Annotated in this window: 108 protein-coding genes, 1 pseudogene and 1 riboswitch (2 of these 110 running past the window's edge); of the genes and pseudogenes, 44 read left to right on the forward strand and 65 right to left on the reverse strand. The window is 67.5% G+C overall.

Annotated elements, in window-relative coordinates:
* Window positions 1–184 carry the final stretch of a hypothetical protein gene (locus E0L93_RS03355; protein WP_132688441.1) on the forward strand. The gene continues 626 nt to the left of window position 1, outside the view, so only the last 184 of its 810 coding nucleotides appear in the window; its start codon lies off the left edge, out of view; its stop codon occupies window positions 182–184.
* 1 nt (window position 185) lies between these two features.
* Here the strand turns inward: E0L93_RS03355 and E0L93_RS03360 are convergent, their stop codons facing one another.
* The 8 genes from E0L93_RS03360 to fdh all read right to left on the reverse strand — a co-directional run bounded on the left by E0L93_RS03360 (window position 186) and on the right by fdh (window position 9,845).
* Window positions 186–1,100 (reverse strand): delta(1)-pyrroline-2-carboxylate reductase family protein, encoded by a 915-nt coding sequence (locus E0L93_RS03360; RefSeq protein WP_132688444.1) that lies wholly within the window; start codon window positions 1,098–1,100, stop codon window positions 186–188.
* Between the two features lie 2 nt (window positions 1,101–1,102).
* On the reverse strand, window positions 1,103–2,233 hold the full coding sequence (solA, locus tag E0L93_RS03365) for an N-methyl-L-tryptophan oxidase (RefSeq protein ID WP_243638085.1): 1,131 nt from the start codon (window positions 2,231–2,233) through the stop codon (window positions 1,103–1,105).
* 134 nt (window positions 2,234–2,367) lie between these two features.
* Window positions 2,368–3,942 carry an aldehyde dehydrogenase family protein gene (locus tag E0L93_RS03370; protein WP_132688450.1) on the reverse strand — a complete coding sequence of 525 codons (1,575 nt, stop codon included), beginning with the start codon at window positions 3,940–3,942 and terminating at the stop codon, window positions 2,368–2,370.
* A gap of 66 nt (window positions 3,943–4,008) precedes the next feature.
* A complete protein-coding gene (locus tag E0L93_RS03375) occupies window positions 4,009–4,656 on the reverse strand; it encodes an adenylate kinase (protein WP_132688453.1) in 648 nt (215 codons plus the stop codon).
* A gap of 1 nt (window position 4,657) precedes the next feature.
* Entirely contained in the window at window positions 4,658–5,635 is a 978-nt protein-coding gene (gene nrfD, locus E0L93_RS03380; RefSeq protein WP_132688456.1) for an NrfD/PsrC family molybdoenzyme membrane anchor subunit, read from the reverse strand.
* A gap of 13 nt (window positions 5,636–5,648) precedes the next feature.
* Complete coding sequence (locus E0L93_RS03385; protein ID WP_132688459.1) at window positions 5,649–6,488, reverse strand: 4Fe-4S dicluster domain-containing protein; 840 nt, start codon at window positions 6,486–6,488, stop codon at window positions 5,649–5,651.
* 1 nt (window position 6,489) lies between these two features.
* Window positions 6,490–6,732 carry a hypothetical protein gene (locus E0L93_RS03390; RefSeq protein WP_132688462.1) on the reverse strand — a complete coding sequence of 81 codons (243 nt, stop codon included), beginning with the start codon at window positions 6,730–6,732 and terminating at the stop codon, window positions 6,490–6,492.
* Between the two features lie 8 nt (window positions 6,733–6,740).
* A complete protein-coding gene (gene fdh, locus E0L93_RS03395) occupies window positions 6,741–9,845 on the reverse strand; it encodes a formate dehydrogenase (RefSeq protein ID WP_424511416.1) in 3,105 nt (1,034 codons plus the stop codon).
* 202 nt (window positions 9,846–10,047) lie between these two features.
* On the opposite strand from fdh, the gene E0L93_RS03405 reads away from it, so the two are divergent.
* The 4 genes from E0L93_RS03405 (at window position 10,048) to E0L93_RS03420 (ending at window position 13,657) form a co-directional block, all read left to right on the forward strand.
* The gene (locus E0L93_RS03405) at window positions 10,048–10,740 is read left to right on the forward strand and encodes a response regulator transcription factor (protein WP_132688471.1); all 693 of its coding nucleotides are present in this window, start codon (window positions 10,048–10,050) and stop codon (window positions 10,738–10,740) included.
* A complete protein-coding gene (locus E0L93_RS03410) occupies window positions 10,740–11,831 on the forward strand; it encodes a sensor histidine kinase (protein ID WP_165874139.1) in 1,092 nt (363 codons plus the stop codon). The genes E0L93_RS03405 and E0L93_RS03410 overlap by 1 nt, the downstream gene beginning before the upstream one ends.
* Before the next feature lie 103 nt (window positions 11,832–11,934).
* On the forward strand, window positions 11,935–12,675 hold the full coding sequence (locus E0L93_RS03415; RefSeq protein WP_132688477.1) for a Crp/Fnr family transcriptional regulator: 741 nt from the start codon (window positions 11,935–11,937) through the stop codon (window positions 12,673–12,675).
* Window positions 12,676–12,790: 115 nt separating this feature from the next.
* Window positions 12,791–13,657, forward strand: coding sequence for a sulfite exporter TauE/SafE family protein (locus E0L93_RS03420; RefSeq protein ID WP_132688480.1), 867 nt, complete (start codon window positions 12,791–12,793; stop codon window positions 13,655–13,657).
* A 10-nt stretch (window positions 13,658–13,667) separates the two neighbouring features.
* On the opposite strand, the gene E0L93_RS03425 is transcribed toward E0L93_RS03420, so the two are convergent.
* From E0L93_RS03425 to E0L93_RS03440, 4 genes are read right to left on the reverse strand one after another with little or no spacing between them, the layout of a single operon-like run.
* The gene (locus tag E0L93_RS03425; protein ID WP_132688483.1) at window positions 13,668–14,621 is read right to left on the reverse strand and encodes a sulfate/molybdate ABC transporter ATP-binding protein; all 954 of its coding nucleotides are present in this window, start codon (window positions 14,619–14,621) and stop codon (window positions 13,668–13,670) included.
* Window positions 14,621–15,415, reverse strand: a complete 795-nt coding sequence (locus tag E0L93_RS03430) for a sulfate ABC transporter permease (protein ID WP_132688486.1) — start codon at window positions 15,413–15,415, stop codon at window positions 14,621–14,623. Before E0L93_RS03430 ends, E0L93_RS03425 begins: the two co-directional genes overlap by 1 nt.
* The gene (cysT, locus tag E0L93_RS03435) at window positions 15,405–16,184 is read right to left on the reverse strand and encodes a sulfate ABC transporter permease subunit CysT (RefSeq protein ID WP_207890303.1); all 780 of its coding nucleotides are present in this window, start codon (window positions 16,182–16,184) and stop codon (window positions 15,405–15,407) included. The genes E0L93_RS03430 and cysT overlap by 11 nt, the downstream gene beginning before the upstream one ends.
* Entirely contained in the window at window positions 16,181–17,167 is a 987-nt protein-coding gene (locus E0L93_RS03440) for a sulfate ABC transporter substrate-binding protein (RefSeq protein ID WP_207890304.1), read from the reverse strand. Before E0L93_RS03440 ends, cysT begins: the two co-directional genes overlap by 4 nt.
* Before the next feature lie 299 nt (window positions 17,168–17,466).
* On the opposite strand from E0L93_RS03440, the gene fdhA reads away from it, so the two are divergent.
* Complete coding sequence (fdhA, locus tag E0L93_RS03445) at window positions 17,467–18,678, forward strand: formaldehyde dehydrogenase, glutathione-independent (protein ID WP_132688492.1); 1,212 nt, start codon at window positions 17,467–17,469, stop codon at window positions 18,676–18,678.
* A 123-nt stretch (window positions 18,679–18,801) separates the two neighbouring features.
* Here the strand turns inward: fdhA and E0L93_RS03450 are convergent, their stop codons facing one another.
* Window positions 18,802–19,029, reverse strand: a complete 228-nt coding sequence (locus E0L93_RS03450) for a hypothetical protein (protein ID WP_132688495.1) — start codon at window positions 19,027–19,029, stop codon at window positions 18,802–18,804.
* A 189-nt stretch (window positions 19,030–19,218) separates the two neighbouring features.
* On the opposite strand from E0L93_RS03450, the gene fdhD reads away from it, so the two are divergent.
* Window positions 19,219–20,025 carry a formate dehydrogenase accessory sulfurtransferase FdhD gene (gene fdhD, locus E0L93_RS03455; RefSeq protein WP_132688773.1) on the forward strand — a complete coding sequence of 269 codons (807 nt, stop codon included), beginning with the start codon at window positions 19,219–19,221 and terminating at the stop codon, window positions 20,023–20,025.
* A gap of 5 nt (window positions 20,026–20,030) precedes the next feature.
* On the opposite strand, the gene E0L93_RS03460 is transcribed toward fdhD, so the two are convergent.
* Both E0L93_RS03460 and E0L93_RS03465 read right to left on the reverse strand, forming a co-directional pair.
* Window positions 20,031–20,171 (reverse strand): MFS transporter small subunit, encoded by a 141-nt coding sequence (locus E0L93_RS03460; RefSeq protein WP_132688775.1) that lies wholly within the window; start codon window positions 20,169–20,171, stop codon window positions 20,031–20,033.
* Between the two features lie 5 nt (window positions 20,172–20,176).
* Complete coding sequence (locus E0L93_RS03465) at window positions 20,177–21,571, reverse strand: L-lactate MFS transporter (protein WP_424511417.1); 1,395 nt, start codon at window positions 21,569–21,571, stop codon at window positions 20,177–20,179.
* Between the two features lie 168 nt (window positions 21,572–21,739).
* Between E0L93_RS03465 and E0L93_RS16510 the strand changes: the two are divergent.
* From E0L93_RS16510 to E0L93_RS03480, 4 genes and pseudogenes are all read left to right on the forward strand, one after another.
* A pseudogene (locus E0L93_RS16510) lies at window positions 21,740–21,919 on the forward strand (hypothetical protein); the annotation flags it as partial.
* Window positions 21,896–23,920: a molybdopterin oxidoreductase family protein gene (locus E0L93_RS16515; protein WP_341539375.1), complete on the forward strand. Its 2,025-nt coding sequence runs from the start codon at window positions 21,896–21,898 to the stop codon at window positions 23,918–23,920. The pseudogene E0L93_RS16510 and the gene E0L93_RS16515, both read left to right, overlap by 24 nt.
* Before the next feature lie 242 nt (window positions 23,921–24,162).
* Window positions 24,163–24,480 (forward strand): DUF485 domain-containing protein, encoded by a 318-nt coding sequence (locus E0L93_RS03475; RefSeq protein ID WP_132688503.1) that lies wholly within the window; start codon window positions 24,163–24,165, stop codon window positions 24,478–24,480.
* Window positions 24,477–26,027 (forward strand): solute symporter family protein, encoded by a 1,551-nt coding sequence (locus E0L93_RS03480; protein WP_132688505.1) that lies wholly within the window; start codon window positions 24,477–24,479, stop codon window positions 26,025–26,027. Before E0L93_RS03475 ends, E0L93_RS03480 begins: the two co-directional genes overlap by 4 nt.
* A gap of 63 nt (window positions 26,028–26,090) precedes the next feature.
* Here the strand turns inward: E0L93_RS03480 and E0L93_RS03485 are convergent, their stop codons facing one another.
* Together E0L93_RS03485 and E0L93_RS03490 are read right to left on the reverse strand one after the other, a co-directional pair.
* The gene (locus tag E0L93_RS03485) at window positions 26,091–27,524 is read right to left on the reverse strand and encodes an LVIVD repeat-containing protein (RefSeq protein ID WP_132688508.1); all 1,434 of its coding nucleotides are present in this window, start codon (window positions 27,522–27,524) and stop codon (window positions 26,091–26,093) included.
* Between the two features lie 168 nt (window positions 27,525–27,692).
* Window positions 27,693–29,042 (reverse strand): TrpB-like pyridoxal phosphate-dependent enzyme, encoded by a 1,350-nt coding sequence (locus tag E0L93_RS03490; RefSeq protein WP_165874140.1) that lies wholly within the window; start codon window positions 29,040–29,042, stop codon window positions 27,693–27,695.
* A 151-nt stretch (window positions 29,043–29,193) separates the two neighbouring features.
* Here E0L93_RS03490 and E0L93_RS16220 point away from each other — a divergent pair, with 151 nt between their 5' ends.
* The 3 genes from E0L93_RS16220 (at window position 29,194) to E0L93_RS03505 (ending at window position 32,619) form a co-directional block, all read left to right on the forward strand.
* Window positions 29,194–31,860 carry a winged helix-turn-helix domain-containing protein gene (locus E0L93_RS16220; RefSeq protein ID WP_132688514.1) on the forward strand — a complete coding sequence of 889 codons (2,667 nt, stop codon included), beginning with the start codon at window positions 29,194–29,196 and terminating at the stop codon, window positions 31,858–31,860.
* Between the two features lie 115 nt (window positions 31,861–31,975).
* Complete coding sequence (locus E0L93_RS03500) at window positions 31,976–32,431, forward strand: hypothetical protein (protein WP_132688517.1); 456 nt, start codon at window positions 31,976–31,978, stop codon at window positions 32,429–32,431.
* Window positions 32,428–32,619 (forward strand): hypothetical protein, encoded by a 192-nt coding sequence (locus E0L93_RS03505; protein ID WP_132688520.1) that lies wholly within the window; start codon window positions 32,428–32,430, stop codon window positions 32,617–32,619. Before E0L93_RS03500 ends, E0L93_RS03505 begins: the two co-directional genes overlap by 4 nt.
* Window positions 32,620–32,651: 32 nt before the next feature.
* On the opposite strand, the gene E0L93_RS03510 is transcribed toward E0L93_RS03505, so the two are convergent.
* On the reverse strand, window positions 32,652–33,254 hold the full coding sequence (locus tag E0L93_RS03510; RefSeq protein ID WP_132688522.1) for a cysteine hydrolase family protein: 603 nt from the start codon (window positions 33,252–33,254) through the stop codon (window positions 32,652–32,654).
* Window positions 33,255–33,351: 97 nt separating this feature from the next.
* Between E0L93_RS03510 and E0L93_RS03515 the strand changes: the two genes are divergently transcribed.
* Together E0L93_RS03515 and E0L93_RS03520 are read left to right on the forward strand one after the other, a co-directional pair.
* The gene (locus E0L93_RS03515) at window positions 33,352–34,659 is read left to right on the forward strand and encodes an ATP-binding protein (RefSeq protein ID WP_132688525.1); all 1,308 of its coding nucleotides are present in this window, start codon (window positions 33,352–33,354) and stop codon (window positions 34,657–34,659) included.
* Between the two features lie 43 nt (window positions 34,660–34,702).
* On the forward strand, window positions 34,703–35,407 hold the full coding sequence (locus E0L93_RS03520) for a glutathione S-transferase N-terminal domain-containing protein (RefSeq protein WP_132688528.1): 705 nt from the start codon (window positions 34,703–34,705) through the stop codon (window positions 35,405–35,407).
* Window positions 35,408–35,409: 2 nt separating this feature from the next.
* Here the strand turns inward: E0L93_RS03520 and E0L93_RS03525 are convergent, their stop codons facing one another.
* Both E0L93_RS03525 and dapF read right to left on the reverse strand, forming a co-directional pair.
* Window positions 35,410–35,604: a hypothetical protein gene (locus E0L93_RS03525; RefSeq protein ID WP_132688530.1), complete on the reverse strand. Its 195-nt coding sequence runs from the start codon at window positions 35,602–35,604 to the stop codon at window positions 35,410–35,412.
* Between the two features lie 161 nt (window positions 35,605–35,765).
* Window positions 35,766–36,551 carry a diaminopimelate epimerase gene (gene dapF, locus E0L93_RS03530; protein WP_132688533.1) on the reverse strand — a complete coding sequence of 262 codons (786 nt, stop codon included), beginning with the start codon at window positions 36,549–36,551 and terminating at the stop codon, window positions 35,766–35,768.
* Between the two features lie 32 nt (window positions 36,552–36,583).
* Between dapF and E0L93_RS03535 the strand changes: the two genes are divergently transcribed.
* A complete protein-coding gene (locus E0L93_RS03535; protein ID WP_243638088.1) occupies window positions 36,584–37,585 on the forward strand; it encodes a nucleoside recognition domain-containing protein in 1,002 nt (333 codons plus the stop codon).
* Here E0L93_RS03535 and E0L93_RS03540 read toward each other — a convergent pair.
* From E0L93_RS03540 to E0L93_RS03565, 6 genes are all read right to left on the reverse strand, one after another.
* Window positions 37,521–39,362: a S9 family peptidase gene (locus tag E0L93_RS03540; protein WP_132688536.1), complete on the reverse strand. Its 1,842-nt coding sequence runs from the start codon at window positions 39,360–39,362 to the stop codon at window positions 37,521–37,523. The genes E0L93_RS03535 and E0L93_RS03540 overlap by 65 nt on opposite strands.
* A gap of 69 nt (window positions 39,363–39,431) precedes the next feature.
* A complete protein-coding gene (locus E0L93_RS03545; RefSeq protein WP_132688539.1) occupies window positions 39,432–39,842 on the reverse strand; it encodes an SLC5/6 family protein in 411 nt (136 codons plus the stop codon).
* Window positions 39,843–39,849: 7 nt separating this feature from the next.
* Window positions 39,850–40,521 (reverse strand): thiaminase II, encoded by a 672-nt coding sequence (gene tenA / locus E0L93_RS03550; protein ID WP_132688542.1) that lies wholly within the window; start codon window positions 40,519–40,521, stop codon window positions 39,850–39,852.
* Window positions 40,510–40,623, reverse strand: a riboswitch (TPP riboswitch). (Overlaps the previous gene by 12 nt.)
* Before the next feature lie 8 nt (window positions 40,624–40,631).
* Window positions 40,632–41,450 carry a 4-hydroxy-tetrahydrodipicolinate reductase gene (dapB, locus tag E0L93_RS03555; RefSeq protein ID WP_132688545.1) on the reverse strand — a complete coding sequence of 273 codons (819 nt, stop codon included), beginning with the start codon at window positions 41,448–41,450 and terminating at the stop codon, window positions 40,632–40,634.
* Window positions 41,451–41,454: 4 nt separating this feature from the next.
* The gene (gene dapA / locus E0L93_RS03560; RefSeq protein ID WP_132688548.1) at window positions 41,455–42,348 is read right to left on the reverse strand and encodes a 4-hydroxy-tetrahydrodipicolinate synthase; all 894 of its coding nucleotides are present in this window, start codon (window positions 42,346–42,348) and stop codon (window positions 41,455–41,457) included.
* Window positions 42,341–43,579 (reverse strand): aspartate kinase, encoded by a 1,239-nt coding sequence (locus E0L93_RS03565; RefSeq protein ID WP_132688551.1) that lies wholly within the window; start codon window positions 43,577–43,579, stop codon window positions 42,341–42,343. The genes dapA and E0L93_RS03565 overlap by 8 nt, the downstream gene beginning before the upstream one ends.
* A gap of 187 nt (window positions 43,580–43,766) precedes the next feature.
* On the opposite strand from E0L93_RS03565, the gene E0L93_RS03570 reads away from it, so the two are divergent.
* The 5 genes from E0L93_RS03570 to E0L93_RS03590 all read left to right on the forward strand — a co-directional run bounded on the left by E0L93_RS03570 (window position 43,767) and on the right by E0L93_RS03590 (window position 48,962).
* A complete protein-coding gene (locus E0L93_RS03570) occupies window positions 43,767–45,344 on the forward strand; it encodes a murein hydrolase activator EnvC family protein (protein ID WP_132688554.1) in 1,578 nt (525 codons plus the stop codon).
* 139 nt (window positions 45,345–45,483) lie between these two features.
* The gene (gene egtB / locus E0L93_RS03575; RefSeq protein WP_132688557.1) at window positions 45,484–46,776 is read left to right on the forward strand and encodes an ergothioneine biosynthesis protein EgtB; all 1,293 of its coding nucleotides are present in this window, start codon (window positions 45,484–45,486) and stop codon (window positions 46,774–46,776) included.
* Window positions 46,777–46,832: 56 nt separating this feature from the next.
* Window positions 46,833–47,639 (forward strand): ergothioneine biosynthesis protein EgtC, encoded by an 807-nt coding sequence (egtC, locus tag E0L93_RS03580; protein WP_132688560.1) that lies wholly within the window; start codon window positions 46,833–46,835, stop codon window positions 47,637–47,639.
* Window positions 47,636–48,604 carry an L-histidine N(alpha)-methyltransferase gene (egtD, locus tag E0L93_RS03585; protein WP_132688563.1) on the forward strand — a complete coding sequence of 323 codons (969 nt, stop codon included), beginning with the start codon at window positions 47,636–47,638 and terminating at the stop codon, window positions 48,602–48,604. Before egtC ends, egtD begins: the two co-directional genes overlap by 4 nt.
* 34 nt (window positions 48,605–48,638) lie before the next feature.
* Window positions 48,639–48,962 (forward strand): cupin domain-containing protein, encoded by a 324-nt coding sequence (locus tag E0L93_RS03590; protein WP_132688566.1) that lies wholly within the window; start codon window positions 48,639–48,641, stop codon window positions 48,960–48,962.
* Between the two features lie 12 nt (window positions 48,963–48,974).
* Here E0L93_RS03590 and E0L93_RS03595 read toward each other — a convergent pair whose 3' ends face one another.
* Genes E0L93_RS03595 through E0L93_RS03605 form a run of 3 tightly spaced genes read right to left on the reverse strand, consistent with a single transcriptional unit; the run spans window position 48,975 to window position 52,006 of the window.
* Window positions 48,975–49,184, reverse strand: a complete 210-nt coding sequence (locus E0L93_RS03595) for a heavy-metal-associated domain-containing protein (protein WP_132688569.1) — start codon at window positions 49,182–49,184, stop codon at window positions 48,975–48,977.
* Window positions 49,185–49,198: 14 nt separating this feature from the next.
* Window positions 49,199–49,507 (reverse strand): metal-sensitive transcriptional regulator, encoded by a 309-nt coding sequence (locus E0L93_RS03600; RefSeq protein WP_132688571.1) that lies wholly within the window; start codon window positions 49,505–49,507, stop codon window positions 49,199–49,201.
* A 15-nt stretch (window positions 49,508–49,522) separates the two neighbouring features.
* A complete protein-coding gene (locus tag E0L93_RS03605; protein WP_132688574.1) occupies window positions 49,523–52,006 on the reverse strand; it encodes a heavy metal translocating P-type ATPase in 2,484 nt (827 codons plus the stop codon).
* A gap of 132 nt (window positions 52,007–52,138) precedes the next feature.
* Between E0L93_RS03605 and E0L93_RS03610 the strand changes: the two genes are divergently transcribed.
* On the forward strand, window positions 52,139–53,392 hold the full coding sequence (locus tag E0L93_RS03610) for a glycosyltransferase (RefSeq protein WP_132688577.1): 1,254 nt from the start codon (window positions 52,139–52,141) through the stop codon (window positions 53,390–53,392).
* A 5-nt stretch (window positions 53,393–53,397) separates the two neighbouring features.
* On the opposite strand, the gene mreB is transcribed toward E0L93_RS03610, so the two are convergent.
* Complete coding sequence (gene mreB / locus E0L93_RS03615) at window positions 53,398–54,522, reverse strand: rod shape-determining protein (protein ID WP_132688580.1); 1,125 nt, start codon at window positions 54,520–54,522, stop codon at window positions 53,398–53,400.
* Window positions 54,523–55,015: 493 nt separating this feature from the next.
* Between mreB and E0L93_RS03620 the strand changes: the two genes are divergently transcribed.
* Together E0L93_RS03620 and E0L93_RS03625 are read left to right on the forward strand one after the other, a co-directional pair.
* A complete protein-coding gene (locus E0L93_RS03620) occupies window positions 55,016–55,672 on the forward strand; it encodes a Crp/Fnr family transcriptional regulator (RefSeq protein WP_132688583.1) in 657 nt (218 codons plus the stop codon).
* Window positions 55,673–55,697: 25 nt separating this feature from the next.
* Complete coding sequence (locus E0L93_RS03625) at window positions 55,698–56,051, forward strand: STAS domain-containing protein (RefSeq protein WP_279387440.1); 354 nt, start codon at window positions 55,698–55,700, stop codon at window positions 56,049–56,051.
* Between the two features lie 10 nt (window positions 56,052–56,061).
* Here E0L93_RS03625 and E0L93_RS03630 read toward each other — a convergent pair whose 3' ends face one another.
* Entirely contained in the window at window positions 56,062–56,277 is a 216-nt protein-coding gene (locus E0L93_RS03630; protein WP_132688588.1) for a hypothetical protein, read from the reverse strand.
* 101 nt (window positions 56,278–56,378) lie between these two features.
* On the opposite strand from E0L93_RS03630, the gene E0L93_RS03635 reads away from it, so the two are divergent.
* Window positions 56,379–57,305 (forward strand): bile acid:sodium symporter family protein, encoded by a 927-nt coding sequence (locus tag E0L93_RS03635; RefSeq protein ID WP_132688591.1) that lies wholly within the window; start codon window positions 56,379–56,381, stop codon window positions 57,303–57,305.
* On the opposite strand, the gene E0L93_RS03640 is transcribed toward E0L93_RS03635, so the two are convergent.
* The gene (locus E0L93_RS03640; RefSeq protein WP_132688594.1) at window positions 57,302–58,162 is read right to left on the reverse strand and encodes a metallophosphoesterase family protein; all 861 of its coding nucleotides are present in this window, start codon (window positions 58,160–58,162) and stop codon (window positions 57,302–57,304) included. The two genes, E0L93_RS03635 and E0L93_RS03640, sit on opposite strands and share 4 nt — an antisense overlap.
* 65 nt (window positions 58,163–58,227) lie before the next feature.
* Here E0L93_RS03640 and E0L93_RS03645 point away from each other — a divergent pair, with 65 nt between their 5' ends.
* Both E0L93_RS03645 and E0L93_RS03650 read left to right on the forward strand, forming a co-directional pair.
* Complete coding sequence (locus E0L93_RS03645; RefSeq protein WP_132688597.1) at window positions 58,228–59,169, forward strand: DMT family transporter; 942 nt, start codon at window positions 58,228–58,230, stop codon at window positions 59,167–59,169.
* Window positions 59,170–59,209: 40 nt separating this feature from the next.
* On the forward strand, window positions 59,210–60,103 hold the full coding sequence (locus tag E0L93_RS03650) for a DMT family transporter (RefSeq protein ID WP_132688599.1): 894 nt from the start codon (window positions 59,210–59,212) through the stop codon (window positions 60,101–60,103).
* Between the two features lie 20 nt (window positions 60,104–60,123).
* Here E0L93_RS03650 and E0L93_RS03655 read toward each other — a convergent pair whose 3' ends face one another.
* Window positions 60,124–61,398 (reverse strand): ABC transporter substrate-binding protein, encoded by a 1,275-nt coding sequence (locus tag E0L93_RS03655; RefSeq protein WP_132688602.1) that lies wholly within the window; start codon window positions 61,396–61,398, stop codon window positions 60,124–60,126.
* A 374-nt stretch (window positions 61,399–61,772) separates the two neighbouring features.
* On the opposite strand from E0L93_RS03655, the gene E0L93_RS03660 reads away from it, so the two are divergent.
* From E0L93_RS03660 to E0L93_RS03675, 4 genes are all read left to right on the forward strand, one after another.
* Window positions 61,773–62,648, forward strand: a complete 876-nt coding sequence (locus tag E0L93_RS03660) for a branched-chain amino acid ABC transporter permease (protein ID WP_132688605.1) — start codon at window positions 61,773–61,775, stop codon at window positions 62,646–62,648.
* Window positions 62,645–63,559, forward strand: a complete 915-nt coding sequence (locus tag E0L93_RS03665; protein WP_132688607.1) for a branched-chain amino acid ABC transporter permease — start codon at window positions 62,645–62,647, stop codon at window positions 63,557–63,559. The genes E0L93_RS03660 and E0L93_RS03665 overlap by 4 nt, the downstream gene beginning before the upstream one ends.
* A gap of 82 nt (window positions 63,560–63,641) precedes the next feature.
* Window positions 63,642–64,391 (forward strand): ABC transporter ATP-binding protein, encoded by a 750-nt coding sequence (locus E0L93_RS03670; RefSeq protein ID WP_279387441.1) that lies wholly within the window; start codon window positions 63,642–63,644, stop codon window positions 64,389–64,391.
* Window positions 64,384–65,133, forward strand: coding sequence for an ABC transporter ATP-binding protein (locus tag E0L93_RS03675; protein WP_132688613.1), 750 nt, complete (start codon window positions 64,384–64,386; stop codon window positions 65,131–65,133). The genes E0L93_RS03670 and E0L93_RS03675 overlap by 8 nt, the downstream gene beginning before the upstream one ends.
* Here E0L93_RS03675 and E0L93_RS03680 read toward each other — a convergent pair whose 3' ends face one another.
* The 4 genes from E0L93_RS03680 to E0L93_RS03695 all read right to left on the reverse strand — a co-directional run bounded on the left by E0L93_RS03680 (window position 65,134) and on the right by E0L93_RS03695 (window position 68,071).
* On the reverse strand, window positions 65,134–65,760 hold the full coding sequence (locus E0L93_RS03680; protein WP_207890310.1) for a YqaA family protein: 627 nt from the start codon (window positions 65,758–65,760) through the stop codon (window positions 65,134–65,136).
* Window positions 65,761–65,833: 73 nt separating this feature from the next.
* Complete coding sequence (locus tag E0L93_RS03685; RefSeq protein ID WP_132688616.1) at window positions 65,834–66,658, reverse strand: ABC transporter permease subunit; 825 nt, start codon at window positions 66,656–66,658, stop codon at window positions 65,834–65,836.
* Entirely contained in the window at window positions 66,651–67,550 is a 900-nt protein-coding gene (locus tag E0L93_RS03690) for an ABC transporter ATP-binding protein (protein ID WP_243638089.1), read from the reverse strand. Before E0L93_RS03690 ends, E0L93_RS03685 begins: the two co-directional genes overlap by 8 nt.
* 35 nt (window positions 67,551–67,585) lie before the next feature.
* Window positions 67,586–68,071, reverse strand: a complete 486-nt coding sequence (locus E0L93_RS03695; RefSeq protein WP_132688622.1) for a GbsR/MarR family transcriptional regulator — start codon at window positions 68,069–68,071, stop codon at window positions 67,586–67,588.
* 129 nt (window positions 68,072–68,200) lie between these two features.
* On the opposite strand from E0L93_RS03695, the gene E0L93_RS03700 reads away from it, so the two are divergent.
* Window positions 68,201–68,617 carry a (R)-mandelonitrile lyase gene (locus E0L93_RS03700; protein ID WP_132688625.1) on the forward strand — a complete coding sequence of 139 codons (417 nt, stop codon included), beginning with the start codon at window positions 68,201–68,203 and terminating at the stop codon, window positions 68,615–68,617.
* A gap of 9 nt (window positions 68,618–68,626) precedes the next feature.
* On the opposite strand, the gene E0L93_RS03705 is transcribed toward E0L93_RS03700, so the two are convergent.
* From E0L93_RS03705 to E0L93_RS03715, 3 genes are all read right to left on the reverse strand, one after another.
* Window positions 68,627–69,244 carry a hypothetical protein gene (locus tag E0L93_RS03705; protein ID WP_132688628.1) on the reverse strand — a complete coding sequence of 206 codons (618 nt, stop codon included), beginning with the start codon at window positions 69,242–69,244 and terminating at the stop codon, window positions 68,627–68,629.
* Window positions 69,245–69,276: 32 nt separating this feature from the next.
* Window positions 69,277–69,744 (reverse strand): QcrA and Rieske domain-containing protein, encoded by a 468-nt coding sequence (locus tag E0L93_RS03710; protein ID WP_165874142.1) that lies wholly within the window; start codon window positions 69,742–69,744, stop codon window positions 69,277–69,279.
* 78 nt (window positions 69,745–69,822) lie between these two features.
* Window positions 69,823–70,356 (reverse strand): DoxX family protein, encoded by a 534-nt coding sequence (locus tag E0L93_RS03715; RefSeq protein WP_207890311.1) that lies wholly within the window; start codon window positions 70,354–70,356, stop codon window positions 69,823–69,825.
* A gap of 152 nt (window positions 70,357–70,508) precedes the next feature.
* Here E0L93_RS03715 and E0L93_RS03720 point away from each other — a divergent pair, with 152 nt between their 5' ends.
* Window positions 70,509–70,997 (forward strand): TQO small subunit DoxD, encoded by a 489-nt coding sequence (locus tag E0L93_RS03720; RefSeq protein ID WP_132688786.1) that lies wholly within the window; start codon window positions 70,509–70,511, stop codon window positions 70,995–70,997.
* 127 nt (window positions 70,998–71,124) lie between these two features.
* Here the strand turns inward: E0L93_RS03720 and lysA are convergent, their stop codons facing one another.
* Complete coding sequence (gene lysA, locus E0L93_RS03725) at window positions 71,125–72,378, reverse strand: diaminopimelate decarboxylase (RefSeq protein WP_132688634.1); 1,254 nt, start codon at window positions 72,376–72,378, stop codon at window positions 71,125–71,127.
* A gap of 89 nt (window positions 72,379–72,467) precedes the next feature.
* On the opposite strand from lysA, the gene dapC reads away from it, so the two are divergent.
* The 4 genes from dapC to E0L93_RS03745 are packed head-to-tail and all read left to right on the forward strand — an operon-like array spanning window position 72,468 to window position 76,714.
* On the forward strand, window positions 72,468–73,634 hold the full coding sequence (gene dapC, locus E0L93_RS03730) for a succinyldiaminopimelate transaminase (RefSeq protein WP_132688637.1): 1,167 nt from the start codon (window positions 72,468–72,470) through the stop codon (window positions 73,632–73,634).
* A 31-nt stretch (window positions 73,635–73,665) separates the two neighbouring features.
* Window positions 73,666–74,472 carry a 2,3,4,5-tetrahydropyridine-2,6-dicarboxylate N-succinyltransferase gene (locus E0L93_RS03735; protein WP_132688640.1) on the forward strand — a complete coding sequence of 269 codons (807 nt, stop codon included), beginning with the start codon at window positions 73,666–73,668 and terminating at the stop codon, window positions 74,470–74,472.
* Entirely contained in the window at window positions 74,469–75,536 is a 1,068-nt protein-coding gene (dapE, locus tag E0L93_RS03740) for a succinyl-diaminopimelate desuccinylase (RefSeq protein WP_132688643.1), read from the forward strand. Before E0L93_RS03735 ends, dapE begins: the two co-directional genes overlap by 4 nt.
* The gene (locus E0L93_RS03745) at window positions 75,533–76,714 is read left to right on the forward strand and encodes a pyridoxal phosphate-dependent aminotransferase (RefSeq protein ID WP_132688646.1); all 1,182 of its coding nucleotides are present in this window, start codon (window positions 75,533–75,535) and stop codon (window positions 76,712–76,714) included. The genes dapE and E0L93_RS03745 overlap by 4 nt, the downstream gene beginning before the upstream one ends.
* On the opposite strand, the gene E0L93_RS03750 is transcribed toward E0L93_RS03745, so the two are convergent.
* The 4 genes from E0L93_RS03750 to E0L93_RS03765 form a co-directional block, all read right to left on the reverse strand.
* Window positions 76,711–79,209, reverse strand: coding sequence for a histidine kinase N-terminal 7TM domain-containing protein (locus E0L93_RS03750; RefSeq protein WP_132688649.1), 2,499 nt, complete (start codon window positions 79,207–79,209; stop codon window positions 76,711–76,713). The genes E0L93_RS03745 and E0L93_RS03750 overlap by 4 nt on opposite strands.
* Before the next feature lie 102 nt (window positions 79,210–79,311).
* A complete protein-coding gene (locus E0L93_RS03755) occupies window positions 79,312–81,129 on the reverse strand; it encodes an acyltransferase family protein (RefSeq protein ID WP_132688652.1) in 1,818 nt (605 codons plus the stop codon).
* A 101-nt stretch (window positions 81,130–81,230) separates the two neighbouring features.
* On the reverse strand, window positions 81,231–83,675 hold the full coding sequence (locus E0L93_RS03760; protein WP_132688654.1) for a peptidoglycan DD-metalloendopeptidase family protein: 2,445 nt from the start codon (window positions 83,673–83,675) through the stop codon (window positions 81,231–81,233).
* A 29-nt stretch (window positions 83,676–83,704) separates the two neighbouring features.
* Window positions 83,705–84,292, reverse strand: coding sequence for a hypothetical protein (locus E0L93_RS03765; protein ID WP_132688656.1), 588 nt, complete (start codon window positions 84,290–84,292; stop codon window positions 83,705–83,707).
* Window positions 84,293–84,498: 206 nt separating this feature from the next.
* On the opposite strand from E0L93_RS03765, the gene E0L93_RS03770 reads away from it, so the two are divergent.
* Both E0L93_RS03770 and E0L93_RS03775 read left to right on the forward strand, forming a co-directional pair.
* Window positions 84,499–85,083, forward strand: coding sequence for a DUF6230 family protein (locus tag E0L93_RS03770; RefSeq protein ID WP_132688658.1), 585 nt, complete (start codon window positions 84,499–84,501; stop codon window positions 85,081–85,083).
* Window positions 85,084–85,085: 2 nt separating this feature from the next.
* Window positions 85,086–85,430, forward strand: a complete 345-nt coding sequence (locus E0L93_RS03775; RefSeq protein ID WP_132688660.1) for a DUF6114 domain-containing protein — start codon at window positions 85,086–85,088, stop codon at window positions 85,428–85,430.
* On the opposite strand, the gene E0L93_RS03780 is transcribed toward E0L93_RS03775, so the two are convergent.
* Together E0L93_RS03780 and E0L93_RS03785 are read right to left on the reverse strand one after the other, a co-directional pair.
* Window positions 85,427–86,017, reverse strand: coding sequence for a TetR/AcrR family transcriptional regulator (locus E0L93_RS03780; RefSeq protein WP_132688662.1), 591 nt, complete (start codon window positions 86,015–86,017; stop codon window positions 85,427–85,429). The two genes, E0L93_RS03775 and E0L93_RS03780, sit on opposite strands and share 4 nt — an antisense overlap.
* Window positions 86,018–86,087: 70 nt before the next feature.
* Window positions 86,088–86,357: a hypothetical protein gene (locus E0L93_RS03785; RefSeq protein WP_165874143.1), complete on the reverse strand. Its 270-nt coding sequence runs from the start codon at window positions 86,355–86,357 to the stop codon at window positions 86,088–86,090.
* A 117-nt stretch (window positions 86,358–86,474) separates the two neighbouring features.
* Here E0L93_RS03785 and E0L93_RS03790 point away from each other — a divergent pair, with 117 nt between their 5' ends.
* Window positions 86,475–87,104: a hypothetical protein gene (locus E0L93_RS03790; RefSeq protein WP_132688666.1), complete on the forward strand. Its 630-nt coding sequence runs from the start codon at window positions 86,475–86,477 to the stop codon at window positions 87,102–87,104.
* A 15-nt stretch (window positions 87,105–87,119) separates the two neighbouring features.
* On the opposite strand, the gene E0L93_RS03795 is transcribed toward E0L93_RS03790, so the two are convergent.
* From E0L93_RS03795 to E0L93_RS03825, 7 genes are all read right to left on the reverse strand, one after another.
* The gene (locus tag E0L93_RS03795; RefSeq protein WP_132688668.1) at window positions 87,120–87,866 is read right to left on the reverse strand and encodes an SDR family oxidoreductase; all 747 of its coding nucleotides are present in this window, start codon (window positions 87,864–87,866) and stop codon (window positions 87,120–87,122) included.
* 9 nt (window positions 87,867–87,875) lie between these two features.
* Entirely contained in the window at window positions 87,876–89,987 is a 2,112-nt protein-coding gene (locus E0L93_RS03800) for a 3-hydroxyacyl-CoA dehydrogenase NAD-binding domain-containing protein (protein WP_132688670.1), read from the reverse strand.
* Between the two features lie 6 nt (window positions 89,988–89,993).
* Window positions 89,994–91,304, reverse strand: coding sequence for a thiolase family protein (locus tag E0L93_RS03805; RefSeq protein ID WP_132688672.1), 1,311 nt, complete (start codon window positions 91,302–91,304; stop codon window positions 89,994–89,996).
* 19 nt (window positions 91,305–91,323) lie between these two features.
* Complete coding sequence (locus E0L93_RS03810; protein ID WP_132688674.1) at window positions 91,324–92,520, reverse strand: acyl-CoA dehydrogenase family protein; 1,197 nt, start codon at window positions 92,518–92,520, stop codon at window positions 91,324–91,326.
* Between the two features lie 88 nt (window positions 92,521–92,608).
* Complete coding sequence (locus tag E0L93_RS03815; protein ID WP_132688675.1) at window positions 92,609–94,240, reverse strand: succinic semialdehyde dehydrogenase; 1,632 nt, start codon at window positions 94,238–94,240, stop codon at window positions 92,609–92,611.
* Between the two features lie 8 nt (window positions 94,241–94,248).
* Complete coding sequence (locus E0L93_RS03820; RefSeq protein ID WP_132688677.1) at window positions 94,249–95,100, reverse strand: SDR family oxidoreductase; 852 nt, start codon at window positions 95,098–95,100, stop codon at window positions 94,249–94,251.
* Between the two features lie 54 nt (window positions 95,101–95,154).
* The gene (locus E0L93_RS03825; RefSeq protein WP_132688679.1) at window positions 95,155–96,072 is read right to left on the reverse strand and encodes an alpha/beta fold hydrolase; all 918 of its coding nucleotides are present in this window, start codon (window positions 96,070–96,072) and stop codon (window positions 95,155–95,157) included.
* Between the two features lie 154 nt (window positions 96,073–96,226).
* On the opposite strand from E0L93_RS03825, the gene E0L93_RS03830 reads away from it, so the two are divergent.
* Window positions 96,227–98,065 carry an AMP-dependent synthetase/ligase gene (locus E0L93_RS03830; protein WP_132688788.1) on the forward strand — a complete coding sequence of 613 codons (1,839 nt, stop codon included), beginning with the start codon at window positions 96,227–96,229 and terminating at the stop codon, window positions 98,063–98,065.
* A gap of 47 nt (window positions 98,066–98,112) precedes the next feature.
* On the opposite strand, the gene E0L93_RS03835 is transcribed toward E0L93_RS03830, so the two are convergent.
* The 11 genes from E0L93_RS03835 to E0L93_RS03885 all read right to left on the reverse strand — a co-directional run bounded on the left by E0L93_RS03835 (window position 98,113) and on the right by E0L93_RS03885 (window position 111,236).
* A complete protein-coding gene (locus E0L93_RS03835) occupies window positions 98,113–98,451 on the reverse strand; it encodes an SCP2 sterol-binding domain-containing protein (protein WP_132688681.1) in 339 nt (112 codons plus the stop codon).
* 77 nt (window positions 98,452–98,528) lie between these two features.
* Complete coding sequence (locus E0L93_RS03840) at window positions 98,529–99,023, reverse strand: VIT1/CCC1 transporter family protein (protein WP_132688683.1); 495 nt, start codon at window positions 99,021–99,023, stop codon at window positions 98,529–98,531.
* Between the two features lie 93 nt (window positions 99,024–99,116).
* Window positions 99,117–99,833, reverse strand: a complete 717-nt coding sequence (gene pgl, locus E0L93_RS03845) for a 6-phosphogluconolactonase (RefSeq protein ID WP_132688684.1) — start codon at window positions 99,831–99,833, stop codon at window positions 99,117–99,119.
* Window positions 99,830–100,831: a glucose-6-phosphate dehydrogenase assembly protein OpcA gene (locus tag E0L93_RS03850; protein ID WP_132688686.1), complete on the reverse strand. Its 1,002-nt coding sequence runs from the start codon at window positions 100,829–100,831 to the stop codon at window positions 99,830–99,832. Before E0L93_RS03850 ends, pgl begins: the two co-directional genes overlap by 4 nt.
* Complete coding sequence (gene zwf / locus E0L93_RS03855) at window positions 100,828–102,360, reverse strand: glucose-6-phosphate dehydrogenase (RefSeq protein WP_132688687.1); 1,533 nt, start codon at window positions 102,358–102,360, stop codon at window positions 100,828–100,830. Before zwf ends, E0L93_RS03850 begins: the two co-directional genes overlap by 4 nt.
* An 85-nt stretch (window positions 102,361–102,445) precedes the next feature.
* On the reverse strand, window positions 102,446–103,378 hold the full coding sequence (gene gnd, locus E0L93_RS03860) for a phosphogluconate dehydrogenase (NAD(+)-dependent, decarboxylating) (RefSeq protein ID WP_132688688.1): 933 nt from the start codon (window positions 103,376–103,378) through the stop codon (window positions 102,446–102,448).
* An 11-nt stretch (window positions 103,379–103,389) separates the two neighbouring features.
* On the reverse strand, window positions 103,390–104,487 hold the full coding sequence (tal, locus tag E0L93_RS03865; RefSeq protein WP_132688690.1) for a transaldolase: 1,098 nt from the start codon (window positions 104,485–104,487) through the stop codon (window positions 103,390–103,392).
* 39 nt (window positions 104,488–104,526) lie between these two features.
* The gene (locus tag E0L93_RS03870) at window positions 104,527–106,407 is read right to left on the reverse strand and encodes a transketolase (RefSeq protein WP_207890312.1); all 1,881 of its coding nucleotides are present in this window, start codon (window positions 106,405–106,407) and stop codon (window positions 104,527–104,529) included.
* 1,484 nt (window positions 106,408–107,891) lie between these two features.
* Entirely contained in the window at window positions 107,892–109,481 is a 1,590-nt protein-coding gene (locus tag E0L93_RS03875; protein WP_132688691.1) for an amino acid permease, read from the reverse strand.
* A gap of 14 nt (window positions 109,482–109,495) precedes the next feature.
* The gene (locus E0L93_RS03880; protein WP_132688693.1) at window positions 109,496–110,473 is read right to left on the reverse strand and encodes a metallophosphoesterase family protein; all 978 of its coding nucleotides are present in this window, start codon (window positions 110,471–110,473) and stop codon (window positions 109,496–109,498) included.
* A 4-nt stretch (window positions 110,474–110,477) separates the two neighbouring features.
* Window positions 110,478–111,236, reverse strand: a complete 759-nt coding sequence (locus tag E0L93_RS03885) for a hypothetical protein (RefSeq protein ID WP_132688694.1) — start codon at window positions 111,234–111,236, stop codon at window positions 110,478–110,480.
* 513 nt (window positions 111,237–111,749) lie between these two features.
* On the opposite strand from E0L93_RS03885, the gene E0L93_RS03890 reads away from it, so the two are divergent.
* Entirely contained in the window at window positions 111,750–113,198 is a 1,449-nt protein-coding gene (locus tag E0L93_RS03890) for a sulfatase (RefSeq protein WP_132688696.1), read from the forward strand.
* Window positions 113,195–113,665, forward strand: partial view of an iron-containing alcohol dehydrogenase gene (locus E0L93_RS03895; RefSeq protein ID WP_132688697.1) — the beginning only. 699 nt of this gene lie beyond the right edge of the window; 471 of the gene's 1,170 nt are visible here — the first part of the coding sequence; its start codon is at window positions 113,195–113,197; its stop codon lies beyond the right edge, outside the window. The genes E0L93_RS03890 and E0L93_RS03895 overlap by 4 nt, the downstream gene beginning before the upstream one ends.

The raw sequence follows: 113,665 nt of genomic DNA on the forward strand, positions 1-113,665 counted from the left end.
GCGCAAGATAATGTTCGCACTCCGCTACACTCGCGACTCCGTGCGCGCGCTCAAGCTGCGCTACGGCATCAGCATCCGGCGCTGGCACCGCACCGTCCCCGAAGGCCAGCTGTGGGACGCCATGCGCGACTACGACGAGGCCCGCCGCCTGCAGCTGGACCTGCAGCGCAAGATGCGCCGCTGACTCATGCCTCCGCCAGAGCGGCGCGGACGGCCGCGAGATCCCAGAGCGCGTGTCCCACGCTCTTGAAGACGACGGGACCGGCCCCGAACCCGCGGCCCTGCAACACCTCCTCCAACTCCACAGCGTCCTCCCAATCGAAGGCCCCAACGTCCGCCGCCCGGATGAGGTCCCCGGCCTCCGCCCGCGCGCCTTCGAGCGTGTCCACGACCACAACGGCCCGCGCCACCAGCCCCGGCGGCAGCTCCGCCATCTCCGGCCTGAACGCCCCGACCGCGGCGATGAAGGCCTCCTGAGTAACGCCCTCCGGCAGCACCGGCTCGGCGCTCGTGGTTGCGGTGACGACGAGCGGCACGTCTCCCAGGACTTCCTCCGGCCCATCCACGGCACGGGCCCGCATCCCCAGCCCCCGGGCGTGCTCCGCCAACCGCTCCGCAGACTCCCGGGTACGGGAGGCCACGAACGCCTCCCCCACTCCCAGCCCCTCCCGGAACGCTTCGAGGTGAGAGCGGCCCTGGGTGCCCGCCCCTACCACGAGCAGCGGCCCCTCAGGGTGGCGGGCCAGCTCTCGCGCGGCCAGCAGCGAGAGGGCGGCCGTGCGCCGGGCGGTGACGGCGGAGCCGTCGAGCAGCGCCAGCCGGCGGCCGGTCGCCGCCTCCATCACCACCACCTCGCCCCTGATGGCGGGGAGGCCGCGCCCCGCGTTCTCCGGGTGCACGGTGACGAGCTTGGTCATCGCCAGCTCCGCATCCGCGGCGGGCATTACGAGCAGAGTCCCGCCCTCCGGAAGCGGCACCGCCAGGCGCTCCGGGGCCCGGACGGCACCCCGGCCGCGGGCCAGCGCGACCTCCCGGATGGAGTCCGCCAGCCTAGCGTAAGGCAAGCGCTCGCGCGTCTCTTCGGCTCCGAGGATCCTCACATCTACACCTCCTTCAGGAACCGGGCCGGGGAGAAGAGGTCTATCGGGTGGGAGGTTTCGCCTTCGGTGGCGAGGTCGGCCAGGATCTCGCCGACCACGCTGCAGAACTTGTAGCCGTGCCCGGAGAACCCCGCGGCGACCGAGACGTTCGGGTGCTCGGGATGCGGGGAGAGGATGAAGTGGAAGTCCGGCGTGTTGGTGTACATGCACGCCGCCGCGTGCGCACAGCGCCCGGCGAGCGCCGGGATGTGTCGCGAGAGGCAGCCGCGGATGCGCTCCACCTCCTCCTCCTCGCGCACCTCCCGGTCCAGCGTCTCCGGCGTGCAGATCGCTCCGGCCACCCGGTGGAAGGCGGCCTTCACCCCGCCGTAGGCCCCGTCCGGGATGCCGTAGAACACGTCGCCGCCGGCCGGCTCCCAGATGAAGACCGGGAACCGCCCCAGGCTCTCCTGAGGCTCGAACCAGTACATGACCTGCCGCTCCACCCGCAGGGGGAGACCCAGATCCCCGAGGAGCTGCGGGGCCCAGGGGCCGGGACAGATCACGAGCCGCCCGGCCTCGTACGCTCCCCGGCCCGTCTCCACCCGCACACCGCCACCCGATGCCTTCCACCGCAAGACCGGCTCCTCGAAGCGCAGCTCGGCTCCCCGGGCGGCCGCAAGGTCCAGGTGCGCCCGCACGGATTCCTCGGGATCGAGGAATCCCGCCCGCTCCTCATACAGAGCGACCGTCTCCGGAGTGGGGGCGAAGGCGGGGAAGCGCTCCCGGATCTCTTCCGCGTCCAGCAGCTCGTACGGCAGGCCATATTCTTCAGCGCTGCGGACGCTGCCGGAGACCAGCCCGCTCTCCCGGCGCCCGACCATCAGCCCGCCGGTGATGGTGAGCAGGCTCTTGCCGCACGCCCGCTCCAGCTCCTCCCACAGCTCGTAGGCGCGCAGCAGCAGCGGCACGTAGGCCGGGTCCTCGTAGTACGCCTGGCGGATGATGCGCGAACGGCCGTGGCTGGAGCCCCGATCGTGGGCCGGGGCGTACATCTCCAGCCCGAGCACCCGCCGGCCGCGGCGGGACAGCTCGCACGCGGCGGCGCTCCCCATTCCCCCCAGCCCGGCGACTATCACGTCGTAGCGTTCCAAGGCAGGCTCGCCCTCCGGTCTCTGTGGGCTCCGCGGCGGCATTCTACTACCCGGCGATACCCGCGGCGAGCGCCGGTTAGAACGAGCCGGGCCGGTGTGGACCCCGATCATCCCGGCCTCGATGCCGGGGAGCTCTACGTCTCCAGCCGGAAGTCCATATCCGCCGGGAGGTCGATAACGTCCATCTGGGCCTTCTGGAGCTTTCCGGCGTAGTCCCAGTTCATGGCCTGCCAGCGGGTGAACTGGTCCAGCACCCAGACGCCCGAGAGCCGGCTGCCGTTGCCGCTCTTGCCGTTGCCCCCGAAGGGCAGGTGCGCCTCGGCGCCGCTGGTGGAGTTGTTGACGCTGAGCATCCCGGCGCTGACGCGCTCCCGGAAGCGGAAGGCGTGCGTGGCGTTGGTGGTGTAGATCGCGGCCGAAAGCCCGTAGCCGTGGCCGTTGGCGAGCTCGACGGCCTCCTCGAAGTCGGAGAACCTGGCCACCCCCACGATCGGGCCGAAGGTCTCCTTCTTGTAGAGTTCGTCGTCCGGCGTCACGCCGCTCACGATGGCCGGGTGGCAGTAGAGCCCGGCCTCCGGGTCGCCGACGAAGCCCCGGCGCGGGTTGCCGGAGGTGATGCGGCCGGTCCCGGTGGAGCCGTGGATGCCGTGGTGGTCTTCGATCAGCTCCAGCCAGCCCAGGAAGCGCTCGTAGAAGCGCTCGCCGAGCATCGGGCCGTAGAGCACGTTCTGCATCGGGTCGCCGATGGGCGCCTCCTCGACTGCCCGGGCGAACCTGCGCAGGAACTCGTCATATACGGATTTGTGCACGATGGCGGTGCCCAGAGAGGTGCAGCGCTGCCCGGCGGTGCCGAAGCCGCTGAAGAGCGCGCCCTCCACGGCGAGGTCGAGGTCCGCGTCCGGCATCACCACCAGAGGATTCTTGCCGCCCAATTCCAGGCAGGGCGACTGGTAGTGCCGGCCGCAGAGCGCCCCGATCTCACGCCCCACCTCCGAAGAGCCGGTGAAGCCGACCTTGTCCACAAGCCCCTCCTCCAGCGCGCGCTCCAGCCCCTCGAAGGCGGAGGGGCCTTCGGCGTGCACGACGTTCAGCACGCCGTCCGGCAGGCCGCCGCGGATCAGGATCTCGGCGAACGCGTCCGCGACGGCCGGGGAGTACTCGGCCGGCTTCCAGACCACCGCGTTGCCGCAGGTCAGCGCCGGAACGATATACCAGGAGGGCACGGCGACCGGGAAGTTACCGGCGGTTATGATGGCTGCCACGCCGACCGGGACCCGGAAGGTGAAGAGCTGCTTGTCCGGCATCTCGGAGGGGACGGTCCGGCCGTAGAGCCGGCGGCCCTCGCCGGTGAAGAAGTCGCAGGTGTCTATTATCTCCTGCACCTCGCCCAGAGATTCCGCGTAAGGTTTGCCGATATCGCGGGTCAAAAGGCGCGCCAGCGCCTCCTTGTTCGCCTCGACGAGGCGGCCGATCTTCTTGATGAGCTGAGAGCGGATCGGGGCCGGGATCGCGGCCCACTCCCTCTGCGCCTCCCGCGCCGCCCGGCAGGCCGCAACGAACGTGCCCGCATCGCCCAGCCTGACCTCGGCGACCACCTCGTCCAGGCGGGCCGGGTTGGTGGACTGCATGATCCCGCCCGGCGCATCGTCCAGCCGCCGGCCGCCTACCAGCGAGGAGACCGGGCGGGCGGTTACGGTGGTATCGCTCATAAGCTCCTCCAGTCTCGGAAGACACCCCAAGAAGGCAAGCGTATCTTACCACCGCAGCCAGGCGGGTCAGCCGACCCTCTCCGGATGCCCCAGGAGCTCCAGGATGCTTTCAGTGACCTCCGGGATGGGCCGGGCGGCGTCCACCTCCTCGAGGATGCCCTTCCCGGCGTAGAACCGCTTGATGTCCCCGATCTCGCGCCGGTAGATCTCCAGCTGGCGGCGTAACGCTGCCTCGTTGTCGTCCGTCCGCCGCTCGAACGGGCCGGGGTCCAGGTGCTCCCGCGGGTCTGGGGGAGGATCGTGCTCGACGTGGTAGGTGCGCCCGGTGGAGCGGCTCACCAGCCGGCCCCGGACGCGCTCCACCAGCACCTCGTCCGGAGCCTCCAGCACGATGACGTGGCTCAGGGAGATCCCCCGCTCCTCCAGCATGCGGTCCAGGACGCGGGCCTGGTGGATGCTGCGCGGGAAGCCGTCCAGGATCCAGCGCCCCGCCGGCTCCAGGTTCGGCCTGAGCAGCTCCAGGATGAGCTCGTCCGGCACCAGCTCGCCCCGGTCGTGGTACGCCCGCATCCTGTGTCCCAGCTCGGTTCCGGCCTCTATCTGGGCCCGCACCATGCGCCCGGTGGAGATGTGGAAGTAGGAGAGCATCTCCGAGAGCCGCTGTGCCTGCGTCCCCTTGCCCGCGCCGGGAGGACCGAGCAGCACGATCTTCATCTCAGCCCTCTTTGCGGGTGTGGCTGAAGGTGGCCTGCGGGTCGTCGGCGCTCCGCTTGCCGCCCTCAACCATCACATACCGGAAGGCGAGCCCGCCGAGGAGCACGAGAACGGAAGCCAGTATCCCCCGCGGACGGCTCTCCCGCCCGGAGAGGAGCGCGAGCGGCGCGAGTATCCCGCCGAGCACCGTGCCGCCGAAGAAGAGCGGCGCGAGCGGCTTTCCGTACAGGGGCTTCCCGTACTTCCCCATCTTCGCGAGCGAGGCGGCCATAAGCCCGAGCTCGGCCACGAGCGCCAGCCGCTCGGCGCGCCGCAGCGCCGCGTGCGTCCCCTTCTCCCCCCACCGGCCGAGCTTCAGAGCCAGCGAGAGCGCAGAGAGCCCGGTGGAAAAAGAGGAGGCCAGAAACGTCGGCCCCATCAGGAGCGCGTTGCGCGCCCACATCGGGACCGCGGTGGCGGCGAGCAGGATACCGCCGTACGACCCCACAAACAGCGCGAACGGCATCGCGAGCGCCGAGAGTATCTGCGCCGGGACCGCCCGGGCGAGGCGCGCGGCGGGGTTGCCTCCGCCGAGCAGCCCGTCCTGCGCCGCCTGGGCGGTGGCTATGAGGCCGCTCAGGCTTCCGAACAGAAACAGCGACCAGGAGCCCAGAGACATCGGGGAGCGCAGCTTGAGGATACGGAGCATGTTGTAGAAGCGCTCCGGACGGCCCAGATCGCTTATGAGCAGGAGGGGACTCAGGACCATGCTCCCGAGCGTTATGTACCGGCCCGCGCGCAAGAGCGCCGCGTCCCCATGCCCCAGCAGGCGGGCTATGGTGGTCACGGCGTGCGCCCCGGCCCCGATGCCCCCGACCCAGAAGTAGACGAAGATCTCCCACGTCCAGTGCGGCCGCTTGATGGGCGGGATGTTGTAGTAGCTGTCGCCCGGGTGGTGCGAGCTCTCAGAGCCCCGGGCGTGGCGTCCGTTCTCGCGCATCGTACCCCCTTCTCTAGCGCCGGAAGGCGAGAGCAACGGCGGCGCTCAACACCGCTGCGGCCACGGCGCTGGCGGCGACGGCCGGTCCCACCTTCTCCTGCGGCAGCTCCGGGGCGGCGGGCAGGTTGTAGGTCTCCGGCCGGTCCATCAGGATGAACTTCGAGTGGTTGCCCCCGATGCCCCCGGTTCCGCCGACCTCTTCGGTGCCGTAGACGTAGGCTTCGGTGTAGCCGCGCTCGTGCAGCTCCCGCACGCGCTCCTCGGCCCGGCGTTCCAGCTCCTCCACCTCGCCGAAGACGATGGAGTCGGTCGGGCAGGCCTTGGCGCAGGCGGGCTCCAGCCCGTCCTTCTGCCGGTCGTAGCAGAGGGTGCACTTGAAGGCGCGCCCGTCCTCGGGGACGGAGGTTATGACGCCGTAGGGACACGCCGGGACGCAGTAGCCGCAGCCGTTGCATACGTCGGGCTGGATGTAGACGTTGTCGAACTCGTTGCGGATAATCGCGCCCGTCGGGCAGGCCTGCTGGCAGGGGGCCCTGGCGCAGTGCTTGCACACGTCACTCATGAACGTCCAGCGTCCCAGACCGTCTATCTCCGCTCCCTCCGGAAGTTCCTCTCTTACGCCCTCGGCCAGAGCGACGAGGTCCACATCGCCGGTCAGCCGCTTCCTTCCGCTCTTCTCGATGAAGGCCACGTGCCGCCAGGTCGAGCCCGAGAGCGTCTGCGTGTTGTCGTAGGAGTCGCCGGTCATCTCGTAACCGTCGGCCGGGAGCTGGTTCCACTGCTTGCAGGCCACCTCGCAGGCCTTGCAACCGATGCAGACCGTGGTGTCGGTCAGAAATCCTGTCTTGGCCACTCTATCCCCCCATCACCTTGCGCCAAAGTTCTTCGACCGGGGCTCCGGGATCCCCGCTGAGGCGGAAGATCCGGTTACCCAGAGCCACGTGCTGCGGGGCGTAGATCCGCTCGACCATCCCCGTGCCGCGGTTGTAGTAGACGCCGGGCTTCAGCACCACGCTGCTGCGCACCGGCTTCAGGCGCCTGACCGCCTCGGGATGCTCCGCGAGCCAGAGGCCGAGCTCGTTCAGCTCCTGCTGCATCGCCTCCCTCACAGGCGTCCCCGCTTCAGGTTGGCGGTGAAGGCCTTGGCCTCGTGGATGGCGACGTTGGGCTCCAGTGAGACCGGCACGAGATCGTTGACCACATCTCCCTTGACCACGCCGTTCGGCCCCCAGTGGTAGGGCAGCCCTATCTGGTAGATCTTGCGCCCGTCGAACCTGAAGACCGGCATGCGGTCGCTCACGAGCGCGCGGGCATGGATCTTGCCCCGGCTCGTCTCGATCGTGACCCAGTCGGCGTTTCGTACGCCCTCTTCCGCAGCGAGCTCGGGCGGGATCTCCGCGAAGAGCTCCGGCTGCAGCTCCCCGAGCCAGGGGATCCAGCGGCTCATGGCCCCGCTGGTGTGGTGTTCGGTCAGGCGGTAGGTGGTGACCACGTGCGGGAACCGGGGATCCTCCGGCAGGTTGTACGGGTTGTCCGGGCGGAAGAAGAGCCGGGCGGTCGGGTCGCGCTGCTGCGCGTAGAGCAGGTTCGGGACGGGAGACTCGACCGGCTCGTAGTGAACGGGCAGCGGCCCGTCCTTGAGCCCCACGGGAGCGAAGAGCCAGCCCTTACCGTCGCCCTGCATGATGAACGGCCCGTCGCCGGGGATGGCGTCCACGCCCCTGTCTTCGGGGCCCGGCCGGTAGGAGGGTGGCTTGGTCGCCTCGAAGTCCGGCACGTCGCGGCCGGTCCATCGCTCACCATCCCACCAGACGTACCTCTTGCGCTCGCTCCAGGGTTTGCCTTCGGGGTCGGCGGAGGCCCGGTTGTAGAGGATGCGGCGGTTCATCGGCCACGCCCACCCCCACTCTAAGGCGACGAGATCTTGCCGCTGCCAGGGCTTGCGCCGCCGGGCCTGGTTGACCCCGCCGGCGAAGACGCCGGAGTAGATCCAGCCCCCACACGCCGTGGAGCCATCGTCTTTGAGCTCGGCGAAGCCGCCGACCGGCTTGCCGGTGTCCGTCCGGTAGCCGCCGATCTCTTTCAGGATGCTCTCTATGTCCGGCTCGTCGTGCGGCCCCTGCGTCGGGTAGTCCCACTTCAGCGCCTTTATCAGGGTGTCGCGCGGATCGTCGGAATCCGCGTACAGCTCTTTCAGGCGGCGCCCGAGGTGGAAGACGAACCAGGCGTCGCTGCGGGCGTCACCGGGCGGGTCCACGGCCTTGTCGTGCCACTGCAGCAAGCGCTGAGTCTGGGTGAAGCTCCCGTCCTTCTCGGAGACGAGCGCCGAGGGCATCAGGAAGACCTCCGTGCCGCACTCCTCCGGGTCCACCCCGTCCAGCTTCCAGGCGGTGGCGGTCTCTATCTCGAAGGCGTCCAGCACCACGATCCAGTCCAGGTTGCGGATGCCGTCGCGCGCCAGCTTCGCGTGCGGTCCGCCGACGGCGAAGTTCTGCCCGAAGACGAAGCAGCCCTTAACCTCTCCGTCCTTCATGGCCATGAGGGTCGGGTAGTAGGAGTGGTCGCCCGAGATGCGGGGGAAGTGGTCGAAGAGCTTACCGTCCTTCGGGTCGAAGTGCTCCCCGTACCAGGCCTTCATCAGGCTGGCCGCGTACTGTGGGAAGTAGCTCCACCAGCCGGCCTCCGCCGTCTCGGTCTCTACGTAGTCCCTCCAGGTGTTGTGGTTCTTCGCTACGTCCGGCATGGGTATGTAGCCGGGCAGAACGTCGTAGAGGGTGGCGATGTCGGTCGAGCCCTGGATGGTGGCGTGCCCCCTGAGCGCCAGCACACCGCCGCCGGGCCGGCCCACGTTCCCCAGCAAGAGCTGCAGGATGGCGGCGGCTCGGATGACCTGTACCCCCTTGGAGTGCTGCGTCCAGCCGACCGAGTAGACGAACGCGGTCGTCTTGTCCCTGCCGGAGTTCTCGCAGATGGTCTCCGCGATCTGCAGGAACTTCTCCTTCGGACAGCCGGTTATCCTCTCGACCATCTCGGGGGTGTAGCGGGCGAAGTGGCGCTTGAGGATCTGGAAGACGCACCGGGGGTGCTGCAGGGTCTGATCGTTCGGACGCGGCCGGCCCGCGTGCAGCTCCCCGGCGTGATCCTCGCCCTCTCCGGCCTCTCCGAAGATGGCGCCCTGGCTGCCCCCGACCGCGGCGTACCGGAGAGGCATGCCCTCGTAGCGCCAGGAAGTAGGGTCGTACTCCTGCTTCTCCTCGTCCCAGCCGGAGAAGAGGCCTGCGGGATCGGCATCCCGGAAGTCCTCGGAGATGAGCGTGGCCGCGTTGGTGTAGTTGAGGACGTAGTCCCTGAAGTACCGCTCGTTCTCTATGACGTAGTTTATGAGGCCGCCGAGGAAGGCAATGTCGCTTCCGGCCCGGATCGGGGCGTAGATGTCGCACATGGCGCTGGTGCGCGTGTAGCGCGGGTCCACGTGGATGAGCGTCGCCCCCTTCTCGCGCGCGATCATGGGGTGGCGGAAGCCGACCGGGTGAGCCTCGGCCATGTTGGAGCCCTGGATGATTATGCAGTCGGCGTTCTGCAGATCCATGAGGTTGGTGGTCGCACCGCCCCTGCCGTACGTGATGCCCAGACCGGGCACCGTCGAGCTGTGTCATATGCGCGCCTGGTTGGTAATTCGTACGAACCCTAAAGAGTGGAAGAGCTTGGTGATGAGGTAGTTCTCCTCGTTATCGATGGCCGCGCCGCCGATGGAGGCTACGGCCATCGAGCGGCTGAGCCTGCGGCCCCGGCCGTCCTCTTCCTCCCAGCTCTCCTCACGCACCTTCTTCACCCGCTCGGCGATCATGTCCATCGCCGTCTCCAGCGGCAGCTCCTCCCACTCCCGCGAGTAGGGCCGGCGGTACCTGACCTTAGCGAGCCGGTGCGGGGAGACGACCATCCCGTAAGTCGCCGAGCCCTTGGGGCAGAGCGTGCCGGCGTTGATGGGGCTGTCCGGGTTGCCCTCGATGTCTATGATGCGCCCGTCGCGGTGGTAGACGAGCTGCGAGCAGCCCACGGCGCAGTACGGGCAGACGCTCACCGACTTCTTCACGCCGGGATCCTTGATGCGCGCCCGCAGCTCCCGGCCGGCGGGGCTCACGGGATGCTCGACGGTCGTACCCAAATGGCTCCGGATCTTCCTCCAGAGATCTTTCGGTCTTACGGCCATATACCTGCTCCTCCTGGCGAGCGATCAGCTCCGAGCCGCGTCTCCCGGACCGCACGGCCTCTGAGTCTGGTTTCCCCGGGACTTTCAGTTTCTAACCTGCGCGGGTGCGGTTCAAGGCTCCGGAGAGATTCATGCGGCGCTCCGGGATCCGCCCCCGGAGATCATCGGGGTCGCCCGGAAGGGTGTTTTAGAATATCCTCGTATGAGCAGCCGGGTACTGCTGATCGAGGACGAGAAGAACCTGGTGGAGCTGCTGCGCGGATATCTGGAACGCGAGGGTTTCGAGGTGCACGCAGCCTACGAGGGCGACGCGGCCCTGAAGACCGCCCGCGAGCTGAAGCCGGACGTGGTGGTTCTGGACTGGATGCTCCCGGGGCTGGACGGGCTGGAGGTTCTGCGCCGGCTGCGGGGTTTCTCGGAGGCGTACGTCATCATGCTCACGGCGCGCTCGGAGGAGCTGGATAAAATATCCGGCCTCTCCGCCGGGGCCGACGACTACCTGACCAAGCCCTTCTCACCGGGAGAGCTGGTAGCCCGCGTGCGGGCGATGCTCCGGAGGCCGCGCAGCGGACGGTCTCAGGAACCCGAGGAGCCACCGATAGAACTCGGTGAGCTCAGGATAGATCCGGGCGCCCGGGAGGTGCGTGTGCGCGGCGAGCCGGTGGAGCTGACGGCGATAGAGTTCGAGCTACTCCGCGTGCTGGCCTCGCGCCCGGGCTTCGTGTTCAGCCGCGCGCGGCTGCTGGAGCGTGTGTGGGGGGAGAGGTACTTCGGCAGCGACCACGTGGTAGACGTGCACATAGCGAATCTGCGCAAGAAGATCGAGGAAGTGCCCGCGGAGCCGCGCTACATAGAGACGGTGCGCGGAGTTGGCTACCGCATGGCCCGGAAGTGATGCCCCTGCGCCGCCTCACCTCCTACAGCCTGCGCACCAAGCTCTTCTTCTCCCACCTGCTGGTGGCCCTGATCGTGACCTTCACCTTCGTGGCCGCGGCATTCGCCGTTCCCACCCTGCTGGAACGCCAGCCGTTCGTCGCCGCCGGGCTGGCCGATCTGGTGACGGCCTCCTTCGGCCGGGCCTTCCTCTACCTGACGCTGGCGACCATACTGGCCGTGGTGGTCGCGGCGGTGGCGAGCCTCTTCGTGGCCGGCAGAATCACAACCCCGGTGCACCGGATGCTGGCGGCCACCCGCCGGGTCTCGGCCGGGCGCTACGAGGAGCGCGTCCCGATCTCCGAAGAGGACGAACTGGGCGAGCTCTCCCGGGGCTTCAACGCCATGGCCGCGGCACTGGAGGAGGGCGAGCGCCAGCGGCGCGAGTTCATCGCCGACGTTTCGCACGAGCTGGGAACCCCGCTCTCCACCCTGCAGGGATACATGGAGGGCCTGATGGACGGCGTGATCGAACCCTCCGAGGAGACCTGGGGCATCCTCTACTCCGAGACCGAGCGCATGCGCCGCCTCGTGAACGACCTGCGGCAACTCTCCCGGGTAGAGGCAGGACAGCTGGAGCTGAATATCGGGCCGGCTGCGCCGGCCGCCCTCGTCCGGCTGGCCACCGAGAGCATGCAGCCGCTCTTCACCGAGAAGGGCGTGCAGCTGGAGAGCCGCCTCCCCCCCGACCTCCCGCCGGTCTCCGCCGACCCCGACCGGCTGGTGCAGGTGCTCACTAACCTGCTGAACAACGCCCTGCGCCACACCCCGCCGGGCGGCCGAGTCACGGTGGAAGCCGAACGGCAGCCCGGACGCGTGCTGCTGAGCGTGCGGGACACCGGAGCGGGCATCGCCCGGGAGCACCTCCCCCACCTCTTCGAACGCTTCTACCGGGTCGAGAAGTCCCGCTCCCGGGCGGGCGGCGGCTCCGGAGTGGGACTGGCAATCTCCCGGGCGCTGGTGGAGGCGATGGGCGGCGCGATCTGGGCCGAGAGCGCGGGCAAGGGCGAAGGAGCGACCTTCAGGCTCACACTGCCGGTGGCGGATTCTTGATCCAATCTTGAACTTCTCTTGACCCGGCCTTGATCTCCCCGCTCTAGCATTGGACGTTGAGGGAGTGTAAGGAGCGAGCACGTTCCCAGCGAGGTGGATCAGGTTGCCCCCAGTTACTATTAGTCCGGCCCCCAAGACGCGCAGAGGAAACGAGCCCAAAGTCCCCCGCACCACCGCCCAGCCGACGAACCGGCTCCGACTGCAGGAGGCAGAGTGCAAAGAGCTGCTGCGACTGCTCGCCAACACCGGCGTGCGGGCCGCCGTCCGCCGGTACGTGCGCGGCCAGAGCGTTCTGGATGACGGAAGCGCGAACGCCCTCTACATCCTCACGGAGGGCGCGATTAAGGCCGCCAGATACCTGCCCCGGGGCAAGCTGGACCTGCAGCTGCTCGGTCCGTGGGACGCCTTCGGCCGCATGACACCCGCCGGAGAACCCCTGCTGCCAGACGGAGCCGTAGCCGTGACCGAGACCGAGATAGTCAAGATCCCGGGCATCTTCCTGAAGCGCGCGGCGAAGATGCAGCCGGAGATCGCGCTCCGAATCGCCACCCTGCAGGAGATCAAGACCCTCGAATATGAAGAACGCGCAACCCGGCTGCTCGCCCGTAGCACCCAGACCCGCCTCGCCGACCTGCTGCTCTGGCTGAACCGTAAGTTCGGCGACGCCGAACAGCGCATCCCACTGCGCCTCACCCACGAAGAACTGGCAGCCATGATCGGCTGCACCCGCGAATCGGTCAACGAAGCCATGCTCGGCCTGCGCCGCAGAGGCCTGGTCTCAATCGAGCGGGGCCGTATACAACTCCTCGAACCCACCGCACTCGCCGACCTCCGCAATACCTGAGACCCGCCACCCGGCACATTTTTTACCTCCCCCCTTGACTCCCGCCAGCCAGATGGATATAGTCCACAAAGTCTAGTTATTAGATAGGCAAAATTAGGAAAAGGGGTTTTTCGGGTTGCAGAACTTCATACTTCTGGCGCTGATGGGGCTCATCGCCCAGTTGGTGGACGGGTCGCTGGGGATGGCTTACGGGGTCACATCCACGACGCTCTTACTTTCTCTGGGGATCACTCCGGCGCTGGCTTCGGCCAGTGTACACATTGCGGAGGTGGGCACGACGTTTGCCTCGGGGGTTTCGCATTGGAAGTTTGGCAATGTGGACTGGGTGAAGGTTGGATGGATGGCGGTTCCGGGCGGGATTGGTGCTTTCTTTGGGGCGGCGGTACTGACTTCTGTCTCTGCGGAGGCGGCGGCTCCGCTGGTGGCGATCTTCCTCTTCTGTTTGGGGGCGTACATTCTGGTTCGCTTCTCCTTCCGGCGGCGGGAGCGGCCGGTTGTGGTCAAGCCGATCGCACGGAGGTTTCTTGCGCCGCTGGGGTTCGGGGCTGGGTTCCTGGACGCTGCGGGTGGCGGGGGGTGGGGTCCGATCTCCACGCCCACGCTTCTCTCTTCCGGGAGGATGGAGCCGCGCAAGGTCGTGGGAACGGTGGACACCAGCGAGTTTGTAGTTGCCTCGGCTGCCAGTGTCGGGTTTCTGCTGGCGCTGAGCTTCACCGAAGTTCCCTGGAACATAGTCGGGGCTCTTCTGGCGGGCGGGGTGGTGGCGGCTCCCGTGGCGGCCTGGGTCGTGCGGGTCTTGCCCGCCCGCATCCTGGGCACGGCAGTCGGGGGGATCATCCTGCTCACCAATGCCCGGACGTTCATGAGCGCGGTGGGGATCGAAGGTATCGCGGCCGATCTCGTCTACGCCGCCATAGCCGCCGTCTGGCTGGCTGCACTCGTCCACGCGGTTCTCGTCAACCGGCGGGCTGCGGCTACTTAAGAGAGCGTTCTCACGCGAACGTCCGGCTCCGGGATGCGCGGACGTGGACGCGGTCGCCGGGTTTCAGGTCCAGCTCGCGGGCCGTCCGGCGCGGGATCTGGGCCCAGAGATCTTCCCCGCCGGAGAGGCGCAGGTGCACGCGCACCTCGAAGCCCAGGTGCAGCACGCCGTCGACGGCCGCCGGCACCGTGGAGTCGTCTCCGTCGAGCAGGATCTCCACATCGTGGGGGCGGATGAGGGCGTCCCGCATGCGGGTCACCGGGCCGACGAAGCTCATCACGAACTCGCTGGCCGGGCTCTCGTAGATCTCCTCCGGCGTTCCGACCTGTTCGACGCGGGCGTGGTTCATGACCACGATCTCGTTAGCGACCTCCATCGCCTCTTCCTGATCGTGGGTGACCAGCACGGTGGTCACCGGCATCTCCTCGTGCAGCCGCCGCAGCCAGCTCCGGAGCTCCTTGCGCACCGTCGCGTCCAGGGCCCCGAACGGTTCGTCCAGCAGCAGGACCTCCGGCTCGATGGCCAGCGCGCGGGCCAGCGCCATGCGCTGGCGCTGGCCGCCGGAGAGTTGGGCGGGATAGCGGTGCGCAAACCCTGCGAGCTGCACCAGCTCCAGCAGCTCGCCCACTCTCTTGCGTATCTGTTCCTTCGGACGCTTGCGGATCTCGAGCCCGAACGCTACGTTCTCCCACACGGTCATGTGCTTGAAGGCCGCGTAGTGCTGGAACACGAAGCCCACCCCCCGCCGCTGCGGCGGCGTCCGGGTCTTGTCCTCGCCGGAGATGACGACCTCGCCGGCATCCGGCTCCTCAAGGCCCGCGATCACGCGCAGAAGGGTGGACTTACCGCTCCCGCTCGGTCCCAGCAGGGCCGTCAGCGAGCCGTTCGGGATCTCCAGTGAGACCTCGTCCAGGGCCACGAACTCTCCGAACCTCTTGGACACGTTGCGAACGGTGATTCCCACTACGTCTTCTCCTCCTTCGGTCTTAGCAGGTTCATCGCGAAGAGAGTGCCCAGGGCCAGCAGCGCCAGCACCACCGAGGCAGCGTACGCTCCGGTCATATCGAACGCCTGGAAGCGGTCCTCCACGTGCAGCGTCAGGGTCTGGGTGCGGCCGATGATCCGGCCCGAGACGACGGCCACCGCGCCGAACTCGCCGAGCGCTTTGGCGGTGGTGAGCACGACGCCGTAGGCGACGCCGGGGCGGATGGAGGGCAGCGTAATGCGCCAGAAGGTCTGCCAGGACGAGGCTCCCAGCGTGGCGGCGGCCTGCTCCTGCTCGGTGCCGATCTCCCGCAGCACCGGGGCCACCTCCCGCACCACGAACGGCAGCGAGACGAAGACGGTCGCCAGGATTATCCCGGGCAGGGAGAAGATGATGCGTATCCCGTACTCGGCGAGGTGGCTCCCGAACCAGCCGTAGGTCCCGTAGACCAGGATCAGGGCCAGCCCCACCACCACGGGCGAGACCGCGAGCGGCAGGTCCACCAGCGCGCTCAGAAGCCGCTTGCCCGGGAAGTCGTGCCGCACGAGCACGATGGCGCAGAGGATCCCGAAGGCGGTGTTGGCGACCACCGCGACGAGCGCCGCCAGCACCGTGATCCGGAACGCGTTCAGCGCAGCAGGCTCGGCAACAGAGCTCCAGAAAGGTCCCAGGCCGTCCCGGAAGGTGAGCCAGAACACCGTCGCCACCGGCAGGATTATGAGGAACCCCAGGTAGCCGAGCGCGACGGACCTCAGCGCCAGCCTAGCCTTCATGACGCAACCACCTGCCCTGCAGGACGTTCATCCCCACGAGCGCCAGCAGCGAGAACGCGAGCAACACGACCGAGACGGCCGCAGCCGCCGGAATGTCTCCACCCTCGATCCGGCCGAAGATGTACACCGAGGCCACCTGAGTCTCGAACGGGATGTTCCCCGTGACCAGCACTACCGCCCCGAACTCCCCGATGGAGCGTGCGAAGCTGAGCCCCGCCCCGGAGAAGATCGCCGGCGCCAGATTGGGCAGGATGATGCGCCTGAAGATGGTGAACCTCCCGGCCCCGAGCGAGGCCGCAGCCTCCTCCATGTCCGTGTCCAGCTCCATCAGAACCGGCTGCACCGCCCTCACCACGAACGGCAGCGTCACGAAGAGCAGGGCGACGACCACCGCAACCGGCGAGTAGGCCACGTCTATCCCGACCGGGCTGCCCGGCCCGTAGAGCACGAGCAGCGTCAGGCTCGCCACGATCGTCGGCAGCGCGAACGGCAGGTCTATGATCGAGTTGACGAGCCCCCGCCCCCGGAACGAGTCGCGCACCAGCACCCACGCTATGAGCGTCCCCATCGCGGCGTTGATCGCCACCACCGCGAGCGCCGCGCCGAAGGTGAGCCTCAGAGCCGAGAGAGCCTCCGGAGTGGTCACGGCCGACCAGAACTCCCCGGGCCCGCCCTCGCCCGAGGCCCACGCGACCGCGGCGAGCGGGATGAGCACCACCAGGCTCAGGTAGGTGATCGCAACCCCGCGACCCAGCATACCCCCGCTCACCGCACGCCCCCCGCCTCGCGCAGGATCTGCGTGACGATCCCGTCCTCCGGGTCGAAGAAGCGCTCGTCTGCCGCCTCCCAGCCCCCGAAGTCCTCGATGGTGAAGAGCTTTTCGGGCTCGGGATAGTCGAACTCCGCCCGGATCTCCGGCACCACGGGCCGGTAGCCCTCCTCCCCGAAGATGCGCTGCGCTTCCGGCGAGTAGAGGAACTCCAGAAACTCCCGCGCTTTCTCCGGGTTCTCCCCCGTCTCGGTGACGGCGTAGGGGTTCTCGATGAGGATGGTCGCCTCGGGAACGACGTACTCGACGTCGTAGCCCATCTCGCGGGCGATGATGGCCTCGCTCTCGTAGGCGATCATCACATCCCCCTTCCCCCCGACGAAGGTCTGCAACGACTCCCGCGCACTCTTGTCCTGCACCGAAACGTTCTCGAAGAGCCGCCGCACGTACTCCGCTGCCTCCTCCTCAGATCCCCCCCGCGCAAGCTGCGCCCCGTAAGCCGCCAGCACGTTCCACTTCGCCCCGCCAGAGGTCGCCGGGCTCGGCGTGATCACATCCACCCCCGGCCGGATCAGATCCTCCCACCCCCGGATGCCCTCCGGATTCCCCCGGCGTACCACCAAAACCACCACCGAGTTGGTGACCATCCCCCGGTACTCGTTCCCGTCCCAGTCCTCGGCTACCACCCCAGCCTCCACCAGCCGCCGCATGTCCGGCTCCAGCGAAAATCCCACCACGTCCGCCGGTAACCCGGCCTCTACCGCCCGGCTCTGCTCGCCCGAAGCCCCATAGGACATCTCGAACTCCACCCCCCGCCCCCACTCGGTTCGCTGAAAGGCGTCCATGACCTCCGCGTAAGCCTCGCGCGGCGTAGAATAGGCAGCCAGAAGCAACACCCTATCCCCGCCGCTCAACGCCACACCACACCCAAACACAGAGAACCCCGTGATAAACAACGCTATCGCAGATGCCAGCCTCAGCACCCAGCCTCCACTCACCATAGACCACTTTACCTATTAATTTAATAGACTTGGTGAGGATATTGATATCGGAGGTGGAAGTCAAGGTTGGGGGATTCGTTCGAAGCGCGTTCATATGTCGTTGAAAAAGCGGGTGGGATGGGTTACTGTTCTGTAGTAGCCATTAGCACATTGGGGAAAGGTTCGTGTTGAGGAGGTGAGTTTCGTGGGCTCTCTTGCGGGAGCTGGGGCGGTTCGTCCTCCGCCGGGGGCGGGGTTGTTCCGGCATTGGGTGAGAAGTGGAGGAAGGAGAGGATCTTCCGATGGCGGATAATCGGGTCGTCGTCTACAAGGGGCCTGGTCAGGTAGCTGTAGAGCCCATCGACTTTCCCAAGCTCGAGGTGCCTGACGACGTAGCCGAGGGGGTTGGGCTCAAGAAGAAGGCTGAGCACGGCGTCATACTGAAGGTCGTTTCGACCAACATCTGCGGTTCGGACCAGCACATGGTGCGGGGCCGTACGACGGCTCCGGTTGGTCAGACGCTGGGGCACGAGATCACGGGCGAGATCATCGAGAAGGGCAGCGACGTGCTCTTCTTGGAGGAGGGGGATCTCGTCTCGGTGCCGTTCAACATCGCCTGTGGGCGCTGCCGGATGTGCATGGAGCGCAAGACCGGGGTGTGTTTGAACGTCAATCCCGCCCGGCCGGGTGCGGCGTACGGGTATGTGGACATGGGCGGCTGGATCGGCGGTCAGGCCGAGTACGTCATGGTTCCGTTCGCGGACTTCAACTGCCTGAAGTTCCCGGACAAAGAGCAGGCGCTGGAGAAGATCCGGGATCTCACCATGCTCTCGGACATCTTCCCCACCGGTTACCATGGGGCGTACACGGCCGGTGTGACGACCGGATCGACGGTGTACGTCGCCGGCGCGGGGCCTGTGGGGCTGGCGGCTGCGCACTCGGCGCAGCTTCTCGGGGCTGCCGTGGTGATAGTCGGCGACGCCATCCCGGAGCGGCTGGAGCAGGCGCGCAGCTTCGGCTGTGAGACCGTAGACATCACGCTGGATACGCCCATCGAGGAGCAGATCGCGGACATCGTGGGTGAGCCGGTCGTTGACGCGGCGGTCGATGCCGTCGGGTTCGAGGCCCGCGGGCACGGTCCGGAGGCCCATGAGCAGCCCGCGACGGTGCTAAACGACATAATGTCCGTAACGCGCGTCGGCGGGAAGCTCGGCATTCCGGGGCTGTACGTGACCGGGGATCCGGGCGCGCCCGACCCGGACGCCCGTGAGGGCACGCTGAAGATCCGGATCGGCCTCGGCTGGGCCAAGAGCCACTCGTTCACCACGGGGCAGTGTCCGGTCAAGAGGTACAACCGCGAGCTGATGATGGCGATCCTGCACGACAGGGCCCAGATCGCGAAGGCCGTGAACGCCACGGTCATCTCTTTGGACGACGCTCCTAAGGGCTATCAGGAGTTCGACCGGGGAGCGGCGAAGAAGTTCGTCATCGACCCGCACGGCATGATCAGCTAGCCGGACCGTTCTCCGACGGCCGGGGGATGTGACATACCCCGGCCGTCCTCTGTCTGCGGGAACCCCCCTCATGCCCGCCCGGGCGTCCCTAAGGTTCGGCGCCGCGACGGCCGGCGAATGGCGCTACTGCTCCTCCGTCACGCGCCCGACCCTGTAGCCCATCTTTTGCAGCTGGGCGAGCAGCCGGTACTCTGCGGCCTCCGGGTCGGCGTCGCCGAGGTACTTCAGGGGGACCTCCAGACCCGTGCGGTGCTCGGGGCCGAGGAAGTAGATCTCTATGGCATCCTTCCGCCGCCGGACCGCGGCCTCCGGGCAGAGCTCCAGGCTCGGCAGACCCATCAGGCGCAGCACCGTGTCGCCCCTTCACCGTCCCGGCGATCCGTCATAAGCCGCACTCCCTCCTCGCCTCCGTCTCAACACCCCGATTATATGTCTGGTGCCGGATCCCTCATCGGCTGGTAAACTCACGACTGGACCCGGGAGCGGAGGTTGCTGAAGAGAGGCGGAAAGCTAAGGCCCGGCAGCAAGGTCAAGACCCGGATGCGGGTGGTCCGGGACGGGGATGTGCGCCTGCGCTCCGACGTGCTGGCCACCGAAGAGCCGATGGAGATCCGGCTCGCGGTCGGCGACGCGAGGCATACCGCCGCCGTCACCATGCGTACGCCCGGCGCGGACTTCGAGCTGGCCGCCGGCTTCCTCCACGGCGAGGGCATCGTCGCCGGCCGGGAGGACATACTCAAGATCAGCTACTGCGTAGACCCGGAGGTAGACGCCGAGCAGCGGTACAACATCGTGAACGTGGAGCTGCGCCCGGGCCGCGAGTACGACCTGCGCTCCCTGGAGCGGCACTTCTACACCACGAGCGCCTGCGGCGTGTGCGGCAAAGCCAGTCTGGAGCAGCTGGAGCTGCGGGGCTGCCCGGTGATACCGCCCGGCCCGGAAGTTTCAGCGGAGGTCATCTACTCGTTGCCGGAGAAGCTGCGCGAAGCGCAAGCCCTCTTCGACTCCACCGGCGGCCTGCATGCCGCGGCCCTCTTCGACGCGAGCGGCGAGCTCGTCGCGCTCCGGGAGGATGTGGGCCGCCACAACGCCACCGACAAGCTCATCGGGTGGGCGCTGCTGGAGGGACGCATCCCGCTCTCAGAGCACATAGTCATGGTCAGCGGCCGCAGCAGCTTCGAGATCATGCAGAAGTGCCTGGCCGCCGGGGCTCCGCTGGTCTGTGCGGTCTCGGCGCCGAGCAGCCTGGCCGTGGATGTGGCGCGGGAGTTCGGCATGACGCTGGTGGGATTCTTGCGCGGTAACCGCTTCAACGTCTACGCAGGTTTCGAGCGCGTGGCGGTGTAGCGCTCCTACCCCGCAAACAACGCCATTACCCCGTCGAAGGTCTGGTAGACTCCCCAGGCGAGCGGGATCATCACGTAAGCCCAGAACAGGATGACCAGGATCCAGCTCCCTCCGGACGGCCTACCGCCGCTCTCCCGGTTCTCCATGGCGCTCAAGCTGACCCCTTCCCGGTCGTATCCGGCCCTTCGTACTCCTTCATATGGTACTTCGGGTCTACCGGTCGCATCAGCAGGTTGCAGACGAAACCGATCACCAGCAGCCCCGCCATGATGAACATGGTGATGTTGTAGGCATCCTGCGGGGCCACGCCGGCTTCGATCTGGAACTCCCGGATATAGTTGACCAGCACCGGTCCCAGGACGCCCGCGGTGGACCACGCCGTCAGCAACCGCCCGTGGATGCCGCCCACGTACCTGGTGCCGAACACGTCCGCCAGATACGCCGGGATGGTGGCGAACCCTCCGCCGTACATGCTCATGATCACCCCGAAGGCCAGCACGAACAGGAAGATGCTTCCCAGCCCGGAGCCGACCACGGGGATCGAGACGTACAGCAGCGCGCCGAGCCCGAAGAAGATGAAGTACGTCATCTTGCGCCCGATGTAGTCCGAGGTAGAGGCCCAGACGATGCGGCCGATCATGTTGAAGATGCTCAGCAGAGCCACGAACCCGCCGGCCGCAGCAGCCGTAACCGCGCCGCCGAAGGTCTCCTGGATCATGACCGAAGCCTGCCCCAAAACCCCGATGCCGGCGGTGACGTTGAAGCAGAGCATCATCCACAGCAGCCAGAACTGCGGCGTTCTGAGCGCCGTGTCTATGTGCACGTTGTTGCGCGTGATCATGGCGCTCTGCTGCTCGCCGTTCTCCTCCGGCGGGCTCCAGCCCGCCGGCCGCCAGCCCTCGCGCGGGATGCGTACGGTAAACGCGCCGAGGCTCATGGACAGGAAGTAGACGGTCCCCATGACCACGAACGTCTCCGCCACGCCGACCGAGGTCTCCGAGGAGAAGAACTCCATCAACTCCACACCGAGTGGAGCCCCGATAATAGCTCCGCCCCCGAAGCCCATGATGGCCAGCCCGGTGGCCATCCCGCGCCGGTCGGGGAACCACCGGATCAGGGTCGAGACCGGCGAGACGTACCCAAGCCCGAGCCCGATGCCGCCCAGCACTCCATATCCCAGATACAGCAACCAGATCTGGTGCGTCACCACTCCGAGCGCTGAGACCAGGAACCCGCCGCCAAAACAGCAGGCCGCCGTGAACATGGTGGTTCGCGGTCCCACCCGCTCCAGCCACTTCCCGGCGATCGCTGCCGCGATCCCCAGCACCAGAATGGATATGGAGAAGATCCAACCCACCGTGGTCAGCCGCCAGTCCTCGGGCGCCGACTCGGTAACCCCTATCACCCGTGTCAACGGTTCGTTGAACACGCTGAACGCGTAGACCTGTCCTATGCACAGATGCACCGCCAATGCCGCCGGCGGAACGAGCCACCGGTTGTACTCGCTCCCAGCTGTGATCCTCTCCTTGGAGAAGAAGTCGCGCACCCGTATCCCCACCCCTCCGTCAGCCTCTCTTACGCATCGTATGCTATAGGGAGTCTGCCGATTCGTCAACACTCCGGAAGGAGTGCGCATCCACCGCGGGCAAAACCGGTGTGTTGGGGTTACAATTGGGGATTGAGAAGTTTAGCTACAAAGGGGAGAGGCAGAGCTATGGTTGAGGCTTTGACGACGAACGGCACGCGGGAAGTGAACACCATCTGCGGCTTCTGCGGTGTGGGGTGCGGCCTGACCGTCAGGGTTGAGGACGGCGTGATCCAGAAGGTCACGGGGCAGAAGGACAACCCGTCGAGCAAGGGGGAGGCGTGCATCAAGGGCCGCGAGGGCTGGCGGCACCTCTACAGCAAGAAGAGGCTTACGCAGCCTCTCATCCGCAAGGAAGGAGAGCTGGTTCCGGCGTCGTGGGACGAGGCTCTGGATCTGGTTGCAGGCCGCTTCTCGGAGATAAAGGAGGAATACGGGCCGGACGCCTTCGGGATGTTCAGCTCCTCGCGCTCGACCAACGAGCTGAACTACCTGGCCGGAAAGTTCGCACGCACGGTATTTGGCAACTCCAATATAGACTCATGTAACCGCGCCTGACACGCCGCCAGCGTCACCGGTCTGGTGGCAACGTTCGGAGCGGGTGGGGCGACCACTTCCTACGAGGAGCTCGAGAACACCGACCTCATAATCTGCTGGGGCTCCAACACCATGGAGTGCCATCCCATCATCTACAACCACATGCGCCGGGGCATAAAGAACGGCGCGAAGATGGTGGTCGTGGATCCCCGGAAGATAGACCAGGTCAAGAAGGCCTACAAATGGCTGCCGGTCAACGTCGGTACGGACATAGCGCTCGCCAACGCGCTGGCGAACGTGATCATCTCCGAAGACCTGCACAACAAGGAGTTCATCGAGCGGGCCACGGAGAACTTCGAGGCGTACAAGGAGAAGGTCGCCGGCTACACGCCCGAGCTCGCCGAAAAGATCACGGGCGTCCCGGCCGAGGACATCCGGGAAGTAGCCCGGATGTACGCCACGGCGGAGAAGGCCATCCTCAACTGGACGCTGGGCGTCACCGAGCACCACAACGGCGCAGACGCGGTCTTCGCGCTCATCAACCTGGGGCTCCTGACCGGCCACGTCGGCAAGTACGGCAGCGGCCTCAACCCGCTGCGCGGCCAGAACAACGTGCAGGGCGGCGGAGACATGGGTGCTCTCCCGAACCGCATGGTCGGCGGCTGGCAGTGGGACGACCCGGAGGCACGCGAGCTCTTTGAGGAGGTCTGGGGTGTGCCGCTGCCGGAGAAGGTCGGCAAGAATCAGGCCGAGATGATGGAGGCCGTGGAGGCCGGTGAGATCCGGTGCATGTACGTCATCGGCGAGAACCCGGCCCAGTCCGACGCCGACGAGAATAAGCACGAGCGGCTCTTCCGGAGCCTGGACTTCCTGGTAGTGCAGGACATCTTCCTCACCAAGACGGGCCGGCTGGCCGACGTGGTGCTGCCGGCGGCCGCGAGCTGGGCCGAGACCGAAGGTACGGTCATCAACAGCGAGCGCCGGGTGCAGCGTGTGCGGCGGGTTGTGGACCCGCCCGGCGAAGCGCGGCCGGACGAGTGGATTCTGCAGGACATCGCCAACCGTATGGGTGCGAACTGGAACTACGAGACGGCGGAGGACGTCTGGAACGAGGTGCGCCGGCTCGCCCCCAACTTCTCCGGCATCACCTACGAGCGGCTGGAGAGGTACGGAGGCATCCAGTGGCCCTGCCTGGACGGGAGCTTCGAGGAGATCTCAGACAACACCCCCAAGGAGCAGCTCGCAGCCGGAACCAAGGGAGCCGAGACCGGCAAGGGCACGACGCTCACTACCGACGTGGTGGAGAAGCGAGACCTGGGCACCAAGTTCCTGCACGTCGAGCTGTGGGCGGAGGAAGTCAAGAAGCGGGCCCCGTTCCACCCGGTGGACCACGCGGGGCCGGTCGAGATGCCGGACGACGAATACCCATTCCAGCTCACCACGGGCCGCCGCCTGGCCTTCCACAATACGGGCACGATGACCCAAGACTACAAGAAGGTCAAGGATCCCGAGGAGCTGATCGAGATCTCCCCCGAAGACGCCGAAGCCCTCGGCATCGAGAACGGAGACTTCGTGCGGGTCAGCTCCCGGCGCGGCACCGTGCCCAGAGTCAGGGCCCGGGTAACCGACCGGGTACGCCCCGGACTGGTGTTCATGGGCTACTCGTTCCCCGACGAGGTGCCCACCAATGTCCTGACCATAAACGCGGTCGACCCGCAGTCCGGCACCGCCGAGCTGAAAGCCTGCGCCGTCAGGGTAGAGCCGGCAGCGTAACGGGCTCAACCGCCGGGCCGGGGACCGCCTCCGCGGAGGCAGTCCCCTGGCTCATGCCGGAAGAAGGCGCAACAGACCCCCGCCGACACAGCCGCAGATCCTTTAGGTAAGGCATTACAAACTTTGATATATAAGATTAAGGAATTCTATGCAACGCCGGGTTGCCCGATCTGAATTACCGTATCTATAATGCGGGAGAGGCAAGAGGGGATAACGACACCGATTTCAAGAAGGAGCCGGCTTTGAGTGTCAATCAATGGGAAAGGGCAGCCCAGACATCGGCTTTCCATGAGCTGATGCGTAGCAAGCGCAATTTCATAATTCCGGCGACCATATTCTTCATGGCTTTCTACTTCGGGCTACCGACTCTGGCGGCGTTCACCGACCTGCTGGACGTTCAGGTCATCGGGGTGCTGAGCCTGGCGTATATCTATGCTTTCGCGCAGTTTGCGATGACCTGGATTCTCTGCCACCTGTACCTCTCGCGGGCCAACAGGTGGGATGACATCGTCGAACGGATAAAGCGGGAGACCGCCCGGAAAGGAGCTGAGAGCCAGTGAATCCCGTTGCATTCGCGTTCTTTCTTGCAGTAATCGCTCTCACCCTCCTGGTCACCTACTGGGCCTCGCGCCGCAACGTGGGGGCGAGCACGCATTATGTGGCGGGCGGCCAGATCAAGGGCTGGCAGAACGGGCTGGCGATCTCGGGCGACTACCTCTCGGCGGCCTCGTTCCTGGGGATTGCGGGCGCGATCGCGCTGACCGGTTTTTCCGGATTCTACCTCTCGGTCGGCTTCCTGGTCGCTTATCTGGTGGTGCTCCTGCTCGTCGCCGAGCCTCTGCGGAACCTGGGCAAGTACACGGTAGCCGACGCGCTCACCAGCCGCTTCAACTTGCGGCGGGTGCGTGCGGTAGCGGCGCTGAACACCATCTCCATCAGCATGTTCTACATGCTGGCCCAGCTGGTGGGAGCCGGCGCGATCATGGTGCTCCTGCTGGACATCCCCTACTCGGTTGCGGTCATCGGCATCGGCATCCTGATGACGATCTACATCGTCGCGGGCGGCATGATCGCCACCACCTGGATCCAGATCATCAAGGCCGTGTTGCTCATGGCCGGGACCTTCGCGCTCTCGGTCGGTGTGCTGGCCCAGTTCAACTTCAACCCGCTCGCCATGTTCGAGGCGGCGACCGAGCAGTACGGCATGGAGGCGGTCATGCCGCCGGAGCTGGACCTCGTCGGCGGGCTGGACGTCATCTCGCTGAACATTGCGCTGGTGCTCGGCACGGCGGGCCTGCCGCACATCCTGATCCGCTTCCTCACCGTCCCCGACGCCAAGGCGGCCCGCAACTCGGTGATCGTGGCGACCTGGATCATCGGGCTCTTCTACCTGATGACCCCGATCCTCGGCTACGGCGCGGCGATTTTTGTCGGGCGGGACGCGATCGTAGAGCAGAACCCGGCCGGCAACATGGCGGCCCCGCAGCTCGCACAGGCGCTCGGCGGCGATATCTTCCTCGGCTTCATCACGGCGGTGGCGTTTGCGACCATCGTAGCCGTAGTTGCGGGGCTGGTCATCGCAGCCTCAGGCGCTTTCGCCCACGACTTCTACACCAACGTCATCAAGGGCGGCGAGGCGAGCGAGCGCGAGCAGTTCATGGCGGCCCGGATAGCCGCCGTCGGCGTGTCCATAGGCGCCATGCTGCTGGCGCTGGGAGCGCGGGAGTTCAACGTGGCGTTCCTGGTAGCTCTGGCCTTCGCGGTGGCGGCGAGCGCGAACCTGCCGGCGATCCTGTTCATGATCTTCTGGAAGCGGTTCAACACCATCGGAGCGATAACCGGAATGCTCACCGGCCTCATAAGCTCCGTGGGTCTGGTGCTCATCAGCCCGAACGTGATGGGTGAGAGCGCCATCTATCCCCTGGAGAACCCGGGCATCGTCTCCATCCCGCTCGGCTTCCTCGGCTGCTATATCGGCACCCTTTTGGGCGGCAAGCGGGACGAGGCACGCGCCCTCTACACGCCCTACGAGAAGATCTACGTCCAGGCCAACACCGGCATCCGGGAAGAGGAGATCGAGGAGAAAGAACCCGCACCGCGCTCGTAGAGCAAGGGAGAGAGCCCGGGCTTTTTGCCCGGGCTCCTCTTCCGTATCGAGTCCCGCAGCGCCTCAGCGGAGCTTCAGCACCCAGAGCCCGTTGTTGATATCCGAAGCGAGAATATAGTTCCGGTCGACGAAGACTCCCCAGACGTTCGGGAACTCCTCTCCCGGGAAGAAGAAGCCGTACGGGTCGGCCGACGGCTCCGGCCGGAACTGCGCCACGAAACGGGGGTTCGCCGGACGCGAGATATCGACGACCACGACGCCCTCGGCATACCAGGAGAAGTAGGCGAGGTTGCCGCGCACCTTGGGATCGTGGACGGTGTAGAACCCGACCGGCGGCGGGTACTGGGTGGTCGTCGGCAGCTTGAAGGTGGCGAGCTGCACGGGATTCGCCGGGTCGGAGATGTCGAAGAAGCGCGGGTAGCCCCAGGCAAGCTCCAGCGCGCCCGAAGGATGGGGGCCGGGGTTGAAGTCCTCGTCCGTCTGGATGAGGAGGTTGCCTCCCTTACCCAGCCAGGCCGAGTGAGCGTTGCCCTCCTCGTGAGGCTCAAACTCGGTCCTGCCGATGTACTTCGGGTCGGCAACGTCGGAGACGTCGAGGATCACGGTCCCGAGATCCCAGTAGGAGAGGTAGGCCCTGGTCCCGTCCCCGATCACGCTGTGCACGAAGTTGGACCGCGTGACGCCGTTCTCGTCCCTGTAGATCGGCGGTACGCCGAGCTCCGCCCAAGCGCCCCACTCCCCGACATCGGTGGGGTTGGCGGGATCGGACACGTCCACGATCCTGAAGTCCGCCCGGCCGGGGGTGCCGGCATCCGGCGCCGTGGTGAGCTCGGAGAAGATGATCGCCGTGTAGACGTAGGCCCGGTCTCCACGCACCTGCAGCCAGAGCTCGTGTGAGCCCCGGGTCTCAGACTCGGCCCGGTAGAGCCCCAGGCGCTTCGGGTTTGCCGGGTCGGTGACGTCGTACAGGCCGAAGCCCCGGAAGGTCTCCGCCTCAGGCCGGCAGTTCTGGAAGCTGACCGCTGCCAGATCGCCGGTGAACGAGGCCGTGTTGACGCGCCGGACTATCACCTTCTCCGTCCAAGTCCCTGCCACGTCCGGCTCGGAGACCCCGTCGGCGAAGGTCGAAACCAGAGTGGGATTCGCCGGGTTCTTCAGATCGTAGACCCGCACTCCCTGCGAGGGACAGAAGCGGTCCGGATCGGAGATGTTCCCCCAACTGCCCAGGTAGGCGTACCCCCGGTGCGCCACCACGTCGGCGTTGAAACCGCCCGGATTCGCGTGGCCCAGCACCTGGATGTTCTTGGCCCGGGCCTGGGGCGCCGGCTCCGGGTCCGGCCCCGGAGGCTGGCTGAAGTTCTCGCCCGGGAATACGCCATGCTCCTCCGGATGTTCGTGCTCGTCCCCGTGGTCATGCCCCGGAGACGCCTGCGCTATGCCGCCGCCAACGACCATCACGGCAACTAGCATAAGCGCCAACAGGCGCAAGGGTCTCATGATCGAACGCTCCTCCTTTCATCTCTTGGTCCAAACCCATCGGCTCCGCAGGACTCCCCCTGCCCATAAGAATTTTAGTTACACTGTTTTTTTCGCGCAAGGGTATGCCTCTTGCCCGGAAAGTGTCTAGCACTCGGGTCGCCTTAAAGCAGGCGCGGCGCCGGCGGATCAGAGCCCGGCCAGGGAGCGGTCGATCTCCTCCTCGGGGTACTCGTAGTCTTCCAGCCTGCCGGCGAGGTACTGCTCGTAGGCGGCGAGGTCGAAGTGCCCGTGCCCGCAGAGGTTGAAGAGTATGACCTTCTGCTCTCCGGCTTCTCTAGCCTCCTGCGCCAGGTCTATGACCGCCTTGATGGCGTGCGCGACTTCCGGCGCGGGCAGGATGCCCTCGGCCCGGGCGAACCTCACCCCGGCCTCGAAGGTCGCGTTCTGCGGGTATGCCCGGGCCTCGATGAGGCCGTGCTCCACCAGCGCGCTTATGAGCGGGGCCTCTCCGTGGTAGCGCAGACCTCCGGCGTGGATGCCGGGCGGGACGAACGTGTGCCCCAGCGTGTGCATCTTCATCAGGGGCGTCGTTCCGGCCGTGTCGCCGAAGTCGTAGGTGTAGCGGCCGCGGGTGAGCGTCGGGCAGGCCGTGGGCTCCACGGCCACAAAGCGGGTGTTCCGGCCGTTGAGCAGGTTCTCCCGTACGAAGGGCAGGGCTATGCCGCCGAAGTTGCTGCCGCCGCCCACGCAGCCCACCACCACGTCCGGGTACTCTCCGGAGAGCTCCATCTGCCTTATGGCCTCCTGGCCGATCACGGTCTGGTGCAGCAGCACGTGGTTCAGAACGCTGCCCAGGGAGTACTTGGCGTCTTCCGAGGTCGCTGCATCCTCCACGGCTTCACTGATCGCTATCCCCAAAGACCCCGGGGAGTCCGGGTGCTCCTCCAGAACCTTCCTGCCGGCCCGGGTCCGGTCCGTCGGGCTCGGGAAGACCTCGGAGCCGTAGGTCTCCATCATGATGCGCCGGTAGGGCTTCTGGTCGTAGCTGACGCGCACCATGTACACGGTGCACTCCAGGCCCATCACCCGGCAGGCGAAGGCCAGAGAAGAGCCCCACTGCCCGGCGCCGGTCTCGGTGGTGAGGCGCCGCACGCCCTCCTCGCGGTTGTAGTAAGCCTGGGGAACGGCGGTGTTCGGCTTGTGGCTGCCGGTGGGGCTGACGCCCTCGTACTTGTAGTAGATGTGCGCCGGGGTATCGAGCGCCCGCTCCAGCCGGCGGGCCCGGTAGAGCGGCGTGGGCCGCCAGAGCGCGTAGACGCCGCGCACCTCCTCCGGGATGGGGATGTAGCGCTCGGTCGAGACCTCCTGCAAGACTATGGCTTCGGGGAAGATCGGGGCCAGCGCCTCCGGCCCGACCGGCTCGCGAGTCTCGGGGTTGAGCGGTGGGTTCAAGGCAAAAGGCAGGTCCGCGACGACGTTGTACCAGCGCTCCGGGATCTCGCGCTCGCTCAACAGGAACTTGGTCTGCTCCACCACGCCACCTCCGGGAATTAGCACTCAGCGGAATAATAGCCGACCCGCGTGCTTTACGCGCCGGATGCCACTATCCCCCTGCCGTATCTCCGGTAGAGAGGCGAGATCCGGGGCACCATCGAGTACAATCCCATACATGGGAGAGGTAAGGCTCGTGGATAGCCAGATACTCAGGGCCAAGCTCTACGTGCCCCGCGACCGGCCCGACGCCGTGTCGCGCCCGCGCCTCTACCGGCTGCTGGACGCGGGCATGCAGCGCGAGCTGACCGTGGTCTCGGCTCCGGCCGGCTTCGGAAAGACGACCCTGCTCGCCGAGTGGAGCCGGCGCAGCGAGCTCCCGGTAGCCTGGGTCTCGCTGGACGAGAGGGACGCCCACCCGGTGCGCTTCATCTCGTATCTCATAGCGGCTCTCGGCACGATCCGGGAAGGTTTCGGGGAGAATACGCGGACCTTTCTCGGGTCTTTGCACTCTCAAGGGGAGCTAGAGCCCGTCCTGACCGCGATGAGCAACGAGATCCTGGAGTTCCCGCGCGACTTCGCTCTCGTGCTCGACGACTACCATGCCGCGGACTCGGATGCCGTTCGCGGCGTCCTAACCTTCCTGCTGAACCACTGGCCGGCCCCGATGCACCTCGTCGTCGCGGGCCGCACGGTCCCGTCGCTGCCGCTCTCGCGGCTGCGCGCCCGGGGACAGTTGGCCGAGCTCGGAGCGCCGGAGCTGCGCTTCACTCTGGAGGAGGCGGCCGAGTTCCTCTCCCGCACGATGGGCCTGGAACTCGCCGACGAGAGCGTCGCGGCGCTGGAGCGGGAGACGGAGGGCTGGGTCGCCGGCCTCCAGCTCGCGGCACACGCCCTCCGGGGCCGTGAAGGAGGATCTCGCTCCGCAGCGGCCCCGGAGGGCAGCACCCGCCACGTCTTCGATTACCTAGCCGAAGAGGTCCTCTCCTGCCAGCCGGAGGACGTTCGAGAGTTCCTGCTCGAAACCTCGATCCTGGAGCCCCTGAGCGCTCCCCTATGCGAAGCCCTCACGGGCCGGACCGACGCCTGGGAGGTGCTGGAGAAACTTGATAGAGCCAACCTCTTTCTGGTGCCTTTGGACGGCGAGCGCCGCTACTACCGCTACCACCACCTCTTCGCCGCCTTCCTGCGCGACCGGCTGCGGCGCACGAGGCCCCATGAGATCCCCGAGCTGCACCGCCGCGCCGGGCGTTGGTACGAGGACGACGGTTGTCCGGCCGGCGCGGTCGAGCACCTCTTGGCCGCGGGAGACTTCGAGCGGGCGGCGGCCTTGATCGAGGAGGAGACCTACGCGCAGCGGCGGTACGTGGAAGCCTCCCTGTTGCTCCGCTGGCTGAGGAAGCTGCCCAACGAGCTGGTGCAGCTCCGGCCGCAGCTCTGCCTGCTCTACGCCTGGGCGCTCGTCCACTCGGCCGGTGACCTCGAAGAAGCCGAGCGGCGGCTCGCGGAGGCTGAGAGCGCCCTGAACCTCGACGGTTCCCCTCCTGAAGACCTCTCGGCCGAAGAACGGACCCTGCTGGGAGAGACGTACATCATCCGGGCCCGGATGGCCGCCATGCGGGAAGATGCGCCGCTCACGATAGAGCTCTCCAGCCGGGCCCTCGAACTGCTGCCAGAAGACGAGCTGCACCTGCGCGGCGACGTGGCGCTGGACCTGGGTCACGCCTACTGCTCGGCCGGCGACCTGGCAGCGGCCGACGCAGCCTTCGCCCGAGCCACCGCCGCTGGCCGGGAGGCCGAAGACCTGAGGACCGCTCTGTTCGCCCTCCGGTACAGGGCCGCGCTGGAGATCTCCCGGGGCCGGCTCCGAAAGGCTGAGGAGCTGTTGCTGGAAGGCCAGCGGCTGGCAGAGAGCCAGCCCGGGGAAACGCCTTCGGTCGCCGGGATTATCCACACAGGGATGGGCTGGCTGCTCTACGAGCGGGGAGAGCTGGACGAGGCGCAACGGCTCTTGGAGACGGGTATCGCACACGGCCGGCGGAGCGGCGAGGCGAAGATACTGGTCTACGGCTATGTCAACCTCGCTCGCGTGCTGATGGTCCGGGGAGACGCCGCAGGCGCCCACCACCTCATCCGGGAGGCCGGCAGGCTCACTCCGCGGTGGCCGCTCATCTGGGCCTGGCAGGCCAGATTCCACCTGGCCCAGGGCGACGTAGAACCGGCGGCGCGCTGGATGCGGGAGTATGAGGCAACAGAGGACTACCTGAGCTACCCGCGCCACTTCGAGCGGATCACGATGGCCCGCGTGACACTCGCCGAGGGCCGGAGTGGTGAGGCTCTGGACCTCATCGACCGGCTGCTGGAGGGCGCGAGATCCGAGGGCCGGTCGGAGCACGAGATAGAGCTTCTCGCCCTCCGCGCCCGCGCCCTCGACGGCCAGGGCGATAGAAGTGAGGCGTTGATCTCGCTGAAACGGGCTCTCTCGCTGGCCGAACCGGCGGGCTTCGTGAGCCTCTTCGTCGAGGAGGGACCGCCGGTAGCCGCCCTGCTGGCCGCACTGGCCCGGGAGCCGCAGACCGGGGATTCCGGCGCTGCCCACGCCGACTACGCCGGCCGGCTGCTGGAGCACTTCGCCCGGAAGACGAGCAGGGGTCGCACGCCCGGTCTTGCGCCCTTGAGCGAGCGCGAAGCAGAGATCCTCGCGCTCGTCGCCGCCGGCCGGTCGAACGCGGAGATCGCCCGGCAACTCTACCTCTCCGTCGGGACCGTCAAGGCCCACATCCACCGCATCTTCGGCAAGCTCCTCGTCCGGAACCGCTCCCAAGCCGTGGCCCGGGCGCGGGAGCTGCGCCTACTCGGCTAACCCGCTCCCGCGGGCTTTTAAACCCCCGGTAAACCACCATTTACGACTTTGGATAGATTGAGGCTGGAGAACCGGCTCCTAGACTGGCGTCGAAGCCAGAAGAGAGGAGCCGACAATGAATCTTATGGATCTCAACGAGCAGGTCGACCGGGACTTCGAGCGGGCCCGGCGCGGGGCCTGGTTGCGGCGGCTGGCGGCGCGCCTGCGGCCCCCGGCCCGGGGCATACCGCCCGCCTTCGACGAGGCTCGAAGGTCGCACCGGGCGTACAACCCGGTGCGGAGGGGAGTCCGCGTCGTAGACTTGGAGAGGATAGTCGGGAGCGTGGGGCGGTCCGGAGACTTCGACCGGTGCTTCATGCCCCTGCGCGCCAGCTCGGCGGCGAGGTGGAAGCGCGTGGACCTGGCCTTCCACCGGGGGATCGAGCTGCCGCCGGTGAGCCTGTACAAGCTAGGTGACGCCTACTACGTCCTGGACGGCAACAACCGCGTCTCCGTCGCCCGCTTCCACGGTGTAAGGGCCATAGAGGCCGAGGTCACGGAGCTCCACCCCCCGCTAGAGGGGGCGGCGTGAGCTTCTGGACGGGCTATGTAGGCCCGGCGCTGCTATTCACCATCTTCGTGCTGGCCCTGAACCGGGCCTCCGGAGACCCGAAGGTCCCGCGCGGGGACGACGTCCTGGCAGACCTCTGCCTGGGACTCGCCGCCACCGTCGCCGCCGTGTTGTGGCTCCGGGTCCTGGCAGCGGTCTTCTTCCGGTAGCCGACCGCTGCGGGCAGTAGTGAGTCCCCTGCCTACGCGCTGAACGCTATCTTCTCGCTCTCCGTGATATCGCCGGTGAAGAGGAACGCCGTCTGGCGCAGGGAGGCCTCCAGGTCGAAGGGGTCGAGCGCGCTGGTCGCGTCGCGCGGGATGACGACGTGGAACCAGCGCAGGGCGGCGCTGGCGGCGGTGTAGTGGACGCAGATGTTGGCGACCGTGCCGCAGATGATGAGCGTGTCCACCTCCCAGAGGCGCAGGAAGTGATCCAGGTGCGTCCCGTAGAAGGCGTCGTAGCGGACCTTGCGCAGCACCAGCTCGTCTTCGCGCGGGGCGAGCTCGTCTATGATCTGCCAGCCCCACGTGCCCTCCCGGCAGTGTTCGGGCCAGATCTCCCACTCCGGATCGCCCTCGTTGTGGGTATCCTGGGTGAAGACCACCTTCATCCCGGAGCTCCGGGCACGCTCCAGGAGGGACCGGATGGCCGGCACCGTCCCCGCGGCGTCGGGCACCACGAGCGTGCCGCCCTCCTTCACGAAATCGTTCTGCATGTCCACCACGATGAGAGCGGCGCGGGAGGGGTCCACGCGGACGCTCTCCTTCACCTCGTACTCCGGAACCTCGAGTGCGCGGGCCATGGTCGTCTCGCTCCTTCTCTCGCCTGATTCCATAGTTTACCGCGGAGCGGGCGCCGCCGGCTGACACGCAGCCCCCCGGGTGCTAGAGTTCCCGCATATGCGGCGGAACGAGCTAGAGCGACTCCTGCTCCGGTGCGAGGGGCTAGCCGTGCTGCGGGGGGTCCTGGATTCGCAGCCGGCACGGCGGTTCCTGCGGGTGCTGGAGCTGCTCGCAGACGAGCGCGCAGACGCCGCCGGGATGGCCGGTGCCTGCGGACGCCTCTGGCGCGAGCTGGCCATAGAGAGGAGCGGGCTGCTCCCCGACGCTTGGCGGTCGCACCTCGTGGAGCGCCTGCTGGAGGACGAGAACCCGTTCAGCCTCGCCGCCGAGCGAGGGAGGGCCGCGCCCGAGGCCGCCGGACAGGTCCGCACCGAGCTCCGGACGCTGCGGCGGCTCTTCGAGCTGAGCACCGGCGGGCTGCTCGGGCTGGCCGAGGGGCGGTTCCCGGAGCTCGCCGGGCTCTGGGAGCCGCTGGAGACCCGCGACCTCCCGGATGGCTCGCCCCGGCGCGAGTTCGCCGCCAAGCTCGCGGCCACGGAGGACTGGGGGGAGCGGGTGGAGGATCTGGCCCGGTACTTCGCCACTTACGGGGCGGGGGCACCCGGACGCCATCGCGCGTTCAGCTGGAGCGGCGGGGAGTTGCTCCCGGTACGCTACCCGGACCCGGTACGGCTCGGTGAGCTCTACGGCTACGAGCGGGAGCGGGAGCCCCTGGTGCGCAACACCGAGCGCTTCCTGGCCGGGCTTCCGGCCCACCACGCGCTCGTTTACGGTCTGCCCGGCACGGGCAAATCCGCGACCGTGAAGGCCATAGCGAACGAGTACGCCGAGCGGGGGCTGCGGCTGGTGGAGCTGGCGAAGGGCGAGCTCGGGGAGCTGCCGCGCCTGCTGGAGGTTCTGCGGGAACGCGGGCTGCGCTTTATCGTGTTCGTGGATGACCTGTCGTTCGAGGAACACGAGGTGGAGTACAAGGCGCTCAAGGCGCTGCTGGAGGGGAGCGTTTCCGAGCCGCCGCAGAACGTGCGGCTCTACGCCACCTCCAACCGGCGCAACATCGTGCGGGAGCGCTTCTCCGAGCGGGACGAGGCGGATGACGTACACCTGCGCGACTCGATGCAGGAGAAGCTCTCGCTTGCGGCCCGCTTCGGGCTGCGCATCACCTTCCTCGCCCCGGACCAGAAGCGCTATCTGGAGATCGTCTCCGGGCTGGTGCGGGAGCGGGGGATTGAGATCCCGGAAGAGGAGCTGCGGGAGCGCGCCCTCCGGTGGGATGTGTGGAGCGCCGGGCGTTCGGGCCGCACGGCCCGGCAGTTCGTAGACGAGCTGGAGGCGGAGCTCTCCGGCCAGATCCGCCGGCTGTGGTAGCCTCTCTGAGGGTTTTTAGTTTCTCAGCAGATAGGAGGACGCTTTGGCACAGCCGATAGACCTCTACTACTGGCCGACCCCGAACGGTTGGAAGATCACGATCTTCCTGGAGGAGACCGGACTTCCATATAACGTCATCCCGGTAGACATCACCGCCGGAGACCAGTTCAAAGAGGACTTCCTGAAGATCAGCCCCAACAACAAGATGCCCGCCATCGTGGACCCCGAGGGGCCCGGCGGGGAGCCGGTCAGCCTCTTCGAGTCGGGGGCGATCCTGATCTACCTCGCCGAGAAGACCGGCGAACTTTTGCCCCGATCTCCGCGCGAGAAATACCTGGTTTTGCAGTGGCTGATGTTCCAGGTGGGGCACGTCGGACCGATGCTCGGGCAGGCGCACCACTTCCGCCAGTACGCGCCGGAGGAGATCCCCTACGCCATCGAGCGCTACACGAACGAGGCTGCCCGGCTGTACGGGGTGATGGACCGGCGGCTCTCGGAGGTCGAGTATTTCGCCGGGGAGTACTCCATCGCGGACGTGGCGATCTTCCCCTGGATCGTGCCGCACGAGAATCAGGGGCAGGACCTCGGCGACTACCCGAACCTCGCGCGCTGGTACGAGGCCGTCAGGTCCCGGCCCGCGGTGCAGCGGGGGCTGGACGTAGGCCGGGAGCTCCGGCGGCGGCTGGGACGGGACATGGACGAGGAGACCCGCCGCATCCTCTTCGGCGGGAGGTCCTCCGGCAGGTAGCCCTACGGGCGGAAGAGCCGGAGCGAGGTCGCCATGAGGCCGTAGGCGAGGAAGACGCCGAACGCCCCGAGGAGCTGGTCGTAGAGCAGGGCCGCCTGATGGGCGGCCAGGAAGACCCCCAGCGCGAGCAGCGCGCTTAACCCCCGGGCGGCGCGGTGGAGCGCCCTCCGGCGGCGGTAGGTGGGAAAGCGGCACACCCTCGCGACTCGCTCCGGGGGAGGAGGAGCGGGTTGGGGCCGGGGATTCTCTCGAGCTCCCTCCGATACGCGGGCTTCCATACCCCCAGTCTCCGGGAGAATCCCGGATTATCAAGGGGTGATCCGAGCGCCGGCAGAGATTCGCGCCGCCCGAGGGGGTATCAGATCAGCAGCTCGCCCTCGCAGACGTACTCGGCCGGGCCGCTCATGTAGACGGGCTCGCCCTCCCCGGCCCACTCAACCTCCACGGTTCCGCCATCGAGCACGACCCGCACCGGGCTTTCGGCCAGCCTCCGGTGTATCGCGGCCACCGCCGTGGCACCGGAGCCGGTCCCGGAGGCCAGAGTGGCTCCCGCGCCACGCTCCCAGATGCGCATACGTATCTCGTGGGCGCCGCGGACGTGGGCAAACTCCACGTTCGTCCCCTCCGGGAAGGCGGGATGACGCTCGACGGCCGGCCCGATCTCTCCCAGGTCCAGCTCCTCTACCACCCGTTCGTCGCCGAGGAAGGTCACCGCGTGCGGGTTGCCCGTCGAGACCCGGAGGAAGGCGTACCCGTATAGCGCTATCCTGCCCCGGACTGCCGGCACGCCCAGATCTACCCGGGAGGAGCCGTCTTCGCGGAGCAGGATCTTCTTGAGGCCTGCGCCGGTCTCCACGGTGAACGCGCTTTGGACCCTGCCCCGGTCCCCGAGGTAGCGGGCCAGGCACCGGATGCCGTTGCCGCACATCTCGGCAACCGAGCCGTCGGAGTTGTAGTAGATCATCTTCACGTCCGCCGCGTCCGAACCCGCCGGGATGAGGATGCCATCCGCTCCGACCCCGAAGCGCCTCTCGCACGCCCGGCGGGCGAGTCCGGAGAGGTCCGCTCCCTCCACCTCTTCCGGCTCGAAGATCAGGAAGTCGTTGCCGCAGCCGTGCATCTTCGTGAACCGCACGCTTGCCATTCTACCCTCCCGATGCCAGACTCACGAGGGTCGTGAGCCGCGTGGTCAAGACATTGCACCGGATCTCCTGGGCGGAGGGGCTCAGAAACGGGCTGTGGACGGCCTGGGTGCTGGGCAAGATCATCTTCCCCGTCACCCTCGCGGTCACCGCGCTGCAGTACACGCCCGCCTTCGACGTGCTGCTCTCCGGGCTGCGGCCGGTTATGGCCCCGCTCGGGCTGCCGGAAGAAGCGGCTATCCCGCTGCTTCTCGGCAACCTGGTGAACCTCTACGCGGCCATCGGAGCGATGCTCTCCCTGGAGCTCACGGTCAAGCAGGTCTTCATTCTGGCGGTGATGCTGAGCTTCTCGCACATGCTGCCGGGGGAGGGTGCGATCTGCCGCCGGGCCGGGGGAAGCTTCCTCCTCATAACCGCCCTGCGGCTCGGGCTGGCGGTGCTCTCTGCGGCCGTCATCAACCTCGTATGGCGGGGTGGGAAGGAGCGGGCAGCCTACAGCATCTCCCCGCCGGCCCAGGCCGAGCCTTCCGGGACGGGGGAGATCCTGCTCCACGCGCTGCAGGCGGCCGCATACGGGGTTCTGGGTCTGGCCGCGATCGTGGTCCCGATCATGCTCCTCATCCAGATCCTGCGCGACCTGCGCTTCCTGGACTGGTTCGCCGCAAGGATGCAGCCGCTGATGAGCCCCCTGGGGCTTGCGCCGCGGGCCTCGGTCACCATGGCGAGCGGCCTCATCTTCGGCCTGGCCTTCGGAGCGGGAGTCATACTCCAGCAAGCCCGCGAGCAGAGATTCACCCGGCGGGAGATCACGCTCATCCTCGTCTTCCTCGCCACCTGCCACGCCGTGGTGGAGGATACCCTGATCTTCGTCCCCCTCGGGGTGGACGTGCTCTGGCTGCTCCTCATCCGGTTGGCCGCCGCTGTGGCCCTGACCGCCCTCCTAGCTGCGCTCTGGAGGGAGCCCGGGAAGCTTAGTCCTCCGCCCGGCCGCCGAGGTGCTTCGCCAGAAACCTCTCGGCGGCAGCGTAGAACTTGAGCCGGTTCTCCGGGCGGGCGAAGCCGTGGCCCTCGTCCTCGAAGAGCAGGTACTCGTAGTCCACGCCCCGCTCCTTGAGGGCGGCCACGATCTGCTCGCTCTCGGCCTGCTTGACACGCGGGTCGTTCGCACCCTGGGCTATGAGGAGCGGGATCTTTATCCTGTCCGCCTTGAAGAGCGGGGAGCGGGACTTCAGAAACTCCTCTTCTGTTTCGGGGTTGCCGACCCGCTCGTGGAACTGCGCGACCAGCGGCCGCCAGTAAGGCGGGATGCTGTTTATGAGGGTGATCAGGTTCGAAGGCCCCACGATATCTACGGCGCAGCAGAAGAGGTCCGGGGTAAACGCCGCTCCCACCAGCGCCGCATACCCGCCGTACGATCCGCCGTAGATGGCTACCCGCCTCGGGTCTGCGATGCCCTCCCGGACGGCCCACTCCACGGCGTCTACCAGGTCGTCGTGCATCTTCGCGCCCCACTCCCGGTCCCCGGCGTTCAGGAAGTCCTTGCCGTAGCCGGTGGAGCCCCGGTAGTTGACCTGCAGGCAGGCGTAGCCGCGGTTGGCGAACCACTGCGCCTCGGGATCGTAGCCCCAGTAGTCCCGCGCCCAGGGACCGCCGTGCACGTTGAGCACCATCGGGACGGGCAGCTCCGCGCCTTCGGGGAGGGTGAGGTAGCCGTGGATCTCCAGCCCGTCCCGGGCGGTGAAGGAGACGGGCCGCATGCGCGCCAGCTCGTACTGCGCGAGCTCGGGCCGGTCATCGAAGAGGTGCTCTCCGGTCTTCGCGCCCCGGTCGTAGGAGTAGAAGGCATGCGGTCCGTCGTCGGTCTCGAAGCCGACGATCCAGGTCGCGTCCGCCCGGTCGCGGCTCATGAGGGAGAAGTCCCCGCGGTGCAGCCTCTCCAGCGCCCGGAAGTCCTCCCGGATGCTCTCGTCCAGCACGACCCACTCGGTGCGGGCCCGGATGAAGGAGACGGCCTGCACCTCGTGGGTGTCGGGGTGGATCACGGCCTCCCCCACATCGTATCGCGGGTCTTCGGCCAGCACCTCAAGCTCACCACCCTCCAGGTCCAGCCGGACCAGCCGGGCGGCGTTGACCCCGCGGGAGTCCTTCAGGTGCAGGTGCCGGCCGTCACCGGAGAACCCTACCGGCGCGCTGGTCAGGCTGTCCACCCGGTCCCAGGAGAGGATCTTCTCCCATTCGGAATCCTTATCTTCCCGCACCAGCAGGTCGAAGCCGCCCTCCGGGGTCGCGGCCATCGCCGCGCGCACGTGGAGGTCCGCGTCGGCCAGCCAGCCGGCGACGTTGCCCGGATTCTTCGCGGCGAGCTCCAGATCTCCGGTCTTCAGGTCCAGGCGGTAAGCGTCGTGCAGCTCGGGGCTCTCCCGGTTCATGGCGATGACGAGCTCGTCCGGGAAGCGCCGGCTGCGGGCCACGATCTGTACCTGCACCTCCTCGAACGGCGTGAGCTCGCGCGTCTCTCCGGTGCCGACGTCCGTGGCGTAGAGCCGCCAGTTCTCGTCGCCGCCCACGTCCTGGAGGTACAGGATGCGCTCCCCGCTCTCGGCCCAGAAGAAGATGCGGATGCCCCGGTAGTCGTCGCCAGTGACGGGCTCATAATCCCCTTCTTCTACGCTCCCGACCCAGACGTTAAGCACGCCGTCTACCGGGGCCAGGTAAGCCAGCTGCGTCCCGTCCGGCGAGATCTGAGGGAAGGTCCTCTCGGGATTGCCGAACAGAACCTCGCGCGGGATCAGGGGCGGCATCTTATCTGTCATGGAGTCTCCTTCTGCGTAGCCGACGCCTCCCATACTAAACGAATCGGCCGCGGGAATCGCTCCGCGGTTCTAGGCGTCGAATACGCGTAGCTGCTCCCGGCTCGGGCCCTCGGTTAGGAGGCTGACCAGCACGATGGCCACCAGCGCCACGGCGATGGCCGGCACTATGGGAGGCAGGCCGAGCGGCTCGCCCAGGATATACCAGACGAGAGCCGTCCCGCCGCCCCCGATCACACTCAGCATGCCCGCGGCCGGGGTCGCGCCGCGCCACAGGTAGCCCGCGTAGAGCGGCACGAGCAGCCCGGCGCTGTAGAGCGTGTAGGCGAAGACGATGGCCGTCACGATATCCGGCATCAGCACGGCGAGGGTGAAGGCGAGAGTGGCGAAGACGACCACGGCCACCTGACCGACCTTGCGCAGCTCGACGCTCGGGACCTCCCGCGGGGTGAGCTGTTGGTAGAAGTCCCGGGCCAGGTTCACGCTTGCCTCAGACCGGCCACCCCTCCAGGTCGTAGGCCATGCTCCAGAACATGTACTCCATCCGGCAACTGGTCAGGTAGTGGTCCTCCATCCGGGCACGCTCCGCTGCTCCGGCGTCGGCGGCCAGGCGGTCTATGCGGCTTGCGAACTCGCGGCAGATGTCCCCGACCACCGGGTCGGCGTAGAACTCGATCCACTCCCGGAACGGGTGCGAGTCGTCGGGACGGACCTCCTCTTTGAGCCTGAGCCCGATCTCCCAGTAGGTCAGCGGGCAGGGGTAGAGGGCGCAGAGCAGCTCGCCCAGAGTGCCGCTGTGGGCGGCGTAGAGCATGTGCCGGGTGTAGTTGCGGGCGGTAGGAGTGAGGGTAGCGGCCTGCTCCAGCTCCTTCATCGAATGTCCCGAGACGGCGGCGAAGTTCCGGTGCGGGTGGTTCTCCGAGTCGAGGATGAAGCGGATCTGCTCGTTGAAGAACTCGATGTCCTCGCGCCGGGTGCTCTTGGAGATGGCGAGCCCGTAGACCTGGCAGAACACGGTGAGGTACTGGAAGTCCTGCCGCACGTAGTGCGCCAGTTGCTCGCCGCTCAGGCTTCCTCCGGCTATACCCCGCACGAACGGGTGGCCGAAGATGGCCTCGTAGATGGGGTCGGCCTTCTGCCGCAGCTCGTCGGTGAACTTCATGGTTCCTCCCTCCGCCGGCATTACCCGGATCAGGTTCCTCGGGTCGGCGCGGCTCTTCAGCGCCCTCTCAGCTCCCTACCGGAAGCTCCCCGGTTCTCTGTGCAGGCATGTTACATGGGTCTTGAGTCCCCTGCAAACCCTCCCCCGCCAGACCATTCCAGCACGTCCTGCATGGTGTAGAGGCCGGGCTCGGCCTGCGCGGCGAACGCGGCGGCCCTCAGCGCACCCGTGGCAAACGTGCGGCGGGAGCGGGCGCGGTGGGTGACCTCTACCTCCTCGCCCTCGGAGTAGAAGGTGAGCCGGTGCTCGCCCACGACGGCCCCGCCGCGCACGGCGTGGATCCCGATCTCACCCTCCCCACGCGGCGCAACCCCGTGCCGGCCGTAGACGGCCACGTCCTCCAGCCGCCGGTTCCGGCCCTCGGCTGCGGCACGGGCCAGCAGGAGCGCCGTGCCGGAGGGCGCGTCCCGTTTGCCGCGGTGGTGCGCCTCCACGAGCTCGATGTCGTAACCCGCGCCGAGCCTCGCCGCCAGGTCCCGCACCATCTCCACCAGCAGGTTTACCCCCACGCTCATGTTCGGGGCCAGAACCACCGGGACGTTTCCGGCGGCGGCCTCGATCTCCGCCCGCTCGTCTTCGGCGAGCCCCGTGGTGCCGATCACGACCGGCTTGCGGTAGGCGAGGTGCCCGACGGTCGCCTCCGGGGTGGTGAAGTCTATTAGCACGTCGGCGTCTTGCGGGGGGTCTTCGGTCGCAGCGACGCCGGCCCGCCCGGCCCCGCACAGCTCGCCCAGGTCCGCTCCGAGATCATCCGAGCCGGGCCGTACCGTGCCGCCGGCGAGCTCACATTCTTCGCTCTCCAGGGCGGCGCGGCAGATCTCGCGCCCCATCCGGCCCGCCGCACCGAGCACCGCGACCCTGACGGGCACGGCGCTAGACTTCCTCCGGGGTCGGGAGCAGGTCCGCGCTGCGCTCCAGAACCTCGCGCAGCTTCTGCAGGTTGTCCCCGGTCATCGGCATCAGAGGCAGCCGCATCTCGTCCGAGCAGAGTCCCAGAAGCGAGGCCGCCGTCTTGACCGGGATGGGGTTCGTCTCGATAAAGAGCGCCCGGAAGAGCGGCAACAGCTCGTAGTGCAGCTCGCGAGCCCGTGCGAAGTCGCCGGAGAGTGCAGCGTCCACCATCTCCGAAACGGCCCCGGGAGCTATATTGGAGACCACGGAGATGACGCCCGCTCCCCCGAGCGAGATTACGGGGAGCGTCATCGGGTCGTCGCCAGAGAGGATTACGAACTCCTCCCCGCAGAGGCGTCTTATGTCGCTCACCACGCTCATCGAGAGCGTGGAGTCCTTGACCCCCGCTACGTTCGGGATCTCCGCCAGCCGGGCCATGGTCTCGGGCGAGATCGCCACCCCCGTCCTGCCGGGGATGTTATAGAGGATGATCGAGAGCTCCGTACTCTCCGCCACGGCCGCGAAGTGGCGGTACAGCCCCTCCTGGGTCGGTTTGTTGTAGTAGGGTGCGACCTGCAGCGAGGCGTCCGCCCCGACTTCTTCGGCCATCTTCGTGTACTTGACGGCGCTCGCCGTGCTGTTGGAGCCGGTGCCCGCGATCACGGGCACCCGGCCGTCGGCGGCCCGTACGACGGTCGAGATGACCAGCCGGTCCTCCTCCTCGCTCAGGGTCGGGGTCTCGCCGGTCGTGCCGCAGGGGACGAGGCCGGAGACGCCGTTCCGGATCTGAAGCTCGACCAGGTTCTCCAGCGCCTCTACGTCCACCTCTCCGTTGCGGAACGGGGTGATGAGCGCCGTGAACACACCTCTAAACATCTTCCCTCTCCTCCAGCTCGAAGGCCCGGTGCAGGAGCCGCACGGCCTCCTCCACCTTCTCTTCCGGTATCACGCAGGTGACCTGGATCTCGGAGGTCGAGACCATCCGGATCGGGATCCGGGCTTCCGCCAGCGTGGCGAACATCTTCGCCGCGTAGCCCGGGCGGTTGAGCATCCCGGTGCCCACCACCGAGACCTTGCCCAACTCGATCTCGCCCTCCACCGCGCCACCTAAAGAGCCCGCGACCTCCTCCGCGATCTCCTTCGCTTCCGGGTAGACGGAGCGGGTTACGGTGAAGGCCACGTCCGAGGTGCCCTCCTTGGGGGCGCTCTCCACGATCACGTCCACCGAGATCCCACGCTCGGCTAAAGGAGAGAAGATCCTGCTCAAGGTCCCCGGGCCGGTGCGGATGCCGCTGAGGGTGATGCGGGCCACATCCAGGTCGTGGACTATCCCCGCCACCGTCTCGCGGGTCTCTATCCTCTGCAACTTATCACCTCCGAGTATGACCGTGCCGCCGCTCTCCGCGAAGGCGAACGAGGAGCGGACGTGGATCTCGACGTTGTAGAGCGCCCCGAGCTCGACCGCCCGCGGGTGCATTACTTTCGCCCCCCGCCACGCCATCTCGGCCATCTCCTCGTAGGAGATCACGGGTATGCGCCGGGCCCCGGACGCGATGCGGGGGTCGGCGGTGTATATCCCATCCACGTCGGTGTAGATCTCGCACCGCTCCGCCTCCAGCGCCGCCGCCAGCGCCACGGCCGTCGTATCCGAACCCCCGCGGCCGAGCGTCATCACGTCCCCGAGCGCGTTCATCCCCTGGAAGCCGGCCACGATCACTACCCTCCCCTGCTTCAGCAGCGAGAGCATCCGCTCCGGCCGGATCTCCGTGATCACCCCCGAGCCGTACCGGCCCTCGGCCCGCATCCCGGCCTGCGGCCCGGTGAGCGAGATCGCATCCACCCCCCGGTCGTGCAGCGCCATCGCCAGAAGCGCCACGGACTGCTCCTCGCCCGTGGCCAGCAGCTGGTCTATCTCGCGCGGCGAGGGCTCCGAGCTCACCTCGTGCGCCAGCCGCAGCAGCCGGTCGGTGGTCTTGCCCATCGCCGAGACCACCACCACGAGCGAGAGCCCGGACTCGTGAGCGCGCGCAACCCGGTCGGCGACGGCTTTGATGTGATCCGCCGTGGCTACCGAACTCCCGCCGTACTTCTGGACGATTATCCTCAAGCTGCCGCTCCCCGGTCTCCTGCTTTCAGCCCTGTAGACTAGCGCATCCGCAGCCGATTGGCGACGGACTCTCCTCCACTAATTTCCGGGATTTTCCTCTTCAACTCTTGCCCCGCGCCGGGGTTCCGTTAAAATGGGCTCTGCGTCTTCACATATATGAACTTAACTTAAAGGTCTGGAGGGGGCTTTGAGATCCAGAATCCTTTATCCCACGAGCGGTGGCTTCGTCAGAATCCTTCTGTTCGCCGGCGTCGTAGCTCTGGCAGCGATCCTCGCCGCCAGAGCCGATACCCAGACGCCTGAGATAGAAGACAAACGGGCGCAGGCGGCCCAGGTGCAGGCCGAAATACAGGCCACGCTGCAGGCCGTCGCCGAATCCCAGGCCGCATACAATCAGGCGCAGGCCGAGCTGCAGGTCGTTAACGCCCAGCTCCGGCAGAACGCGGGGGAGCTGCAGCGAACCGAGCGTGAACTGCAGGCGGCGCAGGAGCGGCTCTCGGAGCGGGCCCGGAGCGCTTACCGCTCCGGCGGCGTGGCGTTCCTGGACGTGCTGCTCTCGGTGCGGTCCTTCGGCGAGTTCTCGCACCGGGTGGAGTTCGTCTTCTACATGATTCAAGAGGACCGGGCCGCCGTGCAGGAGGCTCAGGAGATCAGGGACCGGCTCGCCGGCCAGCGCGCGGAGTTGCGCCGGCAGCAGGGCCAGCAGGCGCAGCTCGTGACAGAGATGCGGCAGAGCCGGGCCGCCATAGAGGTCCGGCTGCAGCAGCAGCGGGAGATGCTGGACTCGCTGAACGCCGAGGTCGCGCAGCTGGTGCGCGAGGAGCAGGCGCGGCAAGCGCGCGAGGCCGCCGAGCGTCGGGCAGAGCTGGCCGCAAGGGCCGCAGAGGAGCGGCGCGAGCAGAACCGGCCCGTGACGGCTACCGTCCCGCCGCCGCAGCCGGAGCCCGCCCCGGCAGAGCCGCAGCCGGAGCCCGCGCCCGAACCGCCGCGCGCCGCCGCCGCCGAACCGGTGCCGCCCGAGCCCGAGGCTCCGGTCGAAGAGCAGTACGCCGAGCCGGAGACCCCAGCGGAGGAGCAGTACGCTGAGCCGGAGACCCCGGCGGAGGAGCAGTACGTCGAGCCGGTGCTGCCCGAGCCGGAGTACCACGAGCCCGAGGCCCCGGTTGAGGAACAGTATGTAGCGGAGGAGCAGTACTCCTTTGAGGACCAGAGCGCGGTCCAGGAGCAGTACGCCGAGCCGGTCATAGACGAGCCCGCCTACCACGAGCCGGAAGAGGCAGCCGAGGAGGCTCCGGTCGAGGAGGAGGAGTTTGCGCCGCAGCCGGCGGACCCGACGGCCCAGGCGCTGCTGGAGAACCCGAACATCACGATGTACCCCGGCGTGCGGGAGGACATCGCTTCGGGCAACGTGGACCCGCGGGTGCTGGAGGTCATCGCGTTCGCTGCCTCCCGGTACACGATAACTCTCTCGGCCATCAAGACCGGCCACCCGTATGCCGACTCCCCGACGCTGGACGCTCTGGGGTACTACGGTTTTCCGAACGCCCACTACTTCTACCGGGCGGTGGACATCTCGGCGGTCAACGGAGCTCCGGTCTCGCCGGGCAACTCCGCGGCGTATGAGCTGGCCGCGGCCATCTACAGCAACTTCGCTCCCGAGGAGCTGGGCAGTCCCTGGGCCTTCGGGCCGGGCTCGTTCGTAGACGCCCTGCACCAGGACCACATCCACGTGGGCTGGACCTACGCCGCCGACGGCGGTATCTGAGCGAAAGCGATCGTAAAGAACGGCGCCCCTCTCCGGGTTTCGGGAGGGGCGCTTCTCTGCCTTTCAAGGGTTGGTAATCTCCGCAGGCGGGGTAAGCTAACGGGGTGGGCCTGCACACTCACCGGAGGAGGAAGGAGCAGTGTCAGAGAGGAGCGAGAAGGGGCGCATCGTCCGGGATCTCACGGAAGCCCGCGAGCGCACGCGGTGGCTGCTGGAGCCGCTCTCCGATGAGGATCTGAAGGCCCAGCACGACCCGATCATGAGCCCCATCATCTGGGACTTCGGGCACATCGGGAACTTCGAGGATCTGTGGCTCGTGCAGAAGCTGGCCGGAGGCTCCCCCGACCCCGAGCTCAACGACATCTACGACGCCTCCAAACACTCCAGGAGCGAACGGCCCTCCCTGCGGCTGCTGGACCGGGAGGGGGCGGAGAGGTACCTGGGGGAGGTGCGCCGGACGGCGCTGGAGATTCTGGAGCGGGTAGACCTCTCCTCTGAGGATCCGCTGCTTAGGGACGGCTTCGTCTACAACATGGTCCTCCAGCACGAGTACCAGCACAACGAGACCATCCTCCAGACCCTCCAGCTCAAGAAAGGCGAGGGGTACAGACCCGAGGGCCAGAAGCTGCCGGAGGGCGGCGGGGTGAGTGAGGAGATGGTTCGGGTCCCCGGGGGGCCGTTCGTGATGGGCACCGACGACCGCCGGTGGGCCTACGACAACGAGCGCCCGGCGCACGAGGTGAACCTCCCGGACTTCCGCATAGACGCAGCCCCCGTAACCAACGGAGCGTACATGCGGTTTATGGAGGACGGTGGCTACGAGCGGCCGGAGCTGTGGGATGCGGCGGGCTGGGAATGGGTCCGCGAGGAGGGGATCTCCGCGCCTAAGCACTGGTACCAGAGGGAGCCGCACGACTGGTGGACGGTTCGGTTCGGCTTCCACGAGCCGGTGGACCCGCTGGCCCCGGTCGTGCACGTCTCGTGGTACGAGGCCGACGCGTACGCCCGGTGGGCCGGCAAGCGGCTCCCCACCGAAGCCGAGTGGGAGAAGGCGGCCTCCTGGGACCCCGAGCGGGAATCCGGGAGGCTCTATTCGTGGGGCGACGAGCCCTGGAGCCCGGAGCGCGCCAACCTGGACCAGCTCGCCTTCCGGACCGCCCGGGTCGGGGCCTACCCGGGAGGCGTAAGCGCCTGCGGATGCCACCAGCTGATCGGGGACGTCTGGGAGTGGACCGCGAGCGATTTCGAGCCCTACCCGGGCTTCGAGGCCTTCCCCTACCGCCAGTACTCGGAGGTCTTCTTCGGGGACCGGTACAAGGTGCTGCGCGGCGGCTCGTGGGCCACGCGGCCGGGCGCGATCCGCAATACCTTCCGCAATTGGGACTTCCCCATCCGGCGCCAGATCTTCGCCGGGTTCCGCTGTGCTGAGTAGAGCGGCGCGTCCCCACTCCGGGGACCGCCTCAATCTGCAACCCGGAGCCTGAAGAGATGTGCCGCTTCGCAGCTTACCTGGGGGAAGGGGAGACCAGCCTGGCTTCGCTCGCGCTGGAGCCCGAACACTCGCTGCTCCGCCAGAGCTACGCCCCGCGGGAGATGCGCTCCGGGGTGGTCAACGCCGACGGCTTCGGCGCCGGGTGGTACGCGCCGGAGATAGACGACGAACCCGCCGTCTACACCTCCGTCCGGCCCATCTGGGCCGACCGTAGCTTCGCCAGCATCGGGCGCAAGATCCTCGCCCGCTGCATCTTCGCTGCCCTGCGCAACGCCACGCCGGGGCTGCCGGCCGAGGAGAGCGGCGTCCCGCCGTTCGCGAGCGGGAGGCTCCTCTTCATGCACAACGGTGCGATCCGGGACTTCCGCAATACGGCCATACGCCGCCTGCGCCGGGAGCTGAGCGACGAGGCGTACGCGGGCCTGCTCGGCGTCTCCGATTCGGAGACGATCTTCGCCCTGCTCGCAGACCGGGTGAGGGAGGGCCGGCCTCTCGAAGAGGCAGCCGCGCAGACCGTACGCCGCGTGGCAAAACTGTGCTCCGGAACTCCCGCCGCGCTCAACCTCGCAGTGACGGACGGGCGGGCGATGGTCTTCACCCGCTACTCGGAGCCGGGCCCCGGGAACTCGCTCTACGTGCTGGAGGACGGGGCGGCGTTCCCGGAGGCGGTCGTGGTGGCCTCCGAGCCGCTGGACTCCGATCCCGGCTGGCGAGCGGTCCCGGACCGGCACGTGCTGGCCGTGGACGGGAAGCGCGGCGTGGCTCTGCGCGCGCTCGATGCGGAAGGGAGAACCCGGAGATGATCCGGATAGAGACTCTGGAGGCCCCGGGAAGGCCGGAGACCGGAGAGGAGGTCCGGACCGGGCTGACGGCCCTCCCCAAGGATCTCTCGGCCGCACCCCGGTACTTCTACGACGAGCTGGGATCGGAGCTCTTTGAACGCATAACGCAGCTGCCGGAGTACTACCAGACGCGGGCGGAACACTCCATCCTGCGGGAACGGTCGGACGAGATCGTGGCCCGCAGCCGCCCCGGCGAGCTGATCGAGCTCGGCTCCGGCTCGGCGGGCAAGACCCGGACGCTGCTGGACGCCCTGCGGCGCGCGGGAGGTCCGGTGCGCTACGCGCCGCTGGATGTGAGCGGGGCAGCGCTGCGCGAGAGCGCGCGGCGGCTGGCGCGGGAGTATCCCGGGATCCGGATCCGGGGCTTCGCCGGGGACTTCAACGGACCGCTGGACCGGGTGCTGGAGGGAGCAGGACGGCGGCTCGTGGTCTTCCTCGGCGGCACGGTCGGCAACTTCACCCCGGCCGCGCGGCGCGAGTTCCTGGAGAAGGTGCGCCGGGGACTCGGGCCGGGCGACCGCTTCCTGGTCGGGCTGGATCTGGTGAAGGACCGCGCCACGCTCGAAGCCGCGTACAACGACTCCGCCGGGGTGACGGCCGAGTTCAACCGCAACATGCTGCGCAATATAAACCGGGAGCTCGGCGGGGACTTCGACCCCGAAGCGTTCGAACACCGCGCCTTCTACAACGAGCGGGACTCGCGCATCGAGATGTGGCTGCAAGCCACCGGGGAGCAGGAGGTGCGGGTGCGCGAGCTGGACCTCACCGTCCGCTTCGCCGCGGGCGAGGGCGTACGGACCGAGATCAGCGCCAAGTTCACCCGCAGGACCGCAGGAGAGGTCTTCGCCGAAGCCGGGTTCCGGCTGGAGAATTGGTACACCGACCGGGAGGGACTCTTCGGGCTCGCGCTCTTCCGGGTGGGCTAGAATGGGTGCGTCCGCAATCTGCAGGGAGGAGCGTATGGAGACTCGCCGCATCGCAGACGCCGTCGCCTTCTCGGAAGAGAAGATGCGCAAGAACAGCCTCTTCGACTCGGAACGGCTCTTCTACGACGTGTACTGCCTGCTGCCCGGACAGGCCCAGAAGGTGCACGCGCACGAAGGCTCGGACAAGGTCTACTACGTGCTGGAGGGCACGGGGCGCTTTACGGTAGGAAACGAGGAGCGGGATCTGGATCGCGGACACGCCGTGATCGCCCGCGCCGGCGAGCCCCACGGCGTCCGCAATGAGTCCGGTGAGAACCTCGTCCTGCTGGTGACGATGGCCCCGCCGCCACGGCACTGATTCGCGCTCCGGCTAGGCCGCCACGCTGTAGCCGGCGTTCTCGATGGCGAGCCGGATCTGCTCCTCGTTCGCCCGCCCCTCGTCGAAGGCAACCTCTACCTGCTTGGTGTCCGGGTCGGCGCCGGCGCGTTCGACGCCCGGCAGCCGGCCCAGGGACTCCTCGATGGCCGCCTTGCAGTGGGCGCAGCTCATGTCCGGGACGGTGAGCCTGATCCGCTTCATGGTATCGCTCCTCTCTAGACTCTCAGGAAACGCTCGACGGCGGAGACCACCTCTTCTATCTTCTCGTCCGCCTCATCACGCCGCTCCACGGCGTGGCGGACGCAGTGGTCCATGTGGTCCTTGAGGATGAGCAGCCCGACCTTCTCGGTCGCGGCCACTATGCTGCCGAGCTGGGTCAGGATGTCTATGCAGTAGGCGTCCTCGTCCAGCATCCGCTGGATACCGCGCACCTGACCCTCTATGCGCCGCAGCCGGTGCCGCAGCTTCTCCTTGTCGCCGGCCCTGATGTAGCCGTGCGCCGTGTTCTCCGGTGTCGTTTCCATACACTCCCTCCTGACCTAGATCTTTACCCGCCGCAGCCGGAGAGCGTTGGTGACCACCGAGACGGAAGAGAAGGCCATCGCCGCCGCCGCGAGCATGGGGTTGAGGAACCCGTACTCGCCTAAGACCGGCCGCAACGCCTCCGGCACGCCGCCCCCGGCGAAGAGCGGGTAGAGCGCCCCCGCCGCCACCGGGATGAGCAAAACATTGTACGCGAAGGCCCAGAAGAGGTTCTGCCGGATGTTGCGGATCGTGGCCTTCGAGAGCCGCACGGCCCGCGCGACGCCCCGCACGTCCCCGGAGATGAGCGTTATGTCCCCGGCCTCCATCGCGACGTCGGTGCCGGTCCCAATGGCGATCCCCACATCCGCCCGGGCAAGCGCCGGGGCGTCGTTGATGCCGTCCCCGACCATCGCGACGATCTTGCCCTCTTTCTGCAGCTTCGCAACCTCATCGGCTTTCTCCTGCGGCCTCACCTCGGCCAGCACGCGGTCTATGCCGAGCCGGCGCGCTACGGCCTCCGCCGTGCGGCGGTTGTCGCCGGTGATCATGGCGACCTCAAGCCCCATCCGGTGCAGCTCCTCTATCGCCTCCTTAGACTCTTCCCGGACGGTGTCCGCCACCGCGACGAGACCGGCCGGCCGGCCGTCCACCGCGACGAATACCGGGGTCCGGCCCGCCGCAGCGAGCCGGTCGGCCTGCAGGGCGAGCCCGTCCTCCGGAACACCGGCCTCCTCCAGGAAGCGCCGGCTGCCGACCAGGACCTCGCGGCCCTCGACAGCGGCCTCTATCCCGCCGCCGCTCACGGCACGGAACCCTTCGGCTCCGGCGAGATCCACGCCGCGCCGCCGGGCTCCCTCGACGATGGCCTCCCCGAGAGGGTGCTCAGAGCCGCGCTCTGCGGAGGCCACAAGACGCAGCAGCTCCTCCTCGGAGAGCCCGTTCGCCACCACCACGTCCGTCACCTCCGGCCGGCCGCGGGTGAGCGTGCCGGTCTTGTCCAGCACGACGGTGGTGAGCCTGTGGGCCTTCTCCAGAACCTCGCCACCCTTTATGAGCATGCCCATCTCCGCCCCCCTGCCCGTACCGACCATGATCGAGGTCGGGGTGGCAAGCCCCAGAGCGCACGGACAGGCGATGATGAGCACCGCGACGAAGTTGAGCATCGCGAAGGTGAAGGCGGGCTCGGGGCCGAAGAACCACCAGACCAGGAAGGTGGCGATCGCGATGGCTATCACGATGGGGACGAAGATCCCGCTGATCCTGTCCGCGAGGCGCTGGATGGGGGCCTTGGAGCCCTGCGCCTCCTCAACCATGCGGATGATCTGGGCGAGCGCCGTGTCCTTCCCGACGCGGGTGGCCAAGAAGCGGAACGAACCGCTCCCGTTGATGGTCGCCCCGATGACCTCGTCGCCCGGCCGCTTGGTGACCGGCATGGGCTCGCCGGAGATCATGGACTCGTCCACCGAGGACTCGCCGCCGATGACACGCCCGTCGACCGGTATCTTCTCGCCCGGCCGCACGACCACGATGTCTCCTACCCGCACGTCCTCCACCGCAACGTCCCGCTCCTCGCCGCCGCGCACCACGCGCGCCGTCTTCGCCCGCAACCCGGCGAGCTTCCTGATAGCCTCGCCGGTGCGGCCCTTGGCCCGGGCCTCCATCAGCCGGCCGAGCAGGATGAAGGTGGTGATCACGGCCGCCACGTCATAGTACACGTCCGCCCGGTCGGCGAAGAGCTGTGGCGCAAAGGTGACCGCCGTGCTGTAGAGGTACGCAGCACTGGTCCCGATAACGACCAGCGTGTTCATGTTGGTCTGGCCATGCTTGAGCGCTCCCCAGGCCCCCCGGTAGAACTGCGAGCCTACCAGGAACTGCACCGGGGTGGTGAGCAGGAAGAGCGCGAAGTTGAGCCAGGTCATCGGAACCGGGCTCGGAAGCCCGGTCATGTGCGGCAGGCTGCCAAGGAGAACCAGCGCCGAGAGCACCGCACCCAGAATGACCTTGTTCCGCAGCTTCCGGTACTCCAGGTCTCGAAGTTCGCCCCCGGGCTCTTCTCCTTCTTCCTCCCGGGACACGCCGTACCCGGCGTCCTGCACGGCCCGGCCGAAGTCCTCAATCCCGGCCACACCGGAGAGGTGCTCCACGGTGGCCTTCTCGGCCGCCAGATTCACGCTGACGTCTATGACCCCCGGCACGTCCCGCAGCGCCCCCTCAACGCGGCTCACGCAGCTAGCACAGCTCATCCCGGTGACCCCGAAGCCGGTACGGCGTATCTCAACACCGTACCCGGCACCCTCTATGGCCCCGAGAAGATCCTCCGGACCCGCAAGCCCAGGGTCGTAGACCACGCTCGCCCGGCCGGTAGCAAGGTTCACACCAGCCTCCACCACACCCTCGACACCCGAGAGCGCCCTCTCCACCCGCGCCGAACACGCCGCGCACGACATGCCCGTTACCGGGATGGAGATCGCAACCAGCCCGTCCTTGGTCTCGGTCATCTACTCACCTCCCCGATCATCATACCATACCCCCCAACCCTATCAACGACGGTGGTGGTGTTTTCGCCGGGAAGTGCGGGTAGTAGTAACCTATTCTGAGGGCAAGGTTTTGCGTCTTTCCGGAGGTGGAGGATGCTGGAGGCCGTGGACATCGGCACGCAGCACGTGGGGTGTTATGAGGATGCTGCCGGCGGTGAGGTGGTGGCTCGGCTGGAGGAGTTGGCCGGGCCTCTGCGCGGGGCTCGCGTGCTTCACCTCAACGCCACGCCCTACGGGGGTGGGGTGGCTGAGATTCTGCGCTCTGAGGTACCGTTGCTCCGGGATCTCGGGTTAGATGCCGACTGGAAGATCATCACCGGCGACGAGAAGTTCTTCTCGGTGACCAAGAAGCTCCACAACGCTCTGCAGGGGGCTGAACAGGAGCTGAGCGCTCAGGAGCGGGAGACCTACATAACCCATTCCGTCCGCAACGCGCACCTTCTGGAGGAGCGGTACGACCTGATCGTCGTCCACGACCCGCAGCCGCTGGCTCTGCCTCACTTCTACGGCGGGGACGGGACGAGGTGGCTCTGGCGGTGTCACATAGACACCTCTGAGCCCAATCCCCGGGTATGGGGTTTTCTCGAGCCGTATCTTTCGGAGTACGATGCGGCGGCCTTCACGCTGGAGGGCTTCGTGCCTCCGGGATTCCCGGTCGAGCGGGTGGAGATCATCCCGCCCGCCATAGACCCGGAGAGCCCCAAGAACCTGGAGCTCAGGCCCGCCACCGCCCGGCGCGTCCTGCAGTGGATCGGGGTGGAAGTGGAGAGGCCGCTCATCACTCAGGTTTCGCGGTTCGACCCCTGGAAAGACCCTCTGGGCGTCATAGAGGCGTACCGGCTCGTCCGGGAGGAGTTTCCGGAGTCGCAGCTGGCCCTGGTGGGCTCGATGGCTCTCGACGACCCGGAGGGGTGGGAGATCTACCACAACATCCAGGAGGCCGCCAGAGAGGACGAAGGGGTGCACGTCTTCACCAACCTCACGGGCGTGGGCAACATCGAGGTGAACGCCTTCCAGCGCTACTCCGACGTGGTGATCCAGAAGTCCATCCGGGAAGGCTTCGGGCTGGTCGTCTCGGAGACTCTCTGGAAGGAGACGCCGGTGGTGGCCGGGCGTGCCGGCGGCATTCCGCTGCAGGTAGAGGACGGGGTCAGCGGTTATCTGGTGGATTCCGTGGAAGAATGCGCCGGGCGGGTGATAGAGCTGCTACGGCAGCCCGGGAAGGGCCGGGAGATGGGGGTGAGGGGCCGCGAAGCGGTGCGCGAGAAGTTCCTGCTCCCGCGCCTGATCTCCGACGAGCTACGTCTCTACGCGGAGTTGCTCGGGGTGTCGCTGAAGGCGGTTTAGGCTCTCTAATCACCGGGGAGGAGGGAGCTGTGGTGATGGTCCATCTCCTCCAGGGCGCGCCCGGCTCCCAGGGTCACGCACTCCAGCGGATCGTCTGCAACGTGAACGGGCACCCCGGTCTCCCGCCGCAACCGTTCGTCCAGGCGCCGCAGCAGGGCGCCCCCGCCGGTCAGCACCATCCCCACATCCATGATGTCCGAGGCCAGATCGGGCGGCGTTCGGTCCAGCGTGTCCCTCACCGCCGCCACGATCGCCTCCACCTGCACGCCTATGGCCTCCCTTATCTCCCCGCCGCTTACGGTGATGGTCTGAGGGAAGCCGCTCAACAGGCTCCTGCCCCTCACCTCGACCGACCGCTCCTCTCCGGGCGGCAGAGCGCTGCCCAGCTCCATCTTGAGCCGCTCGGCGCTTACGGGTCCGACGGTTAGCTTGTGCTCCCGCTGGATGTAGGTGGCGATGGCCCGGTCCAGATCCTCACCCCCGATACGGATGAAGGATCTGGTCACGATACCTCCCAGGGAGATCACGGCCACCTCGGTCTTCCCGGCCCCCAGATCCACCACCATGGAGCCCCGCGGCTCGCTCACCGGCAGCCCGGCTCCGATCGCCGCCGCCAGCGGCTCCTCGACAACGAACACCTCCCGCGCTCCGGAGAACTCAACGGCCTCCCTGAGGGCCCGGATCTCCACCCGGGTGGCCTCCGAGGGCACACACACCACAACCCGCGGCCCGATCAGGGAGGAGAGCAGGGGCCGCCGTACCTGAGAGATGAAGTGCGAGAGCATCTGCGCCGTGAGCTCGAAGTTGGCGATCACACCCCTCCTCAGGGGCCGCACGACGGCTATGTTGCCCGGAGCGCGTCCCAGCATCTTCCGGGCCGCCGCTCCGACCGCAAGGAGCCTCTCCGTTGCAACCTCCACCGTCACGACCGAAGGCTCGAAGAGTGAAACCCCCTCGCCCCGCACGAAGATCCTGGTGTTTGCGGTGCCCAGATCCACCGCCACATCTCCCCCGAAGAGCCTCGCCCCCAAGCCCCTGTCCAGCCTCCCGCCCTCAGCCGCCCGGCGAACCCAGATCCCGGCCACCGGATCCCTCAGAACTCTGAAGCTGTCCTTCAGCGGAACCCGCATCTCTATCGGCAGGATACACGCGTACCCACCCGCTCCGGAGCGTACTCTCAGGCACCGAACGCCTGCGCGAGACGTGCCCGCTCCTATTATATCCCTCCCGCCCTAAGGGGACGGCCCCCCTCCGTACGAGATCCAAGACGCTCCCCCTCACCCGTCCCCCGGGAAAACCGGTGCCCCGCCGTCCCTGCCGAGAGGGGGGACTGTGATGAGTGTAGGGACTTGATGTGCGGGACACCGGCCCTCTCCCTTTCCCCGCCCCAATAGAAGCAGGGAACCGGATTCTCACAAAGATGGTAAAAGTTTTCAGTGCGCCCGGATACGAAAACACGGCGAATTTTTCCGGGAAAGATCCGGACGCCCGCAGGTTTGTGAGTATAATTTCTACATAGCACTTATTCTAAACATGTGAGGTGGGCACTTGTCCCGTCGCCTGCAGACGACAGGACAGGGAGGGAGTTCCTCTGCGAGGGCGAAGGAGCGGAGGCTTGCGCGGGTGGAGGTATTCAAGCCGCTCCTTGGGGGGGAGCGGTTGAGGGAGCTGGCCCTGAGTCTGCCGGAGGTGAGGCTTGGGAGGGGAGAGTCTTTCCGCACGGCGGATTATGCCGGGGCGTTCTTCGTGGTTCTCGAGGGGCGGGTGCGGGTGTACGCAGTGCTGAGAGAGCGGGAGCTCACCCTGCTGGTAGCGGGGCCGGCGGAGATCTTCGGGCCTGCGGGTTCGGGAGGGGCGATGCCGCAGGAGTGGGTGCGGGCCATGAAGCCCGCGCGGATAGCCATCATGAGTTGTGAGGTCTTCGAGGAGCTGGTTATGGAGCGGCCCGAAGTGGGAATGAGGATGGTGGATCTGCTCGGGAAGAGGCTGGCTCTCTACCGGGAAGTGCTGGCAAACGTCTGCTTCGGGAGGGTGAGGGAGCGGCTGAGCCGCCTCATCCTGCAGCTGGCCCGGAGAGAAGGCGTGAGGGCGTCCGGGGAGATAAAGATCCGAACCCGCTACACTCACCGGGAGCTGGGCACCATGATCGGGGCCAACCGCGAGGCGGTCACCAATACTCTGCTGCAGCTGCGCAGGGCCGGGGTGGTGAAGATGGCGGGTAGGCACATACACGTGGTGGATATCCGGGGCTTAGAGCGGCTGGCGGGCGGGGATAGTTAGGAGAGCCAACATCTACTCCGCGCTGCTGCCGGAATCGCCGCCGGTAGGGGTCGTGGTCGCGGGCGGCGAGCTGGAGGCGGAGCGGTCTGGCGAGCTGGAGGCGAACCTGGAGAGGGCCGCGAATCTCTCCGGTTCGCGGCCACGGGTCGTCCTGGACCTGAGCCGGGCCACCTTCATGGACGTGGAGGTGCTGCATGCGCTGAGGGGGGCGGGGAGGGCTCTGGAGGGTGCCTCCGGGGCGCTGGCCGTGGTGGCCGGAGAGGGTTCCTGGGCCCGGCGGCTGATCCGGTTAAGCGGGTACGGCGATGAGTTTCATCTCTTTGCCAGCTTCGAAGAGGCGACCGCCTGGCTGACCGGACGCTCTCTCTCCGGCGGTTAGGGCCGCGAGCTCAGTCTCTGCGCGTGTCCTTGAGTATCTCCGTGATCTCGGAGATCAGGGCCTGCCGTTTGTCCGGCGGCAGGTCGCGGGGGTGGATGGTCTGCTTGTCGGAGTGCAGGTTTCTCAGTTTGGCCTCTTCGGAGAGGTACTGGTCTATCAGCCGGACTATGGCGTCCACCTTCTCCCGCGGGAGGCCGTCGCCGCCCCGGGTGAGTCTACTCCACATACTGCGCAGGCTGCTCCTTCGTCCCGGTTGCATGCAGAAGCGATTATAACCCCTCCCGGGGGATTGTCAGGGCCGGGCGGAGGTGTTTTTATGCGGCCACAATGGCGAAGGCTCTCGGCCATCTGAAGGTGCTGGAGGAGAACCTGCTCCTCTTCGTGCTCGCGACGGCGGCTCTGGGACTGGCCTTCCCGGTGCTCGGTGAGGCTCTGTACCCGGCCGTCACCCTCCTGCTGGCGCTGCTGATGCTCTGCGTTAGCCTGACCTTCGACTTCGGCGCCGTGCGGCGGGTGCTCGGGCGGCCCTCCTACCAGCTCGCCGCGACGCTGCTCGTCTACGGCCCGATGTCGCTCGCGGGGCTCCTGATCGGGCGCCTGTTCTTCGGCTCCGGACCGCTGGCCACGGGGCAGGTGCTCGTAGGGGTGCTGCCCACAGACGTCTCGGCGCCGCTGCTGGTGCTGCTGGGGCGGGGCAACGTAGCGCTGGCTGCGGTCCTGAACGCCGTGAACACCGCGCTCGCGCCGTTCGTGGTGCCGCTCTTGCTCTTGCTGCTGACCGGCGTGCGGTTCGAGGTTCCCGTGGGGCTGCTAATCCTGGAGCTGTGCCTGGTGATCCTCGTGCCGATGGCTGCGGGAATCCTCCTGCGCACCCGTTACCCGGCGGCCACATCCCGCTTCGACCCGGTCTACTCCTTCGGGTCCTCCCTGACCTACCTCTTGCTGCTGCTGGCGGTGATCGGCCCCAACGCCGGGATCATCCTGGATTACGGACCTTACGCGCTGGTCATCCTGCTGGCGCAGATCGCGCTCAACGCTGCCGGCTATGGGTTCGGAGCGGCCATGCGGTGGTTCGCCGGCAGCCGCGAGGATCAGATAGCCTTCCTATTCACGGTGAGCAAGAAGGAGTTCACCATAGCCGCCGCCGTGGTGGTCGCCAGCGGGCTGCCCGGGGAGATCCTGGTCCCCGCCGTATTCTACGCGGTGGTGCAGATGATCACCTCGCCGCTGGTGGTGCGGATTCTGAACCGCTAGGCGGAGTGCGGCACGGCGGAGCGCCGGAAGGTGTGGACCATAGACGGGCGGAAGCCCTTCATCCGCTCCCAGGTATGGGTGCTTATCTCCATCTCGCCGTCGGTGATCTCAACGACGTTGAAGCTGGAGCGCCGGCCGGCACGCAGGCGGTTGGAGATGGTACCGGCGGTGGAGATGACCAGCCCGCGCTCGGTAGTCTCGACGTGGTGGATGGCCTCCTGGTGGTCGTGGCCGCAGAGCACCAGCTCGACCCCCATGTCGGCGAAGGCGGCCAGCGCCTCTTCGGTATTGGCGAGTCCGTGGCGGCCCGAGATCTCACCCCTTATGGGGTTGTGGTGGATCATGATGATCCGCGCCGCGCCCGGGTCCGCGCGCCGGAACGCCTCCCGGGCCTTCTCCAGACCCCGCCGGGGCACATGCCCGATCACGCCCAGGTCCCGGATGCGCCGGGTGAGCGAGCCGCGCGAGATGCCGTGGGCGGTGTTGATCCCGGCGATGACCGCTTTGGACAGCTCCAGCGAGGGGTTGAGCTCGCGCGAGATGTGCCGCCGGTAGCGCCGGTACTTGAAGCCCGGGCGGCGGCGCCTGAAGAGGCCCAGGCTGTGCGCTATGGCCCACATCCATCGCACGTCGTGATTGCCCGGCACCACTATAACAGGGGCGACCTTCCGGATCGACGCCAGAAACCCGGCCGCCCGTTCGAACTCGTGCTCTGTGCACCGCTGCGTGAGGTCGCCCGAGACCGCAACCGCCGCGGGCCGCAGCTCCCGGATGGACTCCCCCAGGGCGTTCAGGCGGCTCATCGCCAGGGGCCGCCCGAAGTGCAGGTCCGAGATGTGCATGATCCTGGTCACCACCTTTAATTTACCTGAGCCGGGCCGCCCGTAAAACCTTCCGGCGGCCGGTGGTAGGATTGGAGTCCATGCTGCGCCGGTCCGGGACAGGTTTCAGGCTCTCCGCGTACCTCTTCCTCGCGCTGGCTCCGCTGCTCTGGGCGGGGAACTTCGTGTTCGGGCGGGTGCTGGTGGAAGCGCTGCCGCCGTTCGGGCTGAACCTGCTGCGCTGGGTCCTGGCCTGCGCCATCCTGGCACCGCTCGCCCTCCGGTGGGAGGGCGGCATCCCGGTCCCGCCCCGCCGGCTCTGGCCCGCCCTGCTGGGCATGGCGGTCTCTGGGGTACTTCTCTTCAACTCGCTCGTATACCTGGCGCTCACCGAGACCACGAGCATCAACGCCTCGCTAATCAACGGCGCGACCCCCATACTCACCATAATGCTGGCGGCCCTGATCGGGCTCGACCGCCTGAACGGGCTGCGCGTCTTCGGGGCGGCGCTCAGCCTCTTCGGGGTGGCCTGGATCGTCTCGCGCGGGTCGCCGGAGGCACTGCTCGGGCTCACCTTCAACCGGGGCGACGTCATCATGCTGGCGGCGGCGCTGATGTGGGCCGGCTACACGGTCCTCGCCCGGCAGGTGATGGGCACGCTCTCGCCGCTGGCGGCCACCACCATCACCTCGCTCCTCGGACTGCCGATGCTGCTGGCGGTGGGAGGGTACGAGCTCGCCACCCAACCCGTCGGAGAGATGACGCCGGTGGTGATCCTGGGCCTGCTCTACGTCGCCGGCGGAGCGTCGGTCGCAGCGTTCCTGGCCTGGAACACCGGCATCGAGCGCGTGGGAGCCGCCCGCGGGGCGGTGTTCCTGAACCTGGTGCCGGTCTTCACGGCCATCCTGGCCGTCCCGGTGCTGGGCGAGAGCCTCGCGGTGGCCCAGGTGGCGGGCGGGCTGCTCGTGATCTGCGGCGTGACGGTCGCCGCCACGCTGGGGCGGCCTGGATCTCACACAAAACCTCCCCGAAGAGCGCGCTGAACCGTCCCCGGGCCTTCCGTTGCTGTAGAATGGCGCGGCCGTGGAGCGTCTGGTATACACGCTGCTGCTGGTCGGGGTCACGGCCGTCTGGGGCTGGACGTTCGTCGTGGTACGCGACGCGGTCGCCGTCTACAGCGTACTCGGGTTCCTGGCGCTCCGCTTCGCCGTGGCGAGCGCGGCGCTGCTGGGCTTCGCAGGGTTTCGGATCTCGCGCCGCGAGCTGGCGGTGGGCGGTGCGATCGGGCTCGTGCTGGCAGCCGCCTACCTGCTGCAGACGCTGGGACTGCGCTTCACCACGCCCACGAACTCCGGTATTATCACCGGCCTCTTCGTGGTCTTCGCTCCCATAGCCGACCGGGTGCTGTTCGGCGTGCGCCCCGGGCGGCAGGTCCTTATCGCCGTGGTCCTGAGCGTCGCGGGGATCGCGCTGGTGGCCGGGGAGAGCCCGGAGGAGGTGCGGGTGGGGGACATTCTCACCGTCCTCTGCGCGCTGGCGTTCGGGACGCACATCGCCCTGCTCTCCCGCTACTCCCGCTACCACGACACGACGAACCTGGCGTTCGCCCAGATCCTCTCCATGACCCTCGTCTTCCTCTTTCTATGGCCCTTCTTCGAGCCCGTGGAGCCTCCCCCGGCCGGGGTGTGGCTGGCGATCATACTCACCGGCCTCGTCGCCTCGGCGCTGGCCTTCTACATCCAGACGCTCGTACAGCGGCGGCTTCCGGCGGCCCAGACCGCGGTCATTCTCACCATGGAACCGGTCTTCGCCGCGCTCTTCGGCTACTGGCTCGCCGGAGACCGCCTGACGCCGGTGCAGCTGGCGGGCGCCACTCTCATCCTCTCGGCGCTCCTTATCGGGGAGGTGCTGCCGGCCCTGCGCCGGACGCGCAAGAAGAGCCGAGGGGCGGTCCCGGGGGACCGCCCCTCCTCCTGAAAAGCTCCGGGGCAGATATACTACCCGCTCTCGGGCGGCGAGATCAGCTCGACCCGGACGACCTCACCACCTTGGAACTCCCAGAGCTCGTAGTCGGAGGTGACGTCGCCGTTCTCGTCGAAGTCCTGAGAACCGGCCGCACCCTCGTAGTTTATGTCCTCACCGGCGGCGGCCCGCTCCAGCCCCTCGCAGATGTCGGCGGGCAGGATCTCGGCCCCCTCCCGGGAGACATCCTGCAGGTTGTCCCGGATGTCCGGACCCTCGGTGCTGCCCGCCGCCGCAGCGGCCAGGGCGGCCAGCATTACGGCGTCGTAGGTGTTGGCCGAGAAGGTGCCCGGCTGGCCGTCGAACTCCTCCTGATAGGCTGCGTTGAAGTCGTCGATGCCCGGCCCCTCGGCGGCCGGCCGGGTGCCGCGCTCGCCGTCGAGGCTATCTCCCACGGCCTCCGGGAACTCGGGATCGGCCAGACCGTCGGTGAAGAGGAACGGAACTTCGCCGACAAGCCCCTGCTGGATGGCGGCCTGCATGATGGCCGCGCCGGTCTCCGGGAAGGCGACCAGCAGGATAGCGTCCGGGTCACCAGAAGCCGCCTGCTGCACCTCGGAGCTGAACTGGGTCCCGGCCGGGTCGTAGGCCACGTTGGCCGCCACCTCGCCGCCGGCCTCGGTGAAGCTCTCCTCAAAGACCCGGGCGATGCCCTGACCGTAGTCGTCGTTCAGCGCCAGCACGTTCACCGTCTCGTAGCCCGCATCTTGCGCTATCTGAGCCAGTATCACGCCCTGGAAAGCGTCTGAGGGCGTGGTGCGGAAGAAGTAGCCGTTGTCCTCGTAGTCCGTGAAGTCCGGGCTGGTGGAGGCCGGCGAGATCTGCACCACCTCGTTCACCGCCGCCGTGTCCAGCACCGCGAAGGAGACGCGGCTCGCTGCAGCGCCCACGATGACCGAGACGTTGTCGGTGTTGATCAGCTTGTCGGCCGCCGTCGCCGCCGTCTGCTCGTTCGTGCCGTCGTCCTCGTGGATCATGTTGATGGTCATCGTGCCGCACTCATTGAGCTGCTGGGCGGCAAGCTTCGCACCGTTCTCCATGGCCGGGCCGAACTGGGCCAGATCCCCGGTCAACGGCAGAACGGTCCCGATGTTCAGCTCCAGCCCGCTCAGATCTCCCTCCGCCGGAGCCTCGCCGTCGGCCGGCTCCTCACCCTCTCCGGTGTCCCCGGCCTCTCCCCCGCAGGCCCCCAGAACGAACATCGCGGCCAGAAGCAGGCCAAGGAGTTTCAACCTGGGTACCTCTAACAACGCAACACCTCCTCTTCGGGTTCATGACTTCCGAGCCCGCGAGAGCCGTCCCCCAACTCAGAGGTGGGCGCCCCGGACACCACCACCCGGAGGCCGGGGTCGCAAACCCGGCCGGAGTCCGGCACCGAAGCGAGCGGGAAAGACCCTTTCACACCCCTGAAGCTCCCAGCTATCTCGGATGGACAAGTAATAAACTCCGCAATTAATATATTTTACGGCCGGCTTTCGCGCAACCTTTGCGCCGCAGAAGCTTACCGGTCAGAGTTGAGATTTTTATAACAATTTGCGTGCAGGGGCACGCGCGCCGCTTGACATACGGGGTGGTGTGAGGCAAAAATTTGCCAGATTCTTATGTTCCGGATGTAAGGGGAAGTTTGGAGGAAGCGCTTCAGCTTATCGCCAACGGGGTGGTTATCGGCTCGGTAATAGCCGTATCGGCCGTCGGGCTGTCGCTGGTGTTCGGGGTATTGAAGCTCATCAACTTCGCTCACGGCGACTTTCTGACGCTCGGGGCCTTTCTGGCGCTCACGGGCGTAGGGCTTGGTCTGCCGCTGTATCTGGCGGCCATCCCGGCGATAATCGGGGGGGCTCTGGCGATGGGGGTTCTGGAGAAGGTCTTGTGGAAGCCGATGCGCGAGCGGGGGGCGTCCACGGTCAACCTGCTGATCATCTCCATTGGGCTGGCGCTGGTCTTGCGGCACGTGATCTTCTGGGTCTTCGGCGAGAGGACCCGGAGCTACATGCCGCCCTCCCCGCGCATAGACCTCGGGCTCTTCGCCCTCACGCCGCAGGACATAATAATCATCTTCGGCAGTGCGATCGCGCTGGTCGGCACCGGGCTGATGCTGCAGAAGACCCGCATCGGGACGGCGATGCGGGCGCTTGCGGACAACCGGGACCTGGCTGAGGCCAGCGGCATCAACGTCAACCGCGTTATCCTCTACACCTGGCTCATCGCCGGGGCGCTCACGGCCTACGGCGGTATCCTGCTGGGGTTGCAGGGCCGGGTCTTCCCCAACATGGGGTGGTTTTTGCTGCTGCTGGTCTTCGCCGGGGTCATCCTGGGCGGCATCGGCTCGGCCTACGGGGCCATGATCGGCAGCCTACTGATCGGGGTGGTTCAGGAGCTGGCGACCCACTCGGCCATCGGGCTGCCCGCCGACCTGAAGACCAGCGTGGCCTTCCTGGTGCTGATTCTGGTCCTCCTTATAAGGCCCCAGGGCATACTGGGTAGGAAGCAGGCGCTGTGATCGCGTACTTCCAGAGCGTGCTGATCACGGCCGGGATCTTCGCGATCCTGGTGCAGGGGTTGAACTTGCACCGGGGGTTTACCGGGCTCCTGAACTTCGGGCATGTGGCCTTCTTCGCCGTGGGCGCGTACACGATGGGCGTCCTGACGACACAGTTCGACGTACCGCTCCTGCCGAGCTTCCTGGCGGCGATGGTGGCGGCGACGCTGCTCGGGGTCATAGTGGCGCTGCCCGCCATCCGGCTCCGGGCCGACTACCTGGCGATAGTCACGATCACGATCGGGGAGATCTTCCGCCTCATCCTGAAGTCCGGGCCGGTGGTTACCGAGTACACCCGCGGCCCGCGCGGCATCCGGGGCTACTCCACCGAGTTCTACTTCTTCCGGGAGAACATCGGGCTCGGATTCCTGGACCCGCAGCAGTACCTGCTGCTCGTGGTCTGGACGACGGTGGTTCTGGTGGGGATTCTGCTCTATGTGCTGCTGCAGAGCCCCTGGGGCCGGGTGCTGAAGGGCATCCGGGAGGACGAGGACGCCGTGCGGGCGCTCGGCAAGAACGTGACAGCATACAAGATCCAGTCCTTCGCACTCGGCGCCGCGATAGCCGGGCTGGCCGGGGTGTTCTTCGCGATGGACATCGGCAGCCTGGCGCCGGACACCTACCTGCCGATCATCACCTTCCAGGCATGGACCATCATGCTGCTCGGCGGGATGGGCACGCATCTGGGACCCGTGGTAGGGTCTATAATATTCTGGTCGATCTTCAACGCCACGCTCTTCATCCCCGGGGTGTCCGGGGCGGAGGCGGCGTACCTGCGGCAGATCGGGATCGGCGCGCTGATCATGCTGATCATCATCGTGCGGCCCCAGGGCATCCTGGGCAACCGGGAGGAGATGGTTCTCGATAGATAGCAAACCCGACAGCCAGCCCATCCTGGAGGTAGGCGACGTACACCTGAGCTTCGGCGGCCTGAAGGCCGTAGACGGGGCCACGCTGGAGGTCGAGCCCGGCAAGATCACGGCCCTCATCGGTCCCAACGGCGCGGGCAAGACCACGCTCTTTAACATCATTACGGGCTTCTACAGGCCGCACCGGGGCCGGATAATCTTCGACGGCGAGGACATCACCGGCAAGCGGCCGCACGCCATCGCCAAGCGGGGACTGGTGCGCACCTTCCAGCTCACCCGGGCCCTGAGCAAGATGACGGTGCTGGAGAACATGATGATCGCGGCCCAGGACCAGACCGGAGAGAAGATGTTCGCGGCCTGGGTGGTGCCGTGGGCCATCCGGCGGCAGGAGAAGGAGAACCGCCGGCGGGCGCTGGAGCTGCTGGAGCTCTTCAACCTGATAGACAAGAAGGACGAATACGCGGCCCGGCTCTCGGGCGGGCAGAAGAAGCTGCTGGAGCTGGCCCGCGCGCTGATGATGCGGCCGAAGATGATCCTGCTGGACGAGCCGATGGCGGGTGTGAACCCCACGCTGGGGGCGCGCCTGCTGGAGCACGTGCAGGAATTACGGAACGAGGGCATGACCTTCGTGCTCGTCGAGCACGATATGGACGTGGTGATGCGGGTCTCGGAGCAGGTGATCGTGATGGCCGACGGGAAGGTGATCACGCAGGGCACCGCCGACGAGGTGCGCCGGAACCAGCAGGTGATAGACGCCTACCTGGGCTCCGGCGGCGGAGCGGTGGACGAGGCCATAGACGAGGTGCTGGGCGGAGAGAGGTCTTCGGATGGCTGAGCGCGACGGCCTGCTGCTGGAGGCCAGGGACTTGAAGGTCGGGTACGTCCCCGAGGTGAACATCGTCAACGGCTGCGACGTGGAGCTCCGGCGGGGCGAGCTGGTGAGCATCATCGGGCCGAACGGGGCCGGGAAGTCCACCCTCATCAAGGGCCTCTTCGGTCTCGTCCCGGTGCGCGGGGGGACGGTCCGGTTCAAGGGCGAGGACGTCACCAACGCTCCTACTTACCGGCTGGTCGAGATGGGCATCGGTTATGTCCCGCAGACCGAGAACGTCTTCCCGAGCCTCACGGTCGAAGAGAACCTGGAGATGGGGGCCTTCCTGAACCCCAAGGTCATAAAGGACCGCTACGAGGTGATCTTCGAGTGGTTCCCGATGCTCAGGGACCGCCGCGGCCAGCGGGCCGGGACCATGAGCGGCGGCCAGCGGCAGCTCGTGGCGCTCGCCCGCGCGCTGATGCTGGAGCCGGACGTGCTCTTCCTGGACGAGCCCTCGGCAGGGCTCTCCCCCTCCAACGTGGACCTGATCTTCGAGCGTATCCGGTTCATCAACTCGGAGGGCGTGGCGATCCTGATGGTCGAGCAGAACGCCCGCCGGGCACTCGCCATGAGCGACCGCGGCTACGTGCTGGAGATGGGCCGCAACCGCTTCTCCGGCCCCGGCCGGGAGCTTCTGAACGACCCGAAGGTGGTGGACCTCTACCTGGGCGGCCGGGCCTCCGGCGGAGAGACCGCGGGCTAGCTACTTCAGCGCCTTGCGGCGCTTCTCGGCCGCCTCGCGGCGGGCGAGGTAGCGGCCGGCGTACCTCACGGCGACGAACCCCCCTACCAGCAGCACCATGAACGCGATCGTCAGCAGCTCGAAGTATTGGTCTATGAGGTGCTGGATCGAGGGTCCGAAGATGAGGATCAGGGCACCCACCAGGAAGAACCGTCCCCCCCGGCCCAGGAGCGAGGCCAGCATGAAGCGGGGGAAGTTCAGGCGGGCCATGCCGCCGGTGATGGTGAAGACCTTGTAGGGGATGGGAGTGAAGGCCGCCGCGCCGATGGCCCACACGTCGTAGCGGTGATACAGGCGCTCGGCGGCCAGGATCTTCTCCTTGCTGAAGAGCCTTTCTGCCACCGGACGCCCGCCTTTGAGCCCGACAACGTATCCCAGCGCCGCACCCAAGACCGACCCCACCGTGCAGATCCCGGCGAATATCAGGGCCATCGCCGGGCTGCCGACCGCCATCGCGATCAGGAGCGGATCCGGCGGGATGGGGAAGAAGCTCGACTCCCAGAAGGCGAAGATGAAGAGCGCCGCCATCGCGTACGGCGACGCCGACCACGCTATCATCCACTCAACGGCGCTGTGTATGAAGTCCAAAAGCCTCAACCTCTCGACGGAGACCGCAAGAAGCAAGTATACAGACCCGGAGGGGCCCGGAGAAGGGCCCGGGCTACGTGTAGATGTCCCGGCGGCGGAAGACCGGAATCGCGAGCGCCATCAGCGCGACCGCAGCCGCCGCAACCCCGGCGAAGTGCGCCCAGTCTATGCCGTTCTCGATCGGAGCTCCGTAGTAGTAGAGGACGGAGAGATACTTGATGCTCTCCAGCTCCTCGACGAGCCCGCTGATAACGTTCATCAGGTACATCCCGAAGAGCAGCACCCCGGGTACCGCAACCGCCAGGGCGCGCCGGTGGAAGGCTGCCGAGCACAGGAGCGCCATCCCGCCAAAGAACATGCAGGCCGGCCACAGGCTCAGAACGGCCTCAATCGTCCTGCCCGCCGAGAGCTCCACGCCCAGAAGCGCCGCCGGAACCCAGGTGAGAACCCCCACTATGGCGAGGACGCCGAGCAGCGAGATCGCCACGGCTAGGAAGCCGCCAACCACGAGCTGCCAGCGCGGGATGGGGTTGCCGAGCAGCACGTCCAGGGTGCCGCGCTCCTCGGCCCCGGCTATGGCGCCGGCGAGCGCCAGAATCGGGAAGAAGGAGAGCGCCAGCGGTGCCAGCCAGTTGAAGAACTGACCGCCCATGTAGGCCTCGGGCGTGGCCAGACTCGTGATCCCGAAGGCCTCCAGAATCGCCTGCGGATAGGCCTCCAGCAGCTGTTCGAACTGGGGAATCTGCTCCTCCACCGCAGCATAGGACGCAACTATCATGGCGGAGTAGAGCCCCAGCAAGCCCCCCCAGATGATCCCGCCGCGAACCCGCATCCGCACCTCGTGCCACACCAGAGCGGCCAGCGTCCCAGACGGCTTCTTGTAGACCGGCTCATCCATCGTTATTCCTCCCGGAACCACCGTAGTAGGTGAGGAAGATCTCCTCCAGACTCGGACGCTCGTACTCCATGTTTACCAGCGTGTGCCGCGCCGCGAGCTTGACCATCCGGTCCAGATCCCCGTACAGGGTGAACGAAAGCTCCGGGCCCTCCGCCCGGAAGCTCCGTACGCCCTCCAGCGCCCTGAACGGCCGCGGGTCCACGGGCTCGTCGAAGACGAGCCGCACGTGCCGGAAGGATTTGTTTATCAAGGCATCGGTCGGCTCCACGTCTACCAGCTCGCCGTCGCGGATGATCCCCACCCGGTCACATACCCGCTCGACCTCGCTCAGCACGTGCGAGGAGAAGAAGACCGTGCGGCCCTCGCCGCGCAGCTCCCGAACTATCTTGAGGAACTCCTCCTGTACCAGCGGATCGAGGCCACCGGTCGGCTCGTCGAGTATCAACAGCGGCGGCCGGTGGAACATGGCCTGTACGAGCCCGATCTTCTGCTTGTTCCCCCGCGAGAGCCGCCTCATGGGCCGGCTCAGGTCGGCGCCGAGCCTCTCGGCCAGCTCGTAGGCGTAGCCGAGATCCTTCACACCCCGCAGCCGGGCGAAGAACCTGAGCAGCTGCTCGCCGGTCAGCCGGTCTTCCAGCGCGAACTCACCGGGCAGATTACCCACGTTCGCCCGGATCCTGACGCTGTCTTTCACCGTGTCCAGCCCGAATACCTCCGCCCGCCCGCTCGTGGGGTGCAGGAAATCCAGAAGCACCCTTATGGTCGTCGTCTTCCCCGCCCCGTTGGGCCCCAGAAAACCGAAGACCTCGCCCTCCTCCACACTTAGCCCCACATCCCGTATGCCGCGGCTCCTGCCATAGGTCTTGGTGAGGTTCTCGGTTTTTATCACCACACCCACTCTACACCCCTTCCGAAGAACAACCCCGACTACCCGCCGGTGCGCTTCCTAACCCGCCCCCTCCGCTTCTCCTCCTCCCAAAGCCGCATGAAATGACCCATCTGCTTCTCCCAGAAAGCATAGAAGTCGCGCATCTCCTCCAAACTCTCCCGGGCATCCGGTGTTGCGGGATCTAGCAGCTTCAGCCCCCTCTCCGCCAGCGCAACGAACTCGGAGATCCGCCCGGCCTGCCGCCGCACAGTCTCCTCCCAGGCATGCGGCCTGACACTGAAATAATCGCGCCGCTCCCCGGGCCGGGTGAACCGCCGAATCATCCCCATCTGCTCCAGCGTACGCGTCGCCGCGCTGATCGAACCGCGACTGGCCCTCAAGATCCTCGCCAGCTCCCCGGCCGAAAGCTCGGGCGGCTCCGAGATCATGAGCGCCCCCAAAACACGCCCCAGCATCCGCGATCCCCCCACCCGCTCGAAGAAGAGCCCGAACTCCTCTATGTACTCCAGCTTCTCCTCTTCCATGCCACCATCCTACATCGGTTTTTCAATACTTTCAATATTTACTGAAAATAATGACCTGGGCAGGGTTTTGCGGTGCGGGGATTTCCGCCGCGGTATACTGGCGGCTCGAGCGAGTTTCGGGAGGGTGTCATGCAGATCACCAGGAGTGGCGGTACCGAGACCACGGTCGGCCCGGGCGAGTGGTTTACCGGCACGGTCTACATAGATCCGGTAGCGACGCCTTCGGGGTCTTCGCGTCTTGCGGCCCTCAGCGTTCACTTCACGCCGGGTTCGCGGACTGCCTGGCACACGCATCCGAACGGCCAGACCATCTACGTTACGGAGGGGGTGGGGCTCTGCCAGCGCCGGGGAGGGTCTGTGGAGGTGATTCGCCCCGGCGACCGGGTCTTCTTCGAGCCGGGCGAGGAGCACTGGCACGGCGCCGCTCCTGGGCACTTCATGACCCACATAGCTATGCAGCAGACGGACGAGGAGGGGAACGCCGCTCTCTGGGGGGAGCACGTCTCGGACGAGGAGTACGGTGCCGCGCCGTCCACCGGCGGTTGAGGCGGCGCTCTATCCTCCGAAGAGGCGGCTCCAGAAGCCGCGGTTTTTGAGGGCTTTGATCTCGGCCTCCAGCCGGGCACGTTCCTCGGCCAGTTCGGCCTTCTCTTCCAGGAGCCTCACGCGCTCCTCGATCAGGGCCTCCCGCTCCCGCTCCAGCCGGGCCTTCTCCTCTTCAAGGGTGGAGATGGTCTTCTCCTGCAGCTCGCGCTGGAACTCGACCAGGTTCAGGCGCTCTATCTCCGACCAGAGGCGGTCTATCTCCATCCGGGCGGCGTCGCGCTCCTGCTGGACCTCTTCCAGCCGCCGGGTGCGTTCCTCCAGTCGGGTCTTGTAGTCCTGGCCCTGCTGCAGCAGGCGCTCGTAGCGTTCGAAGGGGACCGCGGGCAGGCCGGAGCGGGACTCGCTCTCCTCGCCCATCACCTCGCCCTCGAAGATCTCCTCGTCGTCCACCTCTTCCTCCAGAGATCGCGCAAGCTCCTCCACTTCGGAGATTTTAAAACCGAATCTCTCTCCTTGAGGGGGCTCGTGCGCGGCGAGGCGGCCCTTCTCTACAAGGCTCAGGACCTCGTCCGGTGAGCGGCCCAGGATCTCCGCCGCCCGTTCCAGACCGATGCGCTCCTCCGCCATAGGGGCATTCTACGCGCCTTGGGGAGCAGGAGCTAGGCCCGGTAGACCTCCCCGTTGCGGACCTCGACTTCTATCTCGGGCAGCGGGGAGGGGGCCGGCCCCGTCTCCACCTGCGCGCCCTGATCGGGAATGAAGACCGAGCCGTGGCAGGGGCAGGCGAGCCGTTGGGTCTCCTCCTGGTAGGCGACTGTGCACTGCTGGTGGGTGCACACGGCCGAGTAGGCGACGAACTCCCCGCCGCTCAGGTGCACTAGCACGGCCGGTTGCCCGGTATCGGCGTCGGTAAAGGGGAAGGCGGAGTTTTCCGGCACTTCCGCCTCAGACGCTATGGGCTCTCCGGGAGCGACCTCCGGCCCGCCCTCGGCGGTCCCGGGGGGCGCGGCGGGTGTATCTTCTGGAGTTCCGGCGGGCTGCTCGGGGCCACAGGCGGCCAGCACCATCGCGGTGCCGGCCGAGCTCAGAAAGAAGAACTTCCGTCTGGAGATGTGGTTGCGGTTCAAGGGGCCTCCTCCCATCTGGATCAGGGGTTCGCTTGCCGGGCTCTTCTTAAAAATATACGAAGTTTGGCGGCGGCCGGTTCAGAGAGAGCGTTCTAGCCGCCGCGGAGCGGCGTCGCGCTCTCCGAGGCCGGCTTCGTCCGGCTCGGCGACGAGGCGGCCGCCGCGCACGGTGGAGCCGATCACGAGCCCGCCTGCCACCAGCACGATGTTCTTGATGATGTACTGCCCCTCCAGCGTGGGCGCGTAGGGGAAAACGTTGAACGCCTCGCCGGGGAAGAGAACGAGCGGTGAGGCAGCCCCGAACATCTGGAAGAGCAGCAGGAGCAGCGTGAAGCGCATGAACCGGCCCCAGATCAGGAGCACCCCGATGGCGCACTCCAGAGCCGCCAGCAGCATGAGCCCCGTCCCGGCCGGGATCAGGCCCAGCGTCAGCGTCTCTATGGTCCGGACGGCGAGCTCCTGCGCCGGGCTGAGGCCGGGGAAGAACTTGAGCGCCCCGAACCACAGGAAGACCACCCCCAGCCCCACGCGCAGGATGGTGAGGCTGTAGCGCGAGAGCCAGCGCGTTATCTTCATATCTACCCGATCGAACAATATCCGCAGCGTCTCCACGGCCACACGCTCCTCTAGAGAACTTTCTCACTACACCCATGATTCTGCACACGGCCCCCGGGAAGACCGTGGACGCGGCCACAATGAGCCGCGGACCGCGTGTTGTATAAATAGATGTGGCCTTCTGGGTAAGGAGTTGCGACTTGAGCGGCATGACATGGGTGCGGATTCTGGTGGGCGCGATCTGGCTGAACGGCGCGCTGGAAAAATTCCTGAACCCGGACTTCCCGCAGCAGTTCCGGGCGGCGTTGGAGGCGGGCGGATACGTAGCTCAGGCTCCGCTCTGGTTTCAGTCGTTCATGACCGGGGTGGTGGTACCCAACGCCGAGCTCTTCGCCCAGCTGATCCGCTTCGGCGAGCTCGCGCTGGGGCTGGCGCTCATCCTGGGCCTGCTCACCAACCTCGCCGCCCTCGGCAGCATGCTCTTCAGCCTGACACTCGTCGTCTCCCAGGGCGGGGTACAGCTCGGCACCGGGCTCGCCACACCCGGCATCCTGACCATAAACATGGTGCTGGCGCTGCTCTCCCTGATCATACTCCTCTCGGCCGCGTCCAAGAGGCTCTCGCTCGACGCTGCGATCGCCGGCCGCAACCCGAAGCTGGCTCCGCCGCTCGTGAACCGGCAGACCGGCGGAAGATAGCCCCGGGCGTCTCGCCCGCTACCCGGACGTGATGATCGCTCGTAGAGGACAGAGCCGGTGGCGAACCACGTAGTGGTGGTGCGGCAGCCGCGCGTCCGGGCGTAGGGGGAGGTTACGAAGCCCGCGGCTACAAGAAGGCCGGGATCAGCTCGCCCTTCACCAGGTCCGGGTAGTGCTCGCGCTCGCGCACCAGCGCCCACCGGTCGCTCCGCACCATGACCTCGGCGGGTCTGGGACGGGAGTTGTAGTTGGAGGCCATAGCGAAGCCGTAGGCCCCGGCGCTCATCACGGCGAGCACCTCTCCCTCCGCCGCGTCGGGCAGATCCCGGTCCCGGGCCAGGTAGTCTCCGCTCTCGCAGACCGGGCCGACAAGGTCGGCGTGTACGGTGGCGGTGCTCTCCCTGAGGGGTTTCACCTCGTGGTAGGCGTCGTAGAGGCTCGGCCGCAAGAGATCGTTCATCCCGGCGTCCGCGACCAGGAAGGTCTTCTCCCCGCTCTGCTTGCGGTAGAGAACCCGGGTCAGAAGCACCCCGGCCTCCCCGGCGATGTACCGGCCCATCTCGCACAAGATGGTAGCTCCGGTGGACTCGAGCGCGGGCCGCAGGGCGTCCACCAGCTCTCTGGGGTTAGGAGGGCTCTCGTCCCGGTAACAGATCCCGAGTCCCCCGCCGATGTTGAAGTAACGGATGTCGAAGCCCGAGTCCCGGAGCTCTCGCACGAGCCCGGCCGTCTTCTCCACGGACTCCACGTAGGGAGAGATCTTCGTGATCTGGCTCCCGATGTGCTGGTGGACGCCCAGGAGCTCTACGTGGCGGAACTCCTCCCGGACTCTGCGCGCCAGCCGCAACGCCTCATCAAGGGGGATGCCGAACTTGCTCTCTGCGAGTCCGGTGGCGATGTGCGGGTGGCTTTCGGGGTCCACGGCCGGGTTCACGCGCAGGGCGACGCGGGCGGTCTTGCCGTGCCGCCGGGCACAGTAGTCCAGACGCTCCAGCTCCGAATCCGACTCCACGTTGAACATCAGGATGCGCTCCCCGAGACCCAAAGAGAGCTCCTTCTCTGTCTTGCCCACGCCGGCGAAGACGATCCTCTTGGGATCTATCCCGGCGCGGACGGCCCGGTAGAGCTCGCCCGCCGACACGATATCGACGCCCGCCCCGAGAGCGGCCAGGGCCCGCAGCACGGCCAGGTTGCCGTTCGCCTTGACCGCGTAGCAGACCATGTGGTCCAGGCCCGAGAACGCCTCGTCCAGCTCCCGGTACCTCCGCTCCAGCGTACCGTGGCTGTAGACGTAGACCGGGGTCCCCCGGCTCTCGGCTATCTCCCGGAGCGGGACGCCCTCGCAGTAGAGCTCGTCCCCCTCGTAATGAAACTCCTCCAAGGCAGTATCCCTCCAATCCGCATAAGACCGCTGAACTTACCCCTGAGTCTTGACTATACTCTTCTCCTGGATTCCGCGCGACAGGAGAGATGGCTACGGACGGAGAGACGGCGAGAAAACCCCTGACCCTCAACCCGGTGCTCGAGAGCCTGCCGGAATACCCTTTCGTGCGGCTGGACGAGCTGCGCGATACGATGCGCGAGCGGGGCGTCCCGCTCTTCGACTTCGGCACCGGCGACCCCCGCGAGCCGACGGATCCTAAGATTCTGCAGGCGCTCAAAGACGGCGCGCCGGAGATCAGCCAGTACCCGGTCGTACCCGGCAAGCGCGAGCTGCGCGAGGCTTTCTGCGGCTGGATGAGAAGGCGCCACGGGGTAGAGCTGGACCCGGACGCCGAGGCGCTGCCTGCCACCGGCTCCAAGGAGGCTATCTTCCACGCTCCGTTGGCCTTCCTGCACCCCAGCCAGAAGCGCCGGGGCGTCGCCTACGGCACGCCGGGCTACCCGGTCTACGAGCGCGGGACGCTCTTCGCCGGGGGTGAAGCGCTGCCGGTAGAGCTGCGGCGGGAGAACGGATTCCTGCTGCAGCCGGAAGAAGTAGACCCGGAGCGGGTGCGGATACTCTGGATCAACTACCCCCACAACCCCACCGGGGCCACCGCCACCCGTTCGTATCTGGAGGAGGTCGTGGAGTACTGCCGCCGCCACGACATCCTGCTCTTCTCCGACGAGTGCTACAACGACCTCTACTCCGGAGAGCCGCCGCCGTCGGCGCTGGAGGTCTCGAAAGAGCGGGTGGTAGCCTTCGTCTCCCTCTCCAAGCGCAGCGGGATGACCGGCTACCGCGCGGCGATGATGGCGGGCGATGCGGAGGTCATCGCGGCGTTCCGGCGGCTCCGGCCCTCCATCGGGGTGGCTACGCAAGAGTTCGTGCAGCGCGCCGCCATCGCTGCCTGGAGCGACGACGAGCACGTAAAAGAGCGCCGCCGCGTCTTCGGCGAGAAGCGGCGGCTGTTCACGGATTTCTTCGAGCGGGCCGGGATCGAGTACCTGCCCACGGACGCCGGCTTCTACCTCTGGGTGACCGTCCCGGACGGAGACGACGAGGCGTACGCCCTGCGGCTGCTGCGGGAGGGGATAATAGTGGCGCCGGGCCGGGGCTTCGGGCCGGGCGGCATGGGGTTCGTGCGGCTGGCGCTCGTGCCGGGGCTCGAGGAATGCCGGGAGGCGATAAGGCGCTGGGAGCGCCTGCTCTGATCTTGCCACACCGAGAGGAGGGAGCCTGCGCATGAGAGAGAAGATCGAAGCCGCCTACCAGGAGCGCAACCTGCTGGAAGAGGACGGATACCGCGAAGCGGTCTTCGAGACCATAGCCGCCCTGGACCGGGGCGAGCTGCGGGTCGCGGAGAAGCGGGGCGGAGAGTGGGTCTCGAACGCGTGGGTAATGCAGGCGATAAACCTCTACTTCACCGTCGCGGGCATGCAGACGATGGAGGTCGGGCCGTTCGAGTTCCACGACAAGATCCCGCTCAAGAAGAACCTGGCCGAGGCCGGCATCCGGGTCGTGCCGCCGGGCACGATCCGCTACGGGGCCTTCGCCGAGCCGGGCGTGGTGCTGATGCCGGGGTACGTTAACATCGGGGCCTGGGTGGGCAGCGGCACGATGGTGGACACCTGGGCCACGGTGGGCTCGGGGGCCCAGATCGGGCGCGGCGTCCACCTCTCCGGCGGGGTAGGCATCGGGGGCGTGCTGGAGCCGCCGGGCGCGATGCCGGTAGTCATAGAGGACGGGGCGTTCATCGGCTCGCGCGCGATCGTCGTCGAGGGCGTGCGCGTGGAGGAGGAGGCCGTGCTCGGAGCGAACGTGGTGCTGACCTCCTCGACCCAGATCATAGACGTAACCGGCGAGGAGGAGGTCGTCTACCGGGGTCGCGTCCCGGCCCGCAGCGTGGTCGTCGCCGGGACCCGCACCCGTGACTTCCCCGCCGGCAGCTACCAGCTCCAGGCCGCGCTTATTATCGGGAAGCGCAAGGCATCCACCGACCAGAAGACCAGCCTGAACGAGGCCCTGCGGCAGTTCGGGGTGAGCGTATGAGAGAGGTTCTGCTCTGGCTCCTGGAGTGTCCGAGCGTCACGGGGGCCGAGCAGCGGCTCTGCGACGAGCTGGAGGCGCGCCTGCGGAGGCTGCCCGGCTGGGAGGTACACAGAACCGGGGACAACCTCGCCGTCCGGCGGAAGAGCCCGGACCCCTCCCGGCCCACCATAGCCTTCGCCGGGCATCTGGACACCGTCCCGGAGCCGGAGGGCGGCCTGCCGGTGCGGATCGAAGGGGAGCTGGTCTACGGCCGCGGCGCCTCGGACATGAAGGCCGGGGACGCGGTTATGCTGGAGCTGCTGGAGCGCTTCGACTGGGAGGGGAGCTGGGCCGAGCCGGTCTTCGTCTTCTACGCGGGCGAGGAGGGCGATTACGAGGAGAACGGGCTGGAGGATGTCTTCCGGGAACTCCCTTGGGTGCTGGAGGCGGACCTCGCCTTCTGCCCGGAGCCGACCGAGAACCGGCTGGAGCTGGGATGCGTGGGCACCTCGCAGGTCGAGATCACCTTCCGGGGCAAAGCCGCGCACGCCGCCCGGCCGTGGCTGGGCGAGAACGCCCTCACCAAGGCCGGCGAGCTGCTCTCCGAGCTGCATGAGCTGAGGCCGCTCGAGGTCGCCGTGGACGGCCTGACCTTCCGGGAGGTGCTGACGCCCACGATGGCGCGGGGCGGCACCGCCAAGAACGTCGTGCCGGACGCCTTCCGCATCAACGTCAACTACCGCTTCGCCCCCGGCAAGGACCGCAGAGATGTGGAGCGAACCTTCAAGGAGCTGCTGCGCGGGCGGGCGGAGTTTGAGATAACGGACTTCGCCCCCAGCGGCCCGGTGAACCTGAACAACCCGCTGCTGGAGCGCTTCATCGAGACCGTATCGCCGGAGGTGCAACCCAAGCAGGCGTGGACGGATGTGGCCCGCTTCGCCGCCCGCGGGGTGGCGGCGGTGAACTTCGGTCCCGGCATCCCGGACCAGGCGCACCGGCGGGAGGAGCACGTCCGGCTCCCGCTGCTGGAGGAGTGCTACGGGAAGCTCGCCCGCTACCTCGGGGACAGCAGGAGAGCGGCATGAGGCTGGCGGGGAGGATGGAGCGGCTGGGCACCGAGACGGCCTTCTCGGTGCTGGCGAAGGCCCGGGCGCTGGAGGCGCGGGGGCGCGAGATCATCCACCTGGAGATCGGCGAGCCAGACTTCGACACCCCGGCCCACATCGTGGAGGCCGGCTGCCGGGCGCTGCGCGATGGGCACACCCACTACACGCCCGCCCCCGGTATCCCGGAGCTGCGTGCGGCGATAGCCGCCGAGGTGGCGCGCAGCCGCAACATCGAGGTCTCGCCGGAGCAGGTCGTCGTCACGCCCGGCGGCAAGCCGATCATGTTCTTCGCCATCCTGGCGCTCGTGGACGAGGGCGACGAGGTGCTCCTGCCCAACCCGGCCTTCCCGATCTACGAGTCGATGGTCAACTTCGTAGGGGGACAACCCGTCTTCGTGCCGCTCAGGCAGGAGAACGGCTTCCGCTTCGACCTTGAGGAGTTCCGCGCGGGACTGAGCGAGCGCACCCGGCTGGTGATCCTCAACTCCCCCGCGAACCCCACCGGCGGCGTGCTCACCCCGGAGGACATCTCAGCTCTCGCCGCCATCCTGTCCGAGCGCCCGGACGTGTTCGTGCTGAGCGACGAGATCTACTCCCGCTTCCTCTACTCGGGCAGCTTCGCCAGCATCGCCTCCGAGCCGGGGCTGGGCCCGGACGGACGCACCGTTATCCTCGACGGGTTCTCCAAGACCTACGCGATGACCGGCTGGAGGATCGGGTACGGCGTCATGCCCGAGCCCCTGGCCGAGAGCGTGACCCGGCTGCAGGTGAACTCCAACTCCTGCACCAACGCTGCCGCACAGTACGCCGCGCTGGAGGCGCTCACCGGCCCGCAGGACGCGGTGGAGCGCATGCTGGACGAGTTCCGCGCCCGCCGGGATCTGATCGTCTCTGGGCTCAACGAGCTGCCCGGCGTGGAGTGCGCAACGCCCCAGGGGGCCTTCTACGCCTTCCCCCGGATAGAGGGGACCGGCTATCCGGCGCAGGAACTTGCGGACCTGCTGCTGGAGGAGGCCGGGGTCGCGTGCCTCGCCGGGACGGGGTTCGGCCGGTACGGCGAGGGACACCTGCGCTTCTCATACGCCAACTCCCGGGAGAACATCGCCCGGGCGCTGGAGCGCGCGGCGGACGCTCTCTCGCGGCTCCCCGCCCGCTAGCCCGGCTCCGGAGCCCCCTCGATCGGAACCCTGACCCGCACCACCGTTCCCTCCCCCGGAGCGCTACTCACCTCCAGCGCGCCGCCGCTCTCGGCGGCGCGCTCCCGCATGCTCTTGAGCCCGACCCCGGAGCCCGCGACGTTCGGGTCGAAGCCGTGCCCGTCATCGGCCACCTCCAGCCGGATCTCCTCCCCGGTGGTCCCGAGCCTCACAACCACCCGCCGCGCCTCCGAGTGGCGGCGGGCGTTGGTCAAAGCCTCCTGCAAGATGCGCAGCATCTCCATGCCCCGCGCCCCGAGAGGTCTCTGGGGGAAGCCCTCCTCCACCTTCAGCTCTATCCCCCTCCCGGCGGGGGCCATCCTGCGGTGCAGATCTACCAGGGACTCCGCCAGCCGGAGGAACGGCTGGTCCTCCTCCTCTCCCAGACGCAGGTCATAGACCGCCTCGCGCAATCCCCGCACCCCGCGGCGCACGGTGTCCAGAGCCTCCTGAAGTTCCTTCTGAAGGGAGGCGTCCCCGGCGTTGAGCTTGGCGAACTCGAGCGTCTGCACGGCGTAGGCCAGATCCTGCAGCACGCCATCGTGCAGGTCGCGGGCTATGCGGTTGCGCTCGGCCTCGCGGATCTCCTCCAGCGCCTCTTTGGCCCGCTTGCTCGCCGTGATGTCGCGAACCAGGATGCATATCGCTTCGCGGCCGCCGTAAGAGATGATGTTCGCGCGGACCTCCACGTCCACCAGCGTCCCGTCCCTGCGGCGGTGGCGGCGCTCGCCGCTCACGTAGCTCCCCCGCTCCTGCACGCGCCGGACATAGCAATCCATGTCCTCCCGGGAATACGGTACGACGTCGTAGAGCGTCAGCTTTAGCAGCTCCCCGGGGGCGTAGCCGAGCATATCGTGGTAGGCGGCATTGGCCTCCAGGATGCGCCGGCTGTCCATGTCGACCAGCAGGATGCCCTCGGCGGCCTGTTCGACGACCGCCCGGTAGCGCTCCTCGCTCTCGCGCAGCGCCGCCTCGGCCCGCTTGCGCTCGGTGATCTCGCGGGAGTTCACGACCACCCCCCGGACGGCCGGGTCTGCGAGCAGGTTGGTCCCGATGGCCTCAAAATACCGCCAGCGGCCCTCCCGGTCGCGGACGCGGTACTCCACCGAGAGCCGCTCCCGGGGCGCGCGGAGAAGTCTCAGGAACTTGCTCCTGACGCGCTCGACGTCCTCCGGATGCAGGTGGTCGAAGGCCCGGCTCCCGACCCGCTCTTCGGGCATGTAGCCCAGCACCCTCTCCACCGCCGGACTCTCATAGACTATCCTGCCCTCGGCGTCCAGGACTATGATCAGGTCCGAAGCGTTGCGGACGAGCGAGCGGAAGCGCTCCTCACTCTCGCGCAGCATCCGCTCGCTCTGCGCCGTCTCGGAGACGGCGGCCTCCAGCTGCGCGGTGCGCTCCGCAACCCTCAGCTCCAGCGTCTCGTTGAGCCGCCGGATCTCCTCCTCGGCCCGCTTGCGCTCGGTTATGTCGTGCAGGACGACCAGGCGCGCTGCCGGACCTCCCCGCCGGTCCGGCAGCGCGGAGACCGAGACCTCGTAGTCGTGCCGGCCGCCGAGCCGCACCTCCCGGCGCGCCCCGCCGCGGAGGTTCCGCAGGAGCTCCCGCCCGGTCCCCACCTGATCCAGGCCCATCCCGACGGCTCCGGAGCCCGGCAGGTTCAGGATGCGCCGGGCGGCCGGGTTGAGGTCCACGATCCGGTCCCGGTCATCCAGCACCACTACGCCATCGCTCAGCTCCTCGACGACGGCGGTGCGCGCCACGGGCACGATGTCCAGCAGACGCCAGCGGAAGAGCGCCCAGGTGATCGCCACGCCGCTCAGCAGGAAGGCGAGGGGTGTGAGATCCAGGTTCGGGAGCGGGCTGAGACCCAGCACGTAGAGCCCGTTGCCCAGCCACGGCGCGAACGCACCGAACAGCAGCGCCGCGCCCTGCCGGCCGTAGAGATCCGGCGAGCGGCGGAGCATAGATACCATCAGAAGGGTGCCGAGCAGGATCAGCGCGTAGGCGTAGGCCCAGTAGATCCAGAAAGCCGGACCGTACTCCACCTCCAGAAAAGGTCCGTCCAGCGCCACGGCGCTCCAGATCAGGCCGTGCGCTTCGTTGGTCCACACGAGCAGCAGCGTGGCGGCCGGCAGGGCGGAGAGCAGGACGAGACGGCGAGGATCCAGCCTCGCGCCGCGGCCGGTGTACTGCAGGGCGAACGCCAACCAGGCCGGCGGCACCGTGACGATGCCCAGATACTCTACCCTGGCCCACAGAACCTTGTCCGGGAGTCCGACGGCGCTCAGCTCCAGAGCGTAGCTCCCCGACCACACGGTCACGGCCAGCATGAGCAGCGCCAGCGCCCTACCCCCCGGCGCGCCGCGCCGCCGCCAGACGTACAGGGCGAGCGCGCCCGAGACGACCGCGACCACGAACGAGAGCGGCGCGTAGGGCGTATACTGCCACTCCATCAGCCTACCCCGGCCCCGTCCCTTCCGATGCGCGCCTCCAAGAGTATATTAGGATAGCCACGATTTCTACGAGAACGGGCGCGGACTCTCGCCGGCGCTTCTCTAGCGTCCGGTGCCCGCGTAATCCGGGCCGAGGTGATCCCGGATGAGCTCGGCGTAGAGCCGCTGCCCCTCCGGGCGGAGGTGTATCCCGTCGTCCCAGAAGAGCTCCGGACGATCGGCGCTCGCTGCGTGCCAGTCCACCAGGACGGCGTTCGGGTGACGCTCCGTCCCCTCGGCGATCACGCGGTTGTTGGAGGACTCCCAGGGCCGGGGAACTTTCACGTTCACGAAGACCACCCGCGAGACGCCCTCCAGGATGTCCATGATCTCTTCGAACTGCTCCTCGCTCAGGGGTCCGTTGTTGCCGATGTGCAGCACGACGACCTCTCCCAGCTCACCCCTCTCCCGCCGCTCTCTCAGGATCTCCACGGCGTCCCCCACCTGCAGCCCGGACTCGGCGTCGAGGACCCGCAGGTCTCCTGCCTCCCGCTCCAGCGTCCTGGCCGCCCCGAGCATCACCGAGTCCCCGACGGCCGTGGCGGGTCCCGCCGGCTCCTCCCGCGCCGCCCGCTCCCCTCCGGTCTCCCCGGCCCGGATCGTCTCCTGCGCGAGATACTCGGGCGGCGGGGGCGACTCGGCTTTCACCGCGGCGACACCGATCAGGGCGCAGACGGCTACGTTCGCCGCCGCTCCTCCGGCCCACAGCGCCCCGAGCCGCCAGCGCCGCCGGCCTTCGGCCTCGCGCAGCGACCGCCAGGCCCGCTCCAGAGCCCCGCGCCGGACGGGGGTCTCGATGAAGCGGTAGGAGAGGTCGGCGAGCAGGAGCGTCGCGGCGAGCTGCAGCGCCAGCAGCGGCGGCCCGTCCAGGGGCACGTCGAGCTGCGGCCGGGTGACCATGAAGACCGGCCAGTGCCAGAGGTAGATGCCGTAGGAGCGCACGCCGACCCAGCGCAGCGGCCGCAGCTCCAGCACCTCAGATCCCAGGCGGGTGCCGGGATGGACGGAGACCGCGATCACGGATGCGGTCGCGAACGCGACCAGCGCGAAGCCTCCCCGGTAGAGGAGCGGATCGTACTCCCCGAGCGTGAGGCAGAAGAAGACCAGCGCGCCGAGCGCGGCGACGCCGGCCGCGTCCAGCAAAAGCGGTGCGAAGCGTCCGGGCTCGCGCCGGAGGTTCTGTGGCACCCAGAAGAAGGCGAGCGCGGCCCCGAAGAGCAGTCCGGCGGCGCGGGTGTCGGTCCCGTAGTAGAGGCGAGAGGGGTCGGCGTCCGGCGTGTAGAGGGCGGCCATCAGCCCCGCCGAGGACGCCGCCACCACGAGCACGCAGAGCAGCGTCCACCGCCGCAACAGCGCCAGTCCGGCGAGCAACAGCGGCGGCCACAGGAGGTAGAACTGCTCCTCGACGGCGAGCGACCACAGGTGCTTGAGCAGCGACGGGCGGCCGACGGCCTCGAAGTACGACTCGTCGGCGAAGATCAGGTACCAATTCGTCACATACCCGAGCGCGGCGAGCGCGTCGGCGCGCAGCCCCGCCACCTCTTCCGGCAGGAAGACGACGGCGTACGCCAGCGTCGCCACCAGCACCAGGTAGAGCGCGGGCAGCAGCCGGCGGGCCCGCCGGAGCCAGAACCGCTTCAGGTCCATGCGGCCCCGCTCGCGCCACTCGGCCAGCAGCAGCGCGGTTATGAGATACCCGCTGATGACGAAGAAGATCTCCACGCCCAGAAAACCGCCCGGTACCCACGGCAGCCCCGCATGGTAGAGCAGCACGGCCAGCACGGCGAAAGCCCGCAGGCCGTCGAGCCCCGGCAGGTAAGAGAGCCGGGTTCCGCCCGGACCGGAGACCTCCCCTCGGATCTTCCCCCCTCTTCTGCTCACGGTACCGAGTAAGGCGGAGCGCGCCGCCGCAGCGGCGCAACCCCGCCTGCCTGACTACTGCCTTACCAGGTGCCGTATGATATCCGATGCGCCGGCCCGGTTCACCCGCCGCCCACGCATACACCGGCCCTGAGCAGCCGGAGGTCGAGAGAGGCACACCTCCCCGAGTCCCCCCCTCCGGTGTCCTCTTCCGCTCCGGAGGAGGGCTGCTCCTGAGCCGGGGGGCTCTCCTGCTGCGGAGGGGGCTTTTGCCCGGCCTGTCCCCCGCCGCCTGAAGACGAGGAGGGTTCTGGCCTGCCCGGCGAACCGCCGGTCTTATGAACCGGCTGCTGATGTGCGGGCTGTTGTTCCGGAGCGGAGCGCCGGACGGTACCGCCGCCCTCCGGCCGGTGCTGCTGAGACGGCGGGCCGTGGAGCCGGTTCTCCGATCCTCCCGCCACCGGCTGGCTCCGGGTTGCCTGGTCTTTCGGTGCGCTTGGAGGAGCCCCGCGCGGGCGTTCTTTGACCCCGACGGACGCATTGACGGCGGGGGCGGCCGACCGGCCGTGATCCGGCATCCGGCCGGTTCTGACGCCCCCGGATCTCTCCGCCGGAGGCGCGGGAGCGGCCCGCTCAGCCCGTGCACCGCCGGACGGGGCGCCGGGCTCCCTCCGGACGGATCGAGCCGGTTCCGGAGAGGCCGGAGCCCCGTCAGACGCGGCCTGCGGCCCGCGGCTCCCGGAGAAGGCCGGAGGAGCAGTTCCGGTCTGCGCAACGGTCACAGAGGGGGCGGGCCGCTCCCTCTCGCAGACCGCCGGTGACGGTATATAAGGTTCGCCGCCGGTCACACGTCCGCCGTTCTGCCGGAGCCACTCGAGCAGCGGGTAGGGGTTCTTGGCCCCCGAGGGGGCTTCGGCCCGGGTGTCGTTCACGTACCAGCCGAGATGCAGGTGAGGATCGAACGGCCCCAGGGTCCCCGGCACGGAGGAGTAACCGGTGTGTCCCACATAACCTATGAGATCGCCCGCCCGGACCCGCTGTCCGAACTCCAGCGGGGGCCGGTCTACGAGGTGCGCGTAGTAGAAGACGTCTCCGCGCCGGATCGGTCCGACGCCGGCGGTGACCTCGATCATGGCCACCCAGCCGCCCAGATAGTTCCACCAGCCGGACTCGTGCCCCGAGACCGGACGTACGATACCGTCCGTTATGGAGTACACCGGGGTGCCCTCGGGAGCGAAGATGTCGGTCCCCTCATGCCCTCCGTTCGGACGCGGAGCCCCCCAGTCGTTGGTGTAGCTGTCCATGTAGCGGGCGGGCAGGGGGAAGACCGCGCTCCGGTTGCCGGTGACCTCCACCTCCGGGGAAGCGCGGTGGTCCGCACCGACCACGGGAGCTGGACAGTAGCCGCCGCTCTCAGCCACATAGGGGATGGGCTCGCCGTTGCGGTAGGCCTCGGCCAGCTCCAGCACCCGTTGCACGTACTCATGAGAGTTGTTGTAGGCGTAGAGGGCCCGGTGGTAGTCTTCCGGCGCTCCGGAGCGAACCAGATAGTTGGCGGCGCCGAAGATGGCATCCCTGTAGTGGCAGGGATCCCTAACCCCGTCCCCGTTCGCATCCACCCCGTAGATCCTCCACGTAGAAGGCAGGAACTGCATGGGCCCCACGGCCCGGCCGTAGACGGTCGGCGGTCCCTGCACACAGGTGTACTCCTGCCCCCCTCCATGCCCGCTCTCGACGAACCCGATGGCTGCCAGAACCGCCCAATCGAGGCCGTACTCCTCGGCGGCCTCCTCGTAGGCCCGCAGGTAGTTGCCGGGGATGGAGCCAGCGGCCCCGGAAGCCGATACCTCTCCGGGAACATCGCCGCAGATCTCCGCCCCTCCCGTAACCAGCTCCGCCAGCGAGGAGTTCACTATCTCGATCAGCGCGGGAAGATTGCCCGGATCGCCGATATTGTCGAGCCGGATCATCCGGCCGCTCCTGGCCACCGGCTCCCGTTCCGCAGCGACCGCCAGAGCCGGGGATGCGGAGCGCTGCGGGAAATCTGCGCGCAGCGCGCTGAGGCTCCGGGCCTCGACCCGCGCGTCGTCCAGCCGGAGATCTAACGGCCGCTCCCCCAGCCTCAGACATCCCCCGGAGATAGTGAACGAGAACCCGGTGGCTTCTATGGCGAGATCGTCCATGTACACGGGCCCAGGGGCGGTCTGGTTCACGGCCAGCTGACCACCCCCGAGCTCCGGCGGCCGGGAGACGTTGGAGAGCCTCAGCCCGTAGATGGTCGCCCTCTGAAACTCGATCCTCGCCCGGAGAGGCTCCCCATCCCGGGGAGGACGCAGGGATATCCTGACCCCCTCACCCTCGATCCGCTCCGAGTTGATGACGAATCCCCCGGAGATGCTCAGAGCTCCGGAACCGGAGTAGTCCGAGGAGAGGAGCAGCATGAGAGCCGCAACGACCGCCAGCACCGAAAGCCTGAGGACCCATCCCCGGCTCCTCCCCGATTCGAGAGGAGCAGAGACACCCTCCCGCACCGGCGGCCCGGACTGTCTCTGAAAGCGGGTGATCACAGAGCCCGCCCCACGAACTCCCTACCCGCTCAGCCCCGCCGCCTCTGGAGCAAGATTAAACCGCAAACCCCGCCCAGCAGGACCAGCACCGCCAGCAGCGGCAGTACACCCCCGGTGTCCGGCAGAACTCCATCCCCAGGCGATTCCTCATACTGCAGCTCCCCGGCCACCGAAGACTCCCCCTCGAAACCGTCATCCCCCGGGAACGGCCCCGCCCCGCCCGCCTCCGGACCGGGACCCGAGAAGTGCGGCGGATCTTGATCCACCCCGCCAACCTCCGGCGGATCCTGATCCACACCGCCAACCTCCGGCGGATTCTGCGAAGGTACCCCGAAACCACCCGGCACCTCTCCGCGCTGCGAGGGCTCATCCCCTCCCAGCCCCGGCACCTCTCCGCGCTGCGAGGGTTCATCCCCTCCCAGCCCCGGCACCTCCCCACGCTGCGAGGGTTCATCCCCTCCCAGCCCCGGCACCTCTCCGCGCTGCGAGGGCTCCTGCTGAAACACGCTCTGAGCCAGAGCCTCCCGCTCGCAGAAGACCACGAACACAAGAGCCGCAGCCAGCACGGCGCAGATCAAAGCCCCCCGAAAGCCGTACCCCTCTCGATATCCCCGCATCAGCCTGCTCGCCTCCCCTCACCCGAACCTCAGACTGCAGGCCGGCCTCCCGCCGGCCGACAGAGACATAAATAGCAGAAACCGACAAATTATGCAACGGATGATAACTAAATCGCTGGGAAGCGTGCCCGGGGGTTGCGATCAGTTATCATTTGATGCTATCATTTGTTGCGATCGCCATTTGCGAGGAGAGGAGGCAGCTGGCTGTGGAGATGCACTATGACAGGAAGAGGCTATTCATAGCTCTCGGCGGGGGGTTTGGTGCGCTGGCGGCCATTTTGGTTGCGCTTTACATGGGTGGGGTAGCGCTGGCCGTTCCGCTTGGGGGGATTGGGGGGTTCAGGATTCAGGCGGACCGGGTGGAGTTGCAGGGGTTCTCGCTCACTCCGCGGATAGGGGACAACTCGCAACGGGAGGTTTCTCCTGCGGTAAGGAATCAGGCGAGGACGGCGATCATTGAGGGTCTGGTGGTTTCCAAGCGCATACCCATACCTGAGGGTGTACCGGGAGCTGGGGGGCGGGTCTTCGTGATCACCATCACGGGCAGCGAGGATCAGCCGGTAGAGATCCAGGGCCTCATTCAGGACGCCATGTATCTGCAGGCCAGATCTTTCCAAGCCGAGGCCCTTGAGCAGGACGAGGCTCCGCCGAGCCTGCGGCAGGGTTGGGAGCAGTCCTTCTACCAGCTCTCTCCGAGGGTGGTGATCATCGGGCTCGACAGCCAGAACAACTACCAGTTCGCGAACAGCATCACCATTCCGGGGCTGCAGGTCAACGCGAGGCTGGAGTAGGCATGCGGGGAAGCGCGAGTACAGAGCGGCCGAAGCTGGGCCTGACGCTGCTCACGCTGGCCGGGCTGCTGATACTCTGGATGCCGCTGGTCATCTACATTCAGGAGATCGGGCAGTTCAGCCTGGTCTTCGGCGGGGTGGTTATCGGGGGGATCGTGCTCGGCAGCGCGATACTGGGCTGGATCTACCCGCAGAGGGTCCAGATCTTCGGGGTGGTGGGCATGATCTTCTCCATACTCTCCCTGATCGGCGCGCTGGGAGGGCTGGTGATAGGAATGTTGCTCGGGATCGTCGGAGGGAGCCTCTGCGCCGCCTGGGCCCCGAAGAATCCCTCCGGCGAGGGTTAGCCGGTCTTCTTCCTGATCCGGCCGAACCCCAGAAGGACCCGCGCCCACTCCTTCTCCTCGGCCAGCGAGTAGAGGTCTATGCTCGCCGCAGCGGTGAGCAGCATCGCCTGGGCGAAGAGCAGCCGAATGACCTCCTCTTCCTCCCCGGTCGCCTCCCTGACGTAGGCGTAGATCTCCTCCATCCGCCCCTGCACGGCACGCAAGACCTCAGGGTCCTTGGAGGCAGCGAACATCTGGATGAGCATGAGCAGCTCTTCCCGCCGGTTCATCAGCCCCACATAAGCCCGCTGTAGAGCCCGTACGGGCTCCTCAGGATTCCTCTCCACAGCCTCCCTCAACGCCGCCATAATGCGGTCGAAGACCCGCTGCCCGGCCTGCAGGAACAACCCCTTCTTGGAACCAAAGAGCCTTATCACATAAGGCTGGCTCACCCCCACCCGCTCGGCTATGGTATCCGTGGTCACACCGTGCAGCCCATAAGATGCGAACTCGACTATCGCCGCATCCAACACCATGTCCCGCCGCTCATCCCGGCTCATCCGAGTCCGGCGGGCCGATACATCCCTCCGCCCCCGCGCCCTGCTCATCTCCGCTCTAAACCCCCTTCTGCTAACCGAATCTCCTACTCTACCCTGAAAATATATCAGCCGTTGATGATTACAGGGCACGGACGTCCCTCTCCCCGAGCGGCCTCACCTCGAGGATGAGCTCCCAGGGATAGAAGCTGGCCACCTCTCCGGCCATGAACCGCCCCAGGGATCTGGAACGATAGGCCCGCGCAAAGTATACCCCCCTGCTCGTAATCCCCCTCAACCAGCCCACAACCGTATACCGCTCCCCCGCAACCTCTATGAATTCCAGCTCCACAAGACTCCCGACAAACTCCCGCGAAACGTTCCTTCCCCGAAGCTCCACCGGACGCCTCATTCCTTTCCTCCAAAGAGATCCCCACACATTCTATACCGCGGTAGCGAGATTTTACAAAGTTATCATCTAATGCTATCATAGCTGTTGAGGTCCGTAAGGTTACGGTGGGGTGAGCTGGTGAGAGTAACGAGGCTGGTTGCGGGTGGGGCGGCCTTCGGGGCGGGAACGTTGCAGGTGCTGGAGGTCTTTGCGCGGGGTCTCTGGGAGGCGGCGGGGAGGTCCCGGGTGGAGCTTCTGGCGAATCTTCTGGGGGACGGGAGCGTGCTGTTCGCTGCCGCGGCGGGGGCCGGTCTCTATCTCGTGGTGCGCGGACATCTGGGCTCCCGCGAGCGGCAGGTCGCGGATCTCGGCGGGATAGTCTTCGGTCTGGCGGCGTTTCTGGCGTTGCTGGCGGTCGTCTATGATCTCTTCTGGATTCTCTGGGGGCCTGTTCTGTATGGTCAGGCGACCGTTCCTGCTCCCTCGGTCATCTCTCAGGTACCGTTTCTGGCGGTATGGATGGGGCTGCTGCTGGCGGGTGCGGCTTCGGTGAGGGCTTCCTCTTTGGGGGGCTGGCGGTATCTGGCTCTGGGTCTGGCGTTGGTGAGTTTTCCGACCCCGGTGGTCGTGGCGGCCCTCACGCCGCTGGAGTCGGGGCTGGGGATCAGGGCCACGGGTCTTCCGATGCTCCTGCCGGCGGGGGGCTGGATCCTGGCGGGGTCCTTCCTGATCGGGGCGAAGGTTCCGGCGAGAGCGGCCGGAGCCTGAGGGGGGACTTCTCTTTCAGACCCAGCGCGCCAGCCAGCCCGTTGGAAGGAGGCGCAGGAGGAGGCTGAGGGGCCTCCAGGGCCAGTAGGGGACGTAGGCTGTGGCGGGCTCGCGCTCTACCGCGTCGGCGAGCAGGCGGGAGCCCCTCTCCAGCCCGACCATGAACGGCATCCTCCCCGCCCGCTCGTTCATCTCCGTGCGGATGTATCCGGGATGGATGGCGCTGACCCTGATGGGGGTGCCGTGCAGGTCCGCCCGGAGGCCCTCGGCGAGCGCGGTCAGGGCGGCCTTCGAGGCGGAGTAGGCCGTCATGCTCCCGGGCAGGCCCCGCACGGCGGCGACCGAGGAGATGACCACGAGATGCCCGGCGTTTCTCCGCCGGAAGAGCTCCACCGCCGCCTCGCACTGGGCGAGGGCAGCGACGAAGTTCGTCTCCGCCGTCTCCAGGTTGGCCCGGAAGTGGCCGGTCCCGAGAGGCCGGCCCTTCCCGATCCCGGCGTTGACCACGACCCGGTCGAGCCCGTCGAGCTCCCCGTCGAGGGCGCGGAAGGCGCGGAAGACCTCCTCGTGGTCGTTCACGTCGAGCCTGCGGACGGCGATGCGGAGGCCGGGGTAGCTGCTCGCGAGCTCCTCTCTGAGCTCCTCGAGCAGCCCGAGCCTCCGGGCGCAGAGGGCGAGGTTGCGGCCCCGGGCGGCGAACTCGCGCGCCATCCCCCGCCCGAGGCCGGAGCTCGCGCCGGTGATGAGGACGTTCCGGCGCACCCGGCCAGCCTAAGAGGAGTAGAACCCCTTGCCCGAGGCGGCGCGCTCCTCGAGCAGGGTCGGCGGGGCGAAGCGCTCGCCGTGGGCCGAGCGGAGGTTGTTCAGCTTCACCACGGCCCTCTCGAGGCCCATCTGGTCCAGGTACCAGAACGGGCCGCCGCGGAAGGGGGCGAAGCCGAGCCCGAAGACCGCGCCCACATCTCCGTCCCTGTGGGAGGCGAGGATCCCCTCCTCCAGGCAGCGCACCGCCTCCGAGACCATCATCATCGAGAGCCTCTCCTGGATGGCCCGGGATGGGATGGGGCGGCGCCCGGTACCGAGGAACTCGTAGACCTCCGGGTTCACCTTCCCTTTGTCCCGGCCCTCGTAGAGGTAGAAGCCGCGGCCGCTCTTGCGGCCCTTGTACCCGGCGGCGACCACCTCGCCGCCCCGGTCGCTCGTGCGCAGCGAGCGCGCCTCGAAGAGCGGGCGCATCACCTCGTTTATCTTCACCCCGGTGTCTATACCCACCTCGTCGAGGAGCTTGAGCGGCCCGACCGGGAAGCCGAAGTCCATCATGGCCTCGTCTATGGCGTCCACGGCCGCCCCCTCCTCCAGGAGCAGCAGCGCCTCGTTGATGTAGAAGGAGAGGATGCGGGTGGTGTAGAAGCCGGGGCCGTCGTTCACCGTGATTACGGTCTTCCCCTGGGCGAGGCCCTCCCGGATGCAGGTGGCGAGCACCCACTCCGGGGTGTCCTCCTTGCGGACCACCTCGAGCAGCGGCATCCGGGGCACCGGGGAGAAGTAGTGCATCCCCACGACCCGCTCGGGGCGCTCTGCGGCCGCGGCGATCTCGGCTATGGGGATGGCCGAGGTGTTGGAGGCGATGATGAGGTCCTCCCGGCCCACCTTCTCGACCTCCCGGATCGTCTCGTGCTTGAGGTTCAGGTCCTCCGGGATTGCCTCTATGACGAGGTCGGCCCGCGCGAGGGGGGCGTAGTCCCCGATGGGTACGATGCGCTCGACGGCCCGGTCGCGCTCGAAGGCACTCATGCCCCTGCCGACCCGGCGGCTCAGGGCCTTCCAGACCTCGCCGCGGCCCTTTGCGGCGAGCTCGAGGCTGGCGTCCTTGAGGAGCACCTTCCGGGAGGCCCGGGCCGCGCTCACCTGGGCTATCCCCGAGCCCATGAGCCCGGCCCCGAGCACGCCGACGGTCCTCACCTCCCTCTCCCGGCCCGCGTAAGGGTTCTTCTCGGCGCCGTTCTTGAGGAAGAAGAGGTTCCTCAGGGCCTTCGACTCCGGGGTGAACAGCAGCGCGGCGAAGGCCTCCCTCTCCGCCTCGAAGCCCGCCTCGGCCCCCTCCTTCTGGCCGGTGCGGATGCACTCTATTATCTTCGGGACCGCCGGGTAGTTGCCGCGGGTCTTCTCCCGGGCCGTCTTGTAGGCCCGGTCGTAGACGAGCCGGTCGAGCGGGGTCTCCTCCAGCACCCTCTCCCGCAGGGAGGGCCTCCGGCGCCGGGGTTTCAGGGTGCCCCCGGCGAGGGAGAGGGCGGCGCGCTTAGCGGCGTCCGCCAGGCCCTCCGGGTGGATCAGGGCGTCCACCAGCCCCATCTTCTTCGCCTGGGAGGGGTAGACGTTCCGGCCGGTGGTGATGATCTCGAGCGCCCGCTGAACCCCCACCAGGCGGGTAAAGCGCTGGGTGCCGCCGAGGGCGGGAAGAAGCCCCAGCATCACCTCCGGGAAGGCGAACCTGGTGGCCGGGTGGTCGGTGGCGATGCGGTAGTGGCAGGCGAGGGCGAGCTCCAGCCCCCCTCCGACCGCCGGGCCGTGGATGGCGGCGACCACCGGCTTGGAAGAGGACTCCATCCTCCCCAGAAGCTCGTGGCCCTTGCGGATGATCCCCTCTACCTCTCCAGGGGTCTTGAGGCGGGAGAACTCCTCGATATCCGCGCCGACCACGAAGGAGTCCTTCTTCGCGCTGATCAGGACCGCAGCCCGGATGTCGCCGTCGCCCTCCAGCTCGCCGAGCGCGGCCTCAAACTCCCCCAAAACCGGGGTGGAGAGCTTGTTGACCGGGCTCTCCGGCTCGTCCAGCCAGACGAGCGCGACCCCGTCCTCCTTGCGTACGTTTAGGTATCCCATCTCTCTCTAGCCCTCCCCGATGCGTTCGACGAGCATGGCGTGTCCCAGCCCTCCGGCGGCGCAGGCGGTAACCACGGCGAAGCGCCCGTCCTCCTCCCGGAGCCTGCCCACCGCGGTGGTCACGAGCCGGGCCCCGGTGGCCCCGAAGGGGTGCCCGAGGGAGACCGAGCCGCCCCAGGCGTTGACCTTCTCCATCTCCACCTCGCCCACGCGCCGCTCTCTCCCGAGCCGCTCGCGGGCGAAGCGGTCCGAACCGAGGGCCTTGAGGACCGCGAGCACCTGGCCGGCAAAAGCCTCGTGGATCTCGATGACGTCCACGTCGGAGAGGGCGAGGCCGTTGCGCCCGAGCAGCCGCGGCACGGCGTACGCCGGGCCGAGCAGGAGCTCCTCTCCCGGGTCCTGGGCCACGTAGAGGTAGTCCACGAGGCGCGCCTTCGGCCTATACCCGGCGGCGCGGGCAGCCTCCTCCTCCATGAGGAGCGTGGCCGAGGCCCCGTCGGTGAGCGGGGAGGAGTTGCCCGCCGTGACGGTGCCGAAGGGCTTTATGAAAGCCGGGGGCAGGGCGGCGAGCTTCTCCAGGCTGGTATCCCTGCGTATGGTGTTGTCCTGGGTAAGGAGCTCGAAGTCCGGGGGGACCGCGGTGGGCAATATCTCCGCGGAGAGCCGGCCGCTCTCTGTGGCCTTCGCGGCCAGGGTGTGGGTGCGCAGGGCGTACTCGTCCTGCTCCTCGCGGCTCACGCCGAAGGCTGCGGCGAGCCGGTCGGCGCTCTCCCCCATCAGCTCCCCGGTGGAGTACTCGGAGATGGTAGGCGCCCGGGGCAGGAGGTCGCTCGGGCTCAGCCCCTCAAGCAGCCGGCGCAGCTCCAGAGGGGACTTCAGGCCCTGCGCCCGGAAGAGCCGCTCGCGGGTCTTCTTCTCGAACTGGGGCGGGGTGTCGGACATGACCTCCACCCCGCCCGCGATCGCGGCTGCGGCCTTGCCGGCCCGGATCGTCTCCAGGGCGCTGGTTATGGCCTGGTTGGAGGAGATGCAGGCCATCGTCACCGTGTGCGCCGGGACGGAGTTCGGGACCCCGGCCGCGAGCGCCGCGTCGCGGGCGACGTTCGAGGTGCGGAGGTTCTGGATCACGGTGCCCATCACGACGCAGCCCACGTCCTCCGGGGGGATCGCGGTGCGCTCCAGGAGCCCCCGGAGCACCGTCCGGGCCAGGTCGTAGGAGGTCTGGCTCAGGTAGGCGGTCCCGGCCCGCATGAACGGTGTTCTCACGCCGTCCACCAGGACGACCCGGCGTCCCTCGTGTCTTCGATCCTCTGTCATCTGTCGCACCTCCGGGTCCTCAGACCGTGGGGAAGAACGCCTGCTCGCCGGTGATGGAGCGGCCCACGATCAGGGACTGTACCGTATCGGTGCCCTCGTAGGTGTAGATGATCTCCATGTCGGCCAGGTGCTTGCCGACGAGGTAGTCGACGAGCACGCCGTTGCCGCCCAGGATGTCGCGGGCCTCGGCGCAGATCCTCTTCCCCTGCCGGGCGGTGATGAGCTTGGCCAGGGAGGCCTTGCCGTGGGTCATCTCGCCCCTGTCCATCAGCTGGGCGAGCCGGAAGCAGACGAGCTGCATCTGGGTGAGGTCGGCGAGCATCCCGGCCAGCCGGTACTGGATGAGCTGGAAGTTGGCCTGGGGGATGCCGAAGATCTCCCGCTCCTTCGCGTACCGCACGGCGGCCTCGTAGCAGGCGAGCGCGTGCCCGAGGGCCTGCCAGGCGACCCCGTAGCGGGTGTTGGTGAGCACGGTGGAGGTGTCGGCGAAGGAGTTGGCGTTCTCGAGCCGGTTCTCCTCGGGCACCCGGACGTTCTCCAGGGTGATGTCGGCCTGCCAGGAGGAGCGGTTGCCGATCTTGCCCCTTATCTTCTCGGCGGTGAAGCCCCCGGTGCCCTTCTCCACGAGGAAGCCCTTGACCTCCCCGTCGTCCTCGTCCCGGGCCCAAACCACCACGACGTCGGCGAAGGTGCCGTTGCCGATCCAGCGCTTCCTCCCGTTGAGGACCCAGCCGTCTCCGTCCCTCTCGGCCGCGGTCTCGAGCATCACCACGTCGGAGCCGTGGTTAGGCTCGGTGAGGGCGAAGGCCCCGATCTTCTCCATCCTGGCCATCGCGGGAAGCCACTTCTGGCGCTGCTCCTCGCTCCCCAGAAGGGCGATGGAGGTCATGGCGAGCCCGGAGTGGACCCCAAAAAAGGTACTTAAAGACCCGTCCCCGCGCGAGAGCTCCATCATCACCAGCCCGGAGGCCAGGTTGCTCATCTCCGGACACCCGTACTCCCTGGGGATGACGTGCCCCGCTACGCCCAGCTCCGCGAGCTTGGGGATGAGCTCGAAGGGGAACTCCTCTTTGTTCCAGTACTCCCCCATGACCGGGATGACCTCCCGGTCGCAGAACGCCCTGACCCGGTCCCGGATCTCGCGGTCCTCATCGCTCATCCACTCCTCGACCATGTAGTAGTCGGTTCCGAACCCCTTGCCTATGTCCGCTAGCATCTCGCTCCTTTCACAGAGTTTTTCGCAGCCGTCCTCTCCTGCACTTACGCGGTACGAGCCGCGGCGTTGATCTTTCTCTGCGGCCTCCCTACCAACGCCCCCGCACCCCGGGCAGACGCCGCATGAGCCGCAGCGAGAGGGACATCACCCCGGCGTAGGTCTCCCCGCCCATCCCGAGCACCGGGGCCACAAGGGGCAACAGCCGCTGGGTGACCACGGTCTGGGAGTCGGTGTACTTTAGGATCCCCTCCTCGCCGTGCCTCCTGCCCACCCCGGAGTCCTTGAACCCGCCCATAGGGGCGTCGGTGGAGGCCCACGCGGGAGCGTAGGCCTCGTTGATGTTGACCGTCCCGGCCCGGATGCGCCGGGCGACCTCGGCGCCCCGCCGGAGGTCGCGGGTCCACACGCTGGCGTTGAGGCCGTAGCGGGTCGCGTTGGCCAGCTCCACCGCCTGCTCCGGGGTGTGGAAGGGGAAGACGGAGACCACCGGGCCGAAGGTCTCCTCGGAGAAGAGCCTCGCCCCCTCCCCCACCCCGCCGAGCACGGTCGGCTCGTAGAAGTAGGGGCCTACGTCCGGGCGCGCCCGCCCCCCGGCGAGCACCTCCGCCCCCCGCTCTGCGGCCTCCTCCACGTGGGAGGAGACCCTCTCGAGCTGGGCGGCGGAGATGAGGGAGCCCATCTCGAAGCCGTAGTCCAGCCCTACTCCCAGCTTCACCCGCCGCGCCCGCTCGACGAAGCGGGAGAGGAACCCTTCGTAGACGGCGCCGTGCACGTAGAGCCGCTCGGCGGACATGCACAGCTGCCCGGCGTTGGAGAAGCAGGCCCGGACGGCCCCCTCCACGGCGGCCTCGAGGTCGGCGTCCTCAAAGACGATCATGGGGTTCTTCCCGCCGAGCTCGAGCGAGAAGTCCACGAGCCTGCGGGCGGCCGCCGCTGCGACCTCCCTCCCGGTCGCGGTGCTGCCGGTGAACATCACGAAGTCGGCGTTCTGGACTATGGGGCCGCCGAGCCGGCCCCCGGGCCCGCAGACGACCTGCACGAGCTCGCGCGGCAGCCCGCACCGCCGGAGCAGCCGCACGAGCCACAGGGCGGTGAGGGGGGTCTTCCGGTCGGGCTTTATCACGGCGGCGTTCCCGGCCATGAGCGCCGGGATGGCGTCGGAGATGGCGAGGGTGAGCGGGTAGTTCCACGGCGCTATGAAGCCGACGACCCCCTTGGGGTGCCGGTGGTGGACGGCGGTGGTGAGCAGCGGGATGACGCCCCGCCGGCGGCGGCTCCTGAGGTAGCGTCCGGCGGTGTGGGCGTAGTAGCGGGAGACGATGGCTACGTCCATCACCTCCTCAAAGACGTGCAGGCGGGCCTTGCCGGTCTCGAGCTGGACGAGGTCGAGTATCTCATCCCTGCCGCGCAGCACCTCGTCGTGGAAGCGCAGGAAGATCCGCGCCCGCTCCCGGAAGGGAACCCGCTCCCACTCCTCCTGGGCCCGCCGGGCCCTCCGGAAGGCCCCCGCCACGTCCTCCGGGGCGCAGAGGGGCACCCCGGCGAAGACCTCCCCGGTGAACGGGCACTCCACCTCGAGCACCTCCCCGGCGCTCCCGGCCACCGCCTCGCCCGCGAGGTCATCCAGCAGCCCCTCGCCGACCCGCCCGGTGGCGGCCATGAGCGCCTCCGTCGCCGGATACGCCCGCCCGCCGGGCGCTGCCCGCTCCTCGATCCTCATAGCACACATCACCCCTTCCAGGAGAAGAAGGCCTTCTCCCCGCTCCTCTGACGCCCCACGAACTCGTCCATGGAGTGGTTGACCCCGAAGAAGCCCATGATCCAATCCAGAACATCCGCCGGCAGCACGTGCAGCGCCGGGACGGTGTTGACGATGAGGGGCATCTTCACCTCCTGCCGGTTGCGCTCGATCATGCGCACCACCTTCCCGGCCACCCTGTCCGGGTCCAGGATGGGCAAGACCCGCGGGAAGCGGGTCTTCACCCCCCGGAACATGCCGGTGTCTATGTAGTAGGGGTTGACGATGGTCGTCCGGATCCCCCGGTGCCCGTAGCGCTTGAGCTCGACCCGCAGCGACTCCATAAAGCCTATGGCCGCGTGCTTGCTCGCCGAGTAATCGGTCTGCTTGCTGACCCCCACAAGCCCCGCCGCCGAGGCTATGGTCACTATGTGCCCCTCGCCGCGCTCTATCATCCGCGGCAGAAACGACTTGGTCACCCAGTAGAGCGCGAGCACGTTCACCCGGAAGACCCGCTCTATCTGCTCGTCCGGGGCCTCGAGCAAGCGCTTGCCGGTGACCACCCCGGCGTTGTTTATGAGGATGTCCACATCCCCCACCTCTCCCCGCACCCTCCCCCCAACCTCGTAGACGGCCTCCCGGTCGGAGACGTCGCACACGTACCCGTACGCCCCGCCCCCGTTGTACGCCCCGATCTCCCGCACAGCCCGCCCGATGGCCCCCTCATCGAGGTCGTAGATCACCACCCGCGCACCCCGCCGGGCCAGCTTTACCGCCACGAGCAGCCCGAGCCCCCCGGCCCCGCCCGTGACCAGCGCAACCTTCCCCGGGATCTCCGTCATCCTCGCCTCCTCGTCCTGCCGTTGGCAGTATTGTAATCAACTAATGAAAACACTTCAAAACACGCTTTTTTGCATTCTCGTCGGTCTTCCGGAGAGGAAAGCGTCGGCGTCGGCTGCGGTTCTCTCCGGGCTCTCTTCCATCGGCACGTGTCCCACGCCGGGGTAGGTTACGAGGCTGGCGTTTTGGAGATCGCGCACGAACCTGCGGGCGTGATGTGGGGGGATCCAGCGGTCCTCTTCCCCCCACATCACGAGGGTTGGTGTGGCAATGCGGCGTATCTCCGAGTGGTGGGCTGCGAACTGCCGCATCAGTTCGGAGCTCGCCGCCCGCAGCGTCCGCCGGTTCCCCGGCCGCAGCATCAGCTCGTGGTAGCGCCGGACGAGCTCGCCGGTAACCCTCCTCCGGTCCGCGTAGACTTCCCGCAGGCTCATACGCACCAGCGGTCTGGGACTCACGAACCGGAAGAAGTCTCCGAATACCGGGGTCGAAGCGAGCCTGAGCAGCGGCGGCATCCGCAGAGGATAGCCGGCGGAGGAGATCAAGACCATCCGCTCCACCCGCTCCGGACGCGCCAGAGCATACCGCCAGGCGAAGTATCCCCCGAGAGAGCTGCCCGCCAGGCTGAAGCTCCCAAGCCCCAGGGCGTCCGCAAACTCATCCAGCACCCCCTCAATGTCCCGCACCATCCCCACCACGTCCGCAGGCGGCCCGGTGAGCCCGAACCCCGGTACGTCCGGCCTCACCAAACGGTACCGGCCCCGCAACCTCTCCACCCAGCCCTCCCAGGTGTGCAGCGAGGAGAAGACCCCGTGCAACATCAAGAGCACCGGCCCCTCCCCCTCGTCCCGGTAGTGTACCCGAAGCCCCCGCACCTCAGCGAAACGCGACCCGCCACCAGCATACCGGCACTCCAGCTCCCGGAGCGGGATGTCCCCCAGCCCCAGCCATCGCCTCGCCGCACTCCAGTCCATCCCGAGACTCCCCCTTTCATATTCATTAACTGATAACTAAGTTTAGAGGTTTCAGTTTAGGAGATCAAGTTGACGTCCGGGAGCCGGGCTAGTATCTTATTAATCAGTCGATGAGTTTTAGGTTTGGGGCGGTTACCCTGAGGTGGTGAGAGGCATGCATTCGTGGGGGCGTGACCGGGAGAGGGTTTGGGAGATCGTCGGGCGGGTCCGGCGGGCGCGGAGCCTGCCTGAGGCGTTCCGGATGACGGTACTGGAGAAGGCAGAGAAGCCGGCGCTTGGGGAGAAGGCCGGGGGGAGGTGGCGGGAGTTCTCCTTCCGGGAGGTCTACCGGCGGGTGGAGGATTTCGCGGCCGGGCTCTCCGGGCTGGGGGTGGAACGCGGCTCGCGGGTCGCCCTCATGTCCGAAAACCGGGTGGCCTGGACGGTTGCGGACGTGGCGATCATGAGCCTCGGGGCGGCGACGGTCCCCATCTTCCCCACGCTGGGGCCGCGGCAGGTGGCGCATATCCTGGAGGACTCCGGGGCCGGGGTGGTCGTGGTGGAGGGGGAGCGGCAGCTTGAAGCGGTGAGGCGGTCGGGGGCTTCGGTGGAGCACATCGTGTGCATGGACGAGGCGGGAGCCGGGAGGGGGGTGCTCGGCTTCTCGGAGGTGGAGCGGCGGGGGGCCCGGAGCAGGGATCCGGGGTGGGAGGCGAAGATGCTCTCGCTCGGGCGGGAGGATGTGGCGACCCTCATCTACACCTCCGGGACCTCCGGGCGGCAGAAGGGTGTGGTCCTCACCCACGGCAACATCCTCTCCAACCTGGAGGCCATAATAGAGGTCGTGCCCATAACCGACGACGACGTGGGCCTCTCCATCCTCCCGCTCTCCCACGTGCTGGAGAGGACGTGCAGCCAGTTTCTGAACCTCGTCGGCGGGGGGACCAACTACATCGCCGAGTCCGTAGAGAAGGTGCAGGAGAACCTGCTGGAGGTGCGCCCCACGGCGCTGCTCGTGGTCCCGCGGCTCTTCGAGCGGGTCTTCGCGGTCATCCGGGAGCAGGGCACCGCCAACCCGGTGCGCGCCAGGATCTTCGGGAGCGCCGTGCGGACCGCCCGGCAGAAGTACCGGCACGACACCGGCGAGGAGCGGATGAGCCCGGCCCGGCGGGCGCTGTTCCGGCTCTACGACCTGCTCGTCTACCGCAAGGTCCGGGCCGGGCTCGGCGGCAGGGTCCGCTTCTGCGTCAGCGGCGGGGCCCGGCTGGAGCCCTGGCTCGGGGAGTTCTTCTACGGGGCCGGGATACCGGTGGCCGAGGGCTACGGCCTCACCGAGACCTCGCCCGTGATCTCGGTGAACCGCTTCGACGACCTGCGGTTCGGCACGGTGGGGCCGCCGCTGCCCAACGTCGAGGTCCGGCTCTCGGGGGAGGGCGAGATACAGGTCCGCGGCCCGAACGTGACCCCCGGCTACCACAACCTCCCGGAGGAGAACGCGGCCGCCTTCACCGGCGACGGCTGGTTCAGGACCGGAGACATCGGCGAGTTCGACGAGGGCGGCCGCCTGAAGATAACCGACCGGGCCAAGGACATAATGGTGCTGGATACCGGGAAGAACGTCGCCCCCCAGCCGGTGGAGACGGCGCTCGCCAACACCCCGCACATCGCCCAGGCCATGCTGGTGGGGGACGGGAGGAAGTTCGTCTCGGCGCTCATCGTCCCCGACTTCGACGCAATACGCCGGACGCTGGGCGAGAACCTCCCCGCCGAGCGCCTGTGCTCCGACGAGCGGGTCAGGGAGCTGATCCGCTCCGAGATGGAGGAGGCGGCCGCGGAGTTCCCGGAGCACGAGCGGCCGAAGCGGTTCGCGCTGGTGCCCCGCGAGTGGACCGAGGAGGGAGGGGAGATCACACCGACCCTCAAGCTGCGCAGGAGCGCGGTCGCAGCCCGCTACGAATACCTCATCGAAGAGCTCTACGCCGGAGAAGGCGACCGCCAGATGACGGGAAGCTGAAAAGGCGGGGAGCCGCCCGCACCCCCCGCCCGACTCCTTCCTCCCCGCTACCGGGAGCCGCCGTCGAGGACCTTCTGCAGCTTCATCGCCTTGCCCAGGCTGCCCTTGACCTTCAGCTTGTTGGTCATGAAGGCACTCATCGGCTTGGTCTTGCCGGAGACGATCGACAGCCAGTCCTTCTCCTTGGCCATCAGGGTGCAGTCAGGCTCCACCCCGGAGCCCTCGTCGAACACCTCGAGCGTCCCGTCCTCGTTGAACCGCACGATGAACCTGCCCGCATCCCGGATGTCGAACTCGTAGGTGCCCCTCAGCTGCCGGATCTGCTCCGCATCCAGCTCCTCACGCATCTTCTCGAAGTACTCCCGCGCCGAAGCGTACTCAGCCACACTTCCCTCCTTCTCCAGCCTCTCCCCCCATCCTAGAGCAAAGATGGCTGATTATCAAGTGATGATTACTTAAATCTCTAGAAGAGGTCGTTGAGGAAGTTCCGGATGCCGTCGAGCAGGCGGGTGAAGAACCCTTCGGTTTCTTCTTCGGCCGGAGGCTCTTCCTGGATCTCCTGAGCCCTCTGTTCTGCTTGCTGGCGCAGTTCTTCGGCTGCCTGCTCGACCTCTTGCTGGTCGATCTCCGGGATCTCCTGAGGGTCCACGCCCAGCCGGTCGGCCAGTTCGTCTATCTGCTGCGGGTCTATATCGTGTTGTTCGCTGATCTCCTCTATCTGCCGGGGGTCGAGGCCGTAGCGTTCGCTGAGCTGTTCCAGCTCCCGGACGTCTACGTCGAGATCCTCGGCTATCTCCTGGACCCGCTGCGGGTCTATGCCGAACTCCTCGCCCAGCTCCTGCGCCTGCCGGGTAATCTCGTCCAGGTCCTCCTGGGCCAGGGCTCCCGTGCCCGAGAGACCCAGCAGCATGCTCCCCGCGATCACGCCCGCGGCCAGACGCGCTCTCCCGTTCCTCAAAGATCCACACCTCCCGAGGGTAGAGACGACTTGCGCAGACAGCATACCCGGAAAATGTTAACCTTAGATAAAGGCGGGGTTAAGTTAGGGGAACTATTCTTTCAGTTCGCCGGCGGCCGCCCGGTCTGCCAGCCACAAGAGCTCTCCCCCGGCGGGCCGCACGAGCTTGGCCGGGTACTTTCGCGGGTCTTCCCCTCCGCGCAGGATCTCCCGCAGCGCGGCGGCCTTCTCCTCGCCGGAGACGAGAAAGATCACGGCCCGCGCGGCGTTCAGCACCGGAAGGGTGAGCGTCAGGCGGGTAGCTCCCAGCTTGAGGACGGGGTTTGCGACCACGAACCGGTCGTGCACCTCCAGCGCGGAGGTCTCCGGGAAGAGGCTCGCCGTGTGCCCGTCCGCCCCGATCCCGAGCAGGATGAGGTCCAGGCGCGGCACCCCTTCTCCGAAGAACTCCCGCAGTTCCGCCTCGTACGCGGCGGCGGCCTCCTCCGGCGGCAGTTCGCCCCGCATCCGGTACACCCTCCCCACCGGCACGCATTCCAGCAGAGCCTCGCGCGCCATGCGGTAGTTGGATTCCTCATGTTCCGGCGGCACGGCGCGTTCGTCCCCGAAGAAGATGTGGGTCCGCTCCCAGAAGCTGCGGTCTTTGTACTCCCGGGCCAGCAGCTCGTAGGCCGCCCTCGGGGTCGAGCCCCCGGCGAGCGCGGCGGCGAAGCGCCCGCGCTCGCCGACCGCCCGCTCTGCTTGGGCGGCGAACTCCTCCGCCGCAGTCCGGGCCAGCTCCTCCGGGTTCTCGCAGACGCGCAGGTTCACAGCTCCGCCGCCACCTTCAGCGCGGCTTCGTACGCCCCGTCCCGGCCGAAGAAGGTCAGCTCTTCTCCGAGCAGGTCGCCGGTCCCGGGAGCCTCCAGGCGCACCGCCCGCTCCGTCACCGAACTCCCCTCGCGAATCCTGAGCCGGCCGACCGAGACCTCGAAGCTCGCGCCCGCAGACTCTATGAGCACGCGGGGCGGGGCGGCGTCTGAGCCAAGCTGCTCTAGCTCCAGCCGCACGCCGCCGGAGAGGTCGTACTCGCGCGCATCACCGGATCTCTTCCTGCTCTCCGGGTGCAGGCCGAGCGCGGAGGCCAGCCACCCGGCCAGCAGGAGCGCCCGGCACAGGCCGCCGGGGCGGTGCTCGATCCTCACCCGGCGCAGCTCCCGCAGCGCCGGGGCGCGCTCCGGGGGGTCGAAGAGCGCGGCGATAAACGAGCGCCAAGGCAGTAGGGCGGTCCACTGCAGGTCTCCCAGATGCGGCATCCCGGGTTCGTCCACGAACCCGGCCATCTTCCTCATCGCGCGCCCGCAGTCGCCGGCGGTGGCGGAGTCCAGGATCAGGCGGTCCGCCATCCCGGCCAGCCGCCGGAAACCGGGGGCGTCCAGCGAGATCTCTCCCGGACACCACATAACGGCGGGCAGATCCGGCAGCAGGAGCGGATCGGCGAAGCTCTCCGGGTGGCGGGCCGGCTCGCCCTCGATGTGGAGCGTGATCTGCTCGGAGCAGACGTGGCGTCCCTCCGGTCCGGGCACGTTGCACATCGTGGAGATCTGCACGTCCAGGCGGCTCTCCGGCGCGCCGGAGTCCGTGATGAGGATGATGCTCCGCGACGGATGGTTCCCGGAGAGGCGCGAGATCACCTCCGACACCTCCCCCGCCAGCCCCTCGTCCGCCACCACCAGCAGGTTCAGGACGCTGGCCCGCAGGTCGTAGAGGCCGTCGCTCCTGAGGCGCATCCGGGCCAGCTCGCGCTCGATGCCCTCCACGCCCCTCACGGCCGCCGCCACCTCCTCCCGTCGCGCCGGATCAGCTCGTCCGCCGCCTCCGGCCCCCAGGTCCCGGCTGCGTAGTTGGGGAACTCCGGCTCCTCCCGCTCCCAGACGCGCATGACCGGCTCCAGGATCTCCCACGACCTCTCCGCCTCGTCCGCCCGGATGAAGAGCGTGGCGTCGCCCAGCATCAGGTCCAGGAGCAGCCGCTCGTAGGCGTCCGGCCGCTCCTCCAGAAACGCCGCCCCGTAGGGCAGGTCCATGTTCACCGAGCGCACCCGGAACCGGGAGCCCGGGACCTTGGAACCGATCTTGAACGAGATCCCCTCGTCCGGCTGCACCCTTATAACCAGCACGTTCGGCTCCAGCCCCCCGGTCGCGTCTCCCGCAAACGGCGTGTGCGGCGCGGGCCGGAACTGGATGGCGATCTCCGTCGCACCCTTCGCCAGCCGCTTGCCGGTGCGCACGTAGAACGGGACCCCGGCCCACCGCCAATTGTCCACGAAGAGCTTCAGCGCCGCGAAGGTCTCCGTGGGAGAATCTCCGGCCACCTTCGGCTCGCTGCGGTAGCCGGGAACCTCCCGGTCCCACACCCAGCCGGAAGCGTACTGGCCGCGCACGGCGAGGGCGTTCACCTCCTCTTCGGAGATGCGCCGGACGGCCCGCAGCACCTTCACCTTCTCCTCGCGCACCGACTCGGCGTCGAAGGAGACGGGAGGCTCCATCGCGGTAAGGCACAGGAGCTGCATCATGTGGTTCTGGACGATGTCCCGCAGGGCGCCCGCCTCCTCGTAGAACGCGCCGCGCTCCCCGACGCCGAGGCTCTCGGCGACCGTGATCTGGACGTGGTCTACGAAGCGCCCGTTCCAGACCGGCTCGAAGAGGGCGTTGGAAAAGCGCAGCGCCAGGATGTTCTGGACCGTCTCCTTGCCCAGGTAGTGGTCTATGCGGTAGACCTGATCCTCTCTGAAGTGGTGCGTGATCTTCTGGTTCAGCTCCCGCGCGCTGGCCAGATCCCGCCCGAACGGCTTCTCGACCACGACCCGGGCGAAGCCCCCGCCCTCCCCTTCGTTCATCCCGGCCGCCTCCAGCCGCTCCACGATGACCGGGAAGAGCGTCGGGGCGGTCGCCATGTAGAAGACCCGGTTGCCGCCGGTGTGATGCTCCCGGTCCAGCTTCGCCAGAAATCTCCGCAGCTCGTCGTAGGCGGCCGGGTCCCTGGAGTCCAGCGGCAGGTAGTAGAGGCCGCGGGCGAACGAGCCCCACACATCATCGCGTACCTTTCCGGAACGGAATTCCCCGACCGACTCCCGCATGCGGGAGCGGAACTCGTCGTGGCTCATCCTCGTGCGGGAGATTCCCACGACGGCGAACTCCGGCGGGAGCAGCCGCCGGTCGGCCAGGTCGTAGAGGGCGGGAACCAGCTTGCGCGCCGTGAGATCCCCGGAAGCGCCGAAGATCACCATCGCCGCCGGCGGCGGCATGCGGGGTAGCCGCTCATCGGCTCTTAACGTGTTCTCGAAGGTTTCGGGCATCAGGCCTCAGGTTCAGGTTCTTAGAACGCGCGCAACTTTCGGATGAGGGAGGTTAATGTTGCTGCTGAAGTCTCTCATCCTGATGCTAGCGCTCGGCGTCTTCGGGACGGCCGCCGGGGCTCGTCTCCTGAACGGCGTGTCCGCCGAACTCCCGGCGCAGGGCTGCTATAGTCTGGGCGGCGAAGGACTCCTCCTGGCGGGAGTAGAACCGGGCGAAGAGAGAGGCCGCTATGACGGGCGCCGGGACGTCCTCGTGAATGGCCTCGAAGACGGTCCAGCGGCCCTCGCCGGAGTCCTCGACGTAGCCCCGCACGCGCTCCAGGTTGCCGTCTTCGGCGAAGGCCCGCTCGGCCAGCTCCAGCAGCCAGCTGCGCACCACGCTCCCCCGGTTCCAGAGATGCGAGATTCCGCGCAGGTCGAAGTCGTAGCGGGAGTTCTTCAGGATCTCGAACCCTTCCGCGTACGCCTGCAGCATCCCGTACTCCACGCCGTTATGCACCATCTTCACGAAGTGCCCGGCCCCCGAAGGCCCTACGTGCATGTACCCGTCCGGCGGGGCGAGGGTCTTGAGCGCGGGCTCCAGCGTGCGGAAGGCGTCCTCCTCGCCGCCGACCATCAGGCAGTAGCCGACCTTAAGCCCCCAGATGCCTCCCGACGTGCCGGCGTCCACGAGCCGGATGCCTCTCTCCTTCAGCTCCCCGGAGCGCCGGACGGTATCCCGGAAGTAGGAGTTGCCGCCGTCCACCAGGATGTCTCCCTCGTCCATGAGGCCGGCGTACCGGTTCAGCACGGTCTCGGTGACCTCGCCGGCGGGCACCATGACCCACACGACGCGCGGCGGCGAGAGCTTCTCGACGACCTCCTCCATCTCGTAGGCGCCCTCGGCCCCCTCGGCGACCACCTCGTCCACGGGCCCCGGAGAGCGGTTGCCGGCGACCACCCGGTGCTCACCGCTCCGCAGGAGGCGGCGCACCATGTTGCCACCCATCCGGCCCAGACCGTAGAAACCTATCTCCATGTTCTCCCTCTCTAGCTCGCCGCGCGGGAGGTTTCGCGCTCTATCTCCCGCAGCAGCTCGTGGTAAGAGTCGGCGAACTTCTGCACGCCCTCCCGCTCCAGCACCTCCGTCACGTCTTCGTAGTCCACCCCGGCCTCCCGGACGCGCCGGAAGACCTCCCGGGCCTCCTCCAGCCCCTCCTCCAGCGCCGGGCGAACCGTTCCGTGATCCTTGAACGCCTCCAGCGTCTCCTCCGGCATGGTGTTGACGGTCTCCGGCCCGATGAGCTCGTCCACGTACAGGGTGTCCGGGTAGTCGGGGTTCTTGGTCGAGGTGGAGGCCCACAGCGGCCGCTGCCTCCTCGCCCCTCTGGCCTCCAGCTCCTCCCACTCCGGACCGGCGAAGGTCTCCTTGAAGACCTGGTAGGCCAGCTTGGCGTTCGCCACGGCCAGCCTGCCCTTCAGCTCGTCGTGACCCCCGATCTCATCCAGGCGCCTGTCCGCCTCGGTGTCCACGCGGGAGACGAAGAAGCTGGCCACGGAGGCCACCTTCGAGGGGTCGCCGCCGCTATCTACGAGCCGCTCTATGCCCCGGAGGTAGGCTTGCGTTACGGCCCGGTATCTCTCGAGGGAGAAGATCAGGGTAACGTTGATGGACCTGCCGCGCGAGATCATCTCCTCTATCGCCGGCAAGCCTTCTCTCGTGGCCGGGATCTTTACCATCAGGTTCTCCCGGTCCACCAGCTCGTGCAGCCGGGCGGCTTCTTCCACGGTCGCCTCCGTGTCGTAGGCGAGATCCGGAGAGACCTCCAGCGAGACGAAGCCGTCCCGGTGGCCCGTGCGCTCGTAGACGGGCCTCAGGAGGTCGCAGGCCTCCCGGACATCCACTCGCGCCAGCTCCAGGAATGCCTCCTTCGGGCTCACGCCGCTCCGCGCCAGCTCGCGCAGCTGTTCGTCGTAGAGCTCGGAGCCGGATATGGCCTTCTGGAAGATGGTGGGGTTGGAGGTCACGCCGACCACGCCCTCCTCCACCAGCCGCTGCAGGTGGCCGCCGCGCACCATCTCCCGCGAGAGGTAGTCGATCCAAACGCTCTGCCCGATCTCGGAGAGTTCTTTCAGACGGCCGTTCACGAGTCTCTGCCTCCTTCCCTCGGACTGTGCCCCTCCGCTTCAGGCGGATCGGGACTTCGCCAGCAGCTCGCGCGCGGCGTTCGCTATGTGCCCCGCGCTGATCCCGGCGGCGTCCATGAGCTCCCCGGGCGAGCCCGAGCCCGGCATGCCGCTCACGGCCAGATGCCGGAACTCCAGCTCCCCGTTTCCGGCGAGCGCGGAGAGCGCCGCCTCGCCCAGGCCGCCCTCCGGCCAGTGGTCCTCAGCTACGACGACCCGGCCGCCGGTCGCCTGCGCCGCGGCCTTGAGCGTAGCGGCGTCTATGGGCTTGATGGAGTAGGCATCCACCACACGGGCCGCGACACCCTCATCATGGAGCTCATCGGCGGCTCTGAGCGCTTCGTGGACGGTTATGCCCGCGGCGACGATGGTCACCCTGTCCTCATCGGACTCGCGCAGCACCCGGCTGCCGCCGATGCGGAACTCCTCGCCGGCGGAGTAGAGGACGGGCGTCTTCGGGCGCAGGGTGCGGATGTAGCTGATGCCCTCCCGGTCGGCCATCTGCGCCACGAGCCGCGCGGTCTGGTTGGGGTCGCTCGGGTGCAGGACGGCGCTGCCGTGCACGGCCCGCATCATCGCCAGGTCTTCGAGCCCCATCTGAGACGGGCCGTCCTCCCCGATGGAGACCCCGGCATGCGAGCCGCAGAGCCGCAGGTTAGCCCCGGAGATGGCCGCCATGCGGATGAAGTCGTAGGCCCGGGTCAGGAAGGCCGCGAAGGTGGAGGCGAAGGGCACATAGCCGCGCACGCTGAGGCCCACGGCGGCCGCGAGCATCTGCTGCTCGGCGATGAACATCTCGAAGTACCGCTCCGGATGCGCTTCGGCGAACTTCTCGGAGTAGGTGGAGTTGCTCACCTCGCCGTCGAGGGCCACCACGTCCCGCCGGGCGGCTCCGAGCGCCTTGAGCGCGTCGCCGTATGCGGCGCGCGTGGCGACCTCCTCGCCCACCTCGTAGGCCGGGAGCTTTAGCTCGTCCGAAAGCCCCTTCTCGACGGCGCGGCCGGCACCCTCCTCAGGCTTGCGGACCTCGACCACCAGGTTCCTCTCGCCGCCCAGTTCCTCTACGGCCTGCTCCTCCTTCTCGGGGTCTACCGGCTTGCCGTGAAAGCCCTCCCGGTCCTCCAGGAAGGAGACGCCGCGGCCCTTCTTCGTCCGGGCTATGATCATGGTCGGCCGGTCCTGCTCCTCCAGCGCGGCGGCGTAGGCGCGGTCTATCTCCTCCGGGTCGTGGCCGTCCACCTGGATCGTGTGCCAGCCGAAGGCGCCCACCCTCCGCTCGTAGGCACCGCCGTCCCAGCCGTACATCGTCTCCCGCGTCTGGCCCAGCCTGTTCATATCCAGGATGGCGATGAGGTTGCCGAGCCCGTAGTAGGCGGCGTGCTCGACGGCCTCCCACATCGAGCCCTCGGCCATCTCGGAGTCGCCACAGAGCACCCAGACCCGGTAGGAGGCTCCCTCCAGGTGCTTGCCGGCCAGCGCCATACCGACGCCGATCGGGAGCCCCTGACCGAGCGAGCCGGTCGCCACGTCCACCCACTTTATTGCCGGGGTCGGATGACCCTGGAACGGGCTGCCGAACTTGCGGAACGAGAGCAGCTCCTCGTCGGAGATGGCTCCCGCAGCCCTGTACAACGAGTAGAGCAGCGGCGAGGCATGGCCCTTAGAGAAGACGAGGTGGTCGTTGGCCGGGTTCTCCGGGTCGTCGAAGTCGTAGCGCAGGTACTTGCTCAGGAGCACGGCCATCAGGTCGGCCGCGGACATAGAGGAGGTGGGATGCCCCGATCCGGCCGCCCCGGCCGCACGCACACTGTCCGCCCGCAGCTGCTGCGCGAGCTCGTGCCAGAAGTCTACCCCCAGGGTTGCCCGGTCCTTCTGCGTCACTGCGAACCTCCTCGGCTGTACGACATGGCAGGCTAGTGCCCCATTCTACCCGAGCGGGTTGCGCGAGTAACTAGCGGCCGGACCTTCATAGCCGGCTCATATAGAGGCGTTTCCGGGGAGCGCCTGGCGCCAGAGCGCTAAAAAATATTGCCGGACGGTATTCAAGACCCTTCCTACTCCTATCGGGCGGCAGCTACTCCCGGCTACGACCTGCTCCTTGAGGACCGTTGTAAGCCGCGAAGGTAGCCAGAGTAGCCCAGTAACAATGGAACTGTCAACACCGGCTGCAACCACATCTGACGGTCCCCGGCGAACTGTAAGTCTGTCCAGTCGGTGGTGCCAACGGCGAGACCAATCACCACCCCTATTACCACATAGTGCACTGCCGGGAGCAGCCGGCGCTCCGCTCGGTCCTGCCTCCAGCGAGACATGAAATCCCTGAAGAGAGATTCGATCGAGAGAATAACGGCAGCCACCCCCCAACCGACGAGGAAGATCCGCATGGGCACCTCTCCCGTGGCCGCTGCGGTATTGTCCCATGCCAGAACTACCAGGGTTATCGCTAATGCGATCCATGCGAGGTCGAAGAGGGGACGCAGAGTGGCCCACAGTGATCTCATCCTGGCGGAGAATTGCTGTTCTCTCTGGTTCGACATAGTGAATATAATTCCTTATGCGCACGCTTCACGCCACCGGCATTCCCTCCTGCGACAACACCGGTTGAGCGACATACACGCCGGGCACCCTACCAACACGCAGCCTAAACAAGTCCACCCGCTGCGACAAGCGAAAGCGCATGGAGCACAGCAATTAGCCGCACAAGTTCCATTATATGAGACACAACGGCAAGCCCAACACGCCCCGTGGCAATCGCTGTCCCTCCGGCAAGTCGAGGCCGTCGTAAACTCGCCTTCAGGAGCTAGAAAAACATCATCGTCTTCTGTTTCACCCGCCGCACGGGACGAGAGCAAGCGACGTAGGTGTTGGCCGCGGGCCAGCCGCACCCAGGCTGCCGCAGCCTGCCTGCCCGAGAGTTCCTTGGAGGATGTGGGCGAAAGCCGGGACAGCCAATGCTCCTGCGCCGCAGCCGGAGCGACTAGAGAGCCAACACCAGAGAGCACCGACATACCGGCTGTCTCGCAGAACGTATCTGCGGCTGGCGGGCTGCTCTGAGTTGCATCCTGGATCTCCATGCGGCGCATCGCTTCGCACACCGGCCAACCCGGCCCACCCGCTTCGAAGTCTTCTTCGAGGTTCAGGACATCATCGCAGAGCTGGAGCCCGACCGCTCCGGGCGCAGTATTCCACTTTTTGCCGCCAGGGGTCCGGTACGCGCTCGACGGCCGGGAGGTGGCAATCCACCGGGCGGCCGCACCCGTGCTGGAGGCGGGCATAGATTCGTGGCTCCGCTCCGGCAACACCCCCGGTGATAGAGGAGGGCGGGATATCCCGCCCTCCTTACCGCCGGCACCCGAGATCCGGGGTTACTCCTCCGGGATCTCGCCGTAGACCATCTTGAGGTCTATCCCCTGCAGGCGGCGGATTATCCTGAAGGCTATGTAGCCGACGATCGCTATCCCGTACAGGATACCCAGGTAGATGAACGAAGCCTCGTTGTTGATGCCGTACACGTCCCGGGAGATCCACTGGTAGAGGCAGAAGAGCAGGAAGATGGCGAACATGACGGCCGCCACCGTGACCAGCGGGATGCCGAAGACGGTGTAGCGCGAGATCGGGGAGGCGTTGTAGATATCGGGCCTGCGCCAGGGCAGCACCGCTGCGGCGATCGCCGAGCCGAGGAAGGTGGTGGCGATGACCAGCGTGGCGTTCAGCGTCCAGGTAGCGAACTCCTCTCCGAAAGCGTAGAAGTAGCTGATGGGGATGGAGGGGATGAACATGAGCAGGAGAGCCACGTACGGCACACCGTTGCGCGAGGTTCTGGAGACCGCTTCCGGCAGCACCCGGTCGAAGGCCGTGGCGAAGACCACCCGGGTGGAGGAGAGGAAGACCGTCCCACACCAGCCGAAGAACCACAGCGACAGGAGCCCGACCAGCAGGAGCTGCAGTACCGGGCTGTCGAAGAAGAACGCCGCGAGCAGCCCCGGGTAGGGCCAGGCCGGGATCACCCCTTCGCCGGCCCAGTAGGCGTTGTTGGCCGCGTAGTAGAAGTCCCAGCCGAAGGTCCGGGCGAAGAGCAGCAGCATGATGGCCGCAACGACCGTCGTCGAGATGAGGGCCCCGCCCATCGCGTAGATGTTCTTGCGGAAGTCCGAGGCTCCCCGCACCTCACCGTAGAGCGTCGCACCCCAGTTGGACCACAGGTTGAAGAAGACGACCATCGGAATCAGGAGCAGGGTTGGGTAGAAAGCGGCGGCGGCCGGGAACTCAGCGCCGCCGGCCTGAAGCGTCCGCTCGTAGGCGTCGTCCACACCGAACATCGCCTGAGCCTTCTCGTTGAAGGCCGCAACGAAGTCCGCGTTGGAGTGAACGGCCAGCAGGACGAGCATCAGCGCCAGCCCCACAAGCCCGACGTAGAAGCAGAATTTCTGGATCTTCGCGTAGGTGCGCATGCCGAGCGAGATCAGGACCGAGGCGAAGACGGCGACGAACATGGAGGCCGCGAAGAGCCCGCCGGAGCCGTTGAAGAACTCGGCCACCCCGTTCGCTCCCAGGATGTACGCCACGGGGGCGACGACCTCGACGTTGAGGATGTTGGCGTAGATGGGCACCCAGTGCCAGAGGATGAACCACCAGCCCGTCACCGCCAGCACGAACCCGATCCCGCCACCGAGGATGCGGCTCTGCCACACGTAGTCCCCGCCCGCACGCGGCATGACCGCGATGAGCGAAGCGTAGGTTACGGCCTGAAAGACCAGGTAGAAGCCCGAGAGCAGCACGGCCAGAATCAGGGATCCCTCCGGGATGAAGGGCGCGTAGGAGAAGATGAAGAGACCCAGGGTTATCAGGTTGATGGAGAACGCCGCGTAGATGAACGCGTCCCGCACCGACCAGCCGCGCAGAAGACCGGTAGCCTTCCTCTGGAAGAGATCCCCCGCGGCACCTTGACTTGCCATTCCCTTTCCTCCTTCTATCCGCTGGTGAGGACGAACCGCCGGACCTTCTCTCCCCCGTCCAGATCCACGACCGCCCCTAGCAGCTGCCCCTGCTCGTAGGAGCTGCCGGGGTTGATGCACAGCGTACGCCCCAGGCGCGTGTTGCCCCGCGCCTCGTGGATGTGCCCGTGCAAAGAGAGCGCCGGCTGCCCCTCCTCTATGGCCCGCCGCACGGCGGTCGAGCCGACCGGCACCGTGGAGCGCCCGGCGTCTTTGGGCCGCATGTCGGCCGTGATCTCGGGCGCGTCGTCGAGGCCCGACCCATAGGGCGGACAGTGGAAGTTGTAGACCGTCTTCTCAGGCGGCGCAGTGACCTGGGAGGTCATCTTCCGGAGCCGCTCCAGCAGCTCCGGTTCGTCTTCTTCCCGGTAGGTGTTCCACGGCGTGCGGTTGGACCAGCCGGTGGAGACCATCTGGAAGCCGTCGCCGAACTCCACGACCCGCCCCTCGGCCAGCTTTACCCGTTTGGCGGCGGCGATGATCTCGTCCACCTCGAACTGGTCGTCGTTGCCGGGCGAGACGAAGCACTCCACGCTGCCGTCCAGCCGCTCGTCGGCCATCCGCATCCAGCGCTCTATCCGCCCGAGCATCTTTCTGTGGAAGAGATCGTCGCGCTTCTTCTCGTCGGCCTGAAGCTCGGCCAGCTCGTCCGGAGTGGTGCGGAACGGGTAGTACCCCCGGCGCCTGACGACCTCCTCGAACTCCTTGACTTCGTCCTCGCTCTCGAACTCCCGCTTTATCTCCAGCAGCTCGGCGCGCCAGCGGCCCCCACCCTCCTCAACGATCGGAACGAGCGCCTTGCCCGTCATGTCGCCGCCGAGCACGAGTACCCGGGCGTCGTAGTGCTTGCCGGAGTTGAGAAACTTCCTCCAGCAGGTCTCCGAGCCGTGGATGTCCGTGGCGAAGAAGAGCCGGACGGAGGGCTTGCGGGAGAAGAGCCGCGAGAAGATCATCTTTCTATGGGCCTCCTTCTACTTCCTCGGGCAACTCGTACCAGCGCTTGCGCTCCCCGATGGCGGCCCGTACCTTCCAACCGAAGCTCTTGGGCTCCCGCTCGATGCGCTCCAATAGAGCCCGGATGCGCCCCTCTATGCGCTCCCGCCCCTCCACCGACAGATCGTAGCGCTCCAGATACTCCCCGAGAGCTTCCAGATTGGCGGTGAAGGTGCGCCAGAGCCCCCAGTCTGCAGCACAGAGCTCCGCTATGCGCGCCGCGTTTACGGCATCCCCGTCCCTCTCCTCCACGGGGTGATCGTGCAGCAGCGCCAGCGCGTCCCTGACGTCCTTCTCGTTGAGCTGGACGATCTGAAGCTTGGTCAGAAGCAGCTCGGCCAGAGGAATGGTCACGGGCTCCAGCGCGAGCCGCTCACCGAAGGAGATCTCATGGCACATCCTGAACGCCCCGATAAAAACGTCCAGCTGCCGGCCATGCTCCTCGTCGAAGAAGAGCAGCCGCTCCCGGCCGTGAAGGGCATTGAACCGCACCTGCGGCACATAGCCCAAAGATTCGAAGAACCTCTGCACCTCCGCCGAGGTCTTCTTCGGAGAGATCCAGTCCAGATCCGCATACTCCCGCCGAAATACCGGCGGCAAACCGTTCCCGGAACGCAGCCGGACCGCCACCCCACCCAGCAGACGCAAACTCAATCCCCGCCGCTCCGCCTCCCCAACGACACGCCGGGCCTCCTCGATTACGTCGGAGCGGATCTCACTCACCCAGAACCGCCTGTCGAAAGGAAAAGCCTCACACCAATGATACCCTTCTCCCAACCGGTATTTTACATTATACAACTGGTTGCGTACAGCACAACCTACCCACACCTTCGATTACAGAATACAGGAACGGGGCGGAGAATTCTCAGGCGGGCCGACTACGGATTGATGCACGGTGCCCGATATGATATTTGTTGTGTAAGAAGGTACAGATTCGTTATGCGCAACAGAGGGAGAGTGAGCACCGTCGCTGCGGGCTCCGAGCGGATCGGAGAGGGGCGGTGGTCTGTCTTTCCTCTCCCGCGGGTTTTGGCTTTGGGGCATCGCTTCGCCTGCCGGCGTTGTGTGGCTCTGAGGTTCATTCTGAAGAGGCCGGCACGTCTTCTGTGGTGGGCGCATGGGGCCATGGGGAGCCGGGGTCAGCTCTATGGGGCGCAGTATCTGGCCGGGCGGCGGGCGCCGCCTCTCCTGCGTTGGTAGTTTGAAGAAAGATTGTCTGACGCGGGAGAAGGGGTTATGTCTGTTGCTGAGATGAATATCCTGGTGATCGTGGCGGACACCTTCCGCCGGGATCATCTGGGCGTGTACGGGAACCCGTACATCCGCACCCCGAATCTGGACGCGCTGGGGCGTTCGGGTGTGGTGTTTGAGGGGCACACGGTCTCTTCGTTCCCCACGATGCCCGCCCGGGCGGACATCCTGACCGGGTTGCACTCCTACACGTTCATGGGCTGGGAGCCGCTGCCGCGGCATCTGCCGACGCTCCCGGAGCTGCTTTCGAGGGCCGGGTACCTGACGATGGGTGTGGTGGACACGCCGTTCTTCGTCCGGGGCGGGTTCGGCTACGACCGGGGCTTCGACGACTTCATCTGGGTCCGGGGACAGGGGGATGACACGCGCCCGCACGAGCGCGCGGACTACCGTGCCGTCTGGCGGGAGGAGGCCGACCGGCTGGTGGCGCGCACGATGACCGAGGCCGAGCGCTGGCTGGAGCGCCACTACCGGGAGAGGTTCTTCCTGTACGTGGACACCTGGGACCCGCACGAGCCCTGGGATGCTCCCCCCTACTACACCGAGCTCTATCGTCCGGACTACGGCGGCGAGCAGCTCTATCCGGCGTACGGGAAGTGGCGGGAAGCGGGGCTCACCGAGGACGACGTGGCGCTTGCGCACGCGACCTACTGCGGCGAGGTCACGATGGTGGACTTCTGGGTGGGACGTCTGCTCGCCAAGCTGGACGTGCTGGGCCTGAGGGAGAAGACGGCCGTCTTCTTCCTCTCGGACCACGGCTTCTACTTCGGGGAGCACGGCTACTTCGGGAAGGCCGAGTGGGTCCACGACCCGGGAGCCACGGTCTCCGAGGACTCGGTGCTGCCGGACTGGCTGCCCCGCTCGTGGCTGCTGACCGTAGGCTGGTCGCCGCTGTACCGGGAGCTCACGAACGTGCCGCTCATAGCGCGCGTCCCCGGTGTCGAGCCCGGCCGCCGCAGGGCGATGACGGCCGCGCCGGACCTGCTCCCCACGCTGCTGGAGCTGGCCGGGGTCGAGCCGCCGCCGGAGGTGCAGGGTGCGTCGTTTCTGGGGGTGTTGCGGGGCGAGCGGGAGGAGCACCGGCAGTTTGTGATCAGCTCCTGGCCGCTGTACTTCGCGGAGGGTGAGATCACCTGTGCCGTGGACTCCCGGCCCCGGCGCGTGGCGAGCTACATGCCGCTCACCGTCACCACGCCGGAGCGGACGCTTATCCTGGGCGGGCCGGACGAGCCGCCCGAGCTCTACGACGTAGTGGAGGATCCGGGCGAGCAGAACGACATCTGGAGGTCGCGCCCGGCGGAGGGGCGCGCTCTCATGGAGCGGGCGATCTCCTTCTTGGAGCAACAGGGAACGCCCGAGCAGTATCTCAGGCCCCGGCGGCAGGCGCTGGAGCGCTTCGGCCGGGCGTATGACATGGAGAAGGAGGCGGGATGAGCGTAGAGGCAGCGTCCGTCCGCACCGTGGAGATCCCGACCCGCATGGTGCACGGGCCCGGAGCGATAAGCCGCCTGGGCGGGCTGGTGGCGGAGCTGGGCGTGCGGCGCCCGCTGCTCGTCACCGATCGGGGGATAGTCTCCGCCGGCATCGCGGACGAGGCTCTTGAGCACCTGGAAGACGCCGTTCTCTTCGACCGGGTGCGGGCCAACCCGGACATCGAGCTCGTCGGCGAGGCGAGCGCGGCCTACCGCGAGGAGGGCTGTGACGGGCTGGTCGCCCTGGGCGGCGGCAGCTCGATGGACACGGCGAAGTCCGTAGGGGTGGTGGTCTCGCACGGCGGCTCCATCGCCGAGTACGAGTACGGCAGGACGCCCATTACCCGGCGCATCCCGCCGCTGGTGGCCGTCCCGACCACGGCCGGGACCGGGAGCGAGGTAACGCTCTGGGCGGTGATCACGGACCAC

The sequence above is a fragment of the Rubrobacter taiwanensis genome (assembly GCF_004337705.1).
Lineage (GTDB): Bacteria > Actinomycetota > Rubrobacteria > Rubrobacterales > Rubrobacteraceae > Rubrobacter_C > Rubrobacter_C taiwanensis.

Bases quoted from the DNA above. Each gene is read 5' to 3' on its own strand.
- E0L93_RS03370 (WP_132688450.1), bottom strand. From the start codon at position 3,942: ATGAGCGATACCACCGTAACCGCCCGCCCGGTCTCCTCGCTGGTAGGC.
- E0L93_RS03375 (WP_132688453.1), bottom strand. From the start codon at position 4,656: ATGAAGATCGTGCTGCTCGGTCCTCCCGGCGCGGGCAAGGGGACGCAG.
- nrfD (WP_132688456.1), bottom strand. From the start codon at position 5,635: ATGCGCGAGAACGGACGCCACGCCCGGGGCTCTGAGAGCTCGCACCAC.
- E0L93_RS03390 (WP_132688462.1), bottom strand. From the start codon at position 6,732: ATGCAGCAGGAGCTGAACGAGCTCGGCCTCTGGCTCGCGGAGCATCCC.
- E0L93_RS03405 (WP_132688471.1), top strand. From the start codon at position 10,048: ATGAGCAGCCGGGTACTGCTGATCGAGGACGAGAAGAACCTGGTGGAG.
- E0L93_RS03410 (WP_165874139.1), top strand. From the start codon at position 10,740: ATGCCCCTGCGCCGCCTCACCTCCTACAGCCTGCGCACCAAGCTCTTC.
- E0L93_RS03430 (WP_132688486.1), bottom strand. From the start codon at position 15,415: ATGAAGGCTAGGCTGGCGCTGAGGTCCGTCGCGCTCGGCTACCTGGGG.
- fdhA (WP_132688492.1), top strand. From the start codon at position 17,467: ATGGCGGATAATCGGGTCGTCGTCTACAAGGGGCCTGGTCAGGTAGCT.
- fdhD (WP_132688773.1), top strand. From the start codon at position 19,219: ATGCGGGTGGTCCGGGACGGGGATGTGCGCCTGCGCTCCGACGTGCTG.
- E0L93_RS03460 (WP_132688775.1), bottom strand. From the start codon at position 20,171: ATGGAGAACCGGGAGAGCGGCGGTAGGCCGTCCGGAGGGAGCTGGATC.
- E0L93_RS03485 (WP_132688508.1), bottom strand. From the start codon at position 27,524: ATGAGACCCTTGCGCCTGTTGGCGCTTATGCTAGTTGCCGTGATGGTC.
- E0L93_RS03500 (WP_132688517.1), top strand. From the start codon at position 31,976: ATGAATCTTATGGATCTCAACGAGCAGGTCGACCGGGACTTCGAGCGG.
- E0L93_RS03510 (WP_132688522.1), bottom strand. From the start codon at position 33,254: ATGGCCCGCGCACTCGAGGTTCCGGAGTACGAGGTGAAGGAGAGCGTC.
- E0L93_RS03515 (WP_132688525.1), top strand. From the start codon at position 33,352: ATGCGGCGGAACGAGCTAGAGCGACTCCTGCTCCGGTGCGAGGGGCTA.
- dapF (WP_132688533.1), bottom strand. From the start codon at position 36,551: ATGGCAAGCGTGCGGTTCACGAAGATGCACGGCTGCGGCAACGACTTC.
- E0L93_RS03540 (WP_132688536.1), bottom strand. From the start codon at position 39,362: ATGACAGATAAGATGCCGCCCCTGATCCCGCGCGAGGTTCTGTTCGGC.
- tenA (WP_132688542.1), bottom strand. From the start codon at position 40,521: ATGAAGTTCACCGACGAGCTGCGGCAGAAGGCCGACCCCATCTACGAG.
- dapA (WP_132688548.1), bottom strand. From the start codon at position 42,348: ATGTTTAGAGGTGTGTTCACGGCGCTCATCACCCCGTTCCGCAACGGA.
- egtC (WP_132688560.1), top strand. From the start codon at position 46,833: ATGTGCCGCTTCGCAGCTTACCTGGGGGAAGGGGAGACCAGCCTGGCT.
- egtD (WP_132688563.1), top strand. From the start codon at position 47,636: ATGATCCGGATAGAGACTCTGGAGGCCCCGGGAAGGCCGGAGACCGGA.
- E0L93_RS03590 (WP_132688566.1), top strand. From the start codon at position 48,639: ATGGAGACTCGCCGCATCGCAGACGCCGTCGCCTTCTCGGAAGAGAAG.
- E0L93_RS03595 (WP_132688569.1), bottom strand. From the start codon at position 49,184: ATGAAGCGGATCAGGCTCACCGTCCCGGACATGAGCTGCGCCCACTGC.
- E0L93_RS03600 (WP_132688571.1), bottom strand. From the start codon at position 49,507: ATGGAAACGACACCGGAGAACACGGCGCACGGCTACATCAGGGCCGGC.
- E0L93_RS03605 (WP_132688574.1), bottom strand. From the start codon at position 52,006: ATGACCGAGACCAAGGACGGGCTGGTTGCGATCTCCATCCCGGTAACG.
- E0L93_RS03610 (WP_132688577.1), top strand. From the start codon at position 52,139: ATGCTGGAGGCCGTGGACATCGGCACGCAGCACGTGGGGTGTTATGAG.
- mreB (WP_132688580.1), bottom strand. From the start codon at position 54,522: ATGCGGGTTCCGCTGAAGGACAGCTTCAGAGTTCTGAGGGATCCGGTG.
- E0L93_RS03630 (WP_132688588.1), bottom strand. From the start codon at position 56,277: ATGTGGAGTAGACTCACCCGGGGCGGCGACGGCCTCCCGCGGGAGAAG.
- E0L93_RS03635 (WP_132688591.1), top strand. From the start codon at position 56,379: ATGGCGAAGGCTCTCGGCCATCTGAAGGTGCTGGAGGAGAACCTGCTC.
- E0L93_RS03645 (WP_132688597.1), top strand. From the start codon at position 58,228: ATGCTGCGCCGGTCCGGGACAGGTTTCAGGCTCTCCGCGTACCTCTTC.
- E0L93_RS03675 (WP_132688613.1), top strand. From the start codon at position 64,384: ATGGCTGAGCGCGACGGCCTGCTGCTGGAGGCCAGGGACTTGAAGGTC.
- E0L93_RS03685 (WP_132688616.1), bottom strand. From the start codon at position 66,658: ATGGATGAGCCGGTCTACAAGAAGCCGTCTGGGACGCTGGCCGCTCTG.
- E0L93_RS03695 (WP_132688622.1), bottom strand. From the start codon at position 68,071: ATGGAAGAGGAGAAGCTGGAGTACATAGAGGAGTTCGGGCTCTTCTTC.
- E0L93_RS03700 (WP_132688625.1), top strand. From the start codon at position 68,201: ATGCAGATCACCAGGAGTGGCGGTACCGAGACCACGGTCGGCCCGGGC.
- E0L93_RS03705 (WP_132688628.1), bottom strand. From the start codon at position 69,244: ATGGCGGAGGAGCGCATCGGTCTGGAACGGGCGGCGGAGATCCTGGGC.
- E0L93_RS03720 (WP_132688786.1), top strand. From the start codon at position 70,509: ATGACATGGGTGCGGATTCTGGTGGGCGCGATCTGGCTGAACGGCGCG.
- dapC (WP_132688637.1), top strand. From the start codon at position 72,468: ATGGCTACGGACGGAGAGACGGCGAGAAAACCCCTGACCCTCAACCCG.
- E0L93_RS03735 (WP_132688640.1), top strand. From the start codon at position 73,666: ATGAGAGAGAAGATCGAAGCCGCCTACCAGGAGCGCAACCTGCTGGAA.
- dapE (WP_132688643.1), top strand. From the start codon at position 74,469: ATGAGAGAGGTTCTGCTCTGGCTCCTGGAGTGTCCGAGCGTCACGGGG.
- E0L93_RS03745 (WP_132688646.1), top strand. From the start codon at position 75,533: ATGAGGCTGGCGGGGAGGATGGAGCGGCTGGGCACCGAGACGGCCTTC.
- E0L93_RS03750 (WP_132688649.1), bottom strand. From the start codon at position 79,209: ATGGAGTGGCAGTATACGCCCTACGCGCCGCTCTCGTTCGTGGTCGCG.
- E0L93_RS03765 (WP_132688656.1), bottom strand. From the start codon at position 84,292: ATGCGGGGATATCGAGAGGGGTACGGCTTTCGGGGGGCTTTGATCTGC.
- E0L93_RS03775 (WP_132688660.1), top strand. From the start codon at position 85,086: ATGCGGGGAAGCGCGAGTACAGAGCGGCCGAAGCTGGGCCTGACGCTG.
- E0L93_RS03780 (WP_132688662.1), bottom strand. From the start codon at position 86,017: ATGAGCAGGGCGCGGGGGCGGAGGGATGTATCGGCCCGCCGGACTCGG.
- E0L93_RS03785 (WP_165874143.1), bottom strand. From the start codon at position 86,357: ATGAGGCGTCCGGTGGAGCTTCGGGGAAGGAACGTTTCGCGGGAGTTT.
- E0L93_RS03800 (WP_132688670.1), bottom strand. From the start codon at position 89,987: ATGGGATACCTAAACGTACGCAAGGAGGACGGGGTCGCGCTCGTCTGG.
- E0L93_RS03805 (WP_132688672.1), bottom strand. From the start codon at position 91,304: ATGACAGAGGATCGAAGACACGAGGGACGCCGGGTCGTCCTGGTGGAC.
- E0L93_RS03810 (WP_132688674.1), bottom strand. From the start codon at position 92,520: ATGCTAGCGGACATAGGCAAGGGGTTCGGAACCGACTACTACATGGTC.
- E0L93_RS03815 (WP_132688675.1), bottom strand. From the start codon at position 94,240: ATGAGGATCGAGGAGCGGGCAGCGCCCGGCGGGCGGGCGTATCCGGCG.
- E0L93_RS03820 (WP_132688677.1), bottom strand. From the start codon at position 95,100: ATGACGGAGATCCCGGGGAAGGTTGCGCTGGTCACGGGCGGGGCCGGG.
- E0L93_RS03825 (WP_132688679.1), bottom strand. From the start codon at position 96,072: ATGGACTGGAGTGCGGCGAGGCGATGGCTGGGGCTGGGGGACATCCCG.
- E0L93_RS03830 (WP_132688788.1), top strand. From the start codon at position 96,227: ATGCATTCGTGGGGGCGTGACCGGGAGAGGGTTTGGGAGATCGTCGGG.
- zwf (WP_132688687.1), bottom strand. From the start codon at position 102,360: ATGCCCGAAACCTTCGAGAACACGTTAAGAGCCGATGAGCGGCTACCC.
- gnd (WP_132688688.1), bottom strand. From the start codon at position 103,378: ATGGAGATAGGTTTCTACGGTCTGGGCCGGATGGGTGGCAACATGGTG.
- E0L93_RS03875 (WP_132688691.1), bottom strand. From the start codon at position 109,481: ATGGCAAGTCAAGGTGCCGCGGGGGATCTCTTCCAGAGGAAGGCTACC.
- E0L93_RS03880 (WP_132688693.1), bottom strand. From the start codon at position 110,473: ATGATCTTCTCGCGGCTCTTCTCCCGCAAGCCCTCCGTCCGGCTCTTC.
- E0L93_RS03890 (WP_132688696.1), top strand. From the start codon at position 111,750: ATGTCTGTTGCTGAGATGAATATCCTGGTGATCGTGGCGGACACCTTC.